This is a genomic window from Mitsuaria chitosanitabida ATCC BAA-476 = NBRC 102408, from assembly GCF_001598255.1.
In the GTDB taxonomy this organism is placed as follows: Bacteria; Pseudomonadota; Gammaproteobacteria; order Burkholderiales; family Burkholderiaceae_C; genus Roseateles; species Roseateles chitosanitabidus.
The window spans coordinates 113,237-224,723 of record NZ_BCYP01000004.1 but is presented as its reverse complement, the minus strand read 5'-3'; the positions used below and the strand labels follow the sequence as shown (position 1 = coordinate 224,723).

Genomic DNA, 111,487 nt, shown 5'->3' with positions numbered 1-111,487 from the left:
GACGAAGGTCGGCGTCCAGCGCGACGGATCCAGCGGTGCCGGCGCCCAGTCGCCGAACTGCGACGCGAGGGTGGCCGAGGCGGCCTGCGCGTCGCTCAGCTGCGGACGCTGCGCCTGTGCGGCCTGGGACACGGGCCCGCTCGCCGCCGACCCGGCAGGCGTGCCTTGCGCGGATGCCGTGGACAACGCCGCGCTCAGCAGACTCGCCCCCGCCAGGGCCGCGAGGCCCCAGCCCTTGATCACGACAGGCGTCATCCTCACAGGTCCGCCAGATACAACGCCGGCTCGCCCTCGGCGTCCGCGCTGAACAGCACCTGCTTCTCGTCCGGCGTGAAGGACGGATGCGGATGCGTGACCTGCCGGTTGCCCTTGTAGACGCGCCAGGAGCTGTCGTGCCGCGCGACTCGGCGCTCGGTGCCGGCCCGCAGATCGAAGAGATGCAGGTAGGGATCGGTGGCGATCTGATGGCTGCCGGTGTCGGCCACGTCGGCTGGCGAGTCGCAGCCGTCGCCGATCAGCAGCGATCCGTCGTGGTTGCTCATCAGGTGCGAGCACGGCGGCATCTTGGTCAGGCGTCTCGATTGGAGCGTCACCGGATCCAGCGCGCAGATCCACCGGTCCCGCTGCCCCTTCAGGTAGGACACGTAGATCATCGCGGAGCCGTCCGGCACCCAGAACTCGTGGGTGCAGCTCTCGCCGACCTCGTGCTGGCGGCCGCAGCGGACATTGCGGCCGTCCTCGTCGACGAACCACATGCGCGCGTCGACCAGGTCATGCGGACCTTCGTGGCAGTACGCCACCGTGTGGTCGTCGCCGGGCCGGTACTGCGGATGACCGAGCCAGCCCTGCTGCTCGAGGATCACCTCGCGCGCGCCGGTCGCCAGGTCGATGCGGATCAAGCGGCAGCGCGGCTTGGCATGGAACATCTGATGGAATTTCTGCCAGTCGCTGAGCGGGAACCAGTCGGCGGCCGCGATCTCGATGCCGACCATCTTCGTGCAGGCGGTGTTGGCCACCCAGGTGCCGTAGCCGACCCAGCCCTCGGGCACGGTGTAGACGACCTCCTCGCTCAGGTCGCTCAAGGACAGACGGATCAGCCGCCGCTCGGCACGGACGAAGTACAGGTGCCTGTCGTCGGGGCTGAGGAAGCCGCCGAAGGTGTTCTCGCCGGCCTGGTCGGTGAGCTGCGTCGCGACCTGCGACTTCAGGTCGAGCAGGTGGTAGTTCCAGCTGGACCCCGGCCCGAACTCGCCGCCGAAGATCAGCTGCGCGCCATCGTTGGTGAAGCACTTCTGATAGAAGTAGTTGCGATGGCAGGTCACGTCGGTCGGCGTCAGGCGCGTGACGCGCGCGCCGGTGTCGGGGTCCTCGCGGGTGACGAAGCGAAGCTGGCGTTCGGTGGCTCTCATGATGGGTCTGATGTCCTTGAATCGTTCTCTTCGGGTCTCGGCGATCTCGTTGGCGGCCACGGGGCGATCGACTCGGTGGCCGCCCGTCGGGTCGCCGTCGTCTACCGGATGCGCTGCAGCAAGGCCTGACCCTCGACGACCAGCCGACGCGCGGCCTCCGCGTCGCCGGTCTTGCCGTAGGCCACGGTCTCGAAGACCTCGCGCATGAACTTGTGCAGCCGCGCGTGCTCGAACAGCGGCGCGGGCCGCTTGAGCCGACCCGACGCCCGCTGCGCGCGGATCTGCTCGTGCGCGGCGATCTCCAGCGGCGGCAGCGCGCCCGCCGCCTTCAGCTGCTCATAGGGCCCGCGCGCCGACGGCAAGCCGCGCGTGCGGCCCAGGATCGCCGCGGCCTCGCGGTCGGTGAGCAGGAAGTTGACGAGGCGCGCGGCCATCTCGGCGCGGCCGTTCTTCTCCGCATGCCGGCTGACCGCGTACATCACCGTCGGCCGCCCGAACATGCCGCTGTCCAGCGCGCCGGGCAGCGTGGGGAAGTCCCCGAGCGCGAGACGTTGCTGCTTGTCCAGCGTCGACGAACGCAGCGCGATCACCGAGTCCCAGGTGTAATTCCCCGCCCAGCGTCCGACGACCCAGTCGGGCTGCTGCTCGGTGGGCTTCTCCGCCCCGCCCAGGCTCGCGCGCAGGGGCAGCGGCGTCGCGACGTGATCGGTGACGAGCCGCTTGTAGACGCGCACCCAATCGAGCGCCGCCGCCTCGCTCATCGCCACGCGCGGCTGCGCGGGATCGACGTAGGGCATGCCGTGGCGCTGCTGCACCCAGGCCTGGGACAGCAGCATCATGTCGTAGAGCTCACCATCCAGCGGATACGCGTCATCGCCCAGCACCCGCTTGAACACGGGCCCCGCGGCGAAGAGCTCGTCCCAGGTCGCGGGCAGCGCGAGTCCGGCACGCTCGAAGGCCGCCGCGTTCCACAGCATCACCCGCGCGCTGAAGGACACCGGCAGCGCGTTGAGCTTGCCCGCCACGTCGCCGTAGGCGATGTCGTCGGCCTGCAGCTGCGACAGATCGATCAGATCGGCATGCCGGCGCAGATCCGCGAAGCCGTTGCCGCGCTTGCTGAACATCGCCAGCCAGGCCCAGTTGATCTGCATCACGTCGGGCTCGGAGCCGCCGGCGATCTGGGTCGTCAAGCGCTCCAGGTAGCCGTTGAAGCCCATGTACTCGGCCTTGACCTTGACGCCGGGGTGGCGACGCTCGAAGAGCGCCAGCGCCTTCAGCGTCGCCTCGTGCCGGCCCGCGCCGCCCCACCACGCGAAGCGCAGCACGACGTGGCGGTCCTCGGCACGCAGCAAGGCGGGCGCGGTCAGGGCCGCCGTCACGCCGGCGGTCGCGGCCACCGCGGCGGAGCCCGCCGCGAGGCCCAGCAGCTGTCGTCGCGGCAGGCTCATGCGAAGAATCCTTGCGAGGCGCGCGGCGATGACGGCATCGATCCAGGCGCCGATCCCGTGGAGGATGCGGGCGACGACGCGGACGCCCCGGCGTGGGACAACAGGTTCACGCCGCTGGTCGCGTCGAACAGGTGGCAGGCCGACATCTGCAAGTGCAGCGTCAGCGCGTCGCCGCGCGACAGGCCGGCGAGCGCCGACGCCTGCTCGGCCGGCACGCGCGCCGTGACCGGCAAGGGCCCGAGGTCCGCATGCAGATAGAGCTCCGAGCCCATGTGTTCGGTGAAGCGCAGCCGCGCCGGTGCCGCCACGCTGTCGCCCTGCGCGCGCGCGACGATGCCGATGTGCTCGGGCCGCAGGCCGAAGGTGACGGCCCCATCGGCGATGCGCGGCAGACCCCCGAGGCCGGCCGCCTTGTCCGCCGGCAGCGGCAGACGCACGCCGCCCACCTCGACCGCCAGGGGGGCACCGCCGATGCCGTCCGTCCCCACCAGCCGCGCGGCCAGCAGGTTCATTTCCGGCGAGCCGATGAAGCCCGCCACGAAGGCGTTGGCCGGCCGGTCGTACAGCGCCGTCGGCGTGTCGACCTGCTGGATCACGCCGTCCTTGAGCACGCAGATGCGCTCGCCCATGGTCATGGCCTCGACCTGGTCGTGGGTCACGTAGATGGTCGTCGCCGGCTGATGGCTGTCGCGCAGCGTGCGGTGCAGCTCGGTCAGGCGCACGCGCATCGCGGCGCGGAGCTTGGCGTCGAGGTTGGACAGCGGCTCGTCGAAGAGGAACACGTCCGGCTTCTTCACGATCGCCCGGCCCACCGCGACGCGCTGCGCCTGGCCGCCGGACAGCTGCTTGGGATAGCGGTCCAGCAGATGCTCCATCTCCAGCAGCGCGGCGGCGTGGCGCACGCGCTGGTCCAGCTCCGCCTTGGGCGTGCCCGCCAGCTTCAGGCCGAAGGCCAGGTTGTCGTAGACCTTCATGTGCGGGTACAGCGCGTAGTTCTGGAACACCATCGCGATGCCGCGCTGCTTGGGCGGCAGCGCGTTGACCGGGCGGTCGCCGATGCGCAGCTCGCCGCCGGTGATGCTCTCCAGCCCCGCGATCATGCGCAGCAGCGTGGACTTCGCGCAGCCCGAGGGGCCGACGAAGACCATGAACTCACCGTCCTTCACTTCCAGGTCCACCCCGTGCACGGCCTTGAAACCGTTGGGGTAGACCTTCTCGATCTTGCTCAGGCTCAGTCGTGCCACGTCTTGTCTCCGTGTTGTTCCATGAGGGCCTCAGCCCTTGACGCCGCTCGAGGTCGCGCCCTCGATGAAGTGCTTCTGCGCGGCGAAGAACACCGCCACCGACGGGATCAGCGCCACCACCGAGATGGCGATCACGTTGGCCCACTCGACCTCCTCGGTCGCGCCGATGCTCATCTTCAGCGCCAGGGACACCGGGTACTTCTCGACCGAGGCAAGGTAGATCAGCGGGCCCATGAAGTCGTTCATCGTCCAGATGAACTGGAAGACGATCACCGAGATGATGGCCGGCTTGAGCAGCGGGACGATGATGTGCCAGAGCAGCTGGAGCGCGTTGCAGCCGTCGATCTGGGCCGCCTCCTCCATGTCGCGGGGAATGCCGCGGAGGAACTGCACGAGCATGAAGACGAAGAAGGTGTCGGTGGCGAAAGCCGAGGGCACGATCAGCGGGAGGTAGGAGTCGAGCCAGCCGATCTCGCGGAAGACGAGGTACTGGGGGAGACGCAGCACGATCAGCGGCAGCATCATCGTGGCGATCATGATGCTGAAGAGGAGCTTGCGACCCCAGAACTCGAAGCGGGCGAAGGCGTAGGCCACGAGCACGCAGGAGATCACCGTCACGACGATGCGGGGGATGGTGATCAGGAAGCTGTTGAGGAAGTAGGTCGCGAAGGTGTACTCGGTGCTGGTCTTCCATCCCTTGGCGTAGGCGCCGAGGTCGAAGCGGTCCGGCCAGAAGCCGGCGGAGCTGAAGATCTCGGCATTGCTCTTGAAGGACGCGCCGACCAGCCACAGCAGGGGGTAGAGCATCACGATGGCCACCGCCGACAGCGCCAGGTAGCGCGGCCAGCGGTGGCCGCGGTCGCGGCCGAGGACCAGAAGACCCTCACCCCCGCCCTCTCCCGCACGCGGGAGAGGGAGCTTCGAGGCGCTCGTGGTGATCGGGGATCGGCTCATCGTTTGATCTCCTTCTCGCCCGAGTAGAAGACCCAGTACTTGGAGCTCCAGAAGGACAGCGCCGCGAGGCCGCCGACCAGCGCGAAGAGCACCCAGGACAGCGCCGCGCCGTAGCCCAGGTTGAAGAAGCGGAAGCTCTGGTCGTAGATGTAGAGCGCCAGCACATAGGTCGAGTGCAGCGGGCCGCCCTCGGTGATCATGTACGGGCCGTTGAACTCCTGGAAGGCGTGCACCATCTGCATGATCACGTTGAAGAAGATCACCGGCGTGATCAGCGGCACCGTGATCCTCCAGAACTGCTGCCAGCGGCTCGCGCCGTCGCACTCGGCCGCCTCGTACAGCGAGATCGACACGTTCTGCAGCGCCGCCAGGAAGATCACCATCGCCGATCCGAATTGCCACGTGAACAGCAGCACGATGGTCCACATCGAGTAGTGCTCGTCGGCCAGCCACGCGATGGGCTCGAGGCCGAGCTTCATCAGGACCAGGTTGACCAGGCCGTTGCGCGCGAAGACGAAGCGCCACAGCACCGCCACCGCGATCGAGCCGCCCAGGATGGACGGGATGTAGAACGCGGCGCGGAAGAAGTTGATGCCGCGCAGCTTGAAGTTGAGGACATGCGCGATGAACAGCGCGAAGCCCACCCGCAGCGGCACCGCCAGCAGCGCGAAGAGCAGCGTGACGCCCAGCGACTTGCGGAACAGCGGATCCGCGGTCGCGAGCTCCTCATAGTTGCGCAGGCCCACGAACTGGGGCGGATCGATCAGGTCGTACTGCGTGAAGCTGAGCGCGAAGCTCATCACGAAGGGGAAGAGCTTGAACAGCAGCACGCCCAGCACGAACGGCAGGACGAACAGGAAGCCCAGCTTTTTGTTCTCGTACATGCACCGTGTCTCCGTCGGCGGGCGCGCGCGGCCTCTGCGGGCCGCGTCGCGCCGGTACTCGTGTCAGGGGCGGGTGGCGCGGGGTCGGGTCTTGCCCTCAGCGCGCCAGCCAGCCCCCGTCGACCGCGACGGTGTAGCCGTTCACGTAGTCGGACGCCTGGGAGGCCAGGAACACCACCGGGCCCGCCAAGTCGTCCGGCACGCCCCAGCGACCCGCCGGGATGCGGTCCAGGATGGCGGCGTTGCGGCCCTCGTCCTGGCGCAGCGCGGCGGTGTTGTTGGTCGCCATGTAGCCCGGCGCGATCGCGTTGACGTTGATGCCGTGCGCGGCCCACTCGTTGGCCATCAGCCGGGTGATGCCCATCACGCCGCTCTTGCTGGCCGTGTACGAGGGCACCCGCACGCCGCCCTGGAAGGACAGCATCGAGGCCACGTTGATGATCTTGCCGCCGCCGCCCTGGGCCAGGTATTGCCGGGCCACCGCCTGCGAGAAGAAGAACACCGTCTTGAGGTTGAGATCGACCACGTCGTCCCAGTCCTTCTCGCTGAAGCGGATGGCGTCCTCGCGGCGGATGATGCCGGCGTTGTTGACCAGGATGTCGACGCGGCCGGTCAGCGACTTGGCCTCGGCCACCAGGCCCTCGATGCAGCTGATGTCGCCCAGGTTGGCGCGCAGGTCCAGGAAGCGGCGCCCCAGGCGCTCGACCTCGGCCCGGGTCTCCACCGGATCGGAGACGTTCACGCCGACGATGTCCGCGCCGGCCTGCGCCAGCGCCACCGCCATGCCCTGCCCCAGTCCGGTGTTGCAGCCCGTGACGATGGCCACCCGGCCCGCCAGATGGAATTGATCCAGGATCATGTCTGTTCCCTTCGGTCCGGTGAGCTCAGCGCAGCGCCGTCATCGGCACGTGGTCCATGTCCTTGAAGACCTGGTTCTCGCCGACCATGCCCCAGATGAAGGTGTAGGCCTGCGTGCCCACGCCGGAGTGGATGGACCAGCTCGGGCTGATGACCGCCTGCTCGTTGCGCACGACCAGGTGACGGGTCTGGGCGGGCTCGCCCATCATGTGGAAGACCACCGCGTCCGACTTCATGTCGAAGTAGAAGTAGACCTCCATGCGCCGGTCGTGCTGGTGGCAGGGCATGGTGTTCCACAGGCTGCCCGGCTCCAGCTGCGTCATGCCCATCAGCAGCTGGCAGGTCGGCAGCACGTCCGGCACCAGGAACTTGTAGATGGTGCGGCGGTTGCTGGTCTCGGGCGAGCCCAGCGTCTCCGGCGAAGCCTCGGCCAGCGTGACCTTGCGCGTCGGATACGAGGTGTGGGCCGGCGCGCAGTTGAAGTACAGCTTCGCGGGATCGGCCGCATCGACGCTCTTGAACTCGATGATCCTCGCGCCCTGGCCGACATACAGCGCCTCGCGCGGGCCGATGTCGTACTGGGTGTCGTCGACGAAGACGCGGGCCGCGCCGCCGATGTTGATCAGGCCGAGCTCACGGCGCTGCAGGAAGAAATCGGTCCCGGTGTACTTCCCGAGTTCCGGCGCGAAGCTCACGGGCCGGGTCACCGGCATGATCCCGCCGACGATGATCCGGTCGATCTGGCTGTAGGTGAGCGTCGCCTGGTCGGCCTGGAACAGGTCCTCGACCAGGAACTGCCGGCGCAGGCCGTCGGTGTCCAGCGTGCGGGCGTGCTCGCTGTGGATGGGTTGGCGGATGTCCATGTCTTCCTCGGTGGGATGGTGCCGCGCCGGGCCTCGCGGACAGCGCGAGCGGCCGGCTGGGGCGGGTCGGGAACACCCTGCTTGGGGATGCTTCCTGGATCTGATGGGAACGAAGCGTACGAGGCTGCGGACTTTCCCGGAACTATGGTTTCTATGTAGTGAACCAGCGTTTCAATTTTTCGCGACGTCGCTATAGTTGCCTGCAACGACGGCTTCAGACCGTCCATGCCTGCAGGAGACCCGCCCCGATGAATCCGTCCGCCGACCCCTACTTCGAGAACGACGCCGAGCCCTGGACCGAGCTCGGCGACGGCATCCGCCGCAAGATCGTCGGCCACACGCCGGAGCTGATGTCGGTGCTGGTGCGCTTCGACAAGGGCGCGATCGGCACCCCGCATGCGCACGACGCGCATGACCAGATCGCGTTCGTGATCAGCGGCGCCTTCGACTGCGAGGTGGGCGGCGTCAAGAAGGTGCTGCGCGCCGGCGACGCCTTCGTCGCTCCGCGCCTGACCTCGCATGGCGTGGTCGCGCTGGAACAGGACAGCACGCTGCTGGACCAGTTCTCTCCGCGGCGCGAGGACTACCTCTGAGCGCCGCCTGAGCAAGCCCTGACCCTCTCTCCGGTCGTCCCCGCGACGGCCGGGCCGGACGGCCTCGCGCCGGCCGGTGGCTCTCCCGGGTCCGCGCCGCGCGGACTCCTGATCTTCGAAGTACCGACACGCAGTACCGAGGTGGCGATCGCACTGCAGCGATGGCCGCTCCCGATCCGACGGCGCCCTGCGCGCGCCCGTGACGACCACGACGCCGCGAGAGCGACGGGCGACGATCCCGTGCCCGCGGCCACAGAAGAACCTTGTGGAGACAAGACATGCCCCAACGCCATGGGACCCGCCTCGGGACGTCCGCGCCCGCCCCGCAACCGCCGCGACTGACGCGCCTGGCCGCCTGCCTGCTGGGCACGGCCACGCTGTCGCTGCCCGCCTGGAGCCAGGAACAGGCCGCCGCGCCCGCGGCCGCGGCCAGCGCCGCCTCGGCCGACGCCGGTGAGAAGAGCGCCGACAGGAGCGCCGACAAGTCGCTGGAGACCGTCGTGGTCACCGGCTTGCGCGCCTCGCTGGCCAGCGCGTTGAACGCGAAGAAGCAGGACCGCGGCATCGTCGACGTGATCAAGGCCGAGGACATCGCCAAGTTCCCCGACACCAACCTGGCCGAGTCGCTGCAGCGCGTGCCCGGCGTGGTCATCGACCGCGACGCCGGCGAGGGCCGCAACATCACGGTGCGCGGCCTGGGCGCGGACTTCACCCGCGTGCGCATCAACGGGATCGAGGCGCTGGCCACCACCGGCGGCACCGACAGCTCGGGCGGCGCCAACCGCTCGCGCGGCTTCGACTTCAACGTCTTCGCCTCGGAGCTCTTCAACACCATCACCGTGCGCAAGAGCAGCTCGGCCGAGGTGGACGAGGGCTCGCTGGGCGCGACGGTGGACCTGCGCGCCGCGCGGCCCTTCGACTTCAACAAGCGCGTGATCACCGGCTCGGTGAAGGCGCGCTACAACGACCTCGCGCGCGAGACCGACCCGCGCATGGCCTTCCTGATCAGCGATGTCTTCCTGGACAACAAGGTCGGCGTGCTGCTGTCGGGCGCGTATTCCAAGCGGCGGCTGCTCGAGGAAGGGTTCTCCACGGTGCGCTGGGACAACGGCGCCTCGTCGGGCGGCTGGTGCTCGCCGGTCGGCGTCACCCCGGCGAATCCCACGACCACCGCGGCCAACTGCGGCCCCGCCGCGCAGGGCGTGCCCCGCCTGCCCGCGTCGTCGGCGGCGACCTCCGCGTACAACCTCGCGAGCAACGTCAACAACTTCCATCCGCGTCTGCCGCGCTACGGCCGGCTCACGCATGACCAGGACCGCCTGGGGCTGACGAGCTCGGTGCAGTTCCGCCCCAGCGACCGCACGCTGCTGAGCTTCGACCTGCTGTACTCGAAGCTCAAGGCCACGCGCGCGGAGGACTTCCTGGAGGCGATCTCCTTCAGCCGCACGGCCAGCCAGGGTGGCAAGCCGCAGACCAGCGTGGTGGAGGCGCAGTACGCGCCCAACGGCGCGCTGCAGTACGGCGTGTTCAACGGCGTCGACATCCGCGCCGAGTCGCGCTACGACGAGTTGTCCACCACCTTCACCCAGCCCAGCCTCACGCTGGAGCAGGACATCACCGACCACCTCAAGCTCAACGCGCGGGTGGGCCGGGCGGACTCGCGCTTCCGCAATCCGGTGCAGACGACGACCACGCTGGACGCGATCAACGTCAACGGCTACACGCTGGACTTCCGCGGCAACGACCGGCTGCCGGTGATCAAGTACCCCTTCGACCCAGCGCAGCAGAACGGCGCGCTGCAGATCGTGGGGGTGCCGCAGGTGGCGACCAACCAGCCCGCCACGGTGACCAACACCACGACCAGCGAGATCCGCATCCGGCCGCAGGGCGCCAACAACCGCAACGACATCGCCCACCTGGACCTCGCCTGGGAAGTCGTGCCCGACCGCCTGACGCTGAAGGCCGGCGCGGATTACAAGAAATACGACTTCGACACCTACGAGTTCCGGCGCGTCAACCAGAACGACACCATCTTCGCGGCGCCGGCGGGCTCGGCGGTGCTGACCAAGATGCTGACGGGCTTCGGCCGCGGGCTGAACCTGCCGGCCGGCACGCCGACCTCCTGGGTCATCCCCGACCTCAACGCCATCGCCGCCGCGTACGACATCTACTGCAACTGCATCAAGAGCGGGCCGGCCGGCGGCCCGGGCGACTTCACGCTGTCGTCGACCACCAACGGCAACGCGCGCGGCAACAACCGCGCGGTGGTGGAGAAGGACAAGGGCGGCTTCGTGCAGGCGGACTTCGAGGGCAAGGTGCTGGGCCTGAAGGTGCAGGGCAACGTCGGCGTGCGCTACGTGCAGACCGAGCAGGAGGCGACCGGCTACCTGGCCACCGGCGGGGGGACCGAGGTCGTGATCGGCCAGAAGTACAAGGACTGGCTGCCGGCGTTGAACCTCTCCGCGAACCTCACACCGGACCTGATCGCGCGCTTCGCCGCGGCCAAGGTGATGGCGCGTCCGCAGCTGGGCAACCTGAATCCGGGCGGCACGATCAGCACCACGGGCACGCTGTCGATCACGACGGGCAACCCCTACCTCAAGCCCTTCCGCGCCAAGACCTTCGACGGCAGCCTGGAGTGGTACTTCGCGCGCAACGCCTTCCTGGGCGTGGGTCTGTTCCAGAAGAACATCAACACCTACATCCAGAGCCTGCGCACCAACGCCCCGTTCAACCAGACCGGCCTGCCGCTGTCGCTGCTGCCGTCCAACTTCACCGGGGAAGAGGTCTTCCAGCTGACGACGCCGATCAACACCCCGGGGGGCAAGCTGCGCGGCATCGAGCTGAATTACCAGCAGCCCTTCACCTTCCTGCCGGGCTGGGGGCGCAACTTCGGCACGCTGCTGAACTACACCTACGTGAAGTCCAAGATCGCCTACCTGGTCTCGCCCACCAGCGACGCCATGATCACGGACGACCTGCTCAACATGTCGCCCAAGTCGTGGAACGCCACGCTGTACTACGAGGACGACAAGCTGAGCGCGCGGGTGTCGGCGTCCCGGCGCTCGGCCTTCCTGACGCGGGTGCCGGGGCAGAACAACAATGACGTCGAGGGGAAGAACGCGACGCTCAACGTGGACGCGTCCATCTCCTACAAGGTCAACGACAAGCTGACGATCACGCTCGAGGGCGTGAACCTGACCAACGAGGTGAACGATCAATTCATCTCGCGGGCACGGAACAGCCCCGTCGTGTATCACGTGACCGGCCGGGAGTACCTGCTGGGCGCGAGCTACAAGTTCTGATCGATGCGGACGCGAGCGTGGCTCGCGGCGCTCGCCCTCGCGGCGGGCGCCGCCCAGGCGCAGCAGGACACGGCCCGGACGCATGTCGATGCGGCCCGGGCCGTGTCGCTGCGGGTGATCCTCGTCGGCGATTCGACGATGGCGACGAAGAGCGGGTATGGGGATGCGTTGTGCGCGAGGTTCCGGCCGGAGGTGCAGTGTCTCAATCTCGCGCGTGGGGGACGCAGCACGAAGAGCTATCGGGCGGAAGGGCTGTGGGGTCAGGTCATGACCCTCCTGCGGGATCGACCCGCCGGACAGGTCGACGTGGTGCTGATGCAGTTCGGGCACAACGACCAGCCAGGGAAACCGGGGCGGTCGACGGATCTGGTGACGGAGTTCCCGGTGAATCTCGCGGGGTACGCGCAGGACGTGGCGCAGACCGGGGCGAGCCTGGTGATGCTCACGCCGCTGACGCGGCGGAGCTTCGATGGCAACGGGTATCTCACGAACGACCTGCGTCCGTGGGCGGAGACGACGCTGCGCGTCGGGCATGAGCAGCAGGTGCCGGTGATCGACCTCCATGCCGTCAGCCGCGATGCGGTGCAGGCGATGGGGGAGACAGAGGCAGACTCGCTCGCGATGGCACCGAAGCCGGCGAGCGCACCCGCGCAGGCGACGTCCTCATCGGAGCGCGCGGGAGCGGCGAATCCGGCGTTCGATCGGACGCACCTGGGGGCGAAAGGGGCGCAGGTGTTCTCGGCGATGGTCGCCAGGGAGCTCGCGGCGACGGTGCCGGGGCTCGGGCAGTGGATGCGCTGACCCCGAAGACCCTCACCCCTGCCCTCTCCCGCAAGCGGGCGAGGGAGTCGTCAGGCTCGCTGTCCTTCGATGAACCCGATGAAATCGATGAAATCGATGAAATCGATGAACCCGATGAACTCGACGAACTCCACGAAATCGACGACCTCAACGACCTCAACGACCTCAACGAACTCAACGAACCCGATGAACCCGATGAACCCGATGAACTCGATGAACTCGATGAACTCGATGAACTCGACGGACTCGACGGACTAGATGCATCTTTACTCCCTCTCCCGCGGGGCGGGAGAGGGCAGGGGTGAGGGTGGGAGCTCCCGCAGCGCGCGGTGCGCCTCGGCCGCTCAAACCAAATCTCCCATCGCCTCCGCCGAGATGATGGCCCCTCGATGCCCGATCACTCGCGCGGCGACGCGATTGCCGTGGATCGCTGACTCGACCGCGCCCTCCCCGGCCAGTCGCCGCGCGAGATACCCACCCGCGAACGAATCCCCTGCCGCCGTCGTATCGACGACCCGTTCGACCCGTTGCGTCGGCGCCTCGTGCCAGGCCTTGTCCCCTGCCGCCCTCACCAGCGTCGGCGCCGCACCTCGCTTGATGAGCACCTCCGGCGCGCTGAGCCCCTTCGCCTGCGCGATCGCCGCGTCGATGTCCGGGAGCCCCATCAGCGCCTGATGGTCGTCCGCGGTCACCAACGCGGTCGTCGCCAGCTCGAACGCCCGCTCGAACGCCCCGCGCGCCACCGCGCGATCCGCCCACAAGCGCGGCCGATAGTTGTTGTCGAAGACGACAAGCGCCCCCCGCTCGCGCATCGCGGCCATCAGCGCGAACAGCCGCTCCCGCCCCGCCTCGGGCAGGATCGCCAGCGTGATGCCGCTGAGGTAGAGCGCGTCGAACCCGTGGGCCTCGGCCTCCAGCGGCGTGACGCGCGCGTCGAAGTAGCAGCGGGCGGCGGCGCTGTCGCGCCAGTAGCGGAAGCTGCGCTCACCCGACGCGTCCACATCGATCATGTAGAGCCCCGGCATGCGGTCCACGACGCGCCGTACCAGGCCGGTGTCGATGCCCTGGTCGCGCCAGCGCTCGAGCAGTCCGGCACTGAGGCTGTCCTCGCCGAGCGCCGTCGCGTACGCCACCTCGATGCCGGCCGCCGCGCCACAGCGGCGCAGGTAGACGGCGGTGTTGAAGGTGTCGCCGCCATAGCCCAGCGTCATCGCGCCGAAGGGCTCGCCTTGCAGCTCCAACATGCATTCGCCGATCACGGCCACGCGCTTCGTCATGGGGGTTTCGCTCCGCGGTCCTGCTCCGGTGGAAAGGCTCGCTCCAGCTCAGGATCCGAAATCTGAAACGATGTTTCGGATTCTGGATCGAGGCGGACGTTCCCACCATCGGAGAGACCCGGAGGCGCGGGCGACGGGGTGCGACACGGGCCTCGATACGGCCCCATCACGACGCCGACCTGGCTCGGCTTCCCCGCCGCCGGACGCACTCACTCGCGGCGATTCGCCCTCAGCATGTTGCAGAACAGCGCCCCCTGCTCCACCGCGTCGTCCACGGCCACATGCGTGTGGGGCAGCGGATCGAACCAGCTCTTGGGCATGTTGCGCTTGGTGCTGGCGCGGAACTCCGTCTTGAGCACCGCCATCGCATAGCTCTTGATGTCCAGCGCGGAGAAGCTGAAGGGGCTGTCCCCGGTGAAGCGGATCAGGTACCAGTAGACGAAGAGGAAGTCGAAACCCGCCGGATAGCCGACGAACACGGGCTTGCCGGGCAGCGTCGCGATCCAGGCCACGTAGCGGCGCATGGCCGCTTCCGGCGACTCGAGATCGCAGCGGCAGGCGGCCCAGGCCTCGGGCTGGGTCGCCCACCAGGCCGCCGTCTTGGGATGCGGGCTCGCGCCCTCCAGCGTCTCGAGGTTGGCGGAAAAGGTCGACAGCAGATGCTTGTCCGCCGTGTAGGCCGCCGCGCCAAGGCTGAGCATCGAATGCGGCCCGGGAATCGGGCCGTCGGTCTCGACGTCGGTGCTGATGTAGATCTCGGTCATGACGGCGGATTAGAGCAGCGGCCCGGGACGTCCCTCGCGCACGATGCGGTGAACGGCAGACTCGATGCGCCCAGTGGACCGCCGGGTCGCTCGACTACCGTTCCTTGAACCAGCGGCCCAGCGTCGCCCGTTCCTCGTCGGTGATGCCGGTGGCGTTGTTCAGCGGCATCGTCTTCTGAACCACGGCCTGCTGGTAGATCTCGGCCGCATGCTGCTCGATGAGCTGCGGTTCGTGGAACTGGATGCGCTTGGGCGCCAGCGCCGCGTTGTGGCAGGCGAGGCAACGGTCGTGGACGATCTTGCCGACCTGCTCGAAGCTGACCTTGGCCGGCGCGGCGGGCGCGGCGGCCACGGCAGACGCCGTCGATGACGTCCCCGACGAGATCGCCGACGACGCGGCCGGACGCGGCGCCAGCCAGGTGATCAGCGCGGCCAGCAACGCGGCGACGACGACCAGCAGCGGCCATGCGTTCACGCCCTTGTGGCGCTTCACGAACCAGGTCCGTACCAGCGCGCCGACCAGCATCAGGCCGATCAGCACCAGCCAGTTGTGCTCGTGCTGATAGAGCATGCCGTAATGGTTGGACAGCATCGCGATCAGCACCGGCAGCGTGAAGTAGGTGTTGTGCACGCTGCGCTGCTTGCCGCGCTGGCCGTGGACCGGGTCCACCGGCCGGCCCGCCCGCATGTCGGCGATGACCTGCTTCTGGCCCGGGATGATCCAGAAGAAGACGTTGGCGCTCATCATCGTGGCCATCGTCGCCCCCACGATCAGGAAGGCCGCGCGCCCCGCGAAGAGCTGACTCGCGCCCCAGGCGGCCGCCGCGATCACGACCGCGATCAGCCCCAGCACCACGCCGTCGTTGCCGATCGCGCCGTCGGCCTTGCGGCCGAAGCGCCGGCAGATCTGGTCGTAGATCAGCCAACCGCCGGCCAGGAAGCCCAGCGCGCCGGCGACCGCGGCAGGCGCGCTCCAGTCATGGACGCGCTTGTCGATCAGGTAGGTGTCGGCGTTGAAGAGATACAGCAGCGCGAAGAGCGCGAAGCCGCTCATCCACGTCCAGTAGCTCTCCCAGTAGAACCAGTGCAGGTGCTGCGGCAGGTCGGCCGGCGCGACCATGTACTTCTGCGGGTTGTAGAAGCCGCCGCCATGCACCGCCCACAGCTCGCCGTCCACGCCCTTGGACTTCAGGTCCGGGGCCCGCGGCTTGAGCAGGTGGTTGTCCAGCCAGACGAAATAGAAGGAGGCGCCGATCCAGGCGATGGCCACGATCACATGCAGCCAGCGCAGCAGCAGATTGGCCCAGTCGAGCAGGTAGCTGTCCATCACGAACGAATTGCAAGTTCCGGACCACCACTGCGGGCGCTGTGAACCGGCTGGCGTCGCGCTCAGAAGGTCCGGGGACCGGTGGCACCGCGGCGACGTCGAGCGCGAAGTGTATACAGTCCGGCGCCCAATGAGGATCGGGAAGATCCCCCTGCGACGAGACCATTCAGGCTTCGGGTCGGTCTCGGATCGGCGAGCCGATCAACGCGTCTGCATCAGCTGCGCCACGACGGCCAGCGCCACCATCTCCGGCTGCTTGCCCGGAATCCCGGGAATGCCGATCGGACAGGTCACGTGGTCGATCTCGTCGGCGCCGAAGCCGCGCGCCTCCAGCCGGTGGCGGAAGGTCGCCCACTTGCTCTTGCTGCCGATCAGCCCGATGTAGGGCAGATCGCCGGACTCGCGCTGGCGCTTGAGGCAGGCGGCCAGCACGTCCAGGTCCTCGGCATGGCTGAAGCTCATGATCAGCACATGGGAGTCCGGCGCCAGCGTCGCCACGGCCGACTGCACCGGCTCGGACTGCTCGGCGCGGACGTTGTCGGGCAGCGGCTCGGGGAACATGTCCTCGCGACTGTCGATCCAGTGCGCCCGCACCGGGAGCCGCGCCAGCAGATCCACGATCGCGCGCCCCACATGGCCGCCGCCGAAGAGCGCCACCCGCCGCCAGTCGTCCTGCCGCCCCAGGCGATCGGACAGGCCGGCGATGGCCGAGACGTCCAGCCACTCGAAGCTCAGGAACACCACCCCGCCGCAGCACTGCCCCAGCGAGGGTCCCAGCGCGAAGCGCTGGCGGGCGTCGATCACACGGCCCGCGGCCAGCGCGGCCCGCGCGCGGGCGATGGCGTCGAACTCCAGCTGGCCGCCGCCGATGGTGCCGACGACGTCCGAGGCCGTCACCGCCATCCAGGCGCCCACCTCGCGCGGACCGCTGCCCTGCACGTCGTCGACGCGCACCAGCACGGCCGGCTCGCGCGCGAGTCGAAGGGCCAGGGTTTGCCAGGGACGCATCGGATCGGTCGGTGGGGTTCGGGAACTCGGGAGGCGCGGCGGGCCGGATCGGCGGGACGGCTCAGCTGCCCCGGTAGGTCGAGTACGACCAGGGGCTGGCCAGCAGCGGCACGTGATAGTGGGCCCCCGGATCGGCGATGCCGAAATCCAGCGGGACCTCGTCGAGGAAGGCCGGATCCGGCAAGCTCACGCGGCGCGAGCGGAAATAGTCCGCCACCTCGAAGACCAGCCGGTAGCGCCCGGTCAGCAGCGTCGCGCCCTCGAGCAGCGGCGCATCGGCCCGGCCGTCGGCGTTGAGCGTCAGCACCTGCAGCAGGCGCGGCTCGCCGGCCTCGATGCGGTACAGCCGCACGGCCATGCCGCCGGCGGGGCTGCCGTGCATGGTGTCCAGCACGTGGGTGGTGAGCTTGCCCATCGGTCTCTCGCGGTTCGGTGGATGGAAAGCCCAAAGTGTATACACTCCCGGACACATGAACGCACGCGATCACGACGCCGGCACCTCGGTCACCGAGCGCATCACCGCCTCCATCACGCAGGCGATCGTCGAGCGCCGCCTGATGCCCGGCACCAAGCTGGTCGAGCAGCAGCTGGCCGACATCTTCGACTGCTCCCGCACGCTGGTGCGGCAGGCGCTGAACCAGCTCAGCCGGGACCGGCTCGTGAAGCTCGAACCCGCGCGCGGCGCCTTCGTCGCCCAGCCCAGCGTCGAGGAGGCACGGCAGGTCTTCGAGGTCCGCAAGATGCTGGAGGCCGCGATGCTGGCCGACCTCTGCCAGCGCATCACGCCCCAGCAGATCCGCCAGCTCCGCGGCTACCTGAAGCAGGAGCGCGAGGCGGTCACCCGCACCGACGTCCCGGGCCGCACCCGGCTGCTGGCGGACTTCCACGTCGTGCTGGCCCGCATGCAGGGCAACGAGGTGCTGGCGCAGCTGCTGACCGATCTGCTGTCGCGCAGCTCGCTGATCGCGCTGATGTACCAGAGCTCCCATTCCGCCGCCGAGTCGCAGGCCGAGCACGAGGCCATCGTCGACGCGCTCGAGGCCCGCGACAAGCGCGCGGCGCTGAAGCTGCTCGACGCCCACCTCGGCAACGTCGAGGCCAACCTGCGCCTCAACCCGCGCGTGCAGGATCTGAAGTCCGCGCTGCAAGGCTGAAGCCATGAAACCCGTCCTCTCTCCCGGCTACCCGCGCGACCTGATCGGCTACGGCGAGCACCCGCCGCAGGCGCGGTGGCCGGGTCAGGCGCGCATCGCCGTGCAGTTCGTCCTCAACTACGAGGAAGGCGGCGAGAACTCGGTGCTGCACGGCGACGCCGGCAGCGAGCAGTTCCTGTCCGAGATGTTCAACCCGGCCGCCTACCCCGCGCGCCACCTGAGCATGGAGGGCATCTACGAGTACGGCTCCCGCGTCGGCGTCTGGCGGCTGCTGCGCGAGTTCGAGCGCCGCGCCATGCCGCTGACCGTCTTCGGCGTCGCGATGGCGATGGAGCGGCATCCCGAGCTGACGAGCGCCCTGGTCGAGCTGAACCACGAGATCGCCTGCCACGGCTGGCGCTGGATCCATTACCAGGGCATGGACGAGGCCACCGAACGCCAGCACATGGAGATCGGCATGGACATCCTCCAGCGCATGACCGGCGAGCGGCCGTCGGGCTGGTACACCGGCCGCGACAGCCCCAACACGCGCCGGCTGGTGGCGGACTTCGGCGGCTTCGAGTACGACAGCGACTACTACGGGGACGATCTGCCCTTCTGGCTCAAGGTCCGCAAGAGCGACGGCGCGCTGGCGCCGCATCTGGTCGTGCCCTACACGCTGGACTGCAACGACATGCGTTTCGCGCTGCCGCAAGGCTTCAGCCACGGCGACGAGTTCTTCGAGTACCTGCGCGACAGCTTCGACGTGCTCTACGCCGAGGGCGCCGAGACGCCGCGGATGATGAGCATCGGCATGCACTGCCGGCTGCTGGGTCGCCCCGGCCGCCTGCGCGCGCTGCAGCGCTTCCTCGACCACATCGAGAAGCACGATCGCGTCTGGGTCTGCCGCCGCGTCGACATCGCCCGCCACTGGCGCGCCACGCATCCCTTCGACGCCGACAAGGCCTTTGTCTGGGGCTGATCCCGCAGCCACGACGCACGCCCGCACGACCTCGCTGGATCCTCGATCATGACCGCCACCCGCCTCACGCTGTCCCTCCTCAACGCCGCCGACACGGACGGCTTCGTCGCGCTGCTGGACGGTGTGTACGAGCACTCGCCCTGGATCGCCGGGCGCGCCTTCGCGGCTCGGCCGGCCGACGGCTTCGCGAGCCTGGCGGCGCTCAAGCTCGCGCTGGCGGACGTGGTCCGCAACGCCGCGATCGACGAGCAGCTCGCTTTGATCCGCGCTCACCCGGAGCTCGCGGGCAAGGCGATGGTGTCGAAGACGCTGACCGCCGAGTCCACGAACGAGCAGAGCAAGGCCGGACTGACCGATTGCACGCCGGAGGAGTTCGCGCGCCTGCAGCAGCTCAACGCCGACTACAACGCGCGCTTCGGCTGGCCCTTCATCCTCGCGGTGCGCGGCCCGCGCGGCGGCGGACTCTCGCGCGCGCAGATCATCGAGACCTTCGCCCGCCGCCTGAACGCGCATCCGGACATCGAGCGCGCCGAGTGCCTGCGCAACATCCACCGCATCGCGGAGATCCGGCTGAACGACAAGTTCGGTGTCACGCCCACGCTCGGCAACCAGGTCTGGGATTGGGCGGAGTCGCTGGCCCGCTTCTCCGACCCGGGCTATGCCGAACACGGCCAGCTGACGACGCTCTACCTGACCGACGCGCACCGCGCCGCCGCCGGCCAGCTCGCCGACTGGATGCGCGAGTGCGGCTTCGACGAGGTGACCATCGACGCGGTCGGCAATGTCGTCGGCGTCTATCACGGCAAGGATGAGCACGCGGGCAGGCCCGGCGAGGCCGCCGCGCACGAATGGCCGCGGCGCCTGCTCACCGGGAGCCACTACGACACCGTCCGCAACGGCGGCAAGTACGACGGCCGGCTGGGCATCCTGGTCCCCATGGTCTGCGTGCGCGCGCTGCGTCGCCAGGGCCGGCGGCTCAAGCACGGCCTGGAGGTCGTCGGCTTCAGCGAGGAGGAAGGCCAGCGCTACAAGGCGACCTTCCTGGGCTCCAGCGCGCTGGTGGGGCGCTTCGATCCGGCGTGGCTGGATCAGGCCGATGCCGACGGCATCGTGCTGCGCGACCTGATGCGCGACGCGGGACTGCCCGCGACCCTGGACGCGATCCAGGCGCTGAAGCGCGATCCCGCCCGCTACCTCGGCTTCGTGGAGGTCCACATCGAGCAGGGACCGGTGCTCAACGAGCTCGACCTGCCGCTGGGCATCGTCACCTCGATCAACGGCAGCATCCGCTACGTCGGCGAGGTGCGCGGGCTGGCCTCGCATGCGGGCACGACGCCGATGGGACGCCGTCGCGACGCCGCGGCCGCGGTGGCCGAACTGATTCTCTACGTCGAGGATCGCGCCGGCGCGGTGCCGGAGGTGGTCGGCACCGTCGGCCAGCTCCAGGTGCCCAATGGTTCGATCAACGTGATCCCGGGGCGATGCCGATTCAGCCTGGACCTGCGAGCGACGACCGACGCGGCGCGCGACGCACTCGACGCGGACGTGCGCGCCCGGCTCGCCGAGATCTGCGAGCGCCGCGGCCTGAGCTTCACGCTGGAGCGCACCGAGGCCGCCGCCGCCGCGCCCAGCGACGCCGCCTGGCAATCGCGCTGGGAAGCGGCCGTGACCGCGCTGGGATTGCCCGTCCATCGCATGCCCTCGGGCGCCGGCCACGACGCGATGAAGCTGCATCAGGCGATGCCGCAGGCCATGCTGTTCCAGCGCGGTCTGAACCTGGGCATCAGCCACAACCCGCTCGAGGCCATCAGCAACGACGACACCGAACTCTGCGTGCAGGCCTTCCAGGCGCTGCTCGATGCGCTCTGAGCGTCGTCCTCCTCGTCCCGTCGTCGTTCCGGCCCCTGCCCTCGCCTTCGCCCGGACCAGCTCCTCCGCGAACCTGCCGCCATCGTTTTGAGTTGAATCGACCATGACCGCCACGCCCGCCCATCAAGCCCAGTACGACGCGCTCGACGCCTGGATCGCCGCGCATTTCGACGAGCAGGTCCGCTACCTGCAAGCGCTGGTGCGTGTGCCCACCGACACGCCGCCCGGCAACAACGCGCCGCATGCCGCGCGAACGGCCGAGCTGCTCGCCGCCATGGGCTACGAGGCGGAACAGCATCCGGTCCCGCAGGCCGAGGTCCGCGAGTACGGCCTGGAGTCGCTGACCAACCTGATCGTGCGGCGCCGCTTCGATGAGCAAGGCCCGGTGATCGCGCTGAATGCGCATGGCGACGTGGTCCCGCCGGGCGAGGGCTGGACCCACGATCCCTATGGCGCGGAGATCGACGGCGGACAGCTGTACGGCCGCGCGTCGGCGGTGAGCAAGAGCGACTTCTCGACCTACACCTTCGCGCTGCGGGCGCTCGAGGCGCTGCGGGCGCAGGGCGTCGCACTGCGCGGCGGCGTCGAGCTGCACTTCACCTACGACGAGGAGTTCGGCGGCGAGCTCGGCCCGGGCTGGCTGCTCAAGCAAGGCCTGACACGTCCTGATTTCCTGCTCGCGGCGGGCTTCAGCTACCAGGTCGTGACGGCGCACAACGGCTGTCTGCAGATGGAGGTCACGGTGCACGGTCGCATGGCCCATGCGGCGATTCCGGACACCGGCGTCGACGCGCTGCAAGGCGCCGTCGCGATCCTGAACGCGCTGTATGCGCGCAATGCCGAGTACAAGAAGGTCACGTCCCAGGTGGAAGGGATCAAGCATCCCTACCTGAACGTCGGCCGCATCGAAGGCGGCACCAACACGAACGTGGTGCCGGGCAAGGTCGTGCTCAAGCTCGATCGCCGGATGATTCCCGAGGAGGATCCGGTCGTCGTCGAGGCCGAGATCCGCGACACCATCGCCCAGGCCGCGGCGAGCGTCGCCGGCATTGCGGTCGATGTGCGGCGACTGCTGCTGGCGCGCTCGCTGAAGCCGCTGCCCGGCAACCAGCCGCTGGTGGAGGCCTTGCAGCGTCACGGGGAGGCCGTCTTCGGCGAGCCCATCCCGACCTCGGGCACGCCGCTGTACACCGACGTGCGCCTGTATGGGGAGCACGGCATCCCGGCGGCGATCTACGGCGCGGGTCCGCGCACCGTGCTGGAGTCGCACGCCAAGCGCGCTGACGAGCGCGTCGATCTGGCCGATCTGCGCCGCGCGACCCAGGTCGTCGCCCGCACGCTCCTCGACCTGCTGCGCAAGTCCTGACCCCAATCTGGCGCGCGACGCACTCATCGGGTGCTTCGCGTTTTGTATACAAAGTGCAGCGCCGTCTGCATACATTGACCGCCTCGTCGCGGTCGGCCATCGCAAACGATTGGGTACGCCATATGGCGTATGCGGCGTGAAGATGGCATGACGGTTGCGTTGGTCTTCCCTGTTGATTCACAGGAGACCACGATGCTTGCAACCCGCCGCGGCGCCCTTCGCCGGGCCGCCTTCGCGCCCGTCCTCGCGCTGGGCCTGATGACCGGCCTCGTCGCCCAGGCCCAGGCTCAGACCACGCCGATCAAGTTTCAGCTGGACTGGCGCTTCGAGGGGCCCTCGGCGCTCTTCCTGCTGCCCGTCGCCAAGGGCTACTTCAAGCAGGAGAAGCTGGACGTGGCCGTCGACGCGGGCAACGGTTCCGGCGGCGCGGTGCTGCGCGTGGCCTCGGGCGCCTACGACCTGGGCTTCGCCGACATGGCGGCGCTGATGGAGTTCCACGCCAACAACCCCGACGCGCCCGCCAAGCCGGTGGCCGTCATGATGGTCTACAACAACACGCCGGCGGCGGTCCTGGCGCTGAAGAAGAGCGGCATCCGATCCCTCGCCGATCTGAATGGAAAGAAGCTCGGCGCGCCCGTCTTCGACGCCGGCCGGCGCGGCTTCCCCCTCCTGGCGAAGGCCAACCGCATCGGCCCGGTGCAGTGGATCAGCATGGATCCGCCGCTGCGCGAGACCATGCTGGCGCGCGGCGACGTCGACGCGATCACGGGGTTCTCGTTCACCTCGCTGCTGAGCCTGGAGGCGCGCGGCGTGAAGGCCGCGGACGTGGTCGTCTTCCCGTATCCGGACCATGGCGTGAAGCTCTACGGCAACGCGATCATCGCGTCGCCCAGGTTCATCAAGGAGCATCCCGAGCAGCTCAAGGCCTTCCTGCGCGCCTTCGCCAAGGGCGCCAAGGAGGTGATGGCCCATCCCGACGCCGCCATCGCCTATGTCAAGGAGCGCGACGGCATCGCCAACGCGGACCTGGAGAAGCGTCGCCTGCGCATGGCCATCGACGCCGTGATCGCGAGCCCCGACGCGCGCGCCGAGGGCTTCGGCCAGATCGCCGTGCCGCGCATGAGCCTCATGGCCAGCCAGGTCTCGGACGCCTACGGCACGAGGACGCGCGTCGATCCGGGCGCCGTCTGGAACGGCGGCTTCCTGCCCACGGCGGCCGAGCTCGACGTCCTGCCGCCGGCCAGGAAGTGAGCGCCATGTCCATGCCCGCCACCGCCACCGCCGACCGCGCCGCGACCCCGGCCGCGGACCCGGACGCGACGCCCGAAGCGCCCTTCGTCGACTTCCGCGATGTCTGGCTCGCCTACAACGACGAGCTGCTGGCGCAAGGCCGGTACGCGGTCGAGGCGATCGACCTGCGGGTCGGTCGCGGCGAGTTCATCGCCATCGTCGGCCCCTCGGGCTGCGGCAAGTCGACCTTCATGAAACTGAGCACCGGCCTGAAGGCGCCCTCGCGCGGCGAGATCCGCGTCGACGGCCGCACCGTGCACGGACCGCTGAAGATCAGCGGCATGGCCTTTCAGTCGGCCTCGCTGCTGCCCTGGCGCACGACGCTGGCCAACGTCATGCTGCCGCTGGAGATCGTCGAGCCCTACCGCTCGCAGCTCAAGTCGCGCCGCGGGGAATTCGAGGACCGCGCCCGCGCGCTGCTGGCCCGCGTCGGCCTGGCCGGCTACGAGGACAAGTTCCCCTGGCAGCTCTCCGGCGGCATGCAGCAGCGCGCCAGCATCTGTCGCGCGCTGATCCACGAGCCGCAGCTGCTGCTGCTCGACGAGCCCTTCGGCGCGCTGGACGCGTTCACGCGGGAGGAGCTCTGGTGCATCCTGCGCGACCTGCAGGCGGCGCAGGGCTTCAACGTGATCCTGGTGACGCACGACCTGCGCGAATCGGTCTTCCTCGCCGACACCATCTACGTGATGAGCAAGAGCCCCGGCCGCATCCAGCTGCGCCGCGACGTGCCGCTGCCGCGGCCGCGCGATCTGGAGATCACCTACACGCCGGCCTTCGGCGACATCGTCCACGAGCTGCGCGGCCACATCGGCGCGATGAAGCGCCCGGGCGCGGAGCTCGCGCCATGAGCGAGGTCGTCACGAGTCCCGATCGCCCGCGTCACGAGGTCCGTCGCCGCGCCGCCTTCCCGCTCAGGCGCCATGCGCATTGGCTGCTGCTCGCGGTCCTCCTGCTGCTGTGGCAGAGCGTGTGCGGCTTCTTCGAGATCTCCGAGTACCTCTTCCCCAGCCCCTGGCGCATCGGCGAGCAGCTGATCGAGCACCACGCCGTGATCCTCGCGCATGCCTGGCGCAGCTACTGGGTCACGATGCTGGGCTTCGCGTTGTCCATCGTGGTGGGCGTGCTGCTGGGCTGCCTGATGGGGAGCTCGCGCCTGGCCTACGCGGCGATGTATCCGCTGATGACCGGCTTCAACGCCCTGCCCAAGGCGGCCTTCGTTCCCATCCTCGTGGTGTGGTTCGGCATCGGCGCCGGCCCGGCCGTGCTGACTGCCTTCCTGATCAGCTTCTTCCCCATCATGGTCAACATCGCCACCGGCCTGGCGACGCTGGAGCCGGAGCTCGAGGACGTGCTGCGGGTGCTGGGCGCGCGCCGCCGCGACATCCTCTGGAAGGTCGGTCTGCCGCGCTCGATGCCCTACTTCTTCGGCGCGCTGAAGGTGGCGATCACGCTGGCCTTCGTCGGCACCACGGTGTCCGAGATGACCGCCGCCAACGAGGGCATCGGCTACCTGCTGGTGTCGGCCGGATCGTCGATGCAGATGGGGCTGGCCTTCGCCGGCCTGGTCGTGGTCGGCGCGATGGCGATGGCCATGTACGAACTGTTCGCCGTCATCGAGCGCCGCCTGACCGGGTGGGCGCATCGAGGCCAGCCGTCATGAGCGGCCCCACCCGAGCGCCGGATCCCGTTGTCATCGGGCGACCCAGGCTTTCCCCGGCTTTACTTCCCGCAGTACTCCCACAACGATTCCAATCCAAACGGAGCACCTCCATGCATCACAAGCACCTCGCGCTCGCCGTCCTGCCGCTGGCCGCGGTCCTCGCGCTGTCCGGCAACGCGCGGGCACAGAGCAGCGTCTCGCTCTACGGCCTGGTCGACGTGAGCGTCGGCAGCAGCAAGAACCCCGGCGCGGTCGACGCGGTCAAGAACGTCGAGAGCGGCAAGATGAGCACCAGCTTCATCGGCTTCAAGGGCAACGAGGACCTGGGCGACGGCCTGAGCGCCTTCTTCCAGCTCGACGCCTTCCTGCGCGCCGACGGCGGCCAGTCCGGCCGCTACAACGGCGATGCCTTCTGGGCCCGCAACGCCTTCGTGGGGCTGCGCAGCAAGGACTGGGGCGACCTCAAGCTGGGCCGCAACACCACGCCGCTGTTCGTCGCCACGCTGAGCTTCAATCCCTTCGGCGACAGCTTCGGCTACTCGCCCAGCATCCGCCACATCTTCACCAGCAACACCACGACCGGCGACTCGGGCTGGAGCGACTCGGTGCTGTACACGACGCCGACGATGTCCGGGTTCAGCGGCACGGCCTTCGTCGCCGCCGGCGAGGGCCAGGGCGGCCGCAACACCGGACTGAGCGCGCAGTACAACGCGGGCGGCCCCTTCGCGGCGTCGATCGTGTTCCAGAAGGTCGGCAAGGACGGCGGCGCCACGCCGGTCGACGACAGCAAGACCTGGCTGGGTGGGCTGGCCTACGACCTGGGCGTGGTGAAGCTCTTCGGCCAGTACGGCAAGGTCGACAACACGACGCGCCATGTCGACTACAAGATCTACGAGCTGGGCGGCGCGGTGCCGGTCGGCCCCGGCAAGATCCTGGCGCAGTATGGGCAGATCTCGCCCAGCGTCGGCGCCAGGCGCAAGACCTTCACCGTCGGCTACGACCACTGGCTGTCCAAGCGCACCGATGTCTACGCGATGGCCATGAGCGACAAGCTGACCGGGCTGTCCGGTGGCAACAGCTTCTCGGTGGGCCTGCGCCACCGGTTCTGATCCGCGGGCGGCTGCGCCTAGAATGCGCCGCCATGCGCCTCGCCGCCCGTACCTCCCTCGCCCGCTGGATGGTCCTCGTGACCTTCTGGCTGGCGTCGTTGATGCCGGCGGTGTCGATGGCGGCGCGGGCGCTCGACCAGGACATCGTCCCCTGGGCGCCTGTCTGCGGCGCGAGCTTCAACCCGCTCGGCGCCAGCGTCGACGCCGCCACCGCGCCGGACGACCGTCCGGCCGGCGGCGCGCTCGACCAGGAGCACTCGCTGCTCCAGCACTGCCCGTTCTGCCACCTGCATCAGGACGCGCTCCCGCTGCCGCCGGCCCCCGGCGTCCCTCCACTGCGCACCGAGCTGCGCCATGGTCTGCCCGAGCGCTTCTTCAGCGCGTCGGTCACCGCCCATGCCTGGCGCGCCGCGCCGGCCCGGGCCCCGCCCCTGACGGCCTGAGTCCATCGCGGCGCCCGGCGCCGCGCTCGTCTCGCCCCGCTCGCTGAACGCGTCCCCGTCTGGCCGTCTCTCGACGCGCCCCGGGATCCCGCGCCCACGAGCCATCGACCGTCGGAGCTTCCCTTTCATGCACAGCCTTCCCCGTGCGCGCGTCTGCGCGCTGACGGTGCTCGCGTCGCTCATCGCCACCGCCTACGCGGCCGATGAGGCCGGCACCACGTCCGCCTCCCCTGCCACCGCTTCTTCCCCGTCCTCCGCCGGCATCGCCGCGGCCCCCGCCGACGCTCCGTCGCCGGGCAGCACGACCCGCACGCTGGGCGTCGTGCGCGTCGACGGCGCGGCGGCGACCTCGCTGCCCAGCCGCATTCCCACCACGATGGAGGGGCTCACCGGCGAGCAGATCGCCCGCGACGTCAACGCCACCGACGCCGAGGACGCGCTCAAGTACCTGCCCAGCCTGCTGGTGCGCAAGCGCTACATCGGTGACTACAACCACGCCGTGCTGTCCACCCGCGCCTCGGGCACCGGCAACAGCGCCCGCTCGCTGGTCTATGCGGACGGCATCCTGCTGTCCAACCTGCTCGGCAACGGCGCGACCTACGCGCCGCGCTGGGGGCTGGTCTCGCCCGAGGAGATCAGCCGTGTCGACGTGATGTACGGGCCGTTCTCGGCGGCGTACTCCGGCAACGCGGTCGGCGCGGTGGTGGACTTCCAGACCCGCATGCCGACGCGCTTCGAGGCGCACGCGCGGGTGGGCTACAGCCAGCAGCCGAAGGCCTTCCTCGGCGGCGACCGCCACTACGACGCCAAGCAGGCGAGCGCCTCGATCGGCAGCGCCGAAGGCGCGTTCTCCTGGTGGCTGAACGTCGGCCGCACCGACAGCGAGGGCCCGCCGCAGACCTTCGCGAACCGGTTGATCAGCAGCGGCGCGCCGGCGGTCGACGGCAAGGTCGGCGGCGTGACGGCGATCCCCGTCACCGGCGCGGTCCAGGCCCTGAACCGGAGCAACCAGCCCTGGGTGCTGGTGGGCAGCGGCACGCAGTACGACACGGTGCAGGACCAGGCGAAAGTGAAGTTCGCCGTCGACCTCGACCCGGGCCTGCGCGCGCTGTATGTCTTCGGCTTGTGGAGCAACCGATCGGACGGGAACTCACGCAGCTTCCTCACCGATGCGATGGGCCAGACCATCGACCACCGGACCAGCGGCGGCCTCAGCCAGCCGGTGATCATCGACGGCAAGGGCTACACGTTGGGCGCCGGCGATTTCCCGCGGACGCGTGATGAGCTGGAGCATCGGATGCATGCGCTCTCGCTGAAGCGGCGCGTGCGCGACGGGCTGGGGTGGGAGTTGTCGGGCAGCCTGTACGACTACCAGTCCGATCGCTCGCGCGCCTATGCGCCGACGGTGGCGAAGCTGCCCGACGCGGGCCGGCTCACCGACCAGGGCGGCACCGGGTGGACGACGCTCGCCGCGAAGACGACCTGGACGCCCGGCGGAAGCGATCACACGATCGACGCGGGCCTGTCGCAGGACCGCTACCGCCTGAGGACGCGGGTGTACGCGCTCGACGACTGGCGTCGCGGCGCGCCGGGGGCGCAGACCTCGCGCTTCGATGGCGACACGCAGCTGCAGGCCGCCTTCGCGCAGGACGCCTGGGCCTTCGCGCCGGACTGGTCGGCGGTGCTGGGCTTGCGCGGCGAGCGCTGGCAGGCCTTTGACGGCATCACGCAGTCGGGCGTCAACACGCTGCTGCATCCGCGGCGCGCGCAGACCGCGTGGTCGCCCAAGGCCGCGTTGTCCTATGGGCTTGGTGAGCACTGGGTGCTGAAGGCCAGCACCGGTCGCGCGGTCCGTTTCCCCACGGTGAGCGAGCTGTATCAGGGCGGCTTCAACGCCAAGGGCGAGGCCATCAACAACAACCCCGATCTGAAGCCCGAGCGCAGCTGGACCAGCGAGCTCAGCGCGGAATGGACCGGCGCCGGACGTGACGGGCTGCGGATCACGCTGTTCCACGAGGACAGCCGCGATGCGCTGTACGCGCAGCTCAATGTCGCGACCAATGCCAACACGGTGCAGAACATCGATCACATCCGGACGCGGGGCGTGGAGCTCAGCGGCACGGCGGCGGTGCTGCCGCGCTGGACGGTGACCGGCAGCGTGACCTTCGCGGATTCGGTGATCCTCGCGAACGCGGGCTACGCGACCGTGCCGGGCGACACCGTGGGCAAGTGGCAGCCACGCGTGCCGCGCTGGCGGGCGACGCTGCTCACGCAATGGCAGGCGACGGAGGCGCTCAACCTCAGCCTGGGGGCGCGCTACAGCGGGAAGCAGTTCAGCACGCTGGACAACAGCGATCCGAACGGATTCGCCTACATGAGCGCGAGCAAGTACTTCACCGTCGACGCACGCGCCCAGTGGAAGGTCGACCGCCAATGGACCGTCGCGGCGGGGATCGACAACCTCAACAACTACCAGTACTGGAACTTCCATCCGTATCCGGGGAGGACGTTCCAGGTGGAGGTGCGCTGGGACTACTAGCGCGGCCAGCGGGTCAGGCGGGGAGGCCCTCGCCGGACCAGTTCCGCGCGACGTGGACAACGCGTTCGATGCGAAGCTCCGGCGGTGGAACGCGGTAGTGCACGCGGTAGTTGTGCTTGACGGGCAGGACGCCGAGGTCGGAGTTCTTCTGAGCTGTGCCTATCCCGGGGAACGCCGACAGCAATCGGAACTTCTTGATGAACTCTTCGGCCATCTTCTCCGCGGCGAGAGGGTTGTCGTCTTGGATCCGTCGCAGGATCTCGACGAGATCCTGGCGAGCCTGCGGCGTGATGACGGCGCTCATGGCTTGGACGACTGGCCTTTCGACCTCGCCGCTCCGAATCGTTCACGGAGTTCCTTCTCCAGCTCCTCGAGCGGAATCGACGGCTCACGCATGCCGGAACGAATTCCCTCTCGAACAAGACGGTACTCGTGCGCCTCCCAGTTGCCGGGATCGAAGAACTCGGGGCTGTTGATGAACAGTGCTTCGTTCATCAGACGAAGGGCGTACGCCTCGACTGAGAAATGCAACGCGATGGGGGACGTGCGCAGACGCTCCATCATTTCGGCATCCATCGTCAGGGTCAGACTGGACGGCGCCGAGGCCTGTGCGTCCGCGGCACTGGGGTCGTCACCGCGACCCGCCAGTTCCTCCCGCACGTCCTTCAAAGGGAAGTCGCGGCCTCGCGCGAGGGACTCTCGGCTCTCCTGCAGTTGCCGGTACTCGCGCGCCTCCTCGTTGTCCGGATCGAAGAACTCGGGGCTGTTGATGAAGAGCGCTTCCTCGATCAGCCTCTCGACATGCTCGCCGAGAGAAAGGTGGGAGGCCGCCGCGCCCGCTTCCAGCTTGCGCAGCGACTCCGCATCGATGCGGAGGGTCAAGGTGGCGGTCTCGGGCGGGGACATCGGGCGGCGGACATAGGTCGGGTCCGGGAGGGCAACCATTCTGCACCTGCACTTTCTTGAAGAAGGGATGAGCCATTCTTGAAGCGCTTTGTCCTGTCGCCATCGGCCCCAACGCCGTTCAGACCGCTTCACCGACTTGAACATGCCAGCGCCCGCCGCCCCTTCCCCATCCGAATCGAGCGTAAGGCCGCGCCACGTCTGCAAACTCGTCTCGCCAGCGACATCTCGAAGACCACCAAGATGTGCGAGTCGCATCGGCCACACGCCCCGCGAGCCCTGCGCGTTTGCCCGCCCTGACGAACGACACCCCCCGTCGACAGGGGCACAATCCTGCGCCACCGCCCCGTGGCCACGAGCCCCGCGGCGGCGTCCTCGACTCTCAGGAGCTCATCGCATGAATGTCCGTCTCACGCTGACCGCCGCCCTGGTGGTCGGTCTCGGCAACGCCGCGGTCGCCACCGCGCAGACGCCCGCGGCCCCCGTCGCGGCCGCCCCGTCCGCCGCGCAAGGCCTGACCTACCCGGTCACCCGCAAGGTCGACCAGACCGACAACTACCACGGCACCGTCGTCGCCGACCCCTATCGCTGGCTCGAGGACGACAACAGCGCCGACACCAAGGCCTGGGTCCAGGCCGAGAACGCGGTCACCGAGAAGTTCCTCGGCGCGATGCCCCAGCGCCTGCCCACCCGCAAGCTCTACACCGAGCTCTACAACTTCGAGAAGTTCGGCGTCCCGTACAAGGAAGGCGGCCGCTACTTCTGGAGCCGCAACGACGGCCTGCAGCAGCAGTCCGTGCTCTACACGGCCCGCCACCTGAAGGACGCCCCGCAGGTCGCGCTCGACCCCAACACCCTGTCCAAGGACGGCACCGTCGCCCTGTCCGGGACCGCCGTCTCCAAGGACGGCCGCCTGATGGCCTACGGCATCGCCGGCGCGGGTTCCGACTGGCAGACCTGGAAGGTCCGCGACCTGGAGACCGGCAAGGACCTGCCCGACACCATCGAATGGGTGAAGTTCTCGATGGCGTCCTGGACGCCGGACGGCAAGGGCTTCTTCTACGCCCGCTACGACGCGCCCAAGGCCGGCGAGGCCCTCACCGGCACCAACTACTTCCAGAAGGTCTACTACCACCGCCTGGGCACGCCGCAGTCGGCCGACACGCTGGTGCTGGAGAACCCCGCCGAGAAGCAATGGGGCTTCGGCACCGACGTGACCGACGACGGCCGCGTCGCGCTGATCACCATCAGCCGCGGCACCGAGCACGCCAACGGCCTGATGGTGCTTCCGCTGGACGGCCACGGCGGCTACGCCGGCGCCAAGCCCGTGCCCGTCACGCTGAGCTTCGACGCCGAGTACTCGCCCGTGGTGCTGGACGGCCAGCGCCTGATCGTCAAGACCGACAAGGACGCGCCCCGCGGCCGCCTGATCGCGATCGACCTGGACAAGGACTGGAAGGCCAAGGACGCCAAGTCCTGGACCACCCTGGTGCCCGAGACCAAGGACGCGCTGTCCACCGCCAGCGGCGTCGGCGGCCAGTTGGTGCTGAGCTACCTGCAGGACGCCTCGACCCTGGTGCGCGTGCACGCGCCCAGCGGCAAGCATGTGCGCGACATCGCGCTGCCCGGCGTGGGCACCGCGGCCGGCTTCGGCGGCAAGTGGAACGACGCCGAGACCTTCTTCAGCTACACCGGCCTGACGACCCCGGGCGAGATCTGGCGCCTGGATGCCCGGACCGGCAAGACCGAGCTGTTCAAGCGCACCAAGACCGCCTTCGACGCCGACCAGTTCGAGAGCAAGCGCGTCTTCGTCACCAGCAAGGACGGCACCCGCTTCCCGATCTTCATCGCCCACCGCAAGGGCCTGAAGCTTGACGGCACCAACCCCACCCTGCTCTACGGCTACGGCGGCTTCAACGTGCCCATGACCCCGGGCTACGGCGTCACCGCCGCCACCTGGATGAAGATGGGCGGCGTCTACGTGCTGGCCGTGCTGCGCGGCGGCGGCGAGTACGGCTCCGAGTGGCACGACGCCGGCACCAAGCTGCGCAAGCAGAACGTGTTCGACGACTTCATCTCGGCCGGCGAATGGCTGGTGGCCAACCAGTACACGCAGCCGGCCAAGCTGGCGATCAACGGCGGCTCCAACGGCGGACTGCTGATCGGCGCCGTGGTGAACCAGCGTCCGGACCTGTTCGGCGCCGCGGTGCCGCAGGTCGGCGTGATGGACATGCTGCGCTTCCACAAGTTCACCATCGGCTGGGCGTGGATCTCGGACTACGGCAGCTCGGAGAACCCGGACGAGTTCAAGGCGCTGTACGCCTACTCGCCGCTGCACACCGTCAAGAGCGGCAAGAAGTACCCGGCCATCCTGGTGACCACCGGCGACCATGACGACCGCGTCGTCCCCGCCCACAGCTTCAAGTACACCGCGACGCTGCAGGCCGCCGACACCGGCCCCGCGCCCAAGCTGATCCGCATCGAGACGCAGGCCGGCCACGGCGCCGGCAAGCCGACCTCCAAGATCATCGAGGAGCGCGCCGACATGCTGGCCTTCATCGCCAACACCTTCGGCATGGACGTCAAGTAAGCGCGCCAGCCCCCCGCGGTCCCGCGCCGCGGGCGCGCCCGCCAGGCCCGGCCCGTCCTCGGACGCGCCGGGCCTTTTCACGTCGGCGGCGGCCGTCGGGCGAGCGTGATCGCCGGACACCGGAAATGGCCGTGAAATCCGGCCAGTTGTTTGACCGGATTTGGGGCCTGTTCTTCTCGTCTCGGTCTCTCTGCCAAAGGCGAAGATGCGAAGCATGAAGACACGCCGCGCCCCCTTCTCCCCGCAGACCACGCCCCCGCGTCCCTGCCCACGGAGTCCAGGACCCGCGCGCGCGCCCGACCCCGGGCGCTGAGCTTCACCGCTTCGTCCAAGCGCCCAGGCCGCGTCCCGCACGGGTCGCCTCATGGCCGGCGCTCACGCGCTCCCGATTCGCCACGCCGCAGCGCCACGCTCCCCGCAGTACGGAGCGTCCAGGCGGCGTCCACAGCGCTCTTGCCCGATCCCGTCGACGCGGGGTCGGGCTTTTTTTCGGCCCCCGCGGCCGGCGGGGTTCGCGCCGATCGGAGGTGGCACGCGCGTCGTGCGACGCGATCAGCGCTTCCCGAGCGCGTAGGCGCGCACGGTGTCTCCAGGCCTCGTGCCGGTCGAGCCATGGCCGCCGGCGACCACCAGCAGGTACTGCCGGCCGTCGGCGCCGAGGTAGGTCATCGGCGTGGCCTGCCCGCCCGCGGGGAGGCGCGATTCCCACAGCGGGCGGCCATCGTCGACGTCATAGGCGCGGACGTAGTCGTCCATGCTGCCCGACAGGAAGGCCACCCCGCCCGCCGTCAGCAGCGGACCGCCCAGGCTGGGCACGCCCAGCCGCAGCGGCAGCGGTACCGGGGACAGGTCGCGCACCGTGCCGTTGCGATGGCGCCAGATCACCTGTCCGGCGTTCAGATCCACGCCGGCGACGGTGCCCCAGGGCGGCGCCTGGCAGGGGATGCCCAGCGGCGAAGTGAAGGGCCGCATCCTCGCGGCGAAGGGGGCGCCGAAGTTCTCGTTGAGCGCCGGCAGCGCGCCGCGGGGCGGCCCCTCGTCCTGCACCAGCTGCGAGGTGTCGTCGTGCCGCGGCACCAGTTGCGAGGTGAAGGCCAGCACCGCCGGCGTGGTGAAGGCGATGCCCCGTACCGGGTCCACCGCGATGCCGCCCCAGTTGAAGACGCCGAAGTTGCCGGGATTGATGATGGACCCCTGCGTCGACGGCGGCGTGAAGCGGCCCTCGTAGCGCAACCGGTGGAAGGCGATGCGGCACCAGAGCTGGTCGAACATCGTCACGCCCCACATGTCGCGCTCGGTCAGCTCGGGCGGGTTGAAGGAGATCGCCGACACCGGCTGCGTCGCCGCCGTGTGGTCGCCGGCCGCCGCGCCCTGCGGCGCCGGCGTCTCGGTCACCGGGAAGACGGGCTTGCCGTCGCGGCGGTCCAGCACGAAGAGCTCGCCCTGCTTGGTCGGCTGCACCAGCGCCGGCACCCGCTGGCCGCGCACCGTCAGGTCGACCAGCGTGGGCTGCGCGGGGACGTCGTAGTCCCAGAGGTCGTGATGGACCGTCTGGAAGACCCAGCGGACCCGGCCCGTCGCCAGATCCAGCGCCACCACCGCCGACGAATGGCGCTCCACCGCCGGCGAGCGCTTGCCGCCCCATTGGTCCGGCGGCTGATTGCCCATCGGCAGGTAGACCAGGCCCAGCGCCTCGTCGACGCTGGCGATGGACCAGCTGTTGGGCGAGTTGGCGGTGTAGGTCCGCCCGGCCGGCAGCGGCGCGGTCTCCTCCGGATTCGCCGAGTCCCAGTTCCAGACGAGCTGGCCGGTCTCGACGTCGTAGGCGCGGATGACACCGGACTGCTCCTTGATCGAGGCGTTGTCCAGCACGGTCCCGCCCACGATCACCAGCCGGCGCGTGACCACCGGCGGCGAGGTCGAGTAGTAGGCCCCCGGCTTCAGGTTGGGCATGCCCGCCCAGAGGTCGACCACGCCGTCGCGGCCGAAGCGGGGACAGGTCTTGCCCGTCGCGGGATCGAGCGCGATCAGCCGGCCGTCCGCGGTCGGCATGAAGAGCTTGGCGGCGCAGAACGCCGGGGCCGGGGCGCTCGGGGCCGGAGCCGCCGCGTCGGCGGCGGCCGAGGTCCGCGAGGACGCCGCCGGCGCGGTGTCGACCGGGTCCGTCGGGGGCGCCTGGTACGACAGGCCCCGGCAGGTCAGATGCTGCAGCGCCAGCCCACCCCGGATCCGCGGGTCGTAACGCCACAGCTCGCGCCCGGTGGTCGCGTCCAGCGCCATCGCCTTCTGATGCGGCGTGCACAGGAACAGCCGTTCGCCGACCTTCAGCGGCGTGACCTCGAAGGTCGTCTCCTTCGGATCGCCGGGCTGGCCGCGCCGGTCACCGGTGTGGAACTCCCAGGCGACCTGGAGCTCGCCCACGTTGGCGGCGGTGATCTGCCTCAACGGCGAATAGCGCTGACCGTGACCCGTGCGACCGTAGGCGTGCCACTCTCCGTCGGGTACCGGAGCCGCCGCCGATCCGCCAGGGATGGTCGACGACGCGGCGACCGGGACCATCGGGGCGGACGTCGCCGGTGCCCCCGGCGCCGGTGGCATCCGTCCCTCCACCGCCTGCGCGTCCCGCGACCAGGACAGCAGCGCCACCACGACGAAGGCGCCCAGGCCGAGCGCCAGCACCGTGGCCGGCGGACTGCGCAGCGCGACGCGGCGCGGGTCGTCCACGGGCAGGTGGCGGCGCATCGTCGGCACCAGCAGCAACAGCACCAGCCCGATCACGAACGGGACCCCCATCCGCGCGCCCAGCGGCCACCAGTCCAGGCCCGCCTCCCAGAGGCTCCAGACCAGCGTGGCGACGAAGTAGGCGGCATAGCCGTAGACGGCGCCGCGCAGCCGCCCCCACATCAGCGCGCCCACGACGAGCCAGGCCAGGCCCGACAACGCGTAGTGCCAACTGCCACCGACCGAGGCCAGCCAGCCGCCGGCGGCCAGCAGCACGAAGCCCAGCACGATCAGCACGCCGCCCAGGACGCGGGCGAGCCAGGGGACGGGAGACAGCGTGGGGGCGAGCACAGTGGACATGGCGGGCATCGCGAGGCGATGTGGACAAGCGGTCCGCCGTGCTGGCAATCGCCATGCCGGTTGCCCACGCCGACTGTGGACAAGTCAGAGGAAAAGCTGAGGCCGGTGCGTACAACCCGTTGATTCGACAAGGGGTTTCTTGTCTTGCCTCAATTTTGAGCAGCATGCCGGGCCTCGCGCCCGTCCCCGGGCGGTCTCGCCCTCGCCCTCAGGCCGCCTCGAGCTTGCCCTCGACCCGCAGCAGCGTCTCCAGCGCCTGGCTGCGCAGGCCGTAGAAGCGCTTGATCTCATCGAGCTGCGCCAGCAGTTCCGCGCGCCGCGCCGGGGTCGGGTCTTGCGCGCGCTTCACCGCCAGCACCATCTTGTTCTTGCTGGTGTGCTCGAGCGCGATGAACTCGATCACCTGCGTGTCGTAGCCCATCAGCTCCAGCAGCAGCGCGCGCAGCGAGTCGGTCACCATCTCCGCCTCCTGGCCCAGGTGAATGCCGTGCTGCAGCAGCGGCCGCAGCGCGGCCGGCGTCGTCATCTGCGGGCGGATCTCCTTGTGGCAGCAGGGCGCGCACATGATCACGCGGGCGCCGCTGCGCAGGCCGAAGTGCATCGCGTAGTCGGTGGCGATGTCGCAGGCATGCAGGGCCACCATCACGTCCAGCGGCTGGTCGCCGCGCTCGCGCACGTCGCCGTGCTCGAAGCTCAGGCCCGCCAGCGCATGGCGCGCCGCCGCGGCATTGCCCAGGGCCACCATGTCCTGCTTGAGCTCCACGCCCTGCACGGCCGGGGCCAGGCCTTGCGCGCGCAGCCAGTCGTGCATCGCGAAGGTCAGGTAGCCCTTGCCGGAGCCGAAATCGGCCAGCCGCACCGGCGTCCCCGGCGCGTCCAGACCGGCCTTGCGGACCGCGGCGCCGAAGATCTCGATGAACTTGTTGATCTGCTTCCACTTGCGGGCCATCGCCGGCACCAGCGCGGCGCGGCCCTTGACCTCGTGGGTGACACCCAGCTCGCGCCAGAACGGGCTGTCCAGCGACAGCGCGCGGGGTTTCTCCCGGTCATGGCCCGAGGCGGCGGCCACGCCACCGGACGGCTCGTCGCCGTCGGTCTCGGCGCTGCCCGAGGCGGTCGCGCCGCCCTTGCGCCCCACCTGCAGCAACGGCTTGCCCTTGCGACTGAAGCGCAACTGCACCTCCTCGCCGACGGTGTCCAGGTGGGCCTGCATGAAATCGCGGCCCAGCAGGTCCGCGATCAGCGCGAGGCCCTCGTCCAGGCCGTGGTTCTTGGTGATGTCCTTGGTCTTGTGCCGCCACAGGAAGCTCAGCGCGCGCTCGCCGCGCAGCTCGATGTCGCGCACGGTCAGGCGCTCGATGCTGGCGTCCTCGCCCTCGTGGCGATTCAGCAGCAGGCGCTGGAAACGGCGCTCGGCCAGCGCGGTGCGCAGCAAGCGCAGGAAGCGTTGGCGCTCATCGGGCGCGGGCGTGTCGGCGGGGGACGGGGCGAACAGGGGACTTCCGGAAGACATGGGACCGGATTGTCCCTGTTCAGCCCGGGCCGTCGAGCACCAGCAGCCAATGCCCTTCGCCGATCACCGTGGCATCCGCCTCCATCAGCGTGAAGCTGAGCGGCTGCGGCGGCCCCCCGGACGGTGGGCGGATGGTCAGCGAGGCGGGTGGCGCGCCCGCCCGTCGCCGCAGCGCCTCGCGATGCACCCAGGCCATCACCTCGGGCGGCAGGCGGGCGTGGTCGGCCCAGGGCGGCGGGAAATAGGCGGCCATCAGGGCGCGCGACTGCGGCGTCTGCCAGGCGCAATGGCCGTCGCGCTCGCGCACCGCCATGCTGGCCACGGGTCGCCGCGGCGCGACCGGATCGGCGGCCTGCGTGGGCTTGAGCAGGCGCTCGATGCGCTGCAGCAGGTCGCTCATGCGCACCGGCTTGACCAGACCGTCCGCGGCGCCGGCCGCCCGCAGCGCGTCCAGCCGGTGGGCGTCGCGCAGACGGCTCAGCGTCAGCACCGGCGCCGGTCCGACGGCCAGGCGGCGCAGCAGCTCGATCGGGCCGTCGCCGGGCAGCTCGGGCAGCTCCATGTCCATCACCACCAGGGCCGGACCCGCGTGCAGGCCGTCGATCGCGGCGATGGCGTCCGCGGCGCGCAGCAGCTCGTAGCCGCTCTCCTCGAGCACCGCGGCCAGCGGCTGCACCGCCAGGGTCTGGACGACCAGCAGGCGGGCGGGCGACCGGCCCCGGCTCGGGGGCGGCGTGATCGGAGCGTCGAGCGGCGGCATCGGCATGCGCATCCCCATACAAGTCCCATGCCTGCTTGGCCCGGCCAGCGTGCCAAGCCCGGAACTCCGCCGCAATCCCCCGGATCGTCGGCGGATCGGCGGGCAAGGCCTGACGCACAATGGCCGGCGCCATGGACGATACCCCTGCCTCGCCCGACGACGACCTGAACGCCGCACCGCCCCCTCCGGAGCCCGCGGCGCCCGTGGCCGCGCCCGCGACGCCGTCGGCGCCGTGGGAGGGCCCGTCCCCGGATGTCGTGGCCTGGCTGCTGGTCAATTGGCACAACAAGCATCCGCTGGCGCGCCGGCTGGGCATCAAGGATGTGCACACCGTCGGTGCGGTCGCCCTCCCCTTCATGGCGCAGGCGCTCCCCAAGGAGCCCAGCCTGGAAGCGCCCGCCACGGCCGAGGCGGCCGGCGACGCCGCGCCCGCCAAGCCCGGGCGGCGCTGGCCCTGGCAGCGCCGCGCGGCGCCCGCCACCGGTCCCCGCCCCGCCTGGCGGGAGGAATTCATCCCCGGACTGAAGACGGCCGACGTGGCCGTGCTGGCCCTGGACAACGGCTTCACCAGCGCGCCCGACGAGCTGCCGCTGCGCCGCGTCGAGATCGACGACCAGGCGCTGGCCGGCGAGGCGAACCAGCCTGGTGCATGGCCGATGGAATTGGTGCTGCTGAGCGCCGCCTTCGACATCGGCCCGGCCCGACGCCGCGTGCTGGTGGGACGGCGCGACCAGGTGCTGGGCCGGCGCGCGCTGGATCCGATGCGACTGGGCATCGTCGGCGGCGTGGCGGCCTTGCTGCTGATCGTGGCGATCTGGGCGGCCTGGCCGTCCGGCCCGTCGGCGAAGGAGAAGGCCGCGATGGCCGCGGCCGAGGCGGCATCGGCCGCTTCCGCGGCCGCGGCGGCCCAGGCGGCATCCGCGGCCTCGGCGGCAGAAGCCGCCGCCGCGAGCGCGGCCGCGGCGCAGGCGGCGTCGGCGGCTTCCGCCGCGGAGGCGGCGTCCGAGGCCGCTTCCGGCGCGAGCGCGCCCGAGGCCCCGGCCTCGGCGGCCTCGGGCGCGCCCGCGGCCGCGTCGTCACCCATGGCCGGCGGCCTGATTCCGGGCATCCGCCCGACGCTGCACAGCGGCGTCGAACGCGCCCAGCGAGAACGTGAGCAGGCCGCTGCCAACACCCCCGCGGGCGGAGGCAAGGACGCGGTCAAGGACAAGACCGCGGCGAAGGACGAGAAGTCGCCGAAGGACGACAAGGACGCGAAGGCGTCCAAGGACAAGGCCGCCGACGCCGCCAAGCCGGGCGCTTCCGCGCCGGCGACGGAGGCCGAGAAGCGCCTGGCCGTCGACGACGCGGGGCTGACCAGCCTGATGAAGCGCGGCATGGTGCCGGGCGGCAAGCCGGTGGCCCTGGTCGGCCTGCCGGTGAAGAGCAAGGCCGACGCGGAAGCTCAGCTCGCTCGCATGCGCGAGATGATCGCGGCGACCATGGGCGGCACCGGACCGGCGAACGCCGACGTGTTCCAGACCAAGGAAGGCTGGCGCGCCGCCGTCTGGCCCTTTGCCACGCGCGAGGAAGCGCAGCTCATCAACGCCACCCTGCTGGCCCGCGGGATGCGGGCCCGGGCGGTCGACTTCTGAGCGCGCCCGGGGAGTGCCCCGGGATCGATCAGGACCGGTAGTCGGCGTTGATCGTCACGTACTCGTGGCTGAAGTCGCAGGTCCAGACCGTGGTCTCGGCCGCGCCGCGGTTCAGGCCCACGCGCACCGTGATCTCGCTCTGCTTCATCACGCGCTGGCCGTCCTCTTCCTTGTACTCGGGGCGGCGGCCGCCTTGCGTCACGACGTGCACGTCGTCCAGGTACAGGTCGATCAGGCTCTGGTCCAGGTCGGCGATGCCGGCATAGCCGACCGCGGCCAGGATGCGGCCCAGGTTGGGGTCGCTGGCGAAGAAGGCGGTCTTGACCAGCGGGGAGTGTGCGATCACGTAAGCCGCCTTGCGGCACTCGTCCTCGTCCTTGCCGCCCTGCACCACCACCGAGATGAACTTGGTCGCACCCTCGCCGTCGCGCACGATGGCCTGCGCCAGCTGGCGCGACACGTCCACCACCGCGTCGCGCAGCGCGCGGCCTTCGGCGCTGGTCAGCGAGGTGATGCGCTCATGACCGGCCTGGTGCGTGGCGATCAGGACGAAGGAATCGTTGGTCGAGGTGTCGCCGTCGATGGTGATGCGATTGAAGGACTGGTCCGCGGCGTCCTTGACCAGCGGCTGCAGCAGCTCGGGCGCAATGACGGCGTCGGTGGCGACGTAGCCCAGCATGGTGGCCATGTTGGGACGGATCATGCCGGCGCCCTTGGAGATGCCGGAGATGGTCACCGTCTTGCCGCCGATCGTGACTTGCTTCGAGCAGGCCTTGGGCAGCGTGTCCGTGGTCATGATGCCGGCGGCGGCCTCGGCCCAGTGGTCGGCCTTCAACGCGGCGATCGCGGCCGGCAGGCCGGCGACGATGCGGTCCACCGGCAGCGTCTCCATGATCACGCCGGTCGAGAACGGCAGCACCTGTTGCGGCGCGATGCCCAGTTCCTTGGCCAGCGCGTCGCAGGTCTGGCGCGCGCGGGCCAGGCCGTCGGCACCGGTGCCGGCGTTGGCGTTGCCGGTGTTGATGACGATCGCGCGGATCGCGGCGCCCGCGGCCAGGTGCTCGCGACAGACCTGCACGGGCGCGGCGCAGAAGCGGTTGGCGGTGAACACGCCGGCCACGCTCGCGCCCTCGTCCAGCGCGATGACGGTCAGGTCGCGGCGGTTGGCCTTGCGCACGCCAGCCATCGTGATGCCCAGGCGCACGCCGGGCACGGGCAGCAGGGATTGCGGGTCGGGGGCGGTCAGGTTGACGGGCATGGCGGTCGGGGGCGTTGAGGACGTTGAAAAATGGACGCGCGATTGTAGGAGCGCCCCCGGCGCGTCCGCGCCCTCATGTCCCGCACCGCCACGTGGAAACAGCGGCGGCAGGCCGGCGCGCGGAAACGACGACGCCCCGGCGAGGCGGGGCGTCGAACGGGGATCGCCGCGGTCGGCGGCGGCCGGGTCAGGTGTTCTGCTTGCGGCGCCGGTTGAGCATGAGCGCCATCAGGCCCAGGCCGGCGATGAACAGCGCGTAGCTCTGGGGTTCGGGCACGGCCGGCGCCAGGTTGAAGGTGCTGGAGTAGGTCGCCGCGACCGGGCTGCCCGCGCCCAGCGTGCCGCCCGCGTAGCCCTTGACGGTCAGCACCAGGTCGCCCGACAGCGGCGTCGACAGGTTGCCGTAGGTCACGCCGGTGCTGCCCGGGACGGCCGTCAGCGACAGCTGCGTGCCGTTGAGCCAGACGCTGCTGAAGGTGATCTGCTGGTCGGCGCTGGCGCCCATGGTCACCAGCGAGAACTCGAACAGCGAGGCGCTGCTCGCCTTGAAGTGGAAGCTGTCCTCGAAGCTGCCGGCTTCCAGGTGGGTGTTCGAGGTGGCCGCGGTGTAGCCGGTGGACGGGCTGCCGACCAGGGTCAGGTTCTGCGACTGGTTCTGCGAGGCGGCACCGGCGGTCGTGGCGGCCAGCGCCAGCGCGACGGCGGCGATGGCGGGAGCGAAGCGGGAAGTCAGCGACATGGAGGCGTCCTCGGAGGCGTGTTCTGGATGCGCGGGGGTCAGGCCTTGACGGCGGCGGCCTTGGCGGCCTTGCGGCGGACGCCGATCACGCCCAGCAGGCCCAGACCGGCCAGCGCCATCGAGGCGGGCTCGGGGATCTTGGTCACGTTGACGGTGCCCGAGTAGCTGGCGTTGATCGCGGTGCCGGCGGCCAGACCGCTGCCGGCGTAGCCGTGCACGGTCAGCACCAGCGGGCCGTTGGTCGCGAAATTGGCCAGATTGCCCTGCTCGATGCCGTCGGGGTTGCGGCCCATCGGCGTGACGCTGAACTTGTAGCTGACGCCGTTCAGCGTCGCGGTCACGAAGTCGATGTCCAGCATCGCGGTCGAGCCGATGGTGGTCAGGCTGCCGTTGACCCAGGACTGGAAGTTCCAGCCGGTGAAGGTGAAGGTGTCGACGAACTCGCCGGCCACGGTGTGCACGGTCGAGAAACCGGCCGTCAGCGTGTTGGCGTTCGTGCCCGACTGCAGCGCCACGGTCTGCTCCGCGGTCACGACCGAGGCCTGCGCGGCAACGGCGCCGGCAGCCAGCGCGGCGGCGAGAGTGAGGCGGGCGAAGAGGTTCATGGCGATCTCGTGAAAGGTCTGCGACCCGGGGGTCGGGTGTTGCGTCGCACTGTATCGATGGGGCGCCGAGGACGGTCCCCCGCGCTGCGGGGGGAGAAAGGGTCAACCGTGCGAGTGGCGTGACATTGCTCACGGCGAGACAGCCGTCTCGACAGGAATTGCCGGCGCTTCGGGCGACATGCGCCCATGTCGCCGCGCGAATCAGCCGGGCGCCGACGGCTTGCCGCCGGGTGAGGACGGTCCGCGGGTGGCCCTGGAATGAGACACGGCGCCCGTGGGCGCCGTGGGTCCGGGATCGCCTCGGCGGCGATCGAAGCGGCCGATCAGGCCAGCTTGCCGTGGCAGGCCTTGAACTTCTTGCCGCTGCCGCAGGGGCAGGGATCGTTGCGGCCGACATGGCCCCACTCGGGCGGGATCGGCTGCTGGCCCGGATTCGTCGGGGCCGCGTCCTGCGACACCGAGCCGTCCTCGTTCGGATGCGTGTAGGTCACGTTGCTGACGTTCTCGGCGCGCTGCTCGATCGCGTCGGCGGCCGCGGTGGCCTCCTCCTGCGACTGGATGCGCACGTTCAGCAGCACGCGGGTCACTTCCAGCTTCACCGAGTCCAGCAGTTGCGAGAACAGCTCGAAGGCCTCGCGCTTGTATTCCTGCTTGGGGTTCTTCTGGGCGTAGCCGCGCAGGTGGATGCCCTGGCGCAGGTAGTCCAGCGAGGCCAGGTGCTCGCGCCAGTGCTGGTCGATGCTCTGCAGCAGGACCATGCGCATGAACGGGGTGAACTGCTCCAGACCCACGCGGTCCAGCTTGTCCTGGAACGCGACGTCGCCGGCCTTGAGCACAGCGTCGAGGATGTCCTCGTCGGTCAGGGTCTCGCTCTTCTTGAGCATCTCGCCCAGGCCGATGTCGAGCTTCCACTCGTCGCGCAGCACGCGCTCGAGCGCGGGCAGGTCCCACTGCTCCTCGAGCGACTCTTCCGGGACGAAGCCGCGGACCACGTCCGTCAGCGTGCCGGTGCGCAGGTGGGCGATCTGCTCCAGCATCTCCTGCGCCTCGAGGATCTCGTTGCGCTGCTGGTAGATGACCTTGCGCTGGTCGTTCGACACGTCGTCGTACTCGAGCAGCTGCTTGCGGATGTCGAAGTTGCGGGCCTCGACCTTGCGCTGGGCGCTCTCGATCGAACGCGTCACGATGCCGGCCTCGATGGCCTCGCCCTCGGGCATCTTGAGCCGGTCCATGATCGCGCGCACGCGGTCGCCGGCGAAGATGCGCATCAGCTGGTCGTCCAGCGACAGGTAGAAGCGCGAGGAGCCCGGGTCGCCCTGACGGCCGGAACGGCCGCGCAGCTGGTTGTCGATGCGGCGGCTCTCGTGACGCTCGGTCGAGATCACGCGCAGACCGCCGGCGGCCTTGACCTGCTCGTGCACCGGCAGCCATTCGGCCTTCAGCGCGGCGATGCGCGCTTCCTTGTCCGCATGCGAGAGCGACTCGTCCGCCTCGATCGCCGCGACGTCCTTCTCGATGCTGCCGCCCAGCACGATGTCGGTGCCGCGGCCCGCCATGTTGGTGGCGATGGTGATCACGCCCGGGCGGCCGGCCTGGGCAATGATGTCGGCCTCGCGGGCGTGCTGCTTGGCGTTCAGCACCTGGTGCGGGAGCTTGGCCTGGGTCAGCAGCTGCGCCACCAGCTCGGAGTTCTCGATGGACGTCGTGCCCACCAGCACCGGCTGGCCGCGCTCGTGGCAGGAGCGGATGTCCTGGATGACGGCGTCGTACTTTTCCTTGGTCGTCTTGTAGACCAGGTCCAGCTCGTCCTTGCGGACCGTCGGACGATTCGGGGGGATCACCACGGTCTCGAGGCCGTAGATCTCCTGGAATTCGTAGGCCTCCGTGTCGGCCGTGCCGGTCATGCCGGACAGCTTGCCGTAGAGGCGGAAGTAGTTCTGGAACGTCACCGACGCGAGCGTCTGGTTCTCGGCCTGGATCTGCACGCCTTCCTTGGCCTCGACGGCCTGGTGCAGACCGTCGCTCCAGCGGCGGCCCGTCATCAGGCGGCCGGTGAACTCGTCGACGATGATCACCTCGCCGTTCTGGACGACGTAGTGCTGGTCACGGTGATACACGTGGTGCGCCCGCAGCGAGGCGTACAGGTGGTGCATCAGCGTGATGTTGGCGGCGTCGTACAGCGACGCGCCCTCGGCCAGCAGGCCGGCCTGCGACAGCAGACGCTCGGCGTTCTCGTGGCCGTCCTCGGTCAGGTAGATCTGATGCGACTTCTCGTCGACGGTGAAGTCGCCCGGCTCGATCACGCCCTCGCCGGTGCGCGGGTCCAGCTCGCCGATCTGGCGCTTGAGCTGGGGCGACACCGCGTTGATCGCGACGTACAGCTGGGTGTGGTCCTCGGCCTGGCCGGAGATGATCAGCGGGGTGCGGGCCTCGTCGATCAGGATCGAGTCCACCTCGTCGACGATGGCGTAGGCCTGACCGCGCTGCACGCGGTCCCGGACCTCGTAGACCATGTTGTCGCGCAGCAGGTCGAAGCCGTATTCGTTGTTGGTGCCGTAGGTGATGTCGGCGGCGTAGGCAGCCTGCTTCTCGTCGCGCGGCATGTTCGGCAGGTTGATGCCGACGGTCATCCCGAGGAACTTGTACAGGCGGCCCATCCATTCCGCGTCGCGACGGGCCAGGTAGTCGTTGACCGTCACGACGTGGACGCCCTTGCCGGTCAGCGCGTTCAGATAGACCGGGAGCGTGGCCATCAGCGTCTTGCCCTCGCCGGTGCGCATTTCAGCGATCTTGCCGGCGTTCAGGACCATGCCGCCGATCAGCTGCACGTCGAAGTGGCGCATCTTCAGGATGCGCTTGCTGCCCTCGCGGCAGACGGCGAAAGCCTCGGGGAGCAGGTCGTCCACCGTCTCGCCGTTCTGGATGCGCTGCTTGAACTCCTCGGTCTTGGCGCGCAACTGCTCGTCGCTCAGGCCCTCGAACTGCGGTTCCAGCGCGTTGATGCGCTGGACGACCTGGCGATAGGTCTTGAGCAGGCGCTCATTGCGACTGCCGAAAATCTGGGTCAAAAGCTTGGGCAACATGCAGCTTTATGAAGTTCTGTGAAGGGCCCCGTCAGGCCTGGCCGTGACGCCGGGCGAGAGCCCGGGATGACAGGCGACCACCCCGATGACGACGGGCGGGTCCGCGCGATCCGGCTCAACTGGGGGCATGCGCCCTCATCTGCAAGCGTCGACACGGAAAAAAACCGGCGGAGTTTAGCACCCGGTCCCTCGGCCCCCGCCCCGGTTCCATCCCGCCTTGCCCTCGGCGCGCCGGGCCCCGTCCGGGGCGCTCGAAGGGGCCTGGAAAGGCCCGCGGACTACACTGCCGTCCATGGCCACCCGCTACCTGCCGCCGCGCCCCAAGCCCGTCACGCCCGATCCGATGGATTTCGGCCGGGCCATGTCCGGCCACGGGATGCTGGCCCGGTTGGGCCAGCAGCTGGCGCTGTCGCAGAAGCATCTCGAGACGGTCCGGGTCGCCCTGCCCGGCGCGATGAAACGCTTCGTCCAGGCCGGCACGCTGGACGAGCACGGCTGGACCCTGGTGGCCGACAACGCCGCCATCGCCGCCAAGCTGCGCCACATGCAGCCCACCTTGCTGCAGCTGCTGCGCGAGGAAGGTCTGCTGCTCGAGGGCGAGTTGCGCATTCGCGTGCGCCAGTCCTGAGCCTCGTCCCCTCCTGAAGGGGCAACCGGGCGACCGCTCGGCGCATCCCGCCCCCCCGCCCCGGCAACACGTGACCCCTGGGGGAGCGGTGACGCCCGTCCACCGCGCCCCATCGCGACCGCCCTTGACCATCGTCAATACGGACCTGTCCCCGCGGGCGAAGAATCGCCCCCATGTCCTCGTCTTGCACTTCCGACCCGACCGCCGCCCCTCGTTGCCGCTCGTCGGGTGCCCGCCCCGCGGCGTTGACAGCGATTCCCGCACGCAGATATAAGCTTTTCCGTCGCCCTTCGCACAAACAAGATGCCTTCAGGCACACGGGCCGACGCTGAGGGAGCAGCCGTCATGCCAATCATCCCCAAGCCCTCCACGGCCCCGTCCACCCGGTCCGAGGAGCTGCGCAGCTTCATCTTCCTGTCCGTCGTCATGGCGCCCGTGCTGGCGGTCCTGACGGTCGCGGGCTACGGCTTCGTCGTCTGGATCTACCAGATGTTCGCCGGTCCGCCGGGCAGTTGACCCCCCCCGCGGCGCGTCCTCGCGCCACCAGGCCCGCAGCGGCCGGCCCCAACGACGGGTGCCCGACCGCATCCATTCTTCCAACCCCACGGGTTGCCCATGCCTTCAGAGATGCACATTGCCAGCGTGGTGGTGCAGGCGCAGCCTCGCCTGCTCGACGCCGCCGCGGCGGCCATCCAGGACCTGCCCGGCGCGCGCATCCACGGCCGCTCGGACGCCGGCAAGCTGGTCGTGACGCTGGACGGCTCGACCGCCGACGACATCCTCGATCAGGTCCGCGCGATGCAGCAGCTGCGCGGCGTGGTCAACGTGGCGCTGGTCTACCAGCACATCGAGCCGGAGCCCCCAGCGGGGCAGGACGCCGACGAGGGCGGCATTCACGGCCATCAGGGCCATCACGGCCTCGACAACGACAACGGCCCCGTCAAGGCGGCCACCGACATGGACAAGGAGTTCGACCATGAGCACACGACGTGATTTCGTCCGCCATTCCGCCGCCGTCGCGGCGGGCGCGGTGGCGGGGATTCCGATCGAGGTCCTGGCCCAGGACGGCAGCGCGGCCGCGGACGCGTCCAAGCTGACCTGGTCCAAGGCGCCCTGCCGCTTCTGCGGCACCGGCTGCCACGTGCAGGTCGCGGTCAAGGACAACCACGTCGTGGCCACGCAGGGCGACCCGGAGGCCGAGGTCAACCGCGGCCTGAACTGCGTCAAGGGCTACTTCCTGTCCAAGATCATGTACGGGGCGGACCGCCTGACCACGCCCGTGCTGCGCATGAAGAACGGCCAGTACGCCAAGGACGGCGAGTTCACACCCATCACCTGGGACCAGGCCTTCGACGTGATGGCCGAGCAGTGCAAGAAGACGCTCAAGGCCAAGGGGCCGACGGCGGTGGGCATGTTCGGCTCGGGCCAGTGGACGGTCTGGGAGGGCTACGCGGCGGTCAAGCTGATGAAGGCCGGCCTGCGCAGCAACAACATCGACCCCAACGCGCGCCACTGCATGGCCTCGGCGGTGACCGGCTTCATGCGCACCTTCGGCATGGACGAGCCCATGGGCTGCTATGACGACATCGAGAACGCCACCGCCTTCGTCCTGTGGGGTTCCAACATGGCGGAGATGCATCCGGTCCTGTGGACCCGCGTCACCGACCGCCGGCTCAGCGGGCCGGACGTCAAGGTCGCGGTGCTGTCGACCTTCGAGCACCGCTCCTACGAGCTGGCCGACATCGAGCTCACCTTCAAGCCGCAGACCGATCTGGCGATCCTGAACTACATCGCCAACTACATCATCACGACGGGCCGGGTGAACAAGGAGTTCGTCGAGAAGCACGCCAACTTCAAGCTGGGCAACGCGGACATCGGCTACGGCCTGCGGCCCGAGCACCCGCTGCAGAAGGCGGCGAAGAACGCGGGCGATCCCAACGGCGCCAAGCCCATCAGCTTCGACGAGTACGCCAGGTTCGTCAGCAAGTACGACCTGGACTACACCGCCGAGCTCACCGGCGTTCCCAAGAACCGGCTCAAGGCGCTGGCCGAGCTCTACGCCGATCCCAAGGTCAAGGTGATGTCCTTCTGGACCATGGGCTTCAACCAGCACACCCGCGGCACCTGGGCCAACAACCTCGTCTACAACATCCACCTGCTGACCGGGAAGATCTCGACCCCCGGCAACAGCCCTTTCTCGCTGACGGGGCAACCCTCGGCCTGCGGCACGGCGCGCGAGGTGGGCACGTTCTCGCACCGGCTGCCGGCGGACATGGTCGTGGCCAACCCCAAGCACCGCGCCCACGCCGAGGAGATCTGGAAGATTCCCGAGGGCACCATCCCGGCCAAGCCCGGTTATCACGCGGTCGAGCAGAACCGCAAGCTCAAGGACGGCGCGCTCAATTTCTATTGGGTGATGGTCAACAACAACATGCAGGCCGGCGCCAACCTGACGCAGGAGGGCTACCCCGGCTACCGCAATCCGGAGAACTTCATCGTCGTCTCCGACGTCTATCCGACGGTGACCGGCGTCGCAGCCGACCTGATCCTGCCCAGCGCGATGTGGGTGGAGAAGGAAGGCGCCTACGGCAACGCGGAGCGGCGCACGCACTTCTGGCATCAGCTGGTGAAGGCGCCGGGTCAGGCGCGCTCGGACCTGTGGCAGCTGGTGGAGTTCTCCAAGCGCTTCAAGGTCGAGGAGGTCTGGCCGGAGGAGCTGATCGCCAAGCAGCCCGCGCTGCGCGGCAAGACGCTCTACGACGTGCTCTACCGCAATGGCCAGGTCGACAAGTTCCCCCTGTCGGACCTGGACAAGAACTACGCCAACGACGAGGCCCAGGCCTTCGGCTTCTATCTGCAGAAGGGCTTGTTCGAGGAGTACGCCAGCTTCGGCCGCGGTCACGGGCATGACCTGGCCCCGTTCGACGAGTACCACAAGGCCCGCGGTCTGCGCTGGCCGGTGGTCAACGGCAAGGAGACCCGCTGGCGCTATCGCGAGGGCGAGGACCCCTACGTGAAAGCCGGTACCGGCTGGCAGTTCTACGGGAACGCGGACGGCAAGGCCAACATCTTCGCCCTCCCCTACGAGCCGCCGGCCGAGTCGCCGGACAAGGACTACCCGTTCTGGCTGTCCACCGGGCGGGTGCTGGAGCACTGGCACTCGGGCTCGATGACGCGGCGCGTTCCGGAACTTCATCGCGCCGTGCCCAACGCCTACTGCTACATGCATCCGGACGACGCCAAGGCGCTGGGCGTGCGGCGCGGCACGTTGGTGGAGATCTCGTCGCGGCGCGGCAAGATGCAGACGCGGGTGGAGACCCGCGGCCGCAACAAGCCGCCGCGCGGCCTGGTGTTCGTGCCCTGGTTCGATGCCAGCGAGCTGATCAACAAGGTCACGCTGGACGCCACGGATCCGATCTCGCTGCAGACCGACTTCAAGAAGTGCGCGGTCAAGATCAGCAAGATCGCCTGAGGAGGACCGCGATGAACACGATGCACACCTTGCGCCGCCTCGCGGCGGTCCTGATGACCGGCGCGGCGCTGCTGGCGGGCGCGGTCGCGCTCGCCCAGCAGCCCGGGCTGCAGAAGGGCCAGCCTTTCGTCGACGCCGCCCGCGGCCCGACGCCCATCCTCGAGACCACCAAGCCCCCGCTGCTGGGCAACGCCGTCAACGACGACCTGCGCCGCACCCGCAACTACACGATGCAGCCCCCGACGATCCCGCATCGGGTGGACGGCTACCAGGTCGACAAGAACTTCAACAAGTGCCTGGACTGCCATGCGCGCGCCAAGACGGCGGTGTCGCAGGCCATCCCGGTCAGCGTCACCCATTACATGGATCGCGACGGGCACATGCTGGGCCAGGTCTCGACCCGGCGCTACTTCTGCCTGCAATGCCACGTCCCCCAGGATGCGGCCCCTCTCGTGGTGCCCAACACCTTCGTCGATGTCGACACGCTGATCCAGCGTGACCAGCAGAACCGCAGCAAGGACGCCGGCAAGGCGCCCGCGCGCAAGTGACGGCGGAGGACGACCCATGTTTCAAGCCACGATCCGGCTCCTGCTCCGTTACTGGACCGTCCTGCGGCGGCCCAGCGTGCACTTCAGCCTGGGCTTCCTGACGCTGGGCGGCTTCATCGGCGGCATCGTGTTCTGGGGTGCGTTCAACACCGCCATGGAACTGACCAACACCGAGGCCTTCTGCACCGGCTGCCACGAGATGCGCGAGAACGTCTACGTGGAGCTCAAGAGCACCATCCACTACACCAACCGCTCGGGCGTGCGGGCGGTCTGCTCCAACTGCCACGTCCCGCATGACTGGACCTACAAGATCGCCCGCAAGATGCAGGCGTCCAAGGAGGTCTGGGGCAAGATCTTCGGCACCATCGACACCCGGGAGAAGTTCCAGGAGAAACGGCTGGAGCTGGCGCGGCACGAGTGGGCCCGCCTCAAGGCCAACGACTCGCTGGAGTGCCGCAACTGCCACAACTACGACTCGATGGACTTCACGCGCCAGAGCGTGCGGGCGCAAGCCATGCACTCGACCTATCTGGCGAGCAAGGAGAAGACCTGCATCGACTGCCACAAGGGCATCGCGCACCATCTGCCGTACATCCCGCCCGGCGAGGGCCCGTCCGACAGCCCCGGACAGACGGTGCCCAAGGGCGACGAAGCCGCGCGCGTGAGCGCGGCCGGACCCAACGATGCCGACCGTCCCGTCAAGCGCTGAAGCGCTGCGCATCGAGCGGCTGGGCTGCGTGCGCGGTGGGCGATGGCTGTTCCGCGATCTGAGCGTGGAACTGCGCGCCGGTCGGGCGTTGGCGCTGCGCGGCGCCAACGGCAGCGGCAAGAGCAGCTTGCTGCGGGCCATCGCAGGCTTGCTCCCGATCAAGACCGGCGTGATCGACCGGCCCAGCGGCTTCGCCTACCTCGCGCATCAGAACGGCCTGAACCTGGATCTGACCGTCGAGGAGAACCTGGTCTTCGCGCGCCGCATCGCGGGACTCGGTGGCGGCGCCGACGCGGGCGACGGGATCGAAGGAGGCCCCGCTTCACGCGCGGCCATCGCACCCGTTGCCGCCGCCGCCGCCGCCGCCGCCACCGCCGCTGCCACGGACCACGGCCTGCGGGCCTGTTCGATCGCGGAAGCGCTCGACGCGGTCGACCTGCGCGAGCTCGCGCCGCTGCAGGTCCGGCGGCTGTCGCAAGGACAGCGGCGGCGGCTGGCGCTCGCCCGCGTGGCAATGAGCGGGCAGTCGCTCTGGCTGCTCGACGAGCCCACGGCGGCGCTGGACACCGACGGCGAAGCGCGCTTCCATGCGCTGCTCGACGCGCACCTGAGCGCCGGCGGCCTGGCGGTCGTGGCGACGCACCACCCGCTCGCGCTGCCGCTGGAGCGCCTCATCGATCTGGATCTGGACGCCCATCGCGTCCATGCCCGCCATGCAGACGCCGTCCCCGCATGATGCTGGCGCTGCTCCATCGCGACCTGCGCCTGGCCGCCGCGCGGCCCGCCGACGCGCTGGGACCGCTGGCCTTCCTGGTCGTCGCGGCCAGCCTGTTCCCGCTGGCCATCGGGCCGGACGCGGCGCTGCTGCGGGCGCTGGGGCCGGGCGTGATCTGGGTCTGCGCGCTGCTGGCGATGCTGTTGTCGCAGTACCGCCTGTTCGAGGCCGACCTGGCCGACGGCAGCCTCGAGCAATCGCTGCTGGCGCCCGGCGGCGCGCTGGCGGTGGTCGCGGCCAAGACGCTGGGGCACTGGCTGATGACGGGGCTGCCGCTGGTGCTGGTCGCGCCGCTGCTCGGGCTGCAGTACGGACTGCCGGGCGAGGTCGTCGGGGTGCTGGCGCTCGCGCTGCTGCTGGGCACGCCGTCGCTGTCGCTGCTCGGCGCCCTGGGCGCGGCGCTGACCTTGGGGTTGCGGGGGCATGTGCTGCTCGCGCTGATCGTGTTGCCGCTGTGCGTGCCGGTGCTGATCTTCGGCAGCGGCGCGGCGGTCGCCTCGCTTCATGGCCTGTCGGCCTCGCCGCATCTGAGCCTGCTGGGCGCGGTGCTGCTGGTCGCGCTGGTCACCGTGCCCTGGGCCGCGAGCGCCGCGCTCCGGCTCGCCGTCGAATGACAGCCTCGGTCCCGCCGATCCCAGCGGTTCCATCGATCGCAGCGCCCTCATCGGTCTCACCGCCGTCTTCCATCGCCTCGCCATGACCGTCCATACCACCCGACTCGGCAGTCCGCCGCGCCACGAGGCGCCGCCTCGGCGCTGGCGCGCGCTGACCTCGCCGGTCCGTTTCGACCCCTGGGCCGCGCGCGTGATCCCTTGGTTCGCCGGACTGGCGGCGGTCCTCGCGCTCGCGGGACTCTGGGTCGCGTTCCTCGTCGCGCCCACGGACCACCAGCAGGGCGAGGTCTACCGCCTCATCTTCATCCACGTGCCCGCCGCCTGGATGTCGATGTTCCTGTACCTCGTCGCCGCGCTGCACGCCGCGCTCGGCCTCACGTACCACACGCGGCTGTCCTTCGTGATGGCCCGCGCGATCGCGCCCACCGGCGCGCTCTTCACGGTCATCGCGCTGTGGACCGGCGCCGCCTGGGGCAAACCCACCTGGGGCACCTGGTGGGTGTGGGACGCCCGGCTCACCTCCGAGCTCCTGCTGCTTTTCCTCTACCTGGGCTACCTGGCCCTGGTCTCCGCCATCGAGGACACCCGCCGCGCCGACATCGCCGGCGCCCTCCTCCTGCTCGTGGGCGTGGTCAACGTGCCCGTCATCTACTTCTCCGTCCAGTGGTGGAGCACGCTCCATCAAGGCGCCTCCATCCGCTTCGACGCCGCGCCGTCCATGGCCGCCTCCATGCTGACCGGCATGCTGCTGATGGCGCTGGCCTGCTGGGCCTATGCCATCGCGATGACGCTCACGCGCGCGCGCTGCCTGCTACGGGATTCCCCATGAACGCTCACGCCTTCTTCCTCGCCGTCGGCTGGACTTCCGCCCTGCTCCTGTTCGTCGAGATCCTCATGCTGTGGCGGCGCAGTCGTCGCCTCCTGGGGACGCCGCTGAGCCCGTCCGATGAGGAGCGCTCGCCATGAAAGCCCGCCATCGCCGCCTGATGTTCATCGTGATCGGGCTCGCGGCGCTCGGCGGCGCGACCGCGCTCGTGCTGCGCGCGCTTGGCGACAACGTCACCTTCTTCCTCAGCCCGACGCAGGTGCACGCCGAACAGGCGCCCCGCGACGCCGCCTTCCGGCTCGGGGGGCTCGTGGAGCTCGACTCGCTGCGCCGCGACGCCGATGGGCTGAGCGTGCGCTTCATCGTCACCGATGAGGTCCAGCGTATCCCCGTCACCTATCGGGGACTGCTGCCCGACCTGTTCAAGGAGGGCAAGGGCGTCGTCGTCTCCGGACGCCTCGCCCATGACGGCTCCTTCACCGCCACCGAGGTCCTGGCCAAGCACGACGAGAACTACATGCCGCCCGAGGCCGCGCGGGCCCTCGAGCAGGGCCGCGCCAGGAAGGCCGGTCCGGCTGCCCCGGTCGGCATCGGGGACCCCGGCGACGGGGCTGGCGGCCATGGCTCGAAGGGAGTCCGACCATGATTCCGGAGATCGGCGTCTTCGCGCTGGTGCTGGCGCTGCTGGTGGCCGTGGTCCAAGGGACGCTGCCGATGGTGGGCGCGCACTGGCGCATCGAACCCTGGATCCGTGTCGCCAGGCCGGCGGCGCTGCTGCAGGGCGCGCTCAGCCTGCTGGCCTTCGCGGCGCTGGCCTGGTCCTTCCTGGCCGGCGATTTCTCGGTGTTGTACGTGGCGGCCAACTCGCATTCCAAGCTGCCGGCGATCTACCGCTTCACCGCCGTCTGGGGCGGCCACGAGGGCTCGATGCTGCTGTGGCAGACGCTGCTGGCCGGCTGGGGCTGCGCGGTGGCGCTGCGCAGCCGCGCCCTCCCCGCCGACTACGCCGCGCGGGTGCTCGCGGTGATGGGCTGGCTGGGCATCGGCATGCTGCTGTTCCTGCTCTTCCTGTCGAATCCGTTCACGCGCCTCTCCCCGGCCGCGCCCGAGGGCCGCGACCTCAATCCGCTGCTGCAGGACCCGGGCATGGTGGCGCATCCGCCGCTGCTCTACATGGGCTATGTCGGCTTCGCGGTGGCTTTCGCGTTCGGGCTGGCGGCGCTGATCTCCGGACGACTGGACGCGACCTGGGCGCGCTGGTCCCGTCCCTGGACGCTGGCGGCCTGGAGCTTCCTGACCCTGGGCATCCTGCTGGGCAGCGCCTGGGCTTACGGCGTGCTGGGCTGGGGCGGCTGGTGGTTCTGGGATCCGGTGGAGAACGCGTCGCTGATGCCGTGGCTGGCCGGCACGGCGCTCATCCACTCGCTGATCGTCACGGACCGACGCGGCGCCTTCCGCAGCTGGACGGTGCTGCTGGCGATCGCGGCCTTCTCGTTGAGCCTGCTCGGTACCTTCCTCGTGCGCTCGGGCGTCCTGACCTCGGTCCACGCGTTCGCGGTCGACCCGGGTCGCGGCCTGTGCATCCTGTGCCTGATGGTGGCGGTGGTGGGCGGCTCGCTGCTGCTCTTCGCCTGGCGCGCTCCCAGCGTGGGCCTGGGTGGGCGCTTCGCGGCGCTGTCGCGCGAGACACTGCTGCTGGTCAACAACGTGCTGTTCGTCGCCGCCTCGCTGGCGGTGCTGCTGGGCACGCTCTATCCGCTGGCACTGGATCTGTTGCGCGGCGAGAAGATCTCCGTCGGCCCGCCCTACTTCGAGGCCGTCGTGATTCCGCTGGTCGTGCCCGCGCTGCTGCTGATGGGCGTGGGACCGCTGGCCCGGTGGAAGCGCGCGCCGCGGCCCGAGCTCGCCCGGCAGCTGCGCTGGGCGCTGGGTGCGAGCGCCCTGTGCGCGGCGGCGCTGTCGGTGCTCGCCGCCTGGGCCGTCCCGGCGGCGCCCCGTGGCGTGTCCGGCTGGACACCGCTGGCGAGCTTCGGCGTGGTGCTGGCGGCCTGGTGCGTGGGCTCCGCGCTCGCGCATGCGATCGAGCGCCTGGGCAGCTCGGGCGACGATGAGGACGGTCGGATCGATCGGCTCTGGCGTCGTGTCGGCCGCCAGCCCGCGAGCTGGTGGGGCATGCTGGTCGCGCATGCCGGCGTAGGCGTGTTCGTGCTCGGCGCCACCTTGGCGACTGGTTTCGAGCATCGCCGCGAGGCGACCCTGGCGCTGGGCGGCAGCGTGGACGTGGCCGGTCTGCGCTTCCGGCTGGAGGCGCTCACCCCCGGCGAGGGACCCAATCACGACCGGATGCGCGGGACCTTCGTCGTCGACGCGCTCGACGGCGACGGCGGCCGATCGCTGGGCGAGGTGGCACGCGTGCATCCGGAAAAGCGCGTCTTCCACGCCGACGGCACCGCGCTCAGCCAGCCGGCCATCGACGTGGGCTGGCGCCGCGACCTGTTCGTCGTGCTGGCCGAGCCCCTCGGAGACGGCCGCTGGAGCGTACGCGTGCAAGTGAAGCCCTTCATGGCCTGGATCTGGGGCGGCGTGGCCCTGATCGCGCTGGGCGGCCTGCTGGCGCTGGCCGATCGACGCTATCGCCCGGCCCGGGCGGGCCAGGCGGTCGAACCACGGGCGGCCTCGCGCGATCCACGTTCCCACGAGCCGCCGCTGCTTGAGCCCGCGCCGACCGGACTCGTCCGCGCGATGCCCCGCGTCCATGGCACCCGCCCGGAGACCTCCTGATGCGATTCCTGATCCCGCTCGGCCTGTTCCTCGGGCTCGCGCTGATGCTGGGCCTGGGACTGGACCGCGACCCGCGGGTGCTGCCCTCGGCGCTGATCGACCGACCGGCGCCGGAATTCGTTCGGCCGGTGCTCGAGGCACCGGACCAACGCTTCAGCACGACAGCCATGAAAGGCCAGGTGTGGATGCTCAACGTCTGGGCGTCCTGGTGCGAGCCCTGCCGGCAGGAACTGCCCACGCTGCGCCAGCTCGCCGCGCGCGACGGCGTGCCGCTCTACGGGCTCAACTACAAGGACCGGGACGAGCCGGCGCTGGCGCTGCTGGCCGGCGTCGGGAACCCATACCGCGCCTCGGCGGTGGACGCCGACGGCCGGGTGGGCATGGACTTCGGCGTGCAGGGCGTGCCGGAGACCTTCCTCATCGACGCACAGGGCCGCGTGCGCTTCCGGCATCAGGGCCCCGTGACCGCCGAGGTCTGGCGCGACAAGCTGATGCCGGCGATGAAGGCACTGCAATGAAGGCGATCGGCTTGATGAAGCGGCCACGATCGATGTCGCTGGCCGCGGCGTTCGCGGTGTCCTCGTGGCTCACCTTGACCCCGGTGCCGGCGGCGGCCGCCAACCCCACGGCAGCCGAGGCGCCACCGTCCGAGGTGCTGGAGGCGCGCGAGTCCCTGCTCGCGCACCACCTGCGCTGCGTCGTCTGCCAGAACCAGACCGTGGCGGAATCGAATGCGCCCCTGGCGGCCGACATGCGTCAGGTCATCCGCGAGCAGCTGCGCGCCGGCCGAGCGGACGACGAGATCGTGGCCTTCTTCGAGCAGCGTTATGGGGCCTTCGTCCGCTACTCGCCGCCGTGGCAGCCTTCCACATGGCTGCTGTGGACGGGGCCATTCCTGGTGCTCATCGTCGGCCTGACCGGCCTGGCGCTCGCGCTGCGCCGGCGTGGCGCCTTCGATCCGTCGCTGGACGTCGACGATGCGCGCGAGGACGAGCCGTCCGTCGACGATCTTCTCGAACAAGGACCTTCCCGATGAATGCGCTGTTCCCGCTGTGGGCCGGTTCGACCACGTTGCTGCTGCTCGTGCTGGGCGTGCTGTTGCGACCCTTGCTGCGGGCCGAGAGCGTGGCGACGACTTCGCCGGGTTCACCACGCCAGGTGGGCCGCGCCTGGCGTCTGGGCGCCGCGGCGCTGGTGAGCCTGGCCCTGCCGATCGCGGCCTTGACCGTGTACCTGAAAGTCGGCAATCCGCGCGCGGCCGCCGAGATCGTGACCGGTGTCGGCACTGTCGAGCCGCATCCCACCACGGGCGTGGACGTCGAGGCGATGGTCGAGGGCCTGGCCGCGAAGCTGCGCGAGCAGCCGGACGATCTGCAGGGCTGGCAGATGCTGGCGCGCTCGCGCGAAGTGCAGGAGCGCTACGACGACGCCGCCGAGGCGTATCGGCGCGCGATCGCGCTGGCCGGTGCTCCGGACCTGTCGCCGCTGCGCGCGAAGCTGCAGGCGGACCTGGCCGATGCGCTGGGATCGGCTCAGGGGGGCGATCTGTCGGGGCCGGCTCAGGCGGCCATCGATGCGGCGCTGGCACTCGATCCGGATCAGCCCAAGGCGCTCGCCCTGGGCGGCGCGGCGGCGGCGCGGCGCGGCGATCAGGTCACGGCGCGCCGGCACTGGACGCGCCTGCTGGGGCTGCTCGAGCCGGGCTCCGAGATGGCCCAGCGGGTGACCGACGATCTGGCGCGGCTGGCGGGTGGGCCGTCGATGACGGTGGTCCCGCCAACACGGGTGGCCGAGCCGGCGGGACCGGCCCGGGCGGCATCGGCGACCCCAGGTCGCCCCTAGCCGCCAGTCGCCGTCCTCAGCCGCGCGGGGCCGCGCCAGAGCGCCCCCGCGCGACCTCGGGGTCAGGCCTTGCGGCGCAGGCGGCGCGCGCTGCCCAGTCCGGCCAGCGCGATCGCGGCCAGCGCCAGCGACGCGGGTTCCGGCACGTCGTTCTGTTGCGCGCCTTCCACGTTCAGGATGTCGAAGGCCCAGAACGAGGTGCGCTCACGACGGCCGTTGTCGCAGAAGACGCCGTTGGCGCATTGGTTGGCCAGGAAATCGGGGTTGCCGTCGTAGCGGAAGCCGCTCGACAGATTCGGGCCCAGCGCGAAGTTGTCGAACTGCATCACCGAGACGGTGTAGACGCCGGCGCCGAGGGTCAGGTCCAGGCAGGTGTCCCAGCGCATGCCGCCCACCGGGTCCGGGTTGACCGACGCGTCGCCACAAGCTCCCGTCGTGTTGCTGATGGCGTCATCGTTCTGGCCGACCAGGGTGCCGCTGGCATCGAACAGCGCCAGGATCGGGTCGAAGCCGCCCGCCGCGACCACGGTGCCGTTGGCTTGCGTGCCGCCGGCATAGCTGTAGGTGATCAGGCGAACCGCCGAGGACCCATTGGCCGTGAAGGTGAAGGTCTGGACGTCGTTGGCCTTGCTGAAGTTGCCAGCGAAGGAGAAATTCGTGGGGGCGGCGTGGGCCACGGCGGCCGCGGCCAAGGAGGCGGCGACGGCCAAGGTCGCGAGACCGCGACGGAACAAGCTCTGCATGAAGACTCCCTGTGAAGCCGGCTCTGTGAGGTTGGCCGGCGTGTTGAACACGGGGCGGCCTAGAGCAAACCCTGTGCCACTCGGGAAACATCATCAGAATCAATGACGTACAGATTGATACGTGCGATTGTTCACAAGACTGTCAAGCCGGGCGACAGTGACTTTCGGGCGATTGACAACCCAATGGACTCGCGGACAGCGGTCGCAGGGCTGGAGGGCCGAATGAACGAAGCCCCGGCTCGTCCTGGGACGAAACGGGGCTTCGAGGGGTGTTCGATGGTGCCGGCTGTCGGGTTCGAACTGACGACCTACCGCTTACAAGGCGGTTGCTCTACCAACTGAGCTAAGCCGGCACGCTGAAAACTGAACGCCGCCATTGCTGCGGCGCGGGCTGCATTCTAGACGCTGCCCGAGGGGCCGAAATGGAACTCGGCCTGAAATCGGTCCGGAATCCCGCCGAGATCCCCCTCGGTCACAGGGGCGCCCCAATGAAAAACGGTCCGGGGATGCCGGACCGTCCTGTCACTTGATGCGCTTGAGCGCCGGGCGACCACCCGACGGACCGGCACCGGGATCGTCATCCTCGGGACCGGCGGCGGGTGTCGGTTCGGGTTCCGGCTTGGGCGGTTCGCTGTCGGCGTCCGAGGCCAGGCGCAGACCGCGCGGCGCGCTCGGCGCCGGGCGCGGGGCCGCGGCGGACTCTTCCGGCGTGGGCGGCGGGAAGGCCATGCCCTGCCCGTTCTCCCGCGCGTAGATCGCGACGACATGATCCACCGGTACCTGGATCTCACGCGCGACACCACCGAACCGGGCCTTGAACACGATCAGTTCATTGCCCAGGTCCAGGTTGCTGGTCGCGTCGAAACCGACGTTCAGCACGATCTCGTTGTTGCTGACGTACTCCAGAGGGACCTGCACCGTCCGATCCACATGCACGGCGATGTAGGGCGTGAACCCGTTGTCGGTGCACCACTCGTGCAGGGCACGGATCAGATAGGGTCGCGTCGAGCTGGCGGAAGAAGCGCCGCCGTCCTTGCTGTCATCCATAGCGCCGCAGTGTATTACTTGCGCATCACCTTCTCGGAGGGCGTCAGCGCCTCGATGTAGGCCGGACGCGAGAAGATCCGTTCGGCGTACTTCAGCAGCGGCACGGCGTTCTTCGACATGTCGATGCCGTAGTAGTCCAGACGCCACAGCAGCGGAGCGATCGCGACGTCCAGCATCGAGAAGTCGTCGCCCAGCATGTACTTGTTCTTCAGGAAGATCGGGGCCAGTTGCGTCAGGCGGTCACGGATCTGCGAACGGGCCTTCTCCAGTTGCTTCTCCGTCGGCTTCGTGGCCTGGCCGCGGTTCTCCAGCACGTTGACGTGGGCGAACAGCTCCTTCTCGAAGTTGAACAGGAACAGGCGCACGCGGGCACGGGCGACCGGGTCGCCGGGCATCAGCTGCGGATGCGGGAAGCGCTCGTCGATGTACTCGTTGATGATGTGCGACTCGTACAGGATCAGGTCGCGTTCAACGAGGATGGGCACCTCGTTGTAGGGGTTCATCAGCGCGATGTCCTCGGGCTTGGCGAACAGGTCGACGTCCCGGATCTCGAAGTCCATGCCCTTCTCGAACAGAACGAACCGGCAACGGTGCGAATAGGGGCAAGTGGTTCCGGAATAAAGCACCATCATGGCAGTGGACTCCTGTGGAAACCTCTCGGCTTCCTTCTTCTAAACAAACGACAACGCAGTGGGAGCCTTTCGGCGCCCCACTGCGCGTGAGGATCCGGCTCGCGCCGGATCATCGGACTTTTACTTGACGTCCTTCCAATAGGAGGCGTTCAAGCGCCAGGCGAACACGGTGAACCCCAGCAGGAACAGCACCACGATGATGCCGAGCCTGAACCGCAGACCTTGCGCCGGCTCGCCCATCCACTGGAGATAGGCGACCAGGTCGGCGATGGTCTCGTCGTACTGCTGCGTCGTCATCGTTCCGGGCGTGACCTGTTCGAAGCCCTTGAAGACATGCGCGACCTTGGACGGGTCATGCGGGTCTTTTTCTTCCTCGAACCTGGCGGTGCGGACGCCCTGGAGCTCCCACAGCACATGCGGCATGGCCACGCTGGGGAAAGCGAGATTATTCCATCCCGTGGCCTTGGTTTCGTCGCGGTAGTACTTTCGCAGGTAGGTGTACAGGTAATCCGCCCCCGATCCCTTGCTGCCGTCGGCCCGCGAACGGGCGATCACGGTCAGGTCGGGCGGGGTGGTCCCGAACCACTCCTTGGCCTGTTTCGGGTCCAGCGAGACCTTCATCGTCTCGCCCACCTTCTCCCCGGCGAACAGCAGGTTGGCCTTGATCTGCTCGTCGGTCAGGTCCAGGTCCTTGAGCCGGTTGTAGCGCATGAAATTCGCGCTGTGGCAGTTCAGGCAGTAGTTGACGAAGATCTTGGCGCCGTTCTGCAGCGCCGCCATGTCGTTCATCTTGGAGACCGGGAAACGGTCCCACTCGATGCCGCCCTCCGACGCGGACGCCGTCGACATCAGCCCGGTCCCGAGCGCGATGGACGTCAACAGCGTGGCGATGATTTTCTTCATTCGTTCGACTCCGTGACGTTGGCGATCAGTGCGGCGTGAAGGTCACGCGGTCGGGGACGGGCTTGAACGAGCCCGCGCGGCTCCACCACGGCATCAGCAGGAAGAAGCCGAAGTAGTACAGCGTGCCGACCTGCGACACGAGGGTGCCCGCGTCCGACGGCGGCTTGATGCCCAGGTAGCCCAGCACCAGGAAGTCCACGACGAAGATGCCGTACAGGTACTTGTGCCAGTCGGGGCGGTAGCGGATCGACTTGACCGGGCTGTGGTCCAGCCAGGGCAGGAAGAACAGGATGATCACGGCGCCGCCCATCACCACGACACCCCAGAACTTCGCGTCGAAGAACTTCAGCAGCGCGATGCCCACCGCCGCCAGGACGATGGTCGCCACCTTGCCCTTGGCGGAGAAGGCGCTGCGCAGCACCGTCATGACCGCGGCCGCCGCCACCACCACGCACAGCACGGTGACCATCACGTCGGTGGTCGCGCGCAGCATCGAGTAGAACGGCGTGAAGTACCAGACCGGCGCGATGTGCGACGGGGTCTTCAGCGGGTCGGCGGGGATGAAGTTGTTGTACTCCAGGAAGTAGCCGCCCAGTTCCGGCGCGAAGAAGATGATCGCCGTGAAGGCCATCAGGAACAGGCCGACGCCGAAGATGTCGTGCACCGTGTAGTACGGGTGGAACGGGATGCCGTCGAGCGGGTGTCCGTCCGGGCCCTTCTTCGCCTTGATCTCGACGCCGTCCGGGTTGTTCGACCCCACTTCATGCAGCGCGATGATGTGCGCCACCACCAGGCCCAGCAGCACCAGCGGCACCGCGATGACGTGGAAGCTGAAGAAGCGGTTCAGCGTCGCGTCGCCGACGACGTAGTCGCCGCGGATCAGCAGCGCCAGGTCCGGCCCCACGAACGGGACCGCGGCGAAGAGGTTCACGATCACCTGCGCGCCCCAGTAGGACATCTGGCCCCACGGGAGCAGGTAGCCCATGAAGGCCTCGGCCATCAGGCACAGGAAGATCGCGCAGCCGAAGATCCACACCAGCTCGCGCGGCTTGCGGTACGAGCCGTACAGCAGCCCGCGGAACATGTGCAGGTAGACCACGACGAAGAACGCCGAGGCGCCCGTCGAGTGCATGTAGCGGATCAGCCAGCCCCAGGGGACGTCCCGCATGATGTACTCGACCGACGCGAACGCGAGCGCGGCGTCGGGCTTGTAGTGCATCACCAGGAAGATGCCGGTGACGATCTGGATCACCAGCACCAGCAGGGCCAGCGAGCCGAAGATGTACCACCAGTTGAAGTTCTTCGGAGCGTAGTACTCCGACATGTGCTCCTTGTAGAGCTGGGACGCGGGGAACCGGTTGTCCACCCACGTCATGAGCCGCGCGCCCATCGGAGCGCCGGCGGGTGCTTCCTTGAATTCAGCCATGTCGTCTGCCTCGGTCCTGGTTAGGCCTTCTTGTCTTCACCGATCAACAGCTTGGTGTCCGACAGGAACGTGTACGGGGGCACCTCGAGGTTGTCGGGCGCCGGCTTGTTCTTGAACACGCGGCCCGCCATGTCGAAGGTCGAGCCGTGGCAAGGGCAGAGGAAGCCGCCGTGCCAGTTGTCCGGCAGCGACGGCTGCGGACCGGCCTGGAACTTGTCGCTGGGCGAGCAGCCCAGGTGCGAGCAGATGCCCACGACGACGAGGTACTCGGGCTTGAGCGAGCGCCACTCGTTCTTGGCGTACTCCGGGATCGGGTAGGCCTTGCGGTCGGAATTGGGGTCGGCCAGCTCGGCGTCGTTGGACTTGAGCGCATCCAGCTGCTCCTTGGTCCGCCGGACGATCCAGACCGGCTTGCCGCGCCATTCGACGGTCAGCTTCTGACCCGGTTGGATGGCGCCGATGTCGACTTCGACGGCGGCACCGGCCGCCTTGGCTCGCTCGCTGGGAGCGAAGGTACTGACGAACGGGACGGCGGTGGCCACGCCGCCTACTGCTCCCGCGCAACCGGTGGCGATCAGCCAGGTGCGCTTGCCTTGGTCCACTTGTTGGTCACTCATTGGGGTCCTTACAGGGAACTTCTGATCAGGGGCAACCAAAGATTCTAGGCACGAAAGATCCTGGCCGCCCCTAGGCGCTCTACCGATGTGCAGCCGCGCACCAAGTTGACATTTGTGGTGGCGCGAACCCCGGTAGGATGCTTGCTCGGTGGCGGAGGGCCACCCGGGAAAGCGCTTGGTATTAGCGCCTTCGCACACCTGAACCACAAGGAGCAAGCGATGGGTTTTTTGACCGAATTCCGAGAGTTCGCCGTCAAGGGCAACGTGATGGACCTGGCCGTGGGCGTGATCATCGGCGGCGCGTTCGGCAAGATCGTCGACTCGGTGGTCAAGGACCTGATCATGCCGCTGGTGGGCAAGGTGGTCGGGGGGCTGGACTTCAGCAACTACTTCATCATGCTGGCCGACCCGCCCAAGAACTACGCCGGGCCCATGACCTACGAGGCCCTGACCAAGGCCGGCGTCCCGCTGTTCGCCTACGGCAGCTTCCTGACCGTGCTGCTGAACTTCGTCATCCTGGCGCTGATCATCTTCATCATGATCAAGCAGGTGAACCGTCTCAAGCGCGAGACCCCGGCCGCGCCCGCCGCGCCGGCCCCCACCCCCGAGGACATCGTCCTGCTGCGCGAGATCCGCGACTCGCTCAGGCGTGACAAAGCGTAAAGCTGCGGCCATTCGTCAGCTTTTGCGCGATTGACGCGCGCCACCCATCCCTCTGGGGGATGGGCTGGCCGATACTTGTCATGTGGTGACATCACCACATTGCGTCCTGATGCCTCGATGAACCGTCTCAACCCCCACGTCGACGTGGCGCTGCAGCGCGTGCGGACGGCGGCGGAACAAGCCGCTGAACGCGGCGCCGAAGGTCTGGGTCTCGCCGCCCTGTCCGCTGGACAGGCCAAGCGGCGGGATGCGCTGCTGTCCGCTCAGTTCCTCTTCCGCAAGCATCAGGCGCTCTTCTCGCAGCGTTTCGACCAGTCCATGCGCCAACAGGCGGCCGAGGTCTCCCCCGCCGCGACGGCCGCCGCCCCCGCCTCGACGCGGTCCGGCGCCAAGGCGACGCAGTGGGACGAGCTCTCGCTGATGGACGACGACCAGGTCAACGCGATGGTCGCCACCGACCGCATCGGGCTGGCCCTCGGTCACCAGAGCGAATGGGAACTGCGCGAGGTCAACGCCTACATGGGCGACATCCCCGGCGTTTCCGACGAACGACACCCGCTGCGCCCGCAGGCGATCGCCCAGGCGCTGCTGGAGGGGGTCAACGCCGTCTCCGACGACCCGGAAACGCGCCAGATCCTCACCGACGAACTCACCCGCGCGCTCGCCCTGGAGATGCGTGCCTGCTACGCCGACATCGCCGGGCTGTTCCGCAGCCGCGGTCTGCGCCCGCAGGACCTGCGCGTGCGCGGTGCCGGCGGCCCGGGCGGCGCCCGAGGCGCGGGCGGCACGACGTCCGGCGTCCCGCTGCACGACAGCCGTTACGCGACCATGCCCGGCGCGCTGCCCGGCAACGGCTACGGCAGCCGCGCCGGCGGCCTGCACAGCGTGGCCGGCGGCTTCCAGGGCAGCGGACACGGCGCGCATGGCATGCCCTCAGGCCACGGCGGTCACGGGGGCTTCGGTGGCGGCAGCGTGGATCCGCAACTGATGGACCTGCTGCGCCGGCTGGCGCAGAGCCCCTCGGGCGGTCTCGGCGGCCCGACCACCGGCGGCGGCCTGCCGCCCAACAGCCAGTGGCAGGGCTGGGAGGTCGATCCGGGCGCTGGCGGCTACGTCGATGGCGGCCCCATCGTGCTGCCGCCCAACCTGATCCACCTGCACCGCGACGAGCTGCGGCAGGCGGCGAGCGGCTCGCTCGACCACATGGTGATCGACGTGGTCGCGGGCCTGTTCGACCAGATCCTGTCGGACGCCAAGCTGCCCCCGCTGATGGCGCAGCAGATCGCGCGCCTGCAGCTGCCGGTGCTGCGCGCGGCGCTGGGCGACCGCTCCTTCTTCTCCTCGCGCCGCCATCCGGTGCGGCGCCTGGTGAACCGCATCGCCACGCTGGCGGCGGCCTATGACGACTTCACCGACGATCCCGGCAAGTCCTTCCTGACGCTGGTGCGCGAGCTGGTCCAGGACGTGGTCAGCGGCGACTTCGACCGCATGGACCTGTACGAGTCCAAGCTCGACCAGTTGGACCAGTTCATCGCCGACCAGACCGCGCAGACGCTGAAGTCCCAGGGCGACGCGGCCGCGCTGCTGGAGCGCAAGGAAACCGAGCTCCGCCTGCAGCAGCGCTACATGCAGCAGCTCGAACGCGCCATGGCCGACATGGACCTGCGCGAGTTCATGCGCGAGTTCCTGACCCGGACCTGGAGCGAGGTGCTGGTCCACGCGTCCCGCCATCCGGACCTGGATGCGGCGCTGGTGGACCGCCTGCGCCAGATGGGCCGCGACCTGGTGCTGTCGGTCCAGCCCAAGACCACGCCGCAGCAGCGCCAGGCCTTCCTGGCCTCGCTGCCGGTGCTGATGCGCACGCTCAACGACGGCCTGGACCTGATCCGCTGGCCGGAGCCCGCGCGCAAGAAGTTCTTCGCCGAGCTGCTGCCGGCCCACGCGGAATCGCTCAAGGGTCAGGCCTTGAGTCCGCTCGAGTACAACCTGCTGGCCAAGCAGCTGGAGTCGGTCTTCGGCATGGCGCCGCCGCGCGAGCAGGACCTGCCCGCGCCGAACGCCAACGCCGGCTCGCTGGACCTGGACCTGACCGAGCGCCTGTCCGACGAGGAGGCGCGCCGCCTGGGCCTGGTCCAGGACGAACACGTGGACTGGGATGGTCAGGTCGACATCGACCTGAGCGCCGACGAGCAGCCGCTGGCCGCGGTCGACATCAGCATCGACGGCCTGCCCGCCGCCGAGGAAGCGCCCGCGCCCACGGCCGGCGAGCTGCTGATCGACCACCTGCAGATCGGCGTGGCTTACCAGATGCACCGCGACGGCCAGTGGGAGAAGGTGAGACTGGCCCACATCAGCGTCAGCCGCAGCTTCTTCATCTTCACCCACGGCCAGAAGCACCAGCAGACGCTGACGATGACCGCGCGGATGCTGCGCAAGCTCTGCGAGGCCGGCCGCCTGCGCGCCTTCGAGCACGCCCACCTGCTGGAGCGCGCCACCGCGCGCGCGCGGCAGCAGCTGGCGGCGATCGGCGCCAAGGCCTGATCGGCAGGGACCGGACCGGGCCCTCGCGGGGCCGGCCTGAACCGTTCAGGTTTCCCCTGCTCGCCGCTTCCGTGCTCGCCCGCAGGTCCCGTTCAGGCCGACATCGTCCGCGCCATGCGGATCGCCGCGGCCATGCTGGCCGGATCGGCACGACCTGACCCCGCGATGTCGAAGGCGGTTCCGTGATCGGGACTCGTGCGGACCAGCGGCAGCCCCAGCGTCACGTTGACGCCCTGCTCCACGCCCAGGTACTTCACCGGGATCAGGCCCTGGTCATGCGTCATCGCGACGACCGCGTCGAACTCGCCCGGATGCGCCGGCGGCGCGTGACGCGCGCGCATGAACACCGTGTCCGGCGCGATCGGACCGCGCGCGTCGATGCCCAGCGAACGCGCCTGCTCGATGGCGGGGGCGATGTGATGGATCTCCTCGTCGCCGAAGAGCCCGCCCTCCCCCGCGTGCGGATTGAGCCCGGCGACGCCGATGCGCGGCGCGGCGACGCCGGCGCGGCGCAGCGCCTCGTCGGTGATACGGAGGGTCTGCAGCACGCGGCCCGTGGTGATCAGGTCGACGGCCTGCCGCAGCGCGACGTGGATGGTCACCAGCACCACGCGCAGCTCGTCGTTGGCCAGCATCATGCGCACCGGCGGCAGGCGACCTTGCGCGTCGCCGCACAGCGCCTGCAGCAGCTCGGTGTGGCCGGGATGGTCGATGCCACCGGCATGCAGCGCTTCCTTGTGGATGGGCGCCGTCACCAGCGCGCGCGAGCGGCCCGACTGCTGCTCGTGGACGGCCGCGATGATGCAGCGCGCCGCGGCAGCGCCGGCCTGCGCGCTCACCTGGCCCAGCGGCTGGTCGAGCAGATCCGTCGGCAGCCCCGACGGCTGCCAGACCGGCAGGCAGTCCGGCGGCGCGACGTCGTCGCACTGATCGAGCACGGCCACCGGCAGGTCCAGGCCCATGAAGCCCAGCGCTCGACGGAACACGCCGGCATCGCCGACCAGGCGCAGATCGGCGCCGCGATCGGCTGCCCAGGCGGCGACGGCGATCTCGGGGCCGATGCCGCAGGCGTCGCCCATGGTGAGCAGCAGGGGACGGGAGGACGTGGTGTTCATGCGGAAGTTCAGATCAAGGTTCCAGGCGGGCCCCGCCGGGGTCACCCCGGCCGCAGGCCGGAGCGGGGCGCCCCGAGGCGGATCAGGCCGGGTTGGGAATGTCGATGAAACGGTACTCCAGGCCGAGCTGCTCGCTGACGGTGCGGCCCAGCGCCTGCACGCCATAGCGCTCGGTCGCGTGATGGCCGGCCGCGAGGAAGGCCACGCCGGTCTCGGCCGCGTAGTGCGCCTGGGGCTCGGAGATCTCGCCGGTGATGAAGACGTCGGCGCCCGCGGCGATGGCAGCCTCGAAGTAACCCTGCGCGCCACCGGTGCACCACGCGACCCGCTTGAGCGGCCGGCCGTCGCCGGCGGCCCGCACCGTCGCGCGGCCCAGCCGGGTCTCCACGTGCGCGCTCAGCGCATCCAGCGAACCCAGCGCCGCGGGCAGCGCGCCGATGCAGCCCAGGTCCTGCTCGCCGAAGCGGCCGTCCGTGGACCAGCCCAGGTGGCGCGCCAGCTGGGCGTTGTTGCCCAGCTCTGGATGCGCGTCCAGCGGCAGGTGATAGGCGAACAGGTTGATCTCATGCGCGAGCAGCCGTGACAGGCGCTGCTTCATCCAGCCGACCACGCGACCGTCCTGGCCGCGCCAGAACAGACCGTGATGGACCAGGATCGCGTCGGCGCCGGCCTCGACGGCGGCGTCGATCAGCGCCAGGCTGGCCGTGACCCCGCACACGAGGTGCCGCACCTGATCGCGGCCCTCGACCTGCAGACCGTTCGGCCCATAATCCTTGAACCGCGAGGGCTCCAGCGTAGCGGCCAACAGCCGCTCCAGCTCCGTGCGATGTGCCATGACAGGATCTCTTTTGCGTCAAACCTGGCTGATTTTCTCCCAGGCCACCACGGTGGCGCTGGCCGGCTACTTCGTCGTCGGGACACTCAAGCCCGAGTGGCTCCATGCCCCCCCGCAGGCGGCACGCGTCGTGCCCACGCTGCCGGCCGCCGAGGGCGCCCCACCCCGTGCCGCCGTGCAGTTCAGCTTCGCCGCGGCGGCGCAGGCCGCCTCGCCCGCGGTCGTCGCGGTGCTGGCCAACAAGCCGGCGCCCAGCCAGCGCGAGATCGACGCCGATCCCTGGCTGCGCTTCCACTTCGGCAAGCGGCCGCAGCAGCAACAGCGCCCGCAGACTGGCCTGGGGTCCGGCGTGATCGTCTCGCCCGAGGGCTATGTCCTGACCAACAACCATGTCGTCTCCGGCGCGACCGAGATCCGCGTGCAGCTGGCCGATGGCCGCGACACCGAGGCCAAGCTGGTCGGCACCGATCCCGAGACCGACCTGGCGGTGCTGCGCATCGCCCTGCCCGCGCCGCTGCCGGTCATCCATCCCGGCAAGGCGGGCGAGCTGCAGGTGGGCGACGTGGTGCTGGCGATCGGCAACCCGTTCAACGTCGGGCAGACGGTGACCTCGGGCATCGTCAGCGCGCTCGGCCGCACCCAGCTGGGCCTGAGCACCTTCGAGAACTTCATCCAGACCGACGCCGCCATCAACCCCGGCAACTCCGGCGGCGCGCTGGTGGACGTGCAGGGCCGCCTGGTGGGCATCAACACGGCGATCTACTCGCGTACCGGGGGCGGCAGCCTGGGCATCGGCTTCGCGATCCCGGCCGACTCGGCCTACCAGGTCCTGGAGGCACTGGTGAAGGACGGCAAGGTCTCGCGCGGCTGGCTGGGCGTGATCACCGGCGACATCAATTCGGATGTCGTGGAGACGCTCAAGCTGAGCGTCGACCATGGCGTGCTGGTCAAGGAGGTCTTCAAGGCCAGCCCGGCGGCCAAGGCCGGCCTGGAGGCGGGCGACGTGGTCACCGACGTGGGCGGCCAGCCGGTGCGCACGCCGCGGGAGCTGGTCAACGTGGTCGCGGCGCTCAAGCCCGACAGCAAGACCATCATCGCGGTGCAGCGCGGCAAGGACCTGCTGAAGCTGCCGCTGCAGGTCGGCCTGCGCCAGCCCCAGACGACGGACGACGCCGCGCCCGAGTGAGCGCCGCGGGTCATCAGGACGCGGGCTTCCCGTTGCCTTCCTCCGCCTCGTCGTCCGGCGCGCGGGTGAAGCGGCCGAAGGCGCCCGCGGCCCACAGGCCCACTTCGTAGAGCAGGCACATCGGGATCGCCAGCGCGAGCTGCGAGACGATGTCCGGCGGCGTGATCACCGCCGCGATGACGAAGGCCAGCACGATGAAGTAGCCGCGGAACTGCTTGAGCTGCGCCACGGTCACGATGCCCATGCGCGCCAGCACCACCACCACCACCGGCACCTCGAACGCCGCGCCGAAGGCGATGAACATGTTCATCACGAAGCCCAGGTAGGCCTCGACGTCGGGGGTCGCCGCGATGCTCTTGGGCGCGAAGCTCTGGATGAAGGTGAAGACCTTGCCGAACACGAAGAAGTAGCAGAACGCCACCCCCGCGAAGAACAGCAGCGTGCTCGACACCACCAGCGGCATCACGAGGCGCTTCTCGTGGGCGTACAGACCCGGCGCCACGAAGGCCCAGACCTGGTACAGGACCACCGGGAGGGCCAGCAGGAAGGCCGCCAGCAAGGTGACCTTCAGCGGGACCAGGAAGGGCGACAGCACGTTGGTCGCGATCAGCGACCCGCCCTGCGGCAGATGCGCCACCAGCGGCTTGGCCAGCAGGTCGAACAGACCGCTCGTGCCGGGCCAGATGCACAGCAGGCCGAAGGCCACCACCACGGCCAGCAACGCCCGGATCAACCGGTCGCGCAGCTCCATCAGGTGGGACACGAAGGGCTGTTCGGTGCCGGCGAGTTCGTCTTCTTGTTGGCTCATGTCGCTCGGCGAGGGGGACGGAAGCGGGCCATGCGGGCCGCGCCGGATTGCGCGTGCCGGCGCACGCCGGACTGCTGCTTGTACCAGAGCGGCGTCGCGCCGCGCTTGAGCCGCCAGTTCTTCTTCGGATGCGTGTAGACCGGGACCGGCGACGCGTAGCCGCCGATCGAGCCGTCCGACGACGTGCCGTCGACGGACAGGTCGGACCAGGTCGACTGCAGCGTCTCGTTGGCCGAGTCCACGCCCTGCTGCACGCTGGTCTGCACGTCGCTGACGGCGGACTCGAACTGGCCCTTCATCTTCTGGAGCTCCTCCAGCTCGATGGACCGGTTCACCTCCGCCTTGACGTCCGCGACATAGCGCTGCGCCTTGCCCAGCAGGTGGCCCACGGTGCGGGCCACGCGCGGCAGGCGCTCAGGGCCGAGCACGACCAGCGCCACCGCGCCGATCAGCGCCAGCTTGTCGAAACCGAAATCGACCATGCCGGCCGCGCTCAGTGACGCTGCTTGGCGTCGACGTCGACGGTGTTCGGATCAGCCGCCTTGCCGGCGTTGGTGACCTGCTGCGCGGGCGCATCGGTCGAGCCGTCCTTCATGCCGTCCTTGAAGCCCTTGACCGCGGCGCCGAGGTCGCTGCCCACGTTGCGCAGCTTCTTCGTGCCGAACACGGCGATCACGACGACCAGCACGATCAGCCAGTGCCAAATGCTCAAACCACCCATGACAATCTCCAGAGTCGAATGCGAAATTCTACGATCCGCGCGTGACAGGCATTCGGGCGATCAGCGTCATCCCGTGCCCGCATCAGCGGCTTATCTGCCCCATCCCAACCGATGAGCGAACTCATCCGGAGGTTTCGCCGCCTGCCCTCCCCCTTCGCAGAGAGCGGCGGCCCGCACATGGGGCTGGCGTTCAGCCTTTCAACCAGGGCCGGGGGCCCCCGATCGCGTGCATGTGCAGGTGGAACACCTCCTGACCGCCGTCCGCGCCGGTGTTCACCACCGTGCGGAAACCGTTCGTGACGCCCAGTTCCTTCATGAGCTTGGGCACCAGCACCGCCATCTTGCCCATCAGCGCCGCATGCTCGGGCGTCAGGTCGACCATGCTGGCGATGTGCTGCTTGGGGATCAGCAGGAAGTGCACCGGCGCCCAGGGGTGAATGTCGTGGAAACCGAGCAGGTCCTCGTCCTCGTAGACCTTCTTCGAGGGGATCTGGCCCTGGACGATCTTGCAGAAGATGCAGTTGGGGTCGTGGCTCATGGCGGATGGGTCGGACAGTGGGGCCGGATGATGACGTCGGACCATGGCGCGAAGGTGTCACCGGCCATGGGAAAGAAGGGGTGGGCGTTCGGTTTTCCCGGTGCTCACATCGGCATGGGGCGGCGGTCGTTCATCGCCAGCCAGCCGCGCACGATCCGATAGAGGAACCAGATCGAGATCGCGATCCAGGCGATCCAGCCGGGCAGCACGAACAGGAACCACAGCGGAATCGTGATCGCGTACAGGATCCCGCACCAGAGCACGCTGCGCAGGCGCCAGGAGAAATGCGTGGCCTGCCAGGTGCCGGCCGCCTCGTCCCGCTTGACCAGGTCGACGATCACGGCGATGACCAGCAGCAGCACGCTGGCCTGCACGCCAGGCAGCACCGCGCCGATCGCGACGATCGCGTGCAGCACGTAGCTGACGATGCCCACGGAGCGCAGGCTGGCCTCGCGCTCGGGATCGAGCACCACGGTCGGGGATTGCGGTTCGAACGACTGCGTCATGCACCCTCCTTCTGGCCCCTGCGGGCGAATTCCTCCAGGCCGGACAGACCCTCGCGGCGCGCCAGCTCGGCCAGCACGCGCTCGGGACGGACGTCGAAGGCGGCCAGCGCCACGATCGAGTGGAACCACAGATCGGCGACCTCGTAGACCAGCTTGTCGGCCGCCCGCGGCTGGCCGTCGGCGGCCCGCGCCGCGTCCTTGGCGTGGTCCGCGTCCTTGGCGGCGAGCACCACCTCGGTGGCTTCCTCGCCGACCTTCTTGAGGATCTGGTCCAGACCCTTGGCGAACAGCTTGGCCACGTAGCTCTTGTCCGGATCGCCCTCGGCGCGGCGCTGCGCGACGACATCGCCCAGATGGGCCAGCACGTCGAGGGAGGTCGGCGCCGAGGCCGGCGCACCGGCGGCCGGAGCCGCGGCGGAAGTGTCGTTGGTGCTCATCGCTTCAGGCTTCGCGCGTCGGGGGAATATCGCTGGGTGGACGGGAGCACAGGGTGCGTCGGTGCGTCGCAGGCGACCAGGTCGGCGGCCGGGTCCGTCATGCCGTCACGCTGTCACGCCGTCATTTGTAGATGCTGGCCGGATCCTTGAGAACCGGCTCGACCGTCGACCACTGGCCGTTCTCCAGTTTCTGGAAGAAGCAGCTGTGGCGGCCGGTGTGGCAGGCGATGCCGGGTTCGTGGCCGTGCTGGGTGATGGTCAGCAGCACGACGTCGTTGTCGCAATCCAGCCGGATGCCGTGGACCTGTTGCGTGTGGCCGGACTCCTCGCCCTTGTGCCACAGCTTCTGGCGCGAGCGGCTCCAGTAGACCGCCTCGCCGATCTCGGCGGTGCGGGCCAGGGCGTCGCGGTTCATCCACGCGAACATGAGGATGTCGCCGGAGCCCTGCTCCTGCGCGATGACGGGCACCAGCCCGTCGCGGTCCCACTTGATCTGATCCAGCCAGTCCATCGCGGCAGTGTAGTCCGGGGCCTCAGACATGGGTGAGACCGACGTGGAAGCGCTCGGCGGCGAACCACTGCAGCACCGGGATGGTTCCGGGCAGCACCGGCTGCACCTGCACCGGCAGGCGCTCCCAGCTCATGGTCTGCTGCTCCCGCATCTCGAATTCGCCGGCCCACTCGTAGACCTTGCAGAAATTCAGGCGCACCTTGGCATGCGGATATTCCATCAGCTCCACCTTCCACGGATGCGCGGCGCCGATGGTGATGCCCAGTTCCTCGTGCAGCTCGCGGCGCAGGGCCTGCTCGACGGTCTCGCCCGCCTCCAGCTTGCCGCCAGGGAACTCCCAGTAGCCGGCGTAGACCTTGCCCTCGGGGCGGGAGGTCAGCAGGAACTCGGTCTCGCGGCCGTGCTCGTCGCGGCGCACCAGCACGCCGACGGCGACCTCGACCGGCACGCGGTCGGTCGCTCCCACGGGGCTGAGCGGATGGGCCTGCTCGCGTTCAGACATGGTCCAGTCCTTCCGGCGCGTCGGTGTCCGTCGAGGGGGCGGGCGTGCCGTCGGACGCGCCGCCGCGTCCCGCCAGATCCCGCGCGAACTGATAGGCCACGCGGCCCGAGCGCGAGCCGCGCTCCAACGCCCAGACCAGCGCCGGCTGACGCGCGGCCTCGATGCGGGCGGCGTCCAGGCCGAAGTGGCTCAGCCACTGGGCGACGATGGCCAGGTACTCCTGCTGGCTGAAGCTGTAGAAGCTGATCCACAGCCCGAAGCGCTCGGACAGCGAGATCTTTTCCTCCACCGCCTCGCCCGGATGGACCTCGACGTTCCCGTCGCGCTCGGTGTGGGTGTAGCCCAGGTTGTCCTTCATCTGCTCGGGCAGCAGGTGGCGGCGGTTGCTGGTCGCGTAGATCAGCAGGTTGTCGGTGGCCGCGGCGACGGAGCCGTCCAGCATGGACTTCAGCGCCTTGTAGCCGGCCTCGCCCTCGTCGAAGCTCAGGTCGTCGCAGAAGATGACGAAGCGCTCCGGCCGGTCGGCGACCAGGTCCGCCAGATCCGGCAGGTCGACCAGATCGGCCTTGTCCACCTCGATCAGGCGCAGGCCCTGGTCGGCGAATTGATTCAGGCAGGCCTTGATCAGCGAGCTCTTGCCGGTGCCGCGCGCGCCCGTCAGCAGCACGTTGTTCGCCGGCTGGCCCTGCACGAACTGGCGCGTGTTGCGCAGCAGGCGCTCCTTCTGCGGCTCGACCTCCTTGAGGTCGCCCAGCCGGATCGTGGACAGGTGCCTGACCGGTTCCAGCCGCGCGCTCGCACCGCGCTTGCGGTAGCGGAACGCGACCGCGCCCGACCAGTCGGGCGGCGTGAGGGGCTGGGGCAGCACGGCCTCCAGGCGGTTGAGCAGCGCGTCGGCGCGCCGCAGCAGGGCGTCAAGGGCGTCGGACATGAGGCCGAGTTTAGAGGGCCGCGCCCGCCGCGACGGGCGCTACGCGGCGGCGCCGATCATCCGAGCATTCGCATTGCGGCATCCAACTGTTCAGTCGGAAGACGCTTGAAGCCTGAGCGCGCATAGCGCTGCAGTCGGCCGATGATGAAGCTCACCAGCACCGAGGCCTGGGCCTGGGCCTCGACCGTCGGAGTGCTCGAGCCAGACGCCTCGGCCGCGGTGCGCAGGCCCTGGCGCAGGGCCGACTCGACCTTGTCGAAGAACTGGTTCATGCGCGCGACCAGGCGCTCGTTCTCGTAGACCAGCGCGTCGCCGACCATCACCCGGGCCATGCCCGGATTGCGCTCGCCGAACTGCAGCAGCACGGCGACGATGCGCTGCGCCTGGGCGAGACCGTCGGTCTCGCGTTCGGCGATCTGGTTGAGCAGCGAGAAGATGCTGGTCTCGATGAACTCGATGAGGCCCTCGAACATCTGCGCCTTGCTGGCGAAGTGCCGATACAGGGCGGCCTCGCTGACCTCCAGCCGCGCGGCGAGCGCGGCGGTGGTCACGCGCTCCGCGCCGGGCTGCTCCAGCATGCTGGCCAGCGTCTGCAGGATCTGGACGCGGCGCTCCCCGGGCTTGAGCCGCTTGCGGGGCAGCTCCGCGGGCTTGGTCGCGGGCGTGTCCGGAGCGTCGGGGGGGCTGGTGTGCATGGGCGGGGGCGGAGTGTGCGGCGATTCTGGCACAGGCCCGGGGGGCTCCCGGGCACGGTGCCGGACGCCGCGCGCTCAGTCCCGCAACCAGCCCAGGCGGCGCGCTTCGTAGATGGCCTCGACCTTGGAGCGCACCTGCAGCTTGCGGTAGGTGCGCTTCACGTAAGTCATGATCGTGTGCGGCGACACGTTCATGAACTGCGCGATCTCGTCGAAGGTGAAGCCCTTGGCGGCCAGGTGCAGCACGCGCGATTCCTGCTCGGACAGCGCGACCACCTGCTCGTCGACCAGCGGCATCGGGGCCGAGTCGCCGAACCCGCGCGGCGCATGCCCGTTGCCGTTCCCCTGCGGCGCCAGGCGCAGCAGCAGACGGCGCGCGATCACGGGGGAGATCGGACTGCCCCCCGCGCGCAGCGAGCGCAGCTGACCCGGCAGGTCCAGCGCGAGCGAGTCCTTGAGCAGGTAGCCGGTGGCGCCGGCCTCGATGCTCGAGAGCACGTGCTGCTCGTCACCGAAGACGGAGATGACCATGACCTCGCACTCGGGCGCGACATGGGCGGCGTGTCGGATCAGTTCGATGCCGCTCCCACCCGGCAGGTCCAGGTCGACCAGCAGCACGTCGGGACGTGTCTGGTCGAACATCTTCCTCCCCTGCGGCAGGTCGGTGGCCATGCCGACGAGCCGGATGTCAGGCGCCTTTTCCAGGGCGTGGGCGAAGGCCTCGCGGAACCGAAGCTGATCCTCGACGATCAAGACGCTGAATAGTGACATGCAATCCCTCACGGCTTTGGAGCCGTTCGGGCGCATTCTGGGTTGTCGCGTGTTTCAGCGGCAATCCCCAGCTTGCAGTGGTGTGACCTTGGACCAGTCCCCCCGACCGGCCCCGGCCCCCCGGCGTCCGAGGGCGGAGAAGGCAATCCACGCTCCCGCGCCGGTCCGCGCCCACCCCCTCAACGAGGGGGGAGGCGATGCAATCTGTCCACACGCCGGTCGACGCAGGCGGGGCGCCGGTGGGCGGGCTCGTCCATCCAGCCGCGCATCCAGACCGTGCCCATGCCCAGGGCGTGCGCGGTGCGCAGGTTGGCCACGCTGTCCTCGACCAGCGTGCAGCGCGAGGGCGCGATCCGCAGCTGCGCGCAGACGTGGCGCAGCATGCGGGCGTCGGGCTTGGGGCGGTAGTGGCCGAACATGCGCATGTGCTCGACGCTGATGACGCGCTCGAACAGCGCCGAGATGCCCAGCGCCTTGAGCACGCGGCGGGCGTAGCGCTCGGGCGCGTTGGTCAGCAGGATGCGGCGGCCCGGCAGGCGGCGCAGCCAGGCCAGGTCCGTGCGCGCGCCGCGCAGCAAGGATTCGAGCTCCGGCAGCGCATGCACCTCCTCGAGGAACTGCGAGGCGGGAATCCGGTGATGCCGGATCAGCCCGAGCAGGGTCGCGCCGTAGACGCGCCAGTAGCGCCGGCGCAGCGCGTGGGCCTGCTCGGCGTCCACGCCCAGGTGCCGGACGATGTAGTCGTTCATCGCCGCGCCGATGGCGGCGAAGGAGCCGCCGCTGGCGTGGTGCAGCGTGTCGTCCAGGTCGAAGAGCCAGACCGCGTCGCCGGGGCGACGCGGATGCCGGCGCACGAGCGGCGGAAGCCGGGCCAACGGACGGGTCGCTCAGTACGAGCGGATCATCGTGCCGAAGGCCTTCTCGGAGAGGATCTCCAGCAGCATCGCGTGGGGCACGCGGCCGTCGATGATGTGCACCGCGTTGACGCCGCTCTTGGCCGCGTCGATCGCGCCGGCGATCTTGGGGATCATGCCGCCGCTGATGGTGCCGTCGGCGACCAGCTCGTCGATGCGGCGCGGGGTCAGCTCGACCAGCAGCTCGCCCTGCTTGTCCAGCACGCCGCGGATGTTGGTCAGCATCAGCAGCTTCTCGGCCTGCAGCACCGTGGCCAGCTTGGCGGCCACGACGTCGGCGTTAATGTTGTAGCTCTCGTTGTTCTCGCCGAAGCCGATGGGGCTGATGACGGGGATGAACTGGTCGTCCTGCAAGGCCTTCACGACGCTGGGGTCGATGCTGACGATGTCGCCGACCTGGCCGATGTCGTGTTCCTTGGCCGGGTCGTCCTTGTCCAGGATCTTGAGCTGCTTGGCGCGGATCATGCCGCCGTCGCGGCCGGTCAGGCCCACGGCCTTGCCGCCGGCGGCGTTGATCAGGCCCACGATGTCCTGCTGCACCTCCCCCGCGAGCACCCATTCGACGACGCTCATGGTCTCGGCGTCGGTCACGCGCATGCCCTGGATGAAGTGGCCCTTCTTGCCCAGCTTGTTGAGCGCGTCCTCGATCTGCGGACCGCCGCCGTGCACCACCACCGGGTTCAGGCCGACCAGCTTGAGCAGCACCACGTCCTCGGCGAAGTCCTGCTGCAGGGCCGGGTCCGTCATGGCGTTGCCGCCGTACTTGATGACGATGGTCTTGCCGTGGTACTTGCGGATGTAGGGCAGCGCCTGGGACAGCAGCTCCGCCTTGTCGCGCGGCGGGATGTGGCTGAGGTCGGCGTCGTGGACGGGAGGAGTGTTGCTCATGAGGCTGTCCGGGCTGAAGGAGGGTCGGGGGCGGTCGGCCGAGGTGGCGCGGCGGTCGCACGCGGTCACGAGGCCGTCGAACGGCGCGAATTGTAGGACCGGCAAAATCGCGTCCATGCAAGTCCAGCAATACCTGAAGCTGTCGGTGGTCGTCGCGTTGGCGACCATCGCCCTGAAGACCGCCGCCTGGTGGTGGACCGGGTCGGTCGGCCTGCTGTCGGACGCGCTCGAATCGCTGGTCAACCTGGCGGGGGCCCTGTTCGGCCTGGCCATGGTGACCATCGCCCGGCGCCCGCCCGACGCGGACCACCCCTTCGGCCACCACAAGGCGGAGTACTTCTCCAGCGCCTTCGAGGGCGCGCTGATCCTGATCGCCGCGCTGGGCATCGGCTGGGCCGCCGTGGGCCGGCTGATGCATCCGCAGCCGCTGGAGCAGCTGGGTCTGGGCCTGGTGCTGTCGCTGGTCAGCACCGGCATCAACTGGGCCCTGGCGGTCGCGATGATGAAGGCCTCGCGCGCGCATCGCTCCATCGCGCTGGAGGCCGACGCGCGCCACCTCTACACCGACGTCTGGACCTCCGTGGGGGTGGTCGTCGGCCTGATCGGCGTGATGCTGACCGGCTGGATCTGGCTGGACGCGGTGCTGGCCATCCTGGTCGCGCTGAACATCCTGCGCGAGGCGGTCCACCTGATGTGGCGGTCCACCGGCGGGCTCATGGACCAGGCGCTGGACACCGAGGACCAGCGCGCGATCGCGGCGGTGCTGGCCGGCTTCGAATCGCCGGACCTGCGCTTCGACCATGTCGCGACACGCGTCGCGGGGCCGCAGCGCTTCGTCGACCTGCACCTGCATGTACCGGCGCGCTGGACCCTGGGCCATGCGGCCGCGCTGCGCGGCGAGGTGGAGCAGGCGCTGATGCGCGCCCTGCCCGGCCTGCGCGCGAGCATCCAGCTGCTGCCGGCCAACGTCGAGACGCGCTTCGCCGAGCTCGCCGGCCGCGACGCCGGCCAGCCCCTGCCGCCGGCCCCGCCCGAGCTCGCCGCGGCGGCCGCCTCCGACGACGACGCCCGGAGCAAGGCTCCATCGTCGACGCCCGACACTTCCCGAAAGGACACCCCTGGATGATCGCCCTGCTCCAGCGCGTCAAGCGCGCCCATGTCGACGTCGGCGATCGCCGCACCGGAGCGATCGGCCCGGGCCTGCTGCTGCTGCTCTGCGCCGAGCCGCAGGACACCGAGGCGGTGGCCGAGAAGCTGCTGGCCAAGATCCTGAAGCTGCGCATCTTCAGCGACGAGGCCGGGAAGATGAACCGCAGCGTGCAGGACATCGGCGGTGGGCTGCTGATCGTCTCGCAGTTCACGCTGGCGGCGGACACCAGCGGCGGCAACCGGCCCAGCTTCACGGGCGCCGCGCCGGCCGAGCTGGGACGGCGGCTCTACGAGCACGCGGTGAACTTCGCCCGCGCGCAGCATCCGGTGGTGGCCACCGGGGAGTTCGGCGCCGACATGCAGGTCGAGCTGATCAACGACGGTCCGGTCACCCTGCCGATGCGCATGTGAGCCGCGCCGCGCCATCGCCCTGGGCGCGCGGCCCCGCGCCCGCCATGAATCCGCCACGTCAAACTGACGAGAATGCGGGATCGGCTCTCACCATGATTTCAAGGATCCGCTCATGATCAGCTACGTCACCCTGGGCAGCAACGACCGCCGCGCGGCCAAGACCTTCTACGACGCGGTGCTGGCGCCGCTGGGGCTCAAGCCGGGCTATTCGGACGACGAGATGGTCGGCTACGGCCCCGAGGGCGGCGAGACGCAGCTGTGGGTGGTCGCGCCCTACAACGGCCTGGACGCGACGGCGGGCAACGGGACCATGCTGGCGCTGGCCGCGTCGACGCGAGCCCAGGTCGACGCCGCCTACGCCGCGGCGATCGCCGGCGGCGGCCGCGACGAAGGCAAGCCCGGTCCGCGCGAGATCTACGGCCCCAACTTCTACGCCGCCTACTTCCGCGATCCGGAAGGCAACAAGCTGGCCGTGGTCTGCCGCGCGCCGGACTGATCCGAGCGCACCGGACACCGGCCCGACGCGGCCGGCCAAGGAAAAAGCCCGCCGATCGGCGGGCTTTCCTCATGGGGCGAGCGACTCGCCCTCGGGCGGGATCAGTCGGCGTACTGACCGGCGGCCTTGATGACCGGGGTCCACTTGGCGATCTCGTCGGCGACGAACTTCTTGTGCTCGGCGGGGTTCACGCGACCGTCGGTCACGATCACGGCGCCCAGCGCTTCCTCGCGCTTGTGGAACTCGGCATCCTTCAGCGCGGCCTTCAGCGCCGTGTTGATCTTGTCCAGGACCGGCTTGGGCGTGCCCTTGGGCGCGTACAGGCCGTGCCAGATCGTCACGTTGAAGCCCTTCAGGCCGGACTCGTCCAGCGTCGGCAGCTTGGCCAGCGTGCCGCCCAGGCGCTTGGGCGTCGAGACCGCGAAGGCCTTGACCTTGCCGCCGTCGATCTGCGTCGTGGTGTTGGTGGTCTGGTCGCACATGATGTCGACCTGGCCGCCGATCAGGTCGGTCATGGCCGGACCCGTGCCCTTGTACGGGACGGTGGTCATGTCCATCTTCAGCATGCTCATGTACAGCAGGCCGCACAGGTGCGAGGCGGAACCCAGGCCGGCGTTGGCCAGGTTGATCTTGCCCTTGTTGGCGCCCAGCCACTTCACCAGGTCGGCGTAGTTGTTGGCCGGCAGGCTGGGACGCGAGATCAGCGTCATCGGCACTTCGTTGATCAGGCCCAGGTACTCGAAGTCGTCCAGGGTCTTGTACTGCAGGTTGCGGTACAGGGCCGGGGAGGTCGACATGCCGATGTGGTGCAACAGCAGGGTGTAGCCGTCCGGCGCGGCCTTGGACACCTTGGTCGCGCCCAGCGTGCCGCCGGCGCCGCCGACGTTCTCGATCACGATGGTCGCGTTCAGCGGCTTGCGCAGCGCCTCGGCCAGATCGCGCGCCACCTTGTCGGTCGGGCCACCCGCGGCGAACGGCACCACGATCGTCACCGGCTTGTCCGGATAGTCGGCCCAGGCGGCACCAGCGGTCAGCGCCGCCACGCAGGCGAGCAGGATCTTCTTCATGTGGAGGTCTCCCCTCTTGTCAGGGTCGGTGTGGGTGATGGCGCGGATGCTAGGGCCGCCCTCGCGGGCACGCCTAGCGGAAACTACGTAAGGGAGGGCGAGGTACCGGTATCGGCCCGACGCGGGTGGCGCCGCGCGGGCGACGCCGCCCTCCGCCGCGCCCCTCTGAAGCGGCGGCGCGCGCGGCGCCCTCGCCAGGTCCGGCTGCGGCTTTACCGGCGCCCTTCACTCGTACTTTCGAAGGTCCTCGATCACCTTGCCGTCGTTGACCAGCGCGCCCGGGGCGAGGAAGGCCACCTCGCCGCGCAGCTTGGTCACCTCGCGCAGCGCGAGGGCGACGCGCTCGCCCAAGCCCTCCGGCACCTGGCCGCCGACCTCCACCTTCAGCGTCATCCGGTCCTGGGCCATCTCGCCCTCGACGACCAAGCGCCCGCGTCCGGCCTCGGGGAAACGCCGGAGCACCTCCGCCACCTGCCCGGCATGCACGAACATGCCGCGCACCTTGGCGCTCTGGTCCGCGCGCCCCATCCAGCCCTTGATGCGGACGTTGGTCCGGCCCGTCGGGCACGGGCCCGGCAGCACGGCGGACAGATCGCCCGTGCCGAAGCGGATCAGCGGGTAGTCCGGGTTCAGCGTCGTGACGACGACCTCGCCCACCTCGCCGTCCGGCACCGGATCGCCGGTGCCGGGCCGCACGATCTCCAGGATCACGCCCTCGTCGACGACCAGTCCCTGGCGGGCCGAGGTCTCGTAGGCGATGAGCCCGAGGTCCGCGGTGGCGTAGCACTGGTAGCCCACCACGCCGCGCTCGCCGCACCAGTCGCGCAGCGAGGGCGGGAAGGCCTCGCCGCTGACCAGCGCCTTGTGCACCGACAGCGGCTGCCCCTGCTCCGCCGCCTTGTCCAGCAGGATCTTGAGGAAGCTCGGCGTGCCGACGTAGGCCTGCGGCCGCAGCTCGGCCATGGCCTGCAGCTGGAGCTCGGTGTTGCCGACACCGCCCGCGAAGACGGTGCAGCCCAGCGCCTCGGCGCCGCCTTCCATCATGGCGCCGGCCGGCGTCAGGTGGTAGCTGAAGGAGTTGTGGACCAGGTCACCCGCGCGCAACCCCGCCGCATGCAGGGCGCGGCCGATGCGCCAGTAATCACGCCCGAGTCCCTCGGGCTCGTAGATCGTGCCCGGCGACTGGAAGACACGGCGCGCGCCGCTGTCGCGCTTGAGTCCGCGCCAGCCGATGGCGGAGAAGCCGCCGAAGGGCTCCGAGGGCCGTGCCGCCCGCACCGCCTGCTGGCGCGCGAGCAGCTCCGACTTGCGCGTCACCGGCAGCCGCGCCAGGGCGGCGCGCGTGCGCACGTGGTCGGGATCGACACCGGTCAACAGCTCGCCATAGGCATCGGTGTTCTGACGCGCGTTGGCGATCTGGTGCGGGAGGGCGGACAGCAGCGCGGCCTCGCGCGCGGCGGCGTCGCGCGTCTCGTGCGCGTCGTAGAAGGGGGTGGAGACCCGGGAAGAGAACTCGGCGGCCATCACGCGTCCCTCCTCACTCGTCCGCCCACTGCGCGAGGCGGCGCTTGAGCTCGTCCTGCAGCTTGCGCACGTCGGCCGAGGACCGGCAGGGGCGCGCATCCCAGTCCGGACTGCGCGCCGGCTTGCGCGCCAGCTTCGCGTCGATCTGGCCGTCGCCGGCGGCGAGCTTCAGGACCTCCTGTCCTTCGAAGCTCCAGGCGTCGCCCCGTTCGGTGAGGCTGCGCAGCTCGCGCAGCGCGCGGCGCAGTTGCACCAGCTGCTCCTCGACCTTGAACGGCGGCGGCGCGAAGAAGTCGTTGTCCATGAACTGCTCTCCCTTGAAACCCGTCGATCTTTCGATCCTGTGATCCTTCGATCGCTCAATCCGGCGAGACGCCCGGTCCCGCGCTTCCCGACCGACTCATGTCAACCAGCGCTTGCGCCGCTTGTAGCTCTTGACGTCGCGGAAGCTCTTGCGGTCGCCGCCGCCCATGCCGAGATAGAACTCGCGCACGTCCTCGTTGTCGCGCAGGGCCTGCGCGGCGCCGTCCATGACGACGCGGCCGTTCTCGAGGATGTAGCCGTAATCGGCGTAGCGCAGCGCCATGTTGGTGTTCTGCTCGGCCAGCAGGAAGGTCGTGCCCTCCTTCTGGTTGAGGTCGCGCACGATCTCGAAGACCTCCTCGACGATCTGCGGCGCGAGCCCCATCGAGGGCTCGTCCAGCAGCACCATCCTGGGCCCCGCCATCAACGCCCGGCCGATCGCGCACATCTGCTGCTCGCCGCCCGAGGTATAGGCGGCCTGCGAGGTCCGCCGCGTCTTGAGCCGCGGGAAGTAGTTGTAGACCTTCTCCAGCGTCTCGGCCACGGCGGCCTTGCCGTCGCGGCGCGCATAGGCGCCGGTGAGCAGGTTCTCCTCGATCGTCAGGTGGGCGAAGCAGTGACGCCCCTCCATCACCTGGACGACGCCGCGGTGCACGAGCTCGGCGGGCGAGAGCTTCTCGATGCGCTCGCCGCGCAGCTCGATCGAGCCCTTGGTCACCTCGCCGCGCTCGCCCGCCAGCAGGTTGGAGATGGCGCGCAGCGTCGTGGTCTTGCCGGCGCCGTTGCCGCCGAGCAGCGCCACCACCGCGCCCGTGGGCACGCGCAACGACACGCCCTTGAGCACCAGGATCACGTGGTGATAGATGACCTCGATGCCGTTGACGTCGAGCAGCGGAGTGGCCGCGGCCGCGGCCTCGGTCGCGCCGACGGCGCCGGTCGTGGCGCCCACGGGGTCAGGGGTTGCGATGGTGGCTGGCATGGCGGGATTCCTGGATCAGCGGATCAGCCGCAGCTGCGCGGCTTGAGGTTCTTGTCCTTGGCGTACTTGGCGGCGTACTCCTTGACCATCGGATCGATGTGGGTCTTGTCCGACTGGTACCAGTCGGAGGCGATGTTCCACTTCGCGCCGTCCCACTGGACGATGCGCGCCCAGTCCGTGCCCATGTGGTTCGAGCAGCTGGTCTGCACCGGACGCATCACCTCGCCGAAGCCCAGCGCCTTGAGGCGATCCGCGGTCAGGTTCAGGTTCTCGAAGCCCCAGCGGACCTGCTCGGGCGTCATGACCTTGCCCTTGCCGAACTTCTCCTGCGCGGTGCGGATGGCCTCGACCTGCAGCATCGAGATCATCATCCCGCGCGTGTGCGCGATCGCGCCGATGCCGGTGGGCGCGCCGGTGCCCTGGCCCTTGTCGTAGACGTACTTCCTCAGCTCGTCATGGACCTTGTCCTTGGCCGCGCTGTTGTGCAGCGTGATCGCGTTGTAGCCCTTGGCGCCGGCGCCGATGTCCTTGACGTCATGGTCCGAGCCGGCCCACCACACGGCGTAGATCTTCTCGCGCGGATAGCCGCTGGCCTGCGCCTCGCGGATGCCGGCCGGCGTCATCACGCCGGCGGACCAGAACAGCACGTAGTCCGGCCGCTGCTGGCGGATCTGCAGCCAGGTGGACTTCTGCTCGACGCCCGGGGGCGTGACCGGATACAGCAGCACCTCGAAGCCTTCGGCCGCGGCGCGCTTCTGGATCAGCGGAATCGGCTCCTTCCCATAGGGGCTGTCGTGATAGACCAGCGCGATCTTCTTGCCCTTGAGCGAGCCCTTCTCCTTCTTCGCGATGTCCTGCAGCATCACGTCGGCCGCGGTCCAGTAGGTGCCCAGCAGCGGGAAATTCCATTCGAAGACGGTGCCGTCGGCCGACTGCGACAGGCCGTACCCCGGGGTCTCGACGACGACCTTGTCGATGAAGGCCTTGTCGGTCACCGCGAAGGTGATGCCGGTGGACTGCGTGTCGAAGCCCGACGCGCCGCCGCCCTTGCCCTTCAGGCGCTCGTAGCACTCGACGCCCTTGGCGGCGTCGTAGGCGGTCTCGCATTCCTCATAGGCGAGCTTGACCCCGTTCACGCCGCCGTCGCGCGCGTTGACGAGCTTGAGGTAGTCCTGCTTGCCGTCGGCCCAGGGGATGCCCAGCGGCGCGAACTGGCCGGTGCGGTACACCAGCAGCGGGATGAACTGCTCGTTGGCGGCCTGCGCCTGTGCCAGGAAGGGCACGGCGGCCGCGGCCAAGGCCGCCACGGACAGCGCGCCCCGCGCGAGGGTCTTCAAGCTCATGGTGTCGTCTCCTGATGGTGCACTCTGCGGTGCGGTTTGAAATCTCGTGGACTCAACTGCGCGATCAATGCGGGAAGGGCCAGAGCCGCAACTTTTGACGAGCCGTGGACCAGAGCCTTGCGAGACCGTGCGGCTCGACGATGAGGAAGAACACGATCAGCGCGCCGAAGATCATGTGCTCCAGGTGCGAGGCGGTGCCCGTGGACAGCGGCAGGCCCAGCCAGTGCGGCACGTAGTTCAGCAGCAGCGGCAGCAGCACGATGAAGGCGGCGCCGAAGAAGCTGCCGGCGATCGAGCCCAGCCCGCCGATGATGATCATGAACAGCAGCTGGAAGGACTTGTCGATGCCGAAGGCGGCCGGCTCCCAGGCGCCCAGATGGATGAAGGCCCACAGCGCGCCGGCCACGCCGACGATGAAGCTGCTCACCGCGAAGGCGGTCAGCTTGGCGTGCACCGGCCGGATGCCGATGACGGCGGCGGCGACGTCCATGTCGCGGATCGCCATCCACTCGCGGCCGATGGCGCCGCGCACCAGGTTCTTGGTCGCCAGCCCGCAGACCACCACCAGCGACAGGCACAGCAGATAGCGCTGCACCGGCGTCTCCAGCGGCAGACCGAAGATCTGCAGCGGCCCCACGCTGACGGAGCCCGAGGACGAATTGTTGGTCACCCACGGCACGCGGTTGACGAACCAGTCGATGAAGAACTGCGCCGCCAGCGTCGCCACCGCGAGATAGAGCCCGCGGATGCGCAGGCTCGGCAAGCCGAACAGCACGCCGCAGACCGTCGACGCGAGACCGCCGCCCAGCAGGGCCAGCAGCAGCGGCATGCCGTCGATGCGCGCCAGCAGGTTGTAGGCCGCGTAGGCACCCACCGCCATGAAGGCGCCGGTGCCCAGCGAGATCTGCCCGCAGTAGCCCACCAGCACGTTCAGGCCCAGCGCCGCCAGCGACAGCACGAGGAAGGGAATCAGCACGGCGCGGAAGGTGTAGTCGCTGGCCAGCCCGGGCACGGCGACGAAGGCCACCAGCGCCAGCACCAGCATCGCGAGGCGGTCCTGCGCGATGGGGAACAGCGCCAGGTCCGCGCGGTAGGAGGCCTTGAACTGGCCGTTTTCACGATAGAGCACGGGTCGTCTCCTTGCCGGCGCGCGTCAGACGCGGTCGATGATCTTGTCGCCGAAGAGGCCCTGCGGCCGCACCAGCAGAAAGCCCAGCGCGAGCACGTAGGCGAACCAGTTCTCGATGCCGCCGCCCAGGTGCTGGCCGAGGTAGATCTCGGAGAGCTTCTCGCCCACGCCGATGATCAGCCCGCCCAGGATGGCGCCCGGCACCGAGGTCAGCCCGCCCAGGATCACGACCGGGAAGGCCTTCAGCGCCACCAGCGAGATCGAGTACTGCACGCCCAGCTTGCTGCCCCAGATGATCCCGGCCACCAGCGCGACCAGCCCGCCCACCGACCACACGATCACCCAGATGCGCGCCAGCGGAATGCCGATGGACTGCGCGGCCTGGTGGTCGTCGGCGACGGCGCGCAGCGCGCGGCCGGTGCGGGTCTTTTGGAAGAACAGCGTCAGCGCGCCCACCAGCAGCGCCGCGATCACCGCGGAGTACAGGTCCTCCTTGTTGAGCAGCAGCCCGCCCTGGAAGACGTTCTCGAGCACGAACATCGGATCCTTGGGCAGGCCGACGTCGATCTTGTAGGTCGCGCTGCCGAAGATCAGCTGACCCGCGCCGTCCAGGAAGTAGCTGATGCCCAGCGTCGCCATCAGCAGCGTGATCGCCGGCTGGTTGACCAGGCCGCGCAGCGCCAGCCGCTCCACCAGCCAGGCCACCACGACCAGGCAGCCGGCCGCCGCGATCAGCGCGAGCAGGTTCGCGAGCACCTGGCTCTCGAAGCCGAGCCACTGCGGGAACCATTCGGCGAAGCGCGCCATCGCCAGCGCCGCGAACAGCACCATCGCGCCCTGCGAGAAGTTGAAGACGCCGGAGGCCTTGAAGATCAGCACGAAGCCCAGCGCCACCAGGGCGTAGAGCATGCCGGCCATCAGCCCGCCGAAGACGGTTTCGAGGAAGAAGCCCATGATCGTGTCCTTGGCCGCGAGGCCTCACTCGCCGGCGCCGAGGTAGGCGCGGATGACTTCGGGATTGGCGCGCACCTCGTCGGGCGTCCCGTCGCCGATCTTGCGGCCATAGTCCAGCACCACGACGCGGTCGCTGATGTCCATGACCACGCCCATGTCGTGCTCGATCAGCACGATGGTGGTGCCGAACTCGTCGTTGACGTCCAGGATGAAGCGGCACATGTCCTGCTTCTCCTCGACGTTCATGCCCGCCATGGGCTCGTCCAGCAGCAGCACCTTGGGCTCCATCGCGAGCGCGCGGCCCAGGTCGACGCGCTTCTGAAGGCCGTACGGCAGACCGCCGACCGGCGTCTTGCGATGCGCCTGGATCTCGAGGAAATCGATGATGCGCTCGACCTTCTCGCGGTGGGCGATCTCCTCCTGCACCGCGGGCCCGACACGCAGCGCCTGCCACAGCAGATTGCGCCGCATGCGCAGGTTGCGGCCGGTCATGATGTTGTCCAGCACGCTCATGCCCTTGAACAGCGCCAGGTTCTGGAAGGTCCGCGCGACGCCCATCTCGGCCATGCGGCGCAGGCGCACGCGCGGGCTCAGCTGGCGCATGTCCTGACCCCGGAACATCACGCGGCCCTGCTGCGGCTGGTAGACGCCGTTGATGCAGTTCAGCATCGAGCTCTTGCCCGCGCCGTTGGGGCCGATGATGGCGCGGATCTCGTGCTCGCGGACGTCGAAGCTGATGTCGTTGAGCGCCTTCACGCCGCCGAAGGACAGCGTGATGCCGCGCGCCTCGAGGATCACGTCCCCGACGCGGCGACCCGTCGCGGCACTGCCGGACGAGGCGGAGGCCGCCGGCATCGCGATCGAGGCGCCGGCTTCCTGGAACAGCGCCGATCCCGGCGCGGCGATGGTGGCGCTCATCAGGCGGCCCTCCGGGTGGGAGAGAAGGTCGGGGCCTCCTCGATGCGCAGGTCCGCGGCGACCTTGCCGGTGCGACCGTCCTCGAAGCGGACCGCCGTCTCGATGAACTGCGAGGTCTTGCCGGCGTAGAGCGCCGAGATCAGCACCTCGTACTTCTCCGCGATCGCGCCGCGGCGGACCTTGCGGGTGCGGGTGAGCTCGCCGTCATCGGCATCCAGCTCCTTGTGCAGCACCAGGAAGCGCGTGATCTGGCTGCCCGCCAGACGCTCGTCCTGCGCCAGGTCCGCGTTGACCTGCCGCACGCAGTCCTGGATCAGCGTGTAGACCTCGGGCTTGCTGGCGAGGTCGGTGTAGCCGGCGTACGGCAGGTTGCGCCGCTCGGCCCAGTTGCCCACCGCCTCGACATCGATGTTGATGAAGGCGCAGACGCGGTCGCGGCCGTCGCCGAAGGCCACCGCCTCCTTGATGAAGGCGAAGAACTTCAGCTTGTTCTCCACATACTTGGGCGCGAACATCGCGCCGTCATGCCCGCCGCCGCGCAGCCGGCCCACGTCCTTGGCGCGGTCGATGATCTTCAGGTGGCCGCCCGCGTCGAGGAAGCCCGCGTCCCCCGTCCGGTACCAGCCCTCGGCATCGAGCACCTCGGCCGTGGCCGCCGGATTCTTGTAGTAGCCCTTGAGCAGACCGGGCGAGCGCACCAGGATCTCGCCGCTCTCCGCGAGGCGGATCTCGACGCCGTCGATGGGCACGCCGACGGTGTCGGACTTGGCCTCGTGATCGGGCTGCAGGCAGACGAAGACCGCGGTCTCGGTCGAGCCGTAGAGCTGCTTGAGGTTGATCCCGATGGAGCGATAGAAGCTGAACAGGTCGGGCCCGATGGCCTCGCCCGCCGTGTAGGCCACCCGCACCCGCGAGAAGCCCAGCGTGTTGCGCAGCGGACCGTAGATCAGCGCGTCGCCAAGGCGGTACTTGAGCCGGTCCCAGCCGCTCACCGGCTGGCCGTCCATCAGCGCGGGGCCGACGCGGCGCGCCAGGTCCATGCAGCGCGCGAACAGCCAGCGCTTGACCGCGCCCGCGTCCTCCATGCGGATCATCACGCTGGTGAGCAGGCCCTCGAAGACGCGCGGCGGCGCGAAGTAGTAGGTCGGGCCGATCTCCTTGAGATCGATGCTGACGGTGCTGGCGGACTCGGGACAGTTGACGACGTAGCCGCAGGCCAGCCACTGCGCGTAGCTGAAGATGTTCTGGCCGATCCAGGCGCAGGGCAGATAGGCGAGGACTTCCTCGTCGTGCGTGAGCTTGTCGAAGCGCGCGCCGGCGAGCGCGCGGTCGATCAGCGAGGCATGGGTGTGGACCACGCCCTTCGGATGACCGGTGGTGCCGGAGGTGAAGAACATCGCCGCGACATCGTCGGCGCGGCTCGCGTCGACCTCGGTCTCGAACAGGCCAGGATGGCGCAGCGCGTGGGCGCGGCCCTCGCCGCAGAGCTCGTCGATGGAGGCCAGCCCCTCGGCCGCGTAATGACGCAGGCCGCGCGGGTCGTCGAACCAGATGCGGCTCAGCGAGGGGCATTGCGGCCGGATCTCGATGAGCTTGTCGACCTGCTCCTGGTCCTCGACGATGGCGAAGGCCACCTCGGCGTTCTGCAGCGGGTAGGCGAATTCGGCGGCGACGGCGTCCTGGTACAGCGGCACCGGGATCGCGCCCAGCGACTGCGCGGCGAGCATCGCGGCGTAGAGGCGCGGCCGGTTCTCGCCGATGACGACGAGGTGCTGGCCGCGCGTCATGCCGGCGGCCGCGAAGCCGTGGGCCATGTCGCGCACCAGCGCGGCGAGCGCGGCCCAGTCCAGCGTCTGCCAGATGCCGAGCTCCTTCTCGCGCAGGGCGGGTGCGTGCGGACGCTGCCGGGCGTGGGCCAGCAACAGCCGGGGGAAGGTGTGTTCCACCGTTGTCTCCTTGTGCTCCCCCGCTGTCGTCTCTCTGATGGAGCCGCTCGATCCGCGGGGGTGAATGCACTGTAGGCGCGACCATTGACGCCGTGTTGTCGTTGCGCCGACATTCCTAGCGAAAGTTCGGGGGCGTGTTTTCCCCAGGGGGTCGCGTCAGGTTGATGTCATGCAGGGACGCGATGAATGGGGGATGGACGCCCACACCGACGCCCCCCTCCGCTCGCCCCTGGCGCCACCCGTGCCGATGCTGCCGCTGCGCTTGCGCGCGCGGGCCGCGACGACGATGGAGATGGCGGCGATCCCCTGGCTGAAGGCGCTCGAGCCGGAGCAGCGCGAGCGCGTCGCCTCGAGCATCCAGGTGGCCGAGGTCGAAGTGGGCGAGCGTGTGTGCCGCATCGGGCGTGAAGCCAATTACTGGTTCGGCGTGATCGACGGCCTGCTCAAGATGAGCAACGACGACGCGGCCGCGCGGCCGGTGACCTTCACCGGCGTGCCGCCGGGCGGATGGTTCGGAGAGGGGACCTTGCTCAAGCGCGAGGTCTATCGCTACAACATCCAGGCGCTGCGGCGCAGCGTGGTCGCCGGGCTGCCGCTGGAGAGCTTCCACGAGCTGCTGGAGAGCAGCATCGCCTTCAACCGCTACGTGCTGAACCAGCTCAACGAGCGGCTGGGCCAGTTCATCGCCGCGCGCGAGATCGATCGCCAGAGCGATCCCGACCTGCGCGTGGCGCGCAACCTCGCGGCGCTGTTCCATCCGCTGCTGTATCCCGGAGTGGGCGGGCTGCTGCGGATCACGCAGCAGGAGCTCGGGCATCTGGTGGGGTTGTCCCGCCAGCGCGTCAACGAGGCGCTGCGCCATCTGCAGGACCAGCGCCTCATCGCCGTCGAGTACGGCGGCCTCAGGGTGCTGGACCTGGCGGGCTTGCGGGTCTATCCGCAGCAGTGACGCGGAGGGCGGCATCGCGCCGGTCGAGCGACCGGCTCGGGCGCCATCTCGGACGCCGACTCAAGCGCCGAAGGGCGTCGCCTCGGGCTGGGCCGGTGGATGGGCCGCGTACTGCGCAGCGTTGATCTCGTAGAGCAGGCTGGCCGCCTCGCCCGGATGGTCGGCGACGGAGCCCGTCAGCCGCAGCCCCACCCGCTCCAGCGTCTTGCGCGCCGCCGTGTTCCCCGGCGCCAGCAGCGCCTGCACCGCCGACGCATGCAGGCCGTCGAAGGCCAGCCCCAGCGCCGCCAGCGACATCTCCGCCGCATAGCCGCGGCCCCAGAAGTCGGACAGGAAGTGGAACTCCAGCTGCAAGGCCATCACGCCGCCGATGCGCTCCCGGCTCAGTCCGCCGAAACCGATCGCGCCCAGCGACGGCTGCTCCCGCAGCCGCACCGCCCAGGGCCCCAGGCCATCCCGGGCCCACAGCATCCGCCAGTGCTCCAGCCGCTCGGACGCGGCGCGGCCGCCCGGCTCGAATCGACGATTCGCCGGGTCGGACAGCAACTCGCGGAAAGCCCGGGCGTCCGCCGCCTCGGGCGGGCGCAGCAGCAACCGGGACGTCCCGGTGAGACGCTCGACGAGGTTGGGGGTGGAGAGTGGGGACAACATAGGGTTAACCCGCACATTATGCGTCCTCGACGGATTTCAAGTCCCGCCCCGCGATGGCCGCCGCGGCCCGGGTCCGGACATGCGTCACGCGCCCGGCGCCCGCGTTTCCCCTCGTGCCATCGGTGATCGGCGTGCGAAGATCCGATCCGGTTTACTTGCCCTTAACGCTTTCTTTGCGCAGGGCAATGTTGTAAGCAGCTATGGTGCCCGCGTGATTGCGACTGAAACTTCCCCGAACCGGGCCCAGCCCGCCGCCTCGCCCGTCCTCTCGGACATCGTCTCCCTGCCCGTGGACAGCTGGTCCGGCCCGCTGCCGGTCTCCGTCCAGGAGAAGGCCACGGCCTGCCTCGAGCGCGGCCATGTGCTGCTGATGCCGGACCTGCCCTTCGAACTGGCCGGCCAGGAGCGCGAACTGCTGCGCCCCGACCTGGGCGGCGGCGGCAAGAACATCAGCTACGACCCGCGCAACCAGCGCCTGCGCGGCGCCGAGGCGGATCCCGAGACCCTGGCCCTGCTGCAGGACGTGATGGCCCGCTACGCGGAGCATTCGCTCGCGCTGCTGCGCCGCCTGCTCCCCCATTACACCGACGGCCTGCGCCAGGCCCGCACCAGCTACCGCACCGCCGAGATCGCCGGCCGCGAGACCTCCTGGCGCAAGGACGACACGCGGCTGCACGTGGACAGCTTCCCGTCCTCGCCCACGCAGGGCGAGCGCATCCTGCGCGTGTTCAGCAACGTCAACCCGAGCGGCGCCGGCCGCCTGTGGCGCGTGGGCGAACCCTTCGAGGCCGTCGCCCGCCGCTTCATGCCCGCCATCGGCCGGCCCTTCGCCGGCAAGCACCGCCTGATGCGCGCGCTGCGCGTGACCAAGGCCCTGCGCAGCGACTACGACCACTACATGCTGGGCCTGCACGACGGCATGAAGGCCGACCTGGGCTATCAGCAATCGCTGAGCCAGGGCGGGCTGTTCGAGTTCCCCGCCGGCGCCACCTGGATCGTCTACACGGACCAGGTCTCGCACGCGGCCCTCAAGGGCCAGTACGTCTTCGAGCAGACCTTCCACCTGCCCGTCGCCGCGATGCACGACCCCGAGGAATCCCCCCTGCGCACCCTCGAGCGCATGACGGCCCGCACGCTGGTCGATCGCGGCTGAGCCGGACGCGCCCGACGGCGCGCGGTAGGGCTGCCGACAGCCCCGCGACAGGTCGGCTCCGGCGCGCTGGCATACCATTCCCGGCTTCGGCGTGGACGCGATCCGTCCACGCGACCCGCGGGCCGGCCCGGCGCCGGACCCGCTCCGAATGACCGACGCGGCGCCCGGCGCCGCAGGAACGTGAGCATCGCGATGAAGCTGCTGGTGATCGAGGACAACCCGGACATCGTGGCCAACCTGTTCGCCTACCTCGAGCCCATGGGCTACGAGCTGGACGTGGCCCGCAACGGCCTGGGCGGACTGGCGCAGGCCGCCGCCGGGTCCTACGACGCGATCGTGCTGGACCTGACCCTGCCCGGCCTGGACGGCCTGGACGTCGCCCGGCGCCTGCGCAAGGACTTCCGCCGCCCCACCCCCATCCTCATGCTGACCGCGCGGGACACGATCTCCGACAAGGTCACCGGCTTCGAGAGCGGCGCCGACGACTACCTGGTCAAGCCCTTCTCGCTGGTCGAGCTGGAGATCCGCCTCAAGGCGCTGGTGCGCCGCTCCCACGGCCTGCACCTGAGCACCGCCGTCAGCTACGCCGACGTCAACTTCGATCCCGACACGCTGGAAGCCACCCGCGCCGGCAAGCCGCTGCAGCTCACGCCCACCGGCTACAAGCTGCTGGCCGCGCTGCTGCGCGAGGCCCCCAAGCTGGTGCGCCGCGAGGACCTCGAGCGCGAGGTCTGGGGCAACGACCCGCCCGACAGCGACGCCCTGCGCACCCACATCCACGCGCTGCGCGCGGCGCTGGACAAGCCCTTCCCCATCCCGCTGCTGAAGACGCATCCGGGCATCGGCTACCGCCTGGTGTCGCCCGAGGCGACCAGTGCCGCCTGAGGCCCGGCGTCCGGCCCGCCGCGAGGCGCGGCCCGCCGCCGCGCCCACGACGCTGCGCACCCGCATCGCCGCGGCGTTCCTCCTGCTGACCCTGCTGGTCTGCGGCGCCTTCGCCGTGGCCGCGGTGAACATCGCCTCCAGCATCGAGGACCGCCTGATCGACCAGCGGCTGAGCCGCACCGCGGACTCGCTGGTCGAGCTCGCCCACCAGAACCTGCCGCCCGACCTGCCGCCCAGCGTCACGCTCTACCGCGGCGAGGCCATCCCGGCCGACCTGCGCGACAAGCCGCCCGGCCGCTACACGGTCACGCAGGACGGCACCCAGGTGAACGCGCTGCTGCGCGACGATCTCGGCACCCGCTTCGTGCTGACCGACAGCGACGCCGACTTCGACAAGATCCAGGCCGGCGTCTACGGCCTGCTGGGCCTGGCCTTCGTCGCCTGCCTGGGGCTGGCGCTGTTCCTGGCGCAGCTGACCGCCAGCCGCATCGTGGCCCCGGTCACCGCGCTGGCGCAGGCCGTCGAGACCGGCGCCGCGCCGCGCGCCTACCCGCTGCTGGACTCCACCGACGAGCTGGGCGTGCTCTCCCGCGCCTTCGCCGCGAGCACCGAGGCCCAGCAGCGCTACCTGGACCGGGAGCGCTGGTTCACCGGCGATGTCAGCCATGAGCTGCGCACGCCGCTGGCGGTGATGCTGGGCGCGGCCGAGATCCTGAAGGCCCGCCTGAGCGGCCGCGACGACCTGGTCGAGCTGGCCGAGCGCATCCGCCGCACCGCCGCCGACACCAGCGAGCGCGTCGTGGCGATGCTGCTGCTGTCGCGCGACCCGGCCAGCACCGGCGCGCCGCCGACGGCGCTGCTGCCGCTGCTGCGCCAGGAGATGGACCGCTGCCGGCCGCTGCTGCGCGGCAAGGCCGTCGAGATGACGCTGCATGCCGAGCCCGACGCGACGACGCTGGAGGTCCCGGCCCGGCCCGAGCTGGCGGCGATCGCCGTCGGCAACCTGATCCGCAACGCCTGCCAGTTCACCGAGCAGGGCCGCGTCGACGTGCGGCTGGAATGCGGGCGCGTGGTCATCGAGGACACCGGCATCGGTATCCCGAGCGCCGTGCGGGACCGCATCTTCGACCGCTTCATGCAGGTCGATCCGGCCGGCGCGGGCAGCGCGGGCCTGGGCCTGGCCATCGTCAAGCGCGTGGCCGAGCACCTGGGCTGGGTGGTCAGCCTGGAAGCGCCGGCGCAAGGCGGCACCCGATTCGTGCTGAGCTTCGCGCCCACGCCGGATGCTTCGCCCACCACCCCCGCCTGAGTTGTAAACCCACCTGGACGAGTCGGTCGACCTCATATACTGTATGTAAATACAGTATTCAGCCGACTTGCCATGTCATCCCTGCTTCTCGGGGAGGGCTGTCCGTCCCCGCTGCTCGGCAGGGGGGAGGCCTCGCTCTCCTTCACCGATCCCCCCGTTGACGCCGCCACGCCCCCCCACGCGGCGCTGAACTCCCCCACCCAGAACCTCGCCCGGGATGCGGCGCAGCAGGCCGTGAAGCCGGCCCTCACGGCGATTCCGCCCGCGGTGGCCGAGGCCCTGTGGCGCGGCGACGCGCTGGGCCGGGGGACCGACACGATCTGGCCCAGCGGCTTCGATGCACTCGACGGCGAGCTCCCCGGCGGCGGCTGGCCCGGCCGTCAGCTGACCGAGGTGCTGCTGCCGCAGTTCTCGCTGGCCGAGTGGCGGCTGGTGGGGCCGTCGCTGCGGCGCGTCGTCGCGGACGGCGCGGCGGTGGCGATGGTCGGCCCGCCCAAGCGCCCGCACCTGCCGGGGCTGATGCACCTCGGCCTGGACGAGCGCCGCCTGGTCTGGATCCAGGCCCAGGCCCCCTCCGAGCGGCTCTGGTGCGCCGAGCAGTTGATCAAGTCCAACGCCGCCGGCGCGGTACTGGCCTGGATCCCGCAGGCCGCGCCCGAGCAGCTGCGGCGGTTGCAAGTGCTGGCGCAGTCTTTCGAGGGACCGGTGTTCCTGTTCCGGCCGCTGTCGGCGCGCAACGACCCGTCGCCCGCGCCACTGCGGCTGCAGGTGACCGTCGACATCGACTGGGCGCTGGACATCGCGATCCTCAAGCGCAAGGGCCCCGCCCACGAGACGCCGCTGAAGCTGGCGTCGATTCCCGGCGGCCTGGAACGCGTGCTGACGCCGCGCGTGACACGGCCCAGCCAGATGCGGCCGGTCGTGCCGGCGGTGCCGCCCGTGCAGCCCGTGCCGGCCTCCGCCGAGCCCCGCCTCGCCGTCCGGTCCCCGACCCTGTCGGAGACCGGGTCCGACGCCTCGCGCGCGCCCTCGGCGCTCGCCCTGTTCCCGGAGCTGACCGATGTTGTGGGTCGCGCTGATCCTGCCGCCTCGTCCGCCGGCGCCGGTCGCTGACCCGGCCGCGCCGCCGGACCATCCCTGGGGGATCTGTCCGGACGCGCAATCGGGGCTGGCCGTGTGGTGCCTGCAGTTCACGCCGCGCGTGGCGCTGATGGAGGACGCCGTCGTCATGGAAGTCGAGGCCAGCCTGCGGCTGTTCCGCGGCCTGCCCGCGCTGAAGACGCGCATCGCCGACGAGGCCCCCGATCTGGGCGCCATCGGCATCGGCTGGGCGCCCAGCGCGACCGCCGCGCTGGTGCTGGCGCGTTGCGGCGTGCAGGACCTGGGCGGCCGGCTGCTGCAGGCGGTGCTGGATCCGTTGCCGCTGCAGGCGATGAGCGCCGGCGCCGAGCACGCCGAGTCGCTGAGCCGCGCCGGCATCAACACGCTGGGCCAGTTGCGGGCGCTGCCGCGCGGCGGCATCGGCCGGCGTTTCGGCGCGCCGCTGCTGGCGATGCTGGACCAGGCCTACGGCCTGCGCCCCGAAGCCCACGCCTGGGTCGCCCTGCCCGAGGACTTCCACGCCCGCCTCGAACTGCCCAGCCGCGAGGACCACGCGCCCGCGCTGCTGATGGGCACGCGGCCGCTGCTGATGCGGCTGTGCGGTTGGCTGGCCGCGCGTCATGCGGGCGCGACCGGCGTGACGCTGCACTGGGTGCACGACTCGATGCGCGCCAAGGACGCGGGCGATGGCGGCTCGCTGACGATCCGCACCGCCGAGCCGATCCGCGAGCTCGAGCACTTCTGCCGGCTGATGGCCGAGCACCTGGCCAAGACCCGCCTGCTGGCGCCGGTCGGCGAGCTGCGGCTGGAGGCCGTCGGCGTGCAGGCCCTGACCGAGGAAAGCGCCTCCCTGCTGCCCGACGCGGTGCGCACCGGCGAGTCGCTCTACCTGACGCTGGAGCGCATCGCGGCGCGGCTGGGACCGGAGCGCGTGTTGCAGCCCGTCGCCGGCGACGATCACCGGCTCGAATGGATGACGCGCTGGCGGCCGGCGGCCGACGGTCGCGGCGCGGGCCGTCGCCGCCCGGCCACGTGCGCCGCGCCGGCCATGCCCGAACCCGCCTTCCTGCTGGAGCCGCCCTTGCGCCTGGCCTTGCGCGACCACCGGCCGCACTACCAGGGCCCGCTGACGCTGCTGATCGGCCCGGACCGGGTCGAGGGGGGCTGGTGGGACCGGGTGCCGACGCGCGCGTCGGACGCGTCGCCTCCCACGGCCACCGGAGCCGCCGCGTCCGTGGCGACCGGGGCGCCGGTCTTCACCGCGATCGATCCCGCCACCGACGCGGCCGCGCAGGCCAGCGGCCACCGCAACGTCGTGCGCGACTACTGGCTCGCGGTCAACGACAACGCCGGTGTCGTCGCCCTCTTCCGTCAGCCCTTGGAGGACGGCGGCAGCGCCTGGTTCCTGCATGGCGTCTACGCCTGAACCGGGTTCCCCGCCATGGCCGCCGAACCCGTTCATCCGCCCGACTCCGGCGATCGCCACCGCGATCGCGGGCGGGGGCGCGCCGACGAGGCCGCCTCCCGCCCGGAGATCGCCCCGGACGCGGGGGCGAGCGCCACACTGCCCGATTACGCCGAGCTGCGCTGCCTCAGCAACTTCAGCTTCCTGCGCGGCGCGAGCTGGCCCGAGGAACTGGTCGGGCGCGCGAAGGAGCTGGGCTATGCCGCGCTCGCGATCACCGATGAATGCTCGATGGCTGGCGTGGTGCGCGCGCACGTGGCGGCCAGGAAGGCCGGGCTGAAGCTGCTGGTCGGCAGCCAACTGCGCATCGATCCGCGCGACGGCGCCACCCCGGACGCCGAGCCGCCGTTCACGCTCATCGTGCTGGCCTGCAACCTGAACGGGTACGGCAACCTGTGCCAGCTGATCTCGCGGCTGCGGCGCTCGGCGGAGAAAGGCAGCTACCGCTGCACGCTCGACGACATCGGTCCACGCGCGCTGGACGACTGCGTCGTCGTCGCCTGCCCGGACCGGCTGGCGACGGCGGCACCGCTGCTGGCGATGTCGCGCTGGCTGCTGTCGCGCTTCATCGGCCGCTGCTGGCTGGGCGTGACGCAGACCCGCGAGATCGACGACGAGATCCGCCTGCTGCGGCTGCGCGAGGTCGCGGCGCTGACCGAGATCCCGCTGGTGGCCGTGGGCGACGCGCTCATGCATGTGCGCAGCCGCAAGCCGCTGCAGGACGTGCTGACCGCGACGCGGCTGGGGAAGCGCCTCACCGAGTGCGGCCAGGCGCTGGACCGCAACGCCGAGCGCCATCTGCGCTCGCGCGGCCGGCTGGCGCTGGCCTTCCCCGTCGAACTGCTGGCCGAGACGCTGCGCGTGGCCGCCTGCTGCGACTTCAGCCTGGACGAACTGCGCTACCACTACCCGTCCGAGGTGGTGCCCGAGGGCGAGACGCCGGCCAGCCACCTGCGCCGGCTGACCTACGAGGGCGCGGGCCGGCGCTGGCCCGCGGGCATCCCGCCGCAGGCGCTCGACCAGATCGAGCGCGAGCTCGCGCTGATCGAGGAGCTGCGCTACGAGCATTACTTCCTGACCGTGGCCGACATCGTCCACTTCGCGCGCTCGCAAGGCATCCTGTGCCAGGGGCGCGGCAGCGCGGCCAACTCCATCGTCTGCTACAGCACGGGCGTGACCGAGATCGATCCCTCGCGCATGCGGATGCTGTTCGAGCGCTTCATCAGCAAGGAGCGCAACGAGCCGCCCGACATCGACATCGACTTCGAGCACGAGCGCCGCGAGGAGGTCATCCAGTACCTCTACGGCAAGTACACCCGCGAGCGCGCCGCGCTGGCCGCGGTGGTGATCTCGTACCGGGTCAAGAGCGCGCTGCGCGACGTGGGCAAGGCGCTGGGCTTCGACCTGGAGGTGCTGGACCGGCTGGCCGGCAATCACCAGTGGTGGGACGGCCAGACCATCGATGCCGAGCGGCTGCGCGAGTCGGGCCTGGAGGCGGACGACCTGGCGGTGCGCCAGCTGGTCGAGATCACGAAGGAGCTGCTCGGCTTCCCGCGCCACCTGTCGCAGCATCCGGGCGGCTTCGTGCTGACGCAGGGGCCGCTGACGCGCATGGTGCCGGTGGAGAACGCCTCCATGCCGGACCGCACGGTGATCGAGTGGGACAAGGACGACCTCGACGCCGTGGGCTTGCTCAAGGTCGACGTGCTGGGGCTGGGCATGCTGACGGCGATCCGCAAGACGCTGGACCTCATCGTCCGCAACGACCGCCGGCCCTTCGGGATGGCCGACATCCCGGCCGAGGACGAGGCGACCTACCGGATGATCCAGGCCGCCGAGACCATCGGCGTGTTCCAGATCGAGAGCCGCGCGCAGCGCAGCATGCTGCCGCGCCTGCGGCCCGAGCGCTTCTACGACCTGGTCATCGAGGTCGCGATCGTGCGGCCCGGTCCGATCCAGGGCGGCATGGTGCATCCCTACCTGCAGCGGCGCGAGATGCGTCGACGCGGGGAGTCGATCCCCTACCAGAAGGGCCTGGAGCAGGTGCTCGAGCGCACGCTGGGCATCCCGGTGTTCCAGGAGCAGGTGATGCAGATCGCGATGATCGCGGCGGGCTTCACCGGCGGCGAGGCGGACGACCTGCGGCGATCGATGGCGGCCTGGCGGCGCAAGGGCGGCGTGGAGAAGTACTACGCGAAGATCGTCGACGGCATGACCTCGCGCGGCTACGACCTGTCCTTCGCGCAGGCGATCTTCGAACAGATCAAGGGCTTCTCGGAGTACGGTTTCCCGGAGTCGCACGCGGCCTCGTTCGCGCTGCTGGTCTACAACAGCAGCTGGCTCAAGAAGCACCGACCGGCGGAGTTCCTCGCGGGCATGCTGAATTCGCAGCCGCTGGGTTTCTACTCGGCGAGCCAGCTGGTGCAGGACGCGCGCCGCAACAACGTGGTCGTGCTGCCCCCGGACGTGATGCGCAGCGACTGGCACTGCACGCTGGAACGCGAGGACGGCCGCGTCATCCGCGGCGCGCGGCGCGGCGCCGACACGGACCTCCAGGCCCCGCGTGACGCCGACGGCATCGAGATCGAGGACGAGCTGGACGATCCCTACCTGGCGCAGGACGAGTTCGATGCCCGCGCCGTCGATGCCGAGACGACGGCCGGAGCGGCGGCGCTGGACGGCGCGCCTGCGCGGCGGGTCGCCGTGCGGCTGGGCTTGCGGCTGGTGAAGGGACTGCAGCGCGATGCCGCGGAGCGGATCTGCCGGGAGCGCCGTCGCGGTGGCCTCTTCGAGGATGCCGAGGACCTGGCGCGCCGCACCGGCCTGAACCAGCAGCAGATGACGGCGCTGGCCGCGGGTGACGCGCTGACCAGCCTCAGCGGCCATCGACGCCAGCAGATGTGGGACGCGGCCGCGCAGCACGCGCCGCCGCCGCTGCTGGCGAGGGCGCCGGTGCAGGAGGACTTCCTGGCGCTGCCGCAGGCGCCGGAGGGCGAGGAGATCGTCTTCGACTACGCCTCGCTGGGCCTGACGCTGCGGCGCCATCCGCTGGCGCTGCTGCGGCCGGCGCTGCGCGAGCGCGGGCTGCTGAGCGCGCGCGAGTTGAACGAGGCGCCGAACGGCCGGGCCGTGCGCGCCTGCGGCATCGTGACCGTCAAGCAGCAGCCGGCGACGGCCAAGGGGACGATCTTCATCTCGCTGGAGGACGAGACGGGCGATATCCAGGTCATCGTCCACCGCGACCTGTGGACGAAGCAGCGCCAGGTCATGCTGCACGCGCGGCTGATGGCGGTGCGGGGACGCTGGCAGCGCAGCGGCGGGGTGCGCAACCTGGTGGCCGGCCACCTCGAGGACCTCACGCCGATGCTGGGCCGATTGAGGACGGAGAGCCGGGACTTTCATTGAGCCGCCGTCGAAGTCCACATCGATCGCTTCGCCCGGCTGCACACCCAGATGCCCTCCCCTTGGAAAGGGCCCCTCCTGTAGGCCAGGTCTGACGTCAAACTGCTCCATCCGGGGGGTGCACACACGGGCCGCGATCGGGAAAGATGGGCTCAACTGTCCTTCCTCCGCCCCGCCCCGCCTCCCCGACGGGCTCGGCCCCGACGCCGATGAAGAAGATCACCGCCCTCCCCGACGCCCTGCCCGCGGCGCCCGCCCTCATCCCCTCCCCGTCCTGGGCGCTGCTCGGCATCGAGCCGCTGAGGGCGGCGATGGAATACGCCAGCTGCCGCCTCATGGACCGCAGCGGCCATGCGCCCGGCGACGGGCATCCGGTCATCGTGTTTCCCGGCCTGGCCGCCGACGCGCAGTCCGTCGCCCCCCTGGTGGGCTTCTGCCACGGCCTGGGCTACGCGGCCCGCGACTGGGGCCGCGGCGTCAACACCGGGCCGATGGGCGACATCGACGCCTGGCTGGACACGCTCGCGACCGACATCGAGGCGCTGGTCGCCGACGCGCCCCAGCCCGTCTCGCTGATCGGCTGGAGCCTGGGCGGCATCTATGCCCGCGAGGTGGCCAAGCGCATCGCGCTGCCGGTGCGGCAGGTCCTCACCATCGGCACGCCCATCACCGGCGAGGCCGCGCAGACCAACGTGAGCCTCCTCTACCGCTGGGTCAACGGCACGCTGCCGGTGCTCGAGGACGCGTTCAAGGCGCGCCTCATCGCGGCGCCGCCCGTGCCCACGACCTCGATCTACAGCCGCAGCGACGGCGTCGTGGCGTGGCAGGCCTGCCTGCAGCCCGAGGACCATCCGATGATCGAGAACGTCGAGGTGGACGGCAGCCATTGCGGCCTGTGCTGGAACCCCGCCGTGCTGCGCATCGTCGCGGACCGGCTCGCCCACCGTCCCGGCGCGTGGAGCCCCTACGAGGGCGCGGCGCGTGACGGCATCGACGCGCGCTGATCGCGTGCCGCGACCACGCGCCGCAATGGAAAGGGGCCGGGCGACCGCCGTGTCGCTCGGCCCCTGCCGCATCCGCCGACCTCAGCGCAGGAACGCGATGAGGATGATGATCGGGATCGGGACGCCCAGCAGATAGAGAAGGATGGATCTCATCGGGGTTCTCCTTCGAGAGAGGCTTGGGGTGAATCAGTGGGCGAGACGCGCGTCATTCGACGCGGTCCCGCTGCCGGCCGCCGACGGTGGCCAGCAGGCTCGCGGTGAAGGCGCCGATCAACAGCGCGACGAACATCCACAGCGCCGTCTGCAAGGCAGTCTTGCGCGCCGTGTCGGCGGCATCACGGGCGCGCACCTCGATGGCCTGGGCCTCGGCACGCGCCCGCTGCAGCGTCTCCGCGACGCGGCGTTCCGCTTCGGGTGGCGTCAGTCCGGTCCGCTGCGCGACGAGCTGCGACGCGTAGCGCGCGTCTTCCGGCGACAGCACGCCGCCATCGCGCAGTGCGCGCAGCATCAGCCGGTTCAGGGCGGCGGTGGAGTTGGACTCCGCATGGACCATCGAGGCATCGGGCCAGGCTCGCAGCGTCGCGCTGTTGGCGCCGGCCGATCCGCCGGTGCCACTGCCGCCCGTCGCGGTGCCGGTCGGCGGCGGCGCCATCGACACCGGCCTCAGCAGCGTGTCGACGTAGTAGCCCAGCGCATCGCCGCTCAGCGGCGCCGAGGCATCGCGCTCGCGACCCGCGCGGGTCATCGGGCCCTCGTCGCGGGCCGCGGCCGAGCCCGTCGCGCCAGCCGCCGCGGCAACGGCCCCCGGCCCCACCGCGGCAGCGCCCGCCGCCAGTCCCTGCGCGCCCAGGCCCACGACCGCGCCCACCGAGGCGGTCAGCACGGCGGCGGTGAACAGCGTCGACACCGCCCAGGCTAGCAGGCCATGGGCGGTGTCTCGGAAATGGACCTCGTCGGGATCGGTGTCCCGCCAGCGCACCCGCAGACGGCCGGCCAGATAGCCGCCGCATCCGGAGGCCGCGATCTGCGTCAGCGCGAGCCACACGATGCCGGCCACGCCGAGCGCCTTCGCGCCGGCGCCGTCCCCAGACCAGGGCGAGACCGCCGACAAGCCCAGGCCCGCTCCCAGCAGCAACAGGATCAGCGACAACGCCGCGGCCGCTGCCGCGCCGGCCAGCACGGCCGCCCACGACACCGCCGACGTCGTCGCCCCGCGGACCACGCCGCCGACCTGATCCTCCGGATACCACGCTTCATTCGCCACCATGGCGTTCTCCTCGAGTCGCGATCACCCGTTTCGGCAAATCGCGAGCCCGCGGTCACGCCGATGGCGCGTCACGCCCGCGGCGGCGGGCCGCGCGACACGTCGATCAGGGACATCGCGCCACGCCGGGCGCACAATCGCCGCCATGCCGGCCGCCTTCCTCTACCTGAAGCTCCCCACCCACGCGCTCCCCGCGGACCACGGGCTCGAGGACCGCATCGACCTCGCGCTGCGCGACGCCGACGCGGGATCGGTGCTGGGCTGGGGCGAGTCGCTCGGCGACGCGCCGCCGGGCCGCATGCGTCCGCTGGCCTTCCTGCGCGTGGACATCGAGTCCGACGCGCTCGACACCACCCGCCGCGTGCTGCAGGCCTTGCTGCCGACGCTGGGCGTGCCCGACGGCACCGAGCTCCACTACACCCGCGACCATCGCGCGCTGCAGGACCAGCTCCGCGCCGGCGTCTGGACCGACGCGCTGGACGGCGCCTCGCCCCGGCGTCCGGCCGACCGATGAGGCTCCTCCGATGACGGACCGCGACCGTCCCCTCACCGCGCGCCGGCGTAACGCGCCGGCGTAACGCCCGTTACGCGCCCCGCGTCACACGCCCGCCGCCGCCCGCGCAGAATGCGCTGCCGATGACCCACCCCGCCCCGCTCCACCGCATCCAGCTGCAGCCCACCGGCTTGCGCATCGACGGCCTGCCCGAGCTGCGCAGCCGCCTGCTGCCCAAGCTGCTGGCCGCGCTGCTGCAGGCGCACGAGCAGGGCCTGGCCCGCGTCGACAGCCCCTGCGCCCGCGCCGACCTGTGCGAGCGCATCGCCGGCATGGCCGAGCTCCACCGCACCCAGGTGTGGCGCGCGCTGGCGCTGCTGGAGGACGGCCCGCTGGCCCCGCTCATCGAAGCCAGCGCCCGCAGCAGCGGCCCCTTCTGGCTGAACGCCCCGCTGCTGGCCGCCTGCCGCTTCGAGATCGAGGGCGCGCCCGCCGAGGGCGAGGCGCTCGCCGGCTGGCTGGGTCAGCAGCGGCCGGTGCGCGCGCCGGCCGCCGCCCCGCTCCTGCCGCTGGGCTATGCGGAGGCGCTGGCCCGGGCCGACTTCCAGCTCGACCGCGGCGAGCTCTATCCCGCCCGCCTCGCGGTCCAGCAGGCCGCCGCCCACCTGCCCGAGGGCGATGCCGCCGCGGCGGCCGCGCTCGGCCTGCGCCGCGCCCGCATCGCGCGCCGCCTCGGCGACTGGGCCGCGCTGCAGGACGAGCTGCGCGACCTGGGTCACGCGCTCAACAACGCCCGCCTGCCGCGCGCCGAACGCCGCCAGTTGCGCGCTCGCGTCGCCATCCTCGCGGCCTGGCATTGGTACGGGAGCCTGGGCCAGCCGGCCGCGGCGCTGGACAAGCTCGACGAGGTCGACCTCGAGGTGCTCGGCGCCGATCCGACACTGCGCTGCGACCACGGCAACCTGCGCGGCATCGTGCTGCGCGAGCTGGCGGTCGCGCGCGGCGACGCGGCGCTGGCGACGCAGTCGCTCGCCAGCCTGGGCGACGCCCTGCGCGGCGCCTCGCTGGGCGGACTGCCCGACGCGCTGCAGGTCTGCGCGGCCAACCTCGCGCACACGCTGGGCCAGCTCGCCGAGGCCGGCCTGCTCGCGGCCGACGGCCCCGGCCTCGAGGACGCGCTGCGCTGGCTGCTGCTGAGCGACGCGCTGTGCGCGCGCTGGCAGCTGGGCCGCAGCTCGCTGCTCAACACCATCTTCCTGCTGCGCCTGGCGGCCTTCGCGCGGCTGGACTTCCCCGCGCTGCAGCGGCTCGCCACCGGCGAGGGCCTGCCGCTGCCGGCCGCCTCCTATGGCGAGCTCGCCCAGCAGCGCTGGACCGCCTGCCGCGCGCGCCACTCGCAGATCCCGCCCGATCAGCGCTGCGCCTTCCTGCTGCTGTGGGCGCGCCACGCGCTGGACGAGGGCGACGCCTTCAGCGCCACCGACCTGGTCCGCCAGGCGCGGCTGCAGGCCCGCAAGCTGCGCGACGAGCAAGCGCGCCGCCGCTATCTCGCCGACGCGGACGCGCTGATGCCGGAGTCGCGCCGGGCCTGACCGCGCGCGACGGCGCGCCGGCCGCACGCGCGCGGCGGGAGGCATGGACGATACTCGCGGCTCGCCTTCCCCCATGGAACGGCACCGATCAACCCCGGACCCCAGATGGACGCCACGATGAACTTCCGTTCCTCCACTTCCGCTTCCCGCCCCTTCTCGATCGCTTCGCTCGCGCGTGCCGCGCTGCCGGCGCTGCTGCTGTGCGCCGGCCTGGCCCAGGCGCAGGTGGTCGTGACCGGCCAATGGGTGCGCGCCACCGTCGCGCAGCAGAAGGCCACCGGCGCCTTCATGCAGATCAAGTCGCCCACCGCGGTGAAGCTGGTGTCGGTGAGCACCCCGGTCGCCGAGGTGGCGGAGGTCCACGAGATGGCGATGGACGGCTCGGTGATGCGCATGCGCCCGGTCTCCGCGCTCGACATCCCGGCGGGTCAGACGGTCGAGCTCAAGCCCGGCGGCTACCACGTCATGCTGATGAAGCTGAAGGCACCGATCGCCGACGGCGAGACCGTGCCGCTGACCCTGGTCTTCGAAGGCGCCGACAAGATGCGCATGAGCGTGCAGGTGCAGGCCGCCGCCCGGTCGCCGGCCGCCGCGGCCGCCGCCGCGAGCGAGGGCGCCAAGGACATGCACGGCGGCCACGGCGACCACAAGCACTGATCGCCCCCAACGCGCGCCGGCCGGCGCGCGTCAGCCCGCGCGCGGCGCCTCGCGCCGCAGCCCCTCCGCCAGATGGTCGACCAGCGCCTTCACCCGCAAGGGCAGGAAGCGCTGGCTCGGCATGAGCGCGTGCAGCGGCATGGGCCGCCCCATCCACTCGGGCAGCGCTTCCACCAGCGCGCCGCTGGCCAGGCTGTCGCGGATGTCCAGCTCGCTCTTGTAAGTCAGGCCGCGGCCCTCCAGCGCCCATTGATGCGCGATGCCGCCGTCGTCGGCGGTGCGCCGGCCCTGCACCGTCACGTCCACCGGCATCAGAGGCGGCGCGTCGCGACGCCAGAAGCGCCAGTCGCGCTCCAGCCGGTCGCCGATCTTGAAGCGGATGCACTCGAAACGGGTCAGGTCCGACGGATGTGACGGCCGCCCGTGGCGCTTCAGGAAGTCCGGCGACGCGACCAGCAGCCGGCGGCCATCGTGCAGCTTGCGCGCCACCAGACGCGAGTCGGCCAGCTCGCCATAGCGCAGCGCCAGGTCGACCTCGTCCCTCACCACGTCCTGCAGCGCGTCGCCGACGTTGAGCTGCAGCTCGACGCCGGGATGGCGGTCGAGGAAGTCGTCCAGCAGCGGCAGCACGATGCGGCGGGTCAGGTCGCTGGACGCGCTCAAGCGGATGCGGCCCCGCAGCGCCGCGCCGCGACCATGCTTCGCGGCGTCCGGCGCGTCGCCCTCGGTGACCAGGGCCAGGCCCTCGTCCAGCAGTTCCAAGGCCCGCTGCGCATAGTCGCGCAGGCGCTCCCCGGCGGCGGTCAGCCGCAGCGCGCGGGTGCTGCGCTCGGCCAGGCGCACGCCCAGCCGCGCCTCCAGCTTCTTCAGCATCGCGCTGGCCGCGGCGGGCGTGATGCCCATCTCGCGCGAGGCCACCGTCAGGCTGCCGCCGCGGGCGCATTCGATCAGCAGGCGCAACTCGGCGGTGTTCTCGATGTCCATGGCGTGATCTTCAATCGCGGGTTGAAACTGAAAGCGATTCTCCACGCTTACTTGATGCCCCGCGGGCGCGCAAGATGCGCTCCATCGTTCGCGGCCCCACCGCGCCGCCATCACCCCACCATCCCGTCCCCTCTCCAGGAGCCCCCATGAAAGCCGTCGGCTACTTCCAATCGCTGCCCATCGCCGAATCCGAGTCGCTCATCGACCTCGACCTCCCGATGCCGGCCCCCGGTCCCAAGGACCTGCTGGTCGAGATCAGCGCCATCGCCGTGAATCCGGTCGACACCAAGGTCCGCATGCGCCGCGCCAGCGCGGACGGCGCCACGCCGGTGATCCTGGGCTGGGACGCGGTCGGCACGGTCCGCGCGATGGGCCCGGAGGTCCAGGGCTTCGCCGTCGGCGACCGCGTCTGGTACGCCGGCGACATCACCCGCCCCGGCAGCAACGCGCAGTTCCAGTGCGTGGACCATCGCATCGCCGCCCCGGCCCCCACGACGCTGAGCGACGCCGAGGCCGCCGCGCTGCCGCTGACCGCGATCACCGCCTGGGAGCTGCTGTTCGACCGCCTGCAGGTGCAGCAGCAGCCCGAGCGCCCCGTCAGCCTGCTGGTCACGGGCGCGGCGGGCGGTGTCGGCTCCATCCTGGTCCAGCTGGCGCGCCGCCATCAGCACCTGACGGTGATCGGCACCAGTTCCGAACCCGACGGCGAAGGCGGCAAGTGGCTGCGCGCGCTGGGCGCGCATCACGTGATCAACCACCGCGAGCCGCTGGCCCCGCAGATCGCCGCCCTGCAGCAGGCCGGCGTGCCGCCGCTGCGCTACGTGACCAGCCTGACCCACACCCCGCAGCACTTCGCTGACTTCGTGGCGGCGCTGGAGCCGCAGGGCCGGCTGGCCATGATCGACGACTTCGGTCCGGCCGATCTGGACGTCATGGCGCTGAAGGGCAAGTCGCTGTCGCTGCACTGGGAACTGATGTTCACGCGCAGCATGCACGCGACCCACGACATCGCCGCGCAGGGCCGCCTGTTGGCCGAGGTCGCGGCGCTGGTGGACGCCGGCCGCGTCCGCACCACGCTGTCGGAGGTGGTCGGCACGATCGATGCCGCCTCGCTCAAGCGCGCCCACGCGCTGCAGGAAAGCCAGCGCCAGCGCGGCAAGCTGGTCCTGCAAGGCTTCTGATCCCCCGGTGACGGTCCCGGCAGGCGTTGCGCGCCTGCCGCACCGGCCGCCACGATCGTGACGCTTTACCGCCCCGGCCCGTCCGGGGCGTGGGCATCGCGTGAAGCTCGGGAAAACCACGGTGCGCGCGCGTCTCGCACAGGCGATACCTCCGGCCTCGACCGAAGAACAGCCCCCTCGAGGGGCCCCACCCGAGGGGGATCGCCATGACCGTCACGCCCACCCGCCCGACCACGGCGGGCCACGCGCCCGCATCCACACGACGCGGCCTGCTGCCTGACCTGAACACCTGGGCCGCCGCGCTGCTGCTCGGCCTGGCCGGCAGCGCCGGCGCCGCCACCATCGGCGTCATCCTGCCCGCCAGCTACCCCAGCCCCGAGCAGGCGGAGCAGCTGCAGCTCGGCATGACGCTGGCCCTCAAGACCTGGCCCGGCGACGCCGCGCCCAAGCTGGTCGTCAAGGACAGCGGCTGCGACGCCCGCAAGGCCGAGGCCGCCAGCAAGGAGCTGATCCAGGCCAAGGTCGACGTCGTCCTGGGCAACTGGTGCGAGCTCAACGCCGGCGCCGACGCGCTGCGCGCGGCGGGCATCCCCTTCATCTCCAGCAACGCCGAGCGCGTGAAGGACCAGGACCTGCAACTGCAGCTGGGCCGCATCGAGCTCAACGCCGCGGACCGCATCGCCGCCGGCCTGCGCCGCGAGACCGGCTTGCGCATCAGCGCCCGCACGTCCTGCTGGATGGACTTCGACGCCACCTTGTCGGAGCGCGTCGACGCGGTGCTGTGCCCGGTGCTGACCGTGGACCGCGCCCGCTGGGACCAGATCGCCAACACCTATGGCGCGGCGTTCCGCAAGCCTTTCACCACCTCGTCGGCTCGGGGCTACGCGGCGATGGAGGTGGCGCTCAACTACCTGCGCCGCGCCAAGGGCGCCAAGCCGGCGGTCGCGCTCAAGGACGTGCAGGCCATGACGACGCTGCTCGGCCCCGTGCCGGGCGGCGACGCCGCGTCGGCCAACGCGCTGCAACTGGTCTTCGCGCCGCAGCTGCCCAAGCTCAGCCCGCAGCAGACGCAGACGCTGGACAAGCTGGTCAAGACCAAGGGCTGCGCCTGCCCCGGCGGCACGCTGCGCAACGGCTGCCCCAAGGACTCCGGGCCCTGGGGCGAGCTGCCCTTCCTCGTGCGCGGCGGCGGCACGCCGGCCGCCTGCGCCAAGGCGATCGGGCGGCTGGAGCTCTGATCCGCGACCCACGTCCGACCGGGTAGCACCCCCGATCGCGGATCCCACGGTTCAGTTCCGAGTCAGCGGCGCGCCGGGCGCGCGCCCTATAGTCCGGTTCTCGACGGCGGCGACGGCTTGCTCCGCCCGCCCTCCCCGACGACAAGGAACGCCCCCATGGTGAAGAAGCAGCAGAAGACGGCCACCCGCAAGAAGGGCCGCGAGGCGGAGCGGCCTGCCGGCGGAGCGTCCGACAACCCGTTCGCGCAGCGCGTGCGCGAATCGGCGCAGCAGATCTGGTCCGCGGGGCTGGCCGCCTTCGCGAAGGCACAGGGCGAGGGCGGCAAGGTCCTGGACGACCTGGCCACCGAGACCGCCAAGCTGCAGCGCCAGGCCCGCGCGGCCGAGGCCGGCCTGCAGTCCGCCGCGCATCGCATGAGCGACCTGGCCGGCGAGGTCGGCGTCCGCACCGGCCAGCAGTGGGACAAGCTGGAATCCATCTTCGAGGACCGCGTCGCGCGCGCGATGGCGCGTCTGGGCATGCCGACCTCGGACGACATCGCGCGACTGTCCGACCGGGTCGACGCGCTGGCGGCGGCGGTCGCCGCCCTGCGGGGTCAGGTCTCGCCGGCCGCGGCGCCGGTCAAGCGCGCGAAGGCGGCCGCGGCATCGACCGCGCGTCGGACCGCGAAGCCCGCCGCCAAGCCGAAGGCGTCCGCCCAGGGGGCTCCGGCCGAGAAGCCCGCGCGCGCCACGACAGCCGCCAAGATCCCCAAGACCGCCAAGTCGCCGAACGCGGCGAAAGCGGCGAAAGCCGAGAAGGCCCCCAAGGCGGTCACGACCGCGAAGGCAGCGAAGGTCTCCCCGGCCTCGAAAAGGACGGCGGCCCGCGCCCCGGCCGCAAGCCCTGGCCCTCGCGCGCGAAAGGCGGTCGCATAGCGCCCACGAGGTCGACGGGCCCGTGAGGTCCGTCACGGAATGCCGCCCGGTCCCCAGCGCCCAGGGGGATGGCAGGGGGAGTCCGGTCTCGAACAATTCGACACAGGCGCAGGAACTCTGCGCGGACCCGCCCGCCGGGCCCTTCGAATCACGAGACGGAACCTTCACCATGAAACGACTGATCGCCGCTACCCTGTTCGCCGCCCCGCTGTTCGCGATGGCCGCCCCCGTCAATCTGGTGACCAACGGCGGCTTCGAGTCGACCTCCGTCGCCAGCGGCAGCTGGGTGATCGTCAACACGGCTCCCGGCTGGACCGTCGGCCCGCAAGGCCTGGAGATCCGCAACAACGTCGCGGGCTCCGCGTTCGCCGGCTCCAACTTCGCCGAACTGGACACGACCACCAACAGCTGGATCAGCCAGGTCATCAGCACGGTGCTGGGCACGACCTACTCGCTGACCTTCAACTACGCCGCGCGTCCGGACAACCAGGGCGCCAACAGCAACGGCCTGAACTGGGGCATCGGCAACCTCGGCGGCACCGTCGGCCAGGACACCAACACCGCCTGGCAGACCTTCACCACGACCTTCGTCGGCACCGGCAGCGGCATGACGCTGCGCTTCGGCTCGATCGGCAAGAGCGACGGCTACGGCACCTCGCTGGACAACATCAGCGTGATCGCCTCGGCCGGCGGCGCGGCCGCCGGTGGCGCCAGCGTCCCGGAACCCGAGAGCGTGGCCCTGCTGCTGGCCGGCCTGGGCGCGATGGGCCTGGTGGTCCGCCGTCGCAAGTCGGGTCAAGGCAAGGCCTGACCCCGCGGACGCGCCGCGGGACGGCGCCGGATCACAAGCATCGGCGAGCCGCCTGGACTCGTTGGGAGCGCGACGCGGGGTAGAGACCGCGGACGGCGCAAGGAACAAGGGCACCCCTCGGGGTGCCCTTTCCTTTGGTGGCGCCGATCGCCGTCGGTCCCGGCCCGCACACGGCGGGCGCGAGCGGACGGGGGGCGTCAGCCGAGGTAGCGCGACTCGAGGTGGCGGCGGAAGTGCGCGGGATTGAGCGCCTCGCCGCTGGCGCGCCGCACCAGCTCCGGCGTTTCCCAGCGGCTGCCCTGCGACCACACCTTGGCCTTGAGCCAGTCGAACACCGGCGCCAGATCGCCGCGGGCGATGTCGGCGTCCAGCGTCGGACGCTCGCGGCGCATGGTCGCGAACCACTGCGCGGCGTACATCGCGCCCAGCGTGTAGCAGGGGAAGTAGCCGAACAGGCCGGCGCCCCAGTGCACGTCCTGCATCGGGCCGTCCTTGAAGTTGCCGCGCGTGTCCAGGCCCAGCAGCTCCTGCATCTTGGCGTCCCACAGCGCGGGGATGTCCTCGACCTCGATCTCGCCCTCGATCAGCGGGCGCTCGATCTCGTAGCGCAGGATCACGTGGGCCGGATAGGTCACCTCGTCGGCATCGACGCGGATGTAGCCCGGCGCGACACGCGTCATCAGCTTGTTCAGGTTGTCGGCCGAGAAGCCGCGCTGCTGGCCCAGGTGGCGCTCCACCAGCGGCTGCAGCAGACCGGCGAAGCCGGGATGCGCCGCCAGCTGCATCTCGAAGGA

108 protein-coding genes and 1 tRNA gene (2 of these 109 cut by a window edge) are annotated in these 111,487 nt (G+C 70.2%); 52 read left to right on the top strand and 57 right to left on the bottom strand.

Annotation, left to right across the window (positions count from 1 at the left end):
* From MCHT01_RS02465 to kduI, 8 genes are all read right to left on the bottom strand, one after another.
* Positions 1-255 carry the beginning of a pectinesterase family protein gene (locus tag MCHT01_RS02465; protein WP_067061852.1) on the bottom strand. Its footprint begins 2,169 nt before the window's first position, so the window shows 255 of its 2,424 coding nt (coding positions 1-255); it begins with the start codon at positions 253-255; the stop codon falls past the left edge of the window.
* A 2-nt stretch (positions 256-257) separates the two neighbouring features.
* On the bottom strand, positions 258-1,409 hold the full coding sequence (locus MCHT01_RS02460) for an oligogalacturonate lyase family protein (RefSeq protein ID WP_067061961.1): 1,152 nt from the start codon (positions 1,407-1,409) through the stop codon (positions 258-260).
* 101 nt (positions 1,410-1,510) lie between these two features.
* Positions 1,511-2,857: an ABC transporter substrate-binding protein gene (locus tag MCHT01_RS02455; protein WP_067061850.1), complete on the bottom strand. Its 1,347-nt coding sequence runs from the start codon at positions 2,855-2,857 to the stop codon at positions 1,511-1,513.
* Positions 2,854-4,101, bottom strand: a complete 1,248-nt coding sequence (locus MCHT01_RS02450; RefSeq protein WP_084451651.1) for an ABC transporter ATP-binding protein — start codon at positions 4,099-4,101, stop codon at positions 2,854-2,856. Before MCHT01_RS02450 ends, MCHT01_RS02455 begins: the two co-directional genes overlap by 4 nt.
* A 30-nt stretch (positions 4,102-4,131) precedes the next feature.
* A complete protein-coding gene (locus MCHT01_RS02445; RefSeq protein WP_084451649.1) occupies positions 4,132-5,055 on the bottom strand; it encodes a carbohydrate ABC transporter permease in 924 nt (307 codons plus the stop codon).
* Positions 5,052-5,939, bottom strand: a complete 888-nt coding sequence (locus MCHT01_RS02440) for a carbohydrate ABC transporter permease (RefSeq protein ID WP_067061848.1) — start codon at positions 5,937-5,939, stop codon at positions 5,052-5,054. Before MCHT01_RS02440 ends, MCHT01_RS02445 begins: the two co-directional genes overlap by 4 nt.
* Before the next feature lie 97 nt (positions 5,940-6,036).
* The gene (gene kduD, locus MCHT01_RS02435; protein WP_067061845.1) at positions 6,037-6,798 is read right to left on the bottom strand and encodes a 2-dehydro-3-deoxy-D-gluconate 5-dehydrogenase KduD; all 762 of its coding nucleotides are present in this window, start codon (positions 6,796-6,798) and stop codon (positions 6,037-6,039) included.
* A 25-nt stretch (positions 6,799-6,823) separates the two neighbouring features.
* Positions 6,824-7,660, bottom strand: a complete 837-nt coding sequence (gene kduI / locus MCHT01_RS02430) for a 5-dehydro-4-deoxy-D-glucuronate isomerase (RefSeq protein ID WP_067061842.1) — start codon at positions 7,658-7,660, stop codon at positions 6,824-6,826.
* A 248-nt stretch (positions 7,661-7,908) separates the two neighbouring features.
* On the opposite strand from kduI, the gene MCHT01_RS02425 reads away from it, so the two are divergent.
* From MCHT01_RS02425 to MCHT01_RS26640, 4 genes are all read left to right on the top strand, one after another.
* Positions 7,909-8,253, top strand: a complete 345-nt coding sequence (locus MCHT01_RS02425; RefSeq protein ID WP_067061840.1) for a cupin domain-containing protein — start codon at positions 7,909-7,911, stop codon at positions 8,251-8,253.
* A gap of 278 nt (positions 8,254-8,531) precedes the next feature.
* Positions 8,532-11,558, top strand: coding sequence for a TonB-dependent receptor (locus tag MCHT01_RS02420; protein ID WP_067061837.1), 3,027 nt, complete (start codon positions 8,532-8,534; stop codon positions 11,556-11,558).
* A gap of 3 nt (positions 11,559-11,561) precedes the next feature.
* On the top strand, positions 11,562-12,359 hold the full coding sequence (locus MCHT01_RS02415) for a rhamnogalacturonan acetylesterase (protein WP_067061834.1): 798 nt from the start codon (positions 11,562-11,564) through the stop codon (positions 12,357-12,359).
* Complete coding sequence (locus tag MCHT01_RS26640) at positions 12,347-12,664, top strand: hypothetical protein (RefSeq protein WP_169806085.1); 318 nt, start codon at positions 12,347-12,349, stop codon at positions 12,662-12,664. The genes MCHT01_RS02415 and MCHT01_RS26640 overlap by 13 nt, the downstream gene beginning before the upstream one ends.
* Positions 12,665-12,703: 39 nt before the next feature.
* On the opposite strand, the gene MCHT01_RS02410 is transcribed toward MCHT01_RS26640, so the two are convergent.
* The 5 genes from MCHT01_RS02410 to uraH form a co-directional block, all read right to left on the bottom strand.
* The gene (locus tag MCHT01_RS02410; RefSeq protein ID WP_067061831.1) at positions 12,704-13,636 is read right to left on the bottom strand and encodes a sugar kinase; all 933 of its coding nucleotides are present in this window, start codon (positions 13,634-13,636) and stop codon (positions 12,704-12,706) included.
* Positions 13,637-13,845: 209 nt separating this feature from the next.
* Positions 13,846-14,400, bottom strand: a complete 555-nt coding sequence (locus MCHT01_RS02405; RefSeq protein WP_067061828.1) for a 3'-5' exonuclease family protein — start codon at positions 14,398-14,400, stop codon at positions 13,846-13,848.
* Positions 14,401-14,494: 94 nt separating this feature from the next.
* Positions 14,495-15,727 carry a urate hydroxylase PuuD gene (locus MCHT01_RS02400; RefSeq protein ID WP_067061825.1) on the bottom strand — a complete coding sequence of 411 codons (1,233 nt, stop codon included), beginning with the start codon at positions 15,725-15,727 and terminating at the stop codon, positions 14,495-14,497.
* 201 nt (positions 15,728-15,928) lie between these two features.
* On the bottom strand, positions 15,929-16,735 hold the full coding sequence (xdhC, locus tag MCHT01_RS02395) for a xanthine dehydrogenase accessory protein XdhC (protein WP_067061822.1): 807 nt from the start codon (positions 16,733-16,735) through the stop codon (positions 15,929-15,931).
* Positions 16,736-16,796: 61 nt separating this feature from the next.
* Positions 16,797-17,150: a hydroxyisourate hydrolase gene (gene uraH / locus MCHT01_RS02390; protein ID WP_067061819.1), complete on the bottom strand. Its 354-nt coding sequence runs from the start codon at positions 17,148-17,150 to the stop codon at positions 16,797-16,799.
* Between the two features lie 55 nt (positions 17,151-17,205).
* On the opposite strand from uraH, the gene MCHT01_RS02385 reads away from it, so the two are divergent.
* From MCHT01_RS02385 to MCHT01_RS02340, 10 genes are all read left to right on the top strand, one after another.
* Positions 17,206-17,889 (top strand): GntR family transcriptional regulator, encoded by a 684-nt coding sequence (locus MCHT01_RS02385; RefSeq protein ID WP_067061816.1) that lies wholly within the window; start codon positions 17,206-17,208, stop codon positions 17,887-17,889.
* Positions 17,890-17,893: 4 nt separating this feature from the next.
* Positions 17,894-18,850 carry an allantoinase PuuE gene (gene puuE, locus MCHT01_RS02380; protein WP_067061813.1) on the top strand — a complete coding sequence of 319 codons (957 nt, stop codon included), beginning with the start codon at positions 17,894-17,896 and terminating at the stop codon, positions 18,848-18,850.
* 48 nt (positions 18,851-18,898) lie between these two features.
* Positions 18,899-20,719: a 2-oxo-4-hydroxy-4-carboxy-5-ureidoimidazoline decarboxylase gene (gene uraD / locus MCHT01_RS02375; RefSeq protein WP_067061810.1), complete on the top strand. Its 1,821-nt coding sequence runs from the start codon at positions 18,899-18,901 to the stop codon at positions 20,717-20,719.
* A 103-nt stretch (positions 20,720-20,822) separates the two neighbouring features.
* Positions 20,823-22,085: a M20 family metallopeptidase gene (locus MCHT01_RS02370; RefSeq protein WP_067061807.1), complete on the top strand. Its 1,263-nt coding sequence runs from the start codon at positions 20,823-20,825 to the stop codon at positions 22,083-22,085.
* A 192-nt stretch (positions 22,086-22,277) separates the two neighbouring features.
* Positions 22,278-23,336: an ABC transporter substrate-binding protein gene (locus tag MCHT01_RS02365; protein WP_084451647.1), complete on the top strand. Its 1,059-nt coding sequence runs from the start codon at positions 22,278-22,280 to the stop codon at positions 23,334-23,336.
* 11 nt (positions 23,337-23,347) lie between these two features.
* Positions 23,348-24,223, top strand: coding sequence for an ABC transporter ATP-binding protein (locus tag MCHT01_RS02360; RefSeq protein ID WP_067061953.1), 876 nt, complete (start codon positions 23,348-23,350; stop codon positions 24,221-24,223).
* Positions 24,220-25,035, top strand: a complete 816-nt coding sequence (locus tag MCHT01_RS02355; RefSeq protein ID WP_067061804.1) for an ABC transporter permease — start codon at positions 24,220-24,222, stop codon at positions 25,033-25,035. Before MCHT01_RS02360 ends, MCHT01_RS02355 begins: the two co-directional genes overlap by 4 nt.
* A 110-nt stretch (positions 25,036-25,145) precedes the next feature.
* Complete coding sequence (locus tag MCHT01_RS02350) at positions 25,146-26,144, top strand: porin (protein ID WP_067061801.1); 999 nt, start codon at positions 25,146-25,148, stop codon at positions 26,142-26,144.
* A 32-nt stretch (positions 26,145-26,176) separates the two neighbouring features.
* Positions 26,177-26,587, top strand: a complete 411-nt coding sequence (locus MCHT01_RS02345) for a DUF2946 family protein (RefSeq protein WP_067061800.1) — start codon at positions 26,177-26,179, stop codon at positions 26,585-26,587.
* 127 nt (positions 26,588-26,714) lie between these two features.
* A complete protein-coding gene (locus tag MCHT01_RS02340; RefSeq protein WP_084451645.1) occupies positions 26,715-29,126 on the top strand; it encodes a TonB-dependent receptor in 2,412 nt (803 codons plus the stop codon).
* 13 nt (positions 29,127-29,139) lie between these two features.
* On the opposite strand, the gene MCHT01_RS02335 is transcribed toward MCHT01_RS02340, so the two are convergent.
* Positions 29,140-29,430, bottom strand: coding sequence for a type II toxin-antitoxin system RelE/ParE family toxin (locus MCHT01_RS02335; protein WP_067061797.1), 291 nt, complete (start codon positions 29,428-29,430; stop codon positions 29,140-29,142).
* On the bottom strand, positions 29,427-30,032 hold the full coding sequence (locus MCHT01_RS02330) for a hypothetical protein (RefSeq protein ID WP_148661346.1): 606 nt from the start codon (positions 30,030-30,032) through the stop codon (positions 29,427-29,429). The genes MCHT01_RS02335 and MCHT01_RS02330 overlap by 4 nt, the downstream gene beginning before the upstream one ends.
* A 394-nt stretch (positions 30,033-30,426) precedes the next feature.
* Between MCHT01_RS02330 and MCHT01_RS02325 the strand changes: the two genes are divergently transcribed.
* A complete protein-coding gene (locus tag MCHT01_RS02325) occupies positions 30,427-32,619 on the top strand; it encodes a prolyl oligopeptidase family serine peptidase (RefSeq protein ID WP_084451643.1) in 2,193 nt (730 codons plus the stop codon).
* Positions 32,620-33,171: 552 nt separating this feature from the next.
* Here MCHT01_RS02325 and MCHT01_RS02320 read toward each other — a convergent pair.
* The 3 genes from MCHT01_RS02320 to MCHT01_RS02310 form a co-directional block, all read right to left on the bottom strand.
* On the bottom strand, positions 33,172-35,700 hold the full coding sequence (locus MCHT01_RS02320) for a membrane-bound PQQ-dependent dehydrogenase, glucose/quinate/shikimate family (protein ID WP_169806084.1): 2,529 nt from the start codon (positions 35,698-35,700) through the stop codon (positions 33,172-33,174).
* Between the two features lie 208 nt (positions 35,701-35,908).
* Positions 35,909-37,213 (bottom strand): class I SAM-dependent methyltransferase, encoded by a 1,305-nt coding sequence (locus tag MCHT01_RS02315; protein WP_067061790.1) that lies wholly within the window; start codon positions 37,211-37,213, stop codon positions 35,909-35,911.
* Between the two features lie 19 nt (positions 37,214-37,232).
* Positions 37,233-37,979 carry a response regulator gene (locus MCHT01_RS02310; protein WP_169806083.1) on the bottom strand — a complete coding sequence of 249 codons (747 nt, stop codon included), beginning with the start codon at positions 37,977-37,979 and terminating at the stop codon, positions 37,233-37,235.
* A 125-nt stretch (positions 37,980-38,104) separates the two neighbouring features.
* On the opposite strand from MCHT01_RS02310, the gene MCHT01_RS02305 reads away from it, so the two are divergent.
* Complete coding sequence (locus tag MCHT01_RS02305; RefSeq protein WP_148661345.1) at positions 38,105-39,607, top strand: hypothetical protein; 1,503 nt, start codon at positions 38,105-38,107, stop codon at positions 39,605-39,607.
* 28 nt (positions 39,608-39,635) lie between these two features.
* Here the strand turns inward: MCHT01_RS02305 and argJ are convergent, their stop codons facing one another.
* The 4 genes from argJ to secA form a co-directional block, all read right to left on the bottom strand.
* Positions 39,636-40,865, bottom strand: a complete 1,230-nt coding sequence (gene argJ, locus MCHT01_RS02300) for a bifunctional glutamate N-acetyltransferase/amino-acid acetyltransferase ArgJ (protein ID WP_067061781.1) — start codon at positions 40,863-40,865, stop codon at positions 39,636-39,638.
* Positions 40,866-41,052: 187 nt separating this feature from the next.
* Entirely contained in the window at positions 41,053-41,604 is a 552-nt protein-coding gene (locus tag MCHT01_RS02295) for an FxDxF family PEP-CTERM protein (protein ID WP_067061778.1), read from the bottom strand.
* A gap of 38 nt (positions 41,605-41,642) precedes the next feature.
* A complete protein-coding gene (locus MCHT01_RS02290) occupies positions 41,643-42,209 on the bottom strand; it encodes an FxDxF family PEP-CTERM protein (RefSeq protein ID WP_067061775.1) in 567 nt (188 codons plus the stop codon).
* Between the two features lie 323 nt (positions 42,210-42,532).
* On the bottom strand, positions 42,533-45,292 hold the full coding sequence (gene secA / locus MCHT01_RS02285) for a preprotein translocase subunit SecA (RefSeq protein WP_067061772.1): 2,760 nt from the start codon (positions 45,290-45,292) through the stop codon (positions 42,533-42,535).
* A gap of 292 nt (positions 45,293-45,584) precedes the next feature.
* On the opposite strand from secA, the gene MCHT01_RS02280 reads away from it, so the two are divergent.
* The 15 genes from MCHT01_RS02280 (at position 45,585) to MCHT01_RS02215 (ending at position 57,487) form a co-directional block, all read left to right on the top strand.
* Positions 45,585-45,920, top strand: a complete 336-nt coding sequence (locus MCHT01_RS02280; RefSeq protein WP_067061769.1) for a DciA family protein — start codon at positions 45,585-45,587, stop codon at positions 45,918-45,920.
* 345 nt (positions 45,921-46,265) lie between these two features.
* The gene (gene napE, locus MCHT01_RS02275; protein ID WP_067061767.1) at positions 46,266-46,436 is read left to right on the top strand and encodes a periplasmic nitrate reductase, NapE protein; all 171 of its coding nucleotides are present in this window, start codon (positions 46,266-46,268) and stop codon (positions 46,434-46,436) included.
* 99 nt (positions 46,437-46,535) lie between these two features.
* Positions 46,536-46,913 (top strand): chaperone NapD, encoded by a 378-nt coding sequence (locus MCHT01_RS27915; protein WP_148661344.1) that lies wholly within the window; start codon positions 46,536-46,538, stop codon positions 46,911-46,913.
* Positions 46,897-49,392 carry a periplasmic nitrate reductase subunit alpha gene (gene napA, locus MCHT01_RS02265; RefSeq protein WP_067061764.1) on the top strand — a complete coding sequence of 832 codons (2,496 nt, stop codon included), beginning with the start codon at positions 46,897-46,899 and terminating at the stop codon, positions 49,390-49,392. The genes MCHT01_RS27915 and napA overlap by 17 nt, the downstream gene beginning before the upstream one ends.
* A gap of 11 nt (positions 49,393-49,403) precedes the next feature.
* On the top strand, positions 49,404-49,940 hold the full coding sequence (locus MCHT01_RS02260; RefSeq protein ID WP_067061761.1) for a nitrate reductase cytochrome c-type subunit: 537 nt from the start codon (positions 49,404-49,406) through the stop codon (positions 49,938-49,940).
* Positions 49,941-49,956: 16 nt separating this feature from the next.
* A complete protein-coding gene (locus tag MCHT01_RS02255; protein ID WP_067061758.1) occupies positions 49,957-50,649 on the top strand; it encodes a cytochrome c3 family protein in 693 nt (230 codons plus the stop codon).
* Positions 50,624-51,385: an ABC transporter ATP-binding protein gene (locus tag MCHT01_RS02250; protein WP_067061755.1), complete on the top strand. Its 762-nt coding sequence runs from the start codon at positions 50,624-50,626 to the stop codon at positions 51,383-51,385. The genes MCHT01_RS02255 and MCHT01_RS02250 overlap by 26 nt, the downstream gene beginning before the upstream one ends.
* Entirely contained in the window at positions 51,385-52,038 is a 654-nt protein-coding gene (ccmB, locus tag MCHT01_RS02245) for a heme exporter protein CcmB (RefSeq protein WP_067061943.1), read from the top strand. Before MCHT01_RS02250 ends, ccmB begins: the two co-directional genes overlap by 1 nt.
* 82 nt (positions 52,039-52,120) lie before the next feature.
* Entirely contained in the window at positions 52,121-52,867 is a 747-nt protein-coding gene (ccmC, locus tag MCHT01_RS02240) for a heme ABC transporter permease CcmC (RefSeq protein ID WP_067061752.1), read from the top strand.
* Positions 52,864-53,004 carry a hypothetical protein gene (locus MCHT01_RS26635; protein ID WP_169806082.1) on the top strand — a complete coding sequence of 47 codons (141 nt, stop codon included), beginning with the start codon at positions 52,864-52,866 and terminating at the stop codon, positions 53,002-53,004. Before ccmC ends, MCHT01_RS26635 begins: the two co-directional genes overlap by 4 nt.
* Positions 53,001-53,510: a cytochrome c maturation protein CcmE gene (ccmE, locus tag MCHT01_RS02235; RefSeq protein WP_084451637.1), complete on the top strand. Its 510-nt coding sequence runs from the start codon at positions 53,001-53,003 to the stop codon at positions 53,508-53,510. Before MCHT01_RS26635 ends, ccmE begins: the two co-directional genes overlap by 4 nt.
* Positions 53,507-55,645 carry a heme lyase CcmF/NrfE family subunit gene (locus MCHT01_RS02230; protein WP_084451634.1) on the top strand — a complete coding sequence of 713 codons (2,139 nt, stop codon included), beginning with the start codon at positions 53,507-53,509 and terminating at the stop codon, positions 55,643-55,645. The genes ccmE and MCHT01_RS02230 overlap by 4 nt, the downstream gene beginning before the upstream one ends.
* Entirely contained in the window at positions 55,645-56,163 is a 519-nt protein-coding gene (locus MCHT01_RS02225; RefSeq protein ID WP_067061750.1) for a DsbE family thiol:disulfide interchange protein, read from the top strand. Before MCHT01_RS02230 ends, MCHT01_RS02225 begins: the two co-directional genes overlap by 1 nt.
* A 14-nt stretch (positions 56,164-56,177) precedes the next feature.
* On the top strand, positions 56,178-56,681 hold the full coding sequence (locus tag MCHT01_RS02220; protein WP_084451681.1) for a cytochrome c-type biogenesis protein: 504 nt from the start codon (positions 56,178-56,180) through the stop codon (positions 56,679-56,681).
* Entirely contained in the window at positions 56,678-57,487 is an 810-nt protein-coding gene (locus tag MCHT01_RS02215) for a tetratricopeptide repeat protein (RefSeq protein WP_067061745.1), read from the top strand. The genes MCHT01_RS02220 and MCHT01_RS02215 overlap by 4 nt, the downstream gene beginning before the upstream one ends.
* 62 nt (positions 57,488-57,549) lie before the next feature.
* On the opposite strand, the gene MCHT01_RS02210 is transcribed toward MCHT01_RS02215, so the two are convergent.
* The 7 genes from MCHT01_RS02210 to petA form a co-directional block, all read right to left on the bottom strand.
* Complete coding sequence (locus MCHT01_RS02210; RefSeq protein ID WP_067061742.1) at positions 57,550-58,230, bottom strand: DVUA0089 family protein; 681 nt, start codon at positions 58,228-58,230, stop codon at positions 57,550-57,552.
* Between the two features lie 277 nt (positions 58,231-58,507).
* Positions 58,508-58,583 (bottom strand) — tRNA-Thr (locus MCHT01_RS02205).
* A 169-nt stretch (positions 58,584-58,752) separates the two neighbouring features.
* Entirely contained in the window at positions 58,753-59,277 is a 525-nt protein-coding gene (locus MCHT01_RS02200) for a ClpXP protease specificity-enhancing factor (RefSeq protein WP_067061740.1), read from the bottom strand.
* A gap of 14 nt (positions 59,278-59,291) precedes the next feature.
* Entirely contained in the window at positions 59,292-59,909 is a 618-nt protein-coding gene (locus tag MCHT01_RS02195) for a glutathione S-transferase N-terminal domain-containing protein (RefSeq protein WP_067061738.1), read from the bottom strand.
* A gap of 120 nt (positions 59,910-60,029) precedes the next feature.
* Positions 60,030-60,812 carry a cytochrome c1 gene (locus tag MCHT01_RS02190; protein WP_067061734.1) on the bottom strand — a complete coding sequence of 261 codons (783 nt, stop codon included), beginning with the start codon at positions 60,810-60,812 and terminating at the stop codon, positions 60,030-60,032.
* A 25-nt stretch (positions 60,813-60,837) separates the two neighbouring features.
* Positions 60,838-62,238 (bottom strand): cytochrome b, encoded by a 1,401-nt coding sequence (locus tag MCHT01_RS02185; protein ID WP_067061732.1) that lies wholly within the window; start codon positions 62,236-62,238, stop codon positions 60,838-60,840.
* Positions 62,239-62,258: 20 nt separating this feature from the next.
* Positions 62,259-62,855: a ubiquinol-cytochrome c reductase iron-sulfur subunit gene (gene petA / locus MCHT01_RS02180; RefSeq protein WP_067061728.1), complete on the bottom strand. Its 597-nt coding sequence runs from the start codon at positions 62,853-62,855 to the stop codon at positions 62,259-62,261.
* A 219-nt stretch (positions 62,856-63,074) separates the two neighbouring features.
* Here petA and mscL point away from each other — a divergent pair, with 219 nt between their 5' ends.
* The gene (gene mscL / locus MCHT01_RS02175; RefSeq protein ID WP_067061726.1) at positions 63,075-63,518 is read left to right on the top strand and encodes a large conductance mechanosensitive channel protein MscL; all 444 of its coding nucleotides are present in this window, start codon (positions 63,075-63,077) and stop codon (positions 63,516-63,518) included.
* A 117-nt stretch (positions 63,519-63,635) separates the two neighbouring features.
* The gene (locus MCHT01_RS02170; protein ID WP_067061723.1) at positions 63,636-66,059 is read left to right on the top strand and encodes a DUF1631 family protein; all 2,424 of its coding nucleotides are present in this window, start codon (positions 63,636-63,638) and stop codon (positions 66,057-66,059) included.
* A gap of 92 nt (positions 66,060-66,151) precedes the next feature.
* Here MCHT01_RS02170 and pdxA read toward each other — a convergent pair whose 3' ends face one another.
* A complete protein-coding gene (pdxA, locus tag MCHT01_RS02165) occupies positions 66,152-67,174 on the bottom strand; it encodes a 4-hydroxythreonine-4-phosphate dehydrogenase PdxA (RefSeq protein ID WP_067061720.1) in 1,023 nt (340 codons plus the stop codon).
* Positions 67,175-67,256: 82 nt separating this feature from the next.
* The gene (locus tag MCHT01_RS02160; protein ID WP_067061717.1) at positions 67,257-68,009 is read right to left on the bottom strand and encodes a Nif3-like dinuclear metal center hexameric protein; all 753 of its coding nucleotides are present in this window, start codon (positions 68,007-68,009) and stop codon (positions 67,257-67,259) included.
* 13 nt (positions 68,010-68,022) lie between these two features.
* On the opposite strand from MCHT01_RS02160, the gene MCHT01_RS02155 reads away from it, so the two are divergent.
* On the top strand, positions 68,023-69,195 hold the full coding sequence (locus tag MCHT01_RS02155; protein WP_067061714.1) for a S1C family serine protease: 1,173 nt from the start codon (positions 68,023-68,025) through the stop codon (positions 69,193-69,195).
* Between the two features lie 13 nt (positions 69,196-69,208).
* Here MCHT01_RS02155 and tatC read toward each other — a convergent pair whose 3' ends face one another.
* From tatC to argB, 13 genes are all read right to left on the bottom strand, one after another.
* Entirely contained in the window at positions 69,209-70,003 is a 795-nt protein-coding gene (tatC, locus tag MCHT01_RS02150) for a twin-arginine translocase subunit TatC (protein ID WP_067061712.1), read from the bottom strand.
* The gene (gene tatB / locus MCHT01_RS02145; protein ID WP_067061709.1) at positions 70,000-70,485 is read right to left on the bottom strand and encodes a Sec-independent protein translocase protein TatB; all 486 of its coding nucleotides are present in this window, start codon (positions 70,483-70,485) and stop codon (positions 70,000-70,002) included. The genes tatC and tatB overlap by 4 nt, the downstream gene beginning before the upstream one ends.
* A gap of 11 nt (positions 70,486-70,496) precedes the next feature.
* Positions 70,497-70,724 carry a Sec-independent protein translocase subunit TatA gene (tatA, locus tag MCHT01_RS02140; protein WP_067061706.1) on the bottom strand — a complete coding sequence of 76 codons (228 nt, stop codon included), beginning with the start codon at positions 70,722-70,724 and terminating at the stop codon, positions 70,497-70,499.
* Positions 70,725-70,914: 190 nt separating this feature from the next.
* Complete coding sequence (locus MCHT01_RS02135) at positions 70,915-71,262, bottom strand: histidine triad nucleotide-binding protein (protein WP_067061704.1); 348 nt, start codon at positions 71,260-71,262, stop codon at positions 70,915-70,917.
* 104 nt (positions 71,263-71,366) lie between these two features.
* Entirely contained in the window at positions 71,367-71,768 is a 402-nt protein-coding gene (locus tag MCHT01_RS02130) for a DUF4870 family protein (RefSeq protein WP_067061701.1), read from the bottom strand.
* Positions 71,765-72,205 (bottom strand): phosphoribosyl-ATP diphosphatase, encoded by a 441-nt coding sequence (locus MCHT01_RS02125; protein WP_067061698.1) that lies wholly within the window; start codon positions 72,203-72,205, stop codon positions 71,765-71,767. Before MCHT01_RS02125 ends, MCHT01_RS02130 begins: the two co-directional genes overlap by 4 nt.
* 121 nt (positions 72,206-72,326) lie before the next feature.
* The gene (gene hisI / locus MCHT01_RS02120) at positions 72,327-72,716 is read right to left on the bottom strand and encodes a phosphoribosyl-AMP cyclohydrolase (protein WP_067061694.1); all 390 of its coding nucleotides are present in this window, start codon (positions 72,714-72,716) and stop codon (positions 72,327-72,329) included.
* A 22-nt stretch (positions 72,717-72,738) separates the two neighbouring features.
* Positions 72,739-73,218 (bottom strand): NUDIX domain-containing protein, encoded by a 480-nt coding sequence (locus MCHT01_RS02115; protein WP_067061691.1) that lies wholly within the window; start codon positions 73,216-73,218, stop codon positions 72,739-72,741.
* Positions 73,211-74,149: an ATP-binding protein gene (locus MCHT01_RS02110; RefSeq protein WP_067061688.1), complete on the bottom strand. Its 939-nt coding sequence runs from the start codon at positions 74,147-74,149 to the stop codon at positions 73,211-73,213. Before MCHT01_RS02110 ends, MCHT01_RS02115 begins: the two co-directional genes overlap by 8 nt.
* 56 nt (positions 74,150-74,205) lie before the next feature.
* On the bottom strand, positions 74,206-74,844 hold the full coding sequence (slmA, locus tag MCHT01_RS02105; protein WP_067061685.1) for a nucleoid occlusion factor SlmA: 639 nt from the start codon (positions 74,842-74,844) through the stop codon (positions 74,206-74,208).
* Positions 74,845-74,919: 75 nt separating this feature from the next.
* The gene (locus MCHT01_RS02100) at positions 74,920-75,615 is read right to left on the bottom strand and encodes a response regulator (protein ID WP_067061683.1); all 696 of its coding nucleotides are present in this window, start codon (positions 75,613-75,615) and stop codon (positions 74,920-74,922) included.
* Between the two features lie 179 nt (positions 75,616-75,794).
* Entirely contained in the window at positions 75,795-76,490 is a 696-nt protein-coding gene (locus MCHT01_RS02095; protein ID WP_245643133.1) for a pyrimidine 5'-nucleotidase, read from the bottom strand.
* Positions 76,491-76,502: 12 nt separating this feature from the next.
* Complete coding sequence (gene argB, locus MCHT01_RS02090) at positions 76,503-77,417, bottom strand: acetylglutamate kinase (RefSeq protein WP_067061938.1); 915 nt, start codon at positions 77,415-77,417, stop codon at positions 76,503-76,505.
* 115 nt (positions 77,418-77,532) lie between these two features.
* Here argB and MCHT01_RS02085 point away from each other — a divergent pair, with 115 nt between their 5' ends.
* The 3 genes from MCHT01_RS02085 to MCHT01_RS02075 all read left to right on the top strand — a co-directional run bounded on the left by MCHT01_RS02085 (position 77,533) and on the right by MCHT01_RS02075 (position 79,473).
* Positions 77,533-78,543, top strand: coding sequence for a cation diffusion facilitator family transporter (locus tag MCHT01_RS02085; RefSeq protein ID WP_084451630.1), 1,011 nt, complete (start codon positions 77,533-77,535; stop codon positions 78,541-78,543).
* The gene (gene dtd / locus MCHT01_RS02080) at positions 78,540-78,977 is read left to right on the top strand and encodes a D-aminoacyl-tRNA deacylase (RefSeq protein WP_067061680.1); all 438 of its coding nucleotides are present in this window, start codon (positions 78,540-78,542) and stop codon (positions 78,975-78,977) included. The genes MCHT01_RS02085 and dtd overlap by 4 nt, the downstream gene beginning before the upstream one ends.
* Before the next feature lie 112 nt (positions 78,978-79,089).
* Positions 79,090-79,473 carry a VOC family protein gene (locus MCHT01_RS02075; RefSeq protein ID WP_067061678.1) on the top strand — a complete coding sequence of 128 codons (384 nt, stop codon included), beginning with the start codon at positions 79,090-79,092 and terminating at the stop codon, positions 79,471-79,473.
* A 101-nt stretch (positions 79,474-79,574) separates the two neighbouring features.
* Here the strand turns inward: MCHT01_RS02075 and MCHT01_RS02070 are convergent, their stop codons facing one another.
* From MCHT01_RS02070 to MCHT01_RS02030, 9 genes are all read right to left on the bottom strand, one after another.
* Positions 79,575-80,540, bottom strand: coding sequence for a tripartite tricarboxylate transporter substrate-binding protein (locus tag MCHT01_RS02070; RefSeq protein ID WP_067061676.1), 966 nt, complete (start codon positions 80,538-80,540; stop codon positions 79,575-79,577).
* A gap of 225 nt (positions 80,541-80,765) precedes the next feature.
* Entirely contained in the window at positions 80,766-82,064 is a 1,299-nt protein-coding gene (locus tag MCHT01_RS02065) for a phenylacetate--CoA ligase family protein (protein WP_067061673.1), read from the bottom strand.
* 13 nt (positions 82,065-82,077) lie between these two features.
* A complete protein-coding gene (locus MCHT01_RS02060; RefSeq protein ID WP_067061670.1) occupies positions 82,078-82,368 on the bottom strand; it encodes a hypothetical protein in 291 nt (96 codons plus the stop codon).
* A 96-nt stretch (positions 82,369-82,464) separates the two neighbouring features.
* Entirely contained in the window at positions 82,465-83,346 is an 882-nt protein-coding gene (locus MCHT01_RS02055; protein ID WP_084451628.1) for an ABC transporter ATP-binding protein, read from the bottom strand.
* A gap of 23 nt (positions 83,347-83,369) precedes the next feature.
* Complete coding sequence (locus MCHT01_RS02050; protein WP_067061667.1) at positions 83,370-84,689, bottom strand: ABC transporter substrate-binding protein; 1,320 nt, start codon at positions 84,687-84,689, stop codon at positions 83,370-83,372.
* Positions 84,690-84,753: 64 nt separating this feature from the next.
* Complete coding sequence (locus MCHT01_RS02045; RefSeq protein WP_067061665.1) at positions 84,754-85,818, bottom strand: branched-chain amino acid ABC transporter permease; 1,065 nt, start codon at positions 85,816-85,818, stop codon at positions 84,754-84,756.
* 24 nt (positions 85,819-85,842) lie between these two features.
* On the bottom strand, positions 85,843-86,772 hold the full coding sequence (locus MCHT01_RS02040; protein WP_067061662.1) for a branched-chain amino acid ABC transporter permease: 930 nt from the start codon (positions 86,770-86,772) through the stop codon (positions 85,843-85,845).
* Positions 86,773-86,796: 24 nt separating this feature from the next.
* Positions 86,797-87,627 carry an ABC transporter ATP-binding protein gene (locus tag MCHT01_RS02035; RefSeq protein ID WP_067061934.1) on the bottom strand — a complete coding sequence of 277 codons (831 nt, stop codon included), beginning with the start codon at positions 87,625-87,627 and terminating at the stop codon, positions 86,797-86,799.
* A gap of 62 nt (positions 87,628-87,689) precedes the next feature.
* On the bottom strand, positions 87,690-89,636 hold the full coding sequence (locus MCHT01_RS02030; RefSeq protein ID WP_067061659.1) for an AMP-binding protein: 1,947 nt from the start codon (positions 89,634-89,636) through the stop codon (positions 87,690-87,692).
* A gap of 247 nt (positions 89,637-89,883) precedes the next feature.
* Between MCHT01_RS02030 and MCHT01_RS02025 the strand changes: the two genes are divergently transcribed.
* Positions 89,884-90,585 carry a Crp/Fnr family transcriptional regulator gene (locus MCHT01_RS02025; protein ID WP_067061931.1) on the top strand — a complete coding sequence of 234 codons (702 nt, stop codon included), beginning with the start codon at positions 89,884-89,886 and terminating at the stop codon, positions 90,583-90,585.
* Positions 90,586-90,645: 60 nt separating this feature from the next.
* On the opposite strand, the gene MCHT01_RS02020 is transcribed toward MCHT01_RS02025, so the two are convergent.
* Positions 90,646-91,236, bottom strand: a complete 591-nt coding sequence (locus MCHT01_RS02020; RefSeq protein ID WP_084451626.1) for a GNAT family N-acetyltransferase — start codon at positions 91,234-91,236, stop codon at positions 90,646-90,648.
* Between the two features lie 211 nt (positions 91,237-91,447).
* Here MCHT01_RS02020 and kdoO point away from each other — a divergent pair, with 211 nt between their 5' ends.
* The 7 genes from kdoO (at position 91,448) to MCHT01_RS01985 (ending at position 101,555) form a co-directional block, all read left to right on the top strand.
* The gene (gene kdoO / locus MCHT01_RS02015) at positions 91,448-92,389 is read left to right on the top strand and encodes a Kdo hydroxylase KdoO (protein ID WP_245643132.1); all 942 of its coding nucleotides are present in this window, start codon (positions 91,448-91,450) and stop codon (positions 92,387-92,389) included.
* A gap of 192 nt (positions 92,390-92,581) precedes the next feature.
* On the top strand, positions 92,582-93,274 hold the full coding sequence (locus MCHT01_RS02010) for a response regulator transcription factor (protein WP_067061653.1): 693 nt from the start codon (positions 92,582-92,584) through the stop codon (positions 93,272-93,274).
* On the top strand, positions 93,264-94,583 hold the full coding sequence (locus MCHT01_RS02005) for a sensor histidine kinase (RefSeq protein ID WP_067061650.1): 1,320 nt from the start codon (positions 93,264-93,266) through the stop codon (positions 94,581-94,583). Before MCHT01_RS02010 ends, MCHT01_RS02005 begins: the two co-directional genes overlap by 11 nt.
* Before the next feature lie 72 nt (positions 94,584-94,655).
* Positions 94,656-95,696 carry a translesion DNA synthesis-associated protein ImuA gene (imuA, locus tag MCHT01_RS25970; protein ID WP_148661343.1) on the top strand — a complete coding sequence of 347 codons (1,041 nt, stop codon included), beginning with the start codon at positions 94,656-94,658 and terminating at the stop codon, positions 95,694-95,696.
* On the top strand, positions 95,644-97,110 hold the full coding sequence (locus tag MCHT01_RS01995) for a Y-family DNA polymerase (protein WP_084451622.1): 1,467 nt from the start codon (positions 95,644-95,646) through the stop codon (positions 97,108-97,110). Before imuA ends, MCHT01_RS01995 begins: the two co-directional genes overlap by 53 nt.
* Before the next feature lie 15 nt (positions 97,111-97,125).
* On the top strand, positions 97,126-100,554 hold the full coding sequence (locus MCHT01_RS01990; RefSeq protein ID WP_084451620.1) for an error-prone DNA polymerase: 3,429 nt from the start codon (positions 97,126-97,128) through the stop codon (positions 100,552-100,554).
* Positions 100,555-100,760: 206 nt separating this feature from the next.
* Positions 100,761-101,555 (top strand): esterase/lipase family protein, encoded by a 795-nt coding sequence (locus MCHT01_RS01985; protein ID WP_067061648.1) that lies wholly within the window; start codon positions 100,761-100,763, stop codon positions 101,553-101,555.
* 205 nt (positions 101,556-101,760) lie between these two features.
* Here MCHT01_RS01985 and MCHT01_RS01980 read toward each other — a convergent pair whose 3' ends face one another.
* Positions 101,761-102,822, bottom strand: a complete 1,062-nt coding sequence (locus MCHT01_RS01980) for a hypothetical protein (RefSeq protein ID WP_067061645.1) — start codon at positions 102,820-102,822, stop codon at positions 101,761-101,763.
* A gap of 142 nt (positions 102,823-102,964) precedes the next feature.
* Between MCHT01_RS01980 and MCHT01_RS01975 the strand changes: the two genes are divergently transcribed.
* The 3 genes from MCHT01_RS01975 to MCHT01_RS01965 all read left to right on the top strand — a co-directional run bounded on the left by MCHT01_RS01975 (position 102,965) and on the right by MCHT01_RS01965 (position 105,561).
* Positions 102,965-103,333: a hypothetical protein gene (locus tag MCHT01_RS01975; RefSeq protein ID WP_067061642.1), complete on the top strand. Its 369-nt coding sequence runs from the start codon at positions 102,965-102,967 to the stop codon at positions 103,331-103,333.
* Positions 103,334-103,455: 122 nt separating this feature from the next.
* On the top strand, positions 103,456-104,904 hold the full coding sequence (locus MCHT01_RS25965) for a hypothetical protein (protein WP_067061639.1): 1,449 nt from the start codon (positions 103,456-103,458) through the stop codon (positions 104,902-104,904).
* Between the two features lie 117 nt (positions 104,905-105,021).
* The gene (locus MCHT01_RS01965) at positions 105,022-105,561 is read left to right on the top strand and encodes a copper chaperone PCu(A)C (protein ID WP_067061920.1); all 540 of its coding nucleotides are present in this window, start codon (positions 105,022-105,024) and stop codon (positions 105,559-105,561) included.
* A gap of 30 nt (positions 105,562-105,591) precedes the next feature.
* Here MCHT01_RS01965 and MCHT01_RS01960 read toward each other — a convergent pair whose 3' ends face one another.
* Positions 105,592-106,545 (bottom strand): LysR family transcriptional regulator, encoded by a 954-nt coding sequence (locus tag MCHT01_RS01960; protein WP_067061638.1) that lies wholly within the window; start codon positions 106,543-106,545, stop codon positions 105,592-105,594.
* A 146-nt stretch (positions 106,546-106,691) separates the two neighbouring features.
* Between MCHT01_RS01960 and MCHT01_RS01955 the strand changes: the two genes are divergently transcribed.
* The 4 genes from MCHT01_RS01955 to MCHT01_RS01940 all read left to right on the top strand — a co-directional run bounded on the left by MCHT01_RS01955 (position 106,692) and on the right by MCHT01_RS01940 (position 110,693).
* A complete protein-coding gene (locus MCHT01_RS01955; RefSeq protein WP_067061635.1) occupies positions 106,692-107,726 on the top strand; it encodes a zinc-binding alcohol dehydrogenase family protein in 1,035 nt (344 codons plus the stop codon).
* A 206-nt stretch (positions 107,727-107,932) separates the two neighbouring features.
* Positions 107,933-108,964, top strand: coding sequence for a type 1 periplasmic-binding domain-containing protein (locus MCHT01_RS25960; RefSeq protein WP_067061633.1), 1,032 nt, complete (start codon positions 107,933-107,935; stop codon positions 108,962-108,964).
* A gap of 156 nt (positions 108,965-109,120) precedes the next feature.
* Entirely contained in the window at positions 109,121-109,882 is a 762-nt protein-coding gene (locus MCHT01_RS01945; RefSeq protein ID WP_084451612.1) for a phasin family protein, read from the top strand.
* 169 nt (positions 109,883-110,051) lie between these two features.
* Complete coding sequence (locus MCHT01_RS01940; RefSeq protein ID WP_067061630.1) at positions 110,052-110,693, top strand: PEP-CTERM sorting domain-containing protein; 642 nt, start codon at positions 110,052-110,054, stop codon at positions 110,691-110,693.
* Positions 110,694-110,890: 197 nt separating this feature from the next.
* Here the strand turns inward: MCHT01_RS01940 and MCHT01_RS01935 are convergent, their stop codons facing one another.
* On the bottom strand, positions 110,891-111,487 hold the end of the coding sequence (locus MCHT01_RS01935) for a carboxypeptidase M32 (RefSeq protein ID WP_067061627.1). 903 nt of this gene lie beyond the right edge of the window; only the last 597 of its 1,500 coding nucleotides appear in the window; the start codon falls outside the window, past its right edge; its stop codon occupies positions 110,891-110,893.

Coding starts and splice junctions, on each gene's coding strand:
- MCHT01_RS02460 (WP_067061961.1), bottom strand. CDS start 1,409: ATGAGAGCCACCGAACGCCAGCTTCGCTTCGTCACCCGCGAGGACCCC.
- MCHT01_RS02455 (WP_067061850.1), bottom strand. CDS start 2,857: ATGAGCCTGCCGCGACGACAGCTGCTGGGCCTCGCGGCGGGCTCCGCC.
- MCHT01_RS02445 (WP_084451649.1), bottom strand. CDS start 5,055: ATGAGCCGATCCCCGATCACCACGAGCGCCTCGAAGCTCCCTCTCCCG.
- MCHT01_RS02440 (WP_067061848.1), bottom strand. CDS start 5,939: ATGTACGAGAACAAAAAGCTGGGCTTCCTGTTCGTCCTGCCGTTCGTG.
- kduD (WP_067061845.1), bottom strand. CDS start 6,798: ATGATCCTGGATCAATTCCATCTGGCGGGCCGGGTGGCCATCGTCACG.
- kduI (WP_067061842.1), bottom strand. CDS start 7,660: ATGGACATCCGCCAACCCATCCACAGCGAGCACGCCCGCACGCTGGAC.
- MCHT01_RS02425 (WP_067061840.1), top strand. CDS start 7,909: ATGAATCCGTCCGCCGACCCCTACTTCGAGAACGACGCCGAGCCCTGG.
- MCHT01_RS02420 (WP_067061837.1), top strand. CDS start 8,532: ATGCCCCAACGCCATGGGACCCGCCTCGGGACGTCCGCGCCCGCCCCG.
- MCHT01_RS02415 (WP_067061834.1), top strand. CDS start 11,562: ATGCGGACGCGAGCGTGGCTCGCGGCGCTCGCCCTCGCGGCGGGCGCC.
- MCHT01_RS02410 (WP_067061831.1), bottom strand. CDS start 13,636: ATGACGAAGCGCGTGGCCGTGATCGGCGAATGCATGTTGGAGCTGCAA.
- MCHT01_RS02405 (WP_067061828.1), bottom strand. CDS start 14,400: ATGACCGAGATCTACATCAGCACCGACGTCGAGACCGACGGCCCGATT.
- MCHT01_RS02400 (WP_067061825.1), bottom strand. CDS start 15,727: ATGGACAGCTACCTGCTCGACTGGGCCAATCTGCTGCTGCGCTGGCTG.
- xdhC (WP_067061822.1), bottom strand. CDS start 16,735: ATGCGTCCCTGGCAAACCCTGGCCCTTCGACTCGCGCGCGAGCCGGCC.
- uraH (WP_067061819.1), bottom strand. CDS start 17,150: ATGGGCAAGCTCACCACCCACGTGCTGGACACCATGCACGGCAGCCCC.
- MCHT01_RS02385 (WP_067061816.1), top strand. CDS start 17,206: ATGAACGCACGCGATCACGACGCCGGCACCTCGGTCACCGAGCGCATC.
- puuE (WP_067061813.1), top strand. CDS start 17,894: ATGAAACCCGTCCTCTCTCCCGGCTACCCGCGCGACCTGATCGGCTAC.
- uraD (WP_067061810.1), top strand. CDS start 18,899: ATGACCGCCACCCGCCTCACGCTGTCCCTCCTCAACGCCGCCGACACG.
- MCHT01_RS02370 (WP_067061807.1), top strand. CDS start 20,823: ATGACCGCCACGCCCGCCCATCAAGCCCAGTACGACGCGCTCGACGCC.
- MCHT01_RS02365 (WP_084451647.1), top strand. CDS start 22,278: ATGCTTGCAACCCGCCGCGGCGCCCTTCGCCGGGCCGCCTTCGCGCCC.
- MCHT01_RS02360 (WP_067061953.1), top strand. CDS start 23,348: ATGCCCGCCACCGCCACCGCCGACCGCGCCGCGACCCCGGCCGCGGAC.
- MCHT01_RS02355 (WP_067061804.1), top strand. CDS start 24,220: ATGAGCGAGGTCGTCACGAGTCCCGATCGCCCGCGTCACGAGGTCCGT.
- MCHT01_RS02350 (WP_067061801.1), top strand. CDS start 25,146: ATGCATCACAAGCACCTCGCGCTCGCCGTCCTGCCGCTGGCCGCGGTC.
- MCHT01_RS02345 (WP_067061800.1), top strand. CDS start 26,177: ATGCGCCTCGCCGCCCGTACCTCCCTCGCCCGCTGGATGGTCCTCGTG.
- MCHT01_RS02340 (WP_084451645.1), top strand. CDS start 26,715: ATGCACAGCCTTCCCCGTGCGCGCGTCTGCGCGCTGACGGTGCTCGCG.
- MCHT01_RS02335 (WP_067061797.1), bottom strand. CDS start 29,430: ATGAGCGCCGTCATCACGCCGCAGGCTCGCCAGGATCTCGTCGAGATC.
- MCHT01_RS02330 (WP_148661346.1), bottom strand. CDS start 30,032: ATGTCCCCGCCCGAGACCGCCACCTTGACCCTCCGCATCGATGCGGAG.
- MCHT01_RS02325 (WP_084451643.1), top strand. CDS start 30,427: ATGAATGTCCGTCTCACGCTGACCGCCGCCCTGGTGGTCGGTCTCGGC.
- MCHT01_RS02320 (WP_169806084.1), bottom strand. CDS start 35,700: ATGTCCACTGTGCTCGCCCCCACGCTGTCTCCCGTCCCCTGGCTCGCC.
- MCHT01_RS02315 (WP_067061790.1), bottom strand. CDS start 37,213: ATGTCTTCCGGAAGTCCCCTGTTCGCCCCGTCCCCCGCCGACACGCCC.
- MCHT01_RS02310 (WP_169806083.1), bottom strand. CDS start 37,979: ATGCCGATGCCGCCGCTCGACGCTCCGATCACGCCGCCCCCGAGCCGG.
- MCHT01_RS02305 (WP_148661345.1), top strand. CDS start 38,105: ATGGACGATACCCCTGCCTCGCCCGACGACGACCTGAACGCCGCACCG.
- argJ (WP_067061781.1), bottom strand. CDS start 40,865: ATGCCCGTCAACCTGACCGCCCCCGACCCGCAATCCCTGCTGCCCGTG.
- MCHT01_RS02295 (WP_067061778.1), bottom strand. CDS start 41,604: ATGTCGCTGACTTCCCGCTTCGCTCCCGCCATCGCCGCCGTCGCGCTG.
- MCHT01_RS02290 (WP_067061775.1), bottom strand. CDS start 42,209: ATGAACCTCTTCGCCCGCCTCACTCTCGCCGCCGCGCTGGCTGCCGGC.
- secA (WP_067061772.1), bottom strand. CDS start 45,292: ATGTTGCCCAAGCTTTTGACCCAGATTTTCGGCAGTCGCAATGAGCGC.
- MCHT01_RS02280 (WP_067061769.1), top strand. CDS start 45,585: ATGGCCACCCGCTACCTGCCGCCGCGCCCCAAGCCCGTCACGCCCGAT.
- napE (WP_067061767.1), top strand. CDS start 46,266: ATGCCAATCATCCCCAAGCCCTCCACGGCCCCGTCCACCCGGTCCGAG.
- MCHT01_RS27915 (WP_148661344.1), top strand. CDS start 46,536: ATGCCTTCAGAGATGCACATTGCCAGCGTGGTGGTGCAGGCGCAGCCT.
- napA (WP_067061764.1), top strand. CDS start 46,897: ATGAGCACACGACGTGATTTCGTCCGCCATTCCGCCGCCGTCGCGGCG.
- MCHT01_RS02260 (WP_067061761.1), top strand. CDS start 49,404: ATGAACACGATGCACACCTTGCGCCGCCTCGCGGCGGTCCTGATGACC.
- MCHT01_RS02255 (WP_067061758.1), top strand. CDS start 49,957: ATGTTTCAAGCCACGATCCGGCTCCTGCTCCGTTACTGGACCGTCCTG.
- MCHT01_RS02250 (WP_067061755.1), top strand. CDS start 50,624: ATGCCGACCGTCCCGTCAAGCGCTGAAGCGCTGCGCATCGAGCGGCTG.
- ccmB (WP_067061943.1), top strand. CDS start 51,385: ATGCTGGCGCTGCTCCATCGCGACCTGCGCCTGGCCGCCGCGCGGCCC.
- ccmC (WP_067061752.1), top strand. CDS start 52,121: ATGACCGTCCATACCACCCGACTCGGCAGTCCGCCGCGCCACGAGGCG.
- MCHT01_RS26635 (WP_169806082.1), top strand. CDS start 52,864: ATGAACGCTCACGCCTTCTTCCTCGCCGTCGGCTGGACTTCCGCCCTG.
- ccmE (WP_084451637.1), top strand. CDS start 53,001: ATGAAAGCCCGCCATCGCCGCCTGATGTTCATCGTGATCGGGCTCGCG.
- MCHT01_RS02230 (WP_084451634.1), top strand. CDS start 53,507: ATGATTCCGGAGATCGGCGTCTTCGCGCTGGTGCTGGCGCTGCTGGTG.
- MCHT01_RS02225 (WP_067061750.1), top strand. CDS start 55,645: ATGCGATTCCTGATCCCGCTCGGCCTGTTCCTCGGGCTCGCGCTGATG.
- MCHT01_RS02220 (WP_084451681.1), top strand. CDS start 56,178: ATGAAGCGGCCACGATCGATGTCGCTGGCCGCGGCGTTCGCGGTGTCC.
- MCHT01_RS02215 (WP_067061745.1), top strand. CDS start 56,678: ATGAATGCGCTGTTCCCGCTGTGGGCCGGTTCGACCACGTTGCTGCTG.
- MCHT01_RS02210 (WP_067061742.1), bottom strand. CDS start 58,230: ATGCAGAGCTTGTTCCGTCGCGGTCTCGCGACCTTGGCCGTCGCCGCC.
- MCHT01_RS02200 (WP_067061740.1), bottom strand. CDS start 59,277: ATGGATGACAGCAAGGACGGCGGCGCTTCTTCCGCCAGCTCGACGCGA.
- MCHT01_RS02195 (WP_067061738.1), bottom strand. CDS start 59,909: ATGATGGTGCTTTATTCCGGAACCACTTGCCCCTATTCGCACCGTTGC.
- MCHT01_RS02190 (WP_067061734.1), bottom strand. CDS start 60,812: ATGAAGAAAATCATCGCCACGCTGTTGACGTCCATCGCGCTCGGGACC.
- MCHT01_RS02185 (WP_067061732.1), bottom strand. CDS start 62,238: ATGGCTGAATTCAAGGAAGCACCCGCCGGCGCTCCGATGGGCGCGCGG.
- petA (WP_067061728.1), bottom strand. CDS start 62,855: ATGAGTGACCAACAAGTGGACCAAGGCAAGCGCACCTGGCTGATCGCC.
- mscL (WP_067061726.1), top strand. CDS start 63,075: ATGGGTTTTTTGACCGAATTCCGAGAGTTCGCCGTCAAGGGCAACGTG.
- MCHT01_RS02170 (WP_067061723.1), top strand. CDS start 63,636: ATGAACCGTCTCAACCCCCACGTCGACGTGGCGCTGCAGCGCGTGCGG.
- pdxA (WP_067061720.1), bottom strand. CDS start 67,174: ATGAACACCACGTCCTCCCGTCCCCTGCTGCTCACCATGGGCGACGCC.
- MCHT01_RS02160 (WP_067061717.1), bottom strand. CDS start 68,009: ATGGCACATCGCACGGAGCTGGAGCGGCTGTTGGCCGCTACGCTGGAG.
- tatC (WP_067061712.1), bottom strand. CDS start 70,003: ATGAGCCAACAAGAAGACGAACTCGCCGGCACCGAACAGCCCTTCGTG.
- tatB (WP_067061709.1), bottom strand. CDS start 70,485: ATGGTCGATTTCGGTTTCGACAAGCTGGCGCTGATCGGCGCGGTGGCG.
- tatA (WP_067061706.1), bottom strand. CDS start 70,724: ATGGGTGGTTTGAGCATTTGGCACTGGCTGATCGTGCTGGTCGTCGTG.
- MCHT01_RS02135 (WP_067061704.1), bottom strand. CDS start 71,262: ATGAGCCACGACCCCAACTGCATCTTCTGCAAGATCGTCCAGGGCCAG.
- MCHT01_RS02130 (WP_067061701.1), bottom strand. CDS start 71,768: ATGACGCAGTCGTTCGAACCGCAATCCCCGACCGTGGTGCTCGATCCC.
- MCHT01_RS02125 (WP_067061698.1), bottom strand. CDS start 72,205: ATGAGCACCAACGACACTTCCGCCGCGGCTCCGGCCGCCGGTGCGCCG.
- hisI (WP_067061694.1), bottom strand. CDS start 72,716: ATGGACTGGCTGGATCAGATCAAGTGGGACCGCGACGGGCTGGTGCCC.
- MCHT01_RS02115 (WP_067061691.1), bottom strand. CDS start 73,218: ATGTCTGAACGCGAGCAGGCCCATCCGCTCAGCCCCGTGGGAGCGACC.
- MCHT01_RS02110 (WP_067061688.1), bottom strand. CDS start 74,149: ATGTCCGACGCCCTTGACGCCCTGCTGCGGCGCGCCGACGCGCTGCTC.
- slmA (WP_067061685.1), bottom strand. CDS start 74,844: ATGCACACCAGCCCCCCCGACGCTCCGGACACGCCCGCGACCAAGCCC.
- MCHT01_RS02100 (WP_067061683.1), bottom strand. CDS start 75,615: ATGTCACTATTCAGCGTCTTGATCGTCGAGGATCAGCTTCGGTTCCGC.
- argB (WP_067061938.1), bottom strand. CDS start 77,417: ATGAGCAACACTCCTCCCGTCCACGACGCCGACCTCAGCCACATCCCG.
- MCHT01_RS02085 (WP_084451630.1), top strand. CDS start 77,533: ATGCAAGTCCAGCAATACCTGAAGCTGTCGGTGGTCGTCGCGTTGGCG.
- dtd (WP_067061680.1), top strand. CDS start 78,540: ATGATCGCCCTGCTCCAGCGCGTCAAGCGCGCCCATGTCGACGTCGGC.
- MCHT01_RS02075 (WP_067061678.1), top strand. CDS start 79,090: ATGATCAGCTACGTCACCCTGGGCAGCAACGACCGCCGCGCGGCCAAG.
- MCHT01_RS02070 (WP_067061676.1), bottom strand. CDS start 80,540: ATGAAGAAGATCCTGCTCGCCTGCGTGGCGGCGCTGACCGCTGGTGCC.
- MCHT01_RS02065 (WP_067061673.1), bottom strand. CDS start 82,064: ATGGCCGCCGAGTTCTCTTCCCGGGTCTCCACCCCCTTCTACGACGCG.
- MCHT01_RS02060 (WP_067061670.1), bottom strand. CDS start 82,368: ATGGACAACGACTTCTTCGCGCCGCCGCCGTTCAAGGTCGAGGAGCAG.
- MCHT01_RS02055 (WP_084451628.1), bottom strand. CDS start 83,346: ATGCCAGCCACCATCGCAACCCCTGACCCCGTGGGCGCCACGACCGGC.
- MCHT01_RS02050 (WP_067061667.1), bottom strand. CDS start 84,689: ATGAGCTTGAAGACCCTCGCGCGGGGCGCGCTGTCCGTGGCGGCCTTG.
- MCHT01_RS02040 (WP_067061662.1), bottom strand. CDS start 86,772: ATGGGCTTCTTCCTCGAAACCGTCTTCGGCGGGCTGATGGCCGGCATG.
- MCHT01_RS02035 (WP_067061934.1), bottom strand. CDS start 87,627: ATGCCGGCGGCCTCCGCCTCGTCCGGCAGTGCCGCGACGGGTCGCCGC.
- MCHT01_RS02025 (WP_067061931.1), top strand. CDS start 89,884: ATGCTGCCGCTGCGCTTGCGCGCGCGGGCCGCGACGACGATGGAGATG.
- MCHT01_RS02020 (WP_084451626.1), bottom strand. CDS start 91,236: ATGTTGTCCCCACTCTCCACCCCCAACCTCGTCGAGCGTCTCACCGGG.
- MCHT01_RS02010 (WP_067061653.1), top strand. CDS start 92,582: ATGAAGCTGCTGGTGATCGAGGACAACCCGGACATCGTGGCCAACCTG.
- imuA (WP_148661343.1), top strand. CDS start 94,656: ATGTCATCCCTGCTTCTCGGGGAGGGCTGTCCGTCCCCGCTGCTCGGC.
- MCHT01_RS01995 (WP_084451622.1), top strand. CDS start 95,644: ATGTTGTGGGTCGCGCTGATCCTGCCGCCTCGTCCGCCGGCGCCGGTC.
- MCHT01_RS01990 (WP_084451620.1), top strand. CDS start 97,126: ATGGCCGCCGAACCCGTTCATCCGCCCGACTCCGGCGATCGCCACCGC.
- MCHT01_RS01985 (WP_067061648.1), top strand. CDS start 100,761: ATGAAGAAGATCACCGCCCTCCCCGACGCCCTGCCCGCGGCGCCCGCC.
- MCHT01_RS01980 (WP_067061645.1), bottom strand. CDS start 102,822: ATGGTGGCGAATGAAGCGTGGTATCCGGAGGATCAGGTCGGCGGCGTG.
- MCHT01_RS01975 (WP_067061642.1), top strand. CDS start 102,965: ATGCCGGCCGCCTTCCTCTACCTGAAGCTCCCCACCCACGCGCTCCCC.
- MCHT01_RS25965 (WP_067061639.1), top strand. CDS start 103,456: ATGACCCACCCCGCCCCGCTCCACCGCATCCAGCTGCAGCCCACCGGC.
- MCHT01_RS01965 (WP_067061920.1), top strand. CDS start 105,022: ATGAACTTCCGTTCCTCCACTTCCGCTTCCCGCCCCTTCTCGATCGCT.
- MCHT01_RS01960 (WP_067061638.1), bottom strand. CDS start 106,545: ATGGACATCGAGAACACCGCCGAGTTGCGCCTGCTGATCGAATGCGCC.
- MCHT01_RS01955 (WP_067061635.1), top strand. CDS start 106,692: ATGAAAGCCGTCGGCTACTTCCAATCGCTGCCCATCGCCGAATCCGAG.
- MCHT01_RS25960 (WP_067061633.1), top strand. CDS start 107,933: ATGACCGTCACGCCCACCCGCCCGACCACGGCGGGCCACGCGCCCGCA.
- MCHT01_RS01945 (WP_084451612.1), top strand. CDS start 109,121: ATGGTGAAGAAGCAGCAGAAGACGGCCACCCGCAAGAAGGGCCGCGAG.
- MCHT01_RS01940 (WP_067061630.1), top strand. CDS start 110,052: ATGAAACGACTGATCGCCGCTACCCTGTTCGCCGCCCCGCTGTTCGCG.